Annotated in this window: 99 protein-coding genes, 1 pseudogene and 2 riboswitches (2 of these 102 cut by a window edge); of the genes and pseudogenes, 62 read left to right on the top strand and 38 right to left on the bottom strand. The window is 72.3% G+C overall.

Annotated features, from left to right (window positions below; all coding sequences use genetic code 11):
• A protein-coding gene (locus ACZ42A_RS01340; protein WP_468525053.1) for a class I SAM-dependent methyltransferase crosses the window boundary here: on the top strand, positions 1-326 show its end. Its footprint begins 721 nt before the window's first position; only the last 326 of its 1,047 coding nucleotides appear in the window; the start codon falls outside the window, past its left edge; its stop codon occupies positions 324-326.
• Between the two features lie 83 nt (positions 327-409).
• Here ACZ42A_RS01340 and ACZ42A_RS01335 read toward each other — a convergent pair whose 3' ends face one another.
• A complete protein-coding gene (locus tag ACZ42A_RS01335) occupies positions 410-1,618 on the bottom strand; it encodes a bifunctional adenosylcobinamide kinase/adenosylcobinamide-phosphate guanylyltransferase (protein WP_468525052.1) in 1,209 nt (402 codons plus the stop codon).
• Positions 1,619-1,731: 113 nt separating this feature from the next.
• Between ACZ42A_RS01335 and ACZ42A_RS01330 the strand changes: the two genes are divergently transcribed.
• Positions 1,732-1,950 carry a hypothetical protein gene (locus ACZ42A_RS01330; RefSeq protein ID WP_468525051.1) on the top strand — a complete coding sequence of 73 codons (219 nt, stop codon included), beginning with the start codon at positions 1,732-1,734 and terminating at the stop codon, positions 1,948-1,950.
• 66 nt (positions 1,951-2,016) lie between these two features.
• Here ACZ42A_RS01330 and ACZ42A_RS01325 read toward each other — a convergent pair whose 3' ends face one another.
• Together ACZ42A_RS01325 and ACZ42A_RS01320 are read right to left on the bottom strand one after the other, a co-directional pair.
• Entirely contained in the window at positions 2,017-2,721 is a 705-nt protein-coding gene (locus ACZ42A_RS01325) for a class I SAM-dependent methyltransferase (protein ID WP_468526105.1), read from the bottom strand.
• A gap of 80 nt (positions 2,722-2,801) precedes the next feature.
• Positions 2,802-3,401 carry a DUF3043 domain-containing protein gene (locus ACZ42A_RS01320; RefSeq protein ID WP_468525050.1) on the bottom strand — a complete coding sequence of 200 codons (600 nt, stop codon included), beginning with the start codon at positions 3,399-3,401 and terminating at the stop codon, positions 2,802-2,804.
• A gap of 325 nt (positions 3,402-3,726) precedes the next feature.
• Here ACZ42A_RS01320 and ACZ42A_RS01315 point away from each other — a divergent pair, with 325 nt between their 5' ends.
• The 5 genes from ACZ42A_RS01315 (at position 3,727) to ACZ42A_RS01295 (ending at position 10,150) form a co-directional block, all read left to right on the top strand.
• Positions 3,727-4,497 (top strand): PspA/IM30 family protein, encoded by a 771-nt coding sequence (locus tag ACZ42A_RS01315; RefSeq protein WP_318275384.1) that lies wholly within the window; start codon positions 3,727-3,729, stop codon positions 4,495-4,497.
• A gap of 23 nt (positions 4,498-4,520) precedes the next feature.
• Positions 4,521-4,799 carry a PspA-associated protein PspAA gene (pspAA, locus tag ACZ42A_RS01310; protein ID WP_468525049.1) on the top strand — a complete coding sequence of 93 codons (279 nt, stop codon included), beginning with the start codon at positions 4,521-4,523 and terminating at the stop codon, positions 4,797-4,799.
• Between the two features lie 73 nt (positions 4,800-4,872).
• The gene (locus ACZ42A_RS01305) at positions 4,873-6,090 is read left to right on the top strand and encodes a sensor histidine kinase (protein ID WP_468525048.1); all 1,218 of its coding nucleotides are present in this window, start codon (positions 4,873-4,875) and stop codon (positions 6,088-6,090) included.
• Between the two features lie 104 nt (positions 6,091-6,194).
• Positions 6,195-6,881: a response regulator gene (locus tag ACZ42A_RS01300; protein ID WP_468525047.1), complete on the top strand. Its 687-nt coding sequence runs from the start codon at positions 6,195-6,197 to the stop codon at positions 6,879-6,881.
• A 155-nt stretch (positions 6,882-7,036) separates the two neighbouring features.
• Complete coding sequence (locus tag ACZ42A_RS01295; RefSeq protein WP_468525046.1) at positions 7,037-10,150, top strand: efflux RND transporter permease subunit; 3,114 nt, start codon at positions 7,037-7,039, stop codon at positions 10,148-10,150.
• A 60-nt stretch (positions 10,151-10,210) separates the two neighbouring features.
• On the opposite strand, the gene ACZ42A_RS01290 is transcribed toward ACZ42A_RS01295, so the two are convergent.
• Together ACZ42A_RS01290 and ACZ42A_RS01285 are read right to left on the bottom strand one after the other, a co-directional pair.
• Complete coding sequence (locus ACZ42A_RS01290; protein ID WP_468525045.1) at positions 10,211-15,286, bottom strand: tetratricopeptide repeat protein; 5,076 nt, start codon at positions 15,284-15,286, stop codon at positions 10,211-10,213.
• A 1-nt stretch (position 15,287) separates the two neighbouring features.
• Entirely contained in the window at positions 15,288-16,712 is a 1,425-nt protein-coding gene (locus tag ACZ42A_RS01285; protein WP_468525044.1) for an alpha/beta hydrolase, read from the bottom strand.
• A gap of 119 nt (positions 16,713-16,831) precedes the next feature.
• Between ACZ42A_RS01285 and ACZ42A_RS01280 the strand changes: the two genes are divergently transcribed.
• Positions 16,832-19,072 carry a protein kinase domain-containing protein gene (locus tag ACZ42A_RS01280; RefSeq protein WP_468525043.1) on the top strand — a complete coding sequence of 747 codons (2,241 nt, stop codon included), beginning with the start codon at positions 16,832-16,834 and terminating at the stop codon, positions 19,070-19,072.
• 48 nt (positions 19,073-19,120) lie between these two features.
• Here the strand turns inward: ACZ42A_RS01280 and nadA are convergent, their stop codons facing one another.
• Positions 19,121-20,305 (bottom strand): quinolinate synthase NadA, encoded by a 1,185-nt coding sequence (gene nadA, locus ACZ42A_RS01275; RefSeq protein WP_468525042.1) that lies wholly within the window; start codon positions 20,303-20,305, stop codon positions 19,121-19,123.
• Positions 20,306-20,646: 341 nt separating this feature from the next.
• Between nadA and ACZ42A_RS01270 the strand changes: the two genes are divergently transcribed.
• Positions 20,647-21,003 (top strand): HesB/IscA family protein, encoded by a 357-nt coding sequence (locus ACZ42A_RS01270; protein WP_006135694.1) that lies wholly within the window; start codon positions 20,647-20,649, stop codon positions 21,001-21,003.
• Positions 21,004-21,078: 75 nt separating this feature from the next.
• Here ACZ42A_RS01270 and ACZ42A_RS01265 read toward each other — a convergent pair whose 3' ends face one another.
• Together ACZ42A_RS01265 and ACZ42A_RS01260 are read right to left on the bottom strand one after the other, a co-directional pair.
• Positions 21,079-22,839 (bottom strand): hypothetical protein, encoded by a 1,761-nt coding sequence (locus tag ACZ42A_RS01265; protein ID WP_468525041.1) that lies wholly within the window; start codon positions 22,837-22,839, stop codon positions 21,079-21,081.
• A gap of 101 nt (positions 22,840-22,940) precedes the next feature.
• Positions 22,941-23,150 carry a hypothetical protein gene (locus ACZ42A_RS01260; RefSeq protein WP_468525040.1) on the bottom strand — a complete coding sequence of 70 codons (210 nt, stop codon included), beginning with the start codon at positions 23,148-23,150 and terminating at the stop codon, positions 22,941-22,943.
• Between the two features lie 131 nt (positions 23,151-23,281).
• On the opposite strand from ACZ42A_RS01260, the gene ACZ42A_RS01255 reads away from it, so the two are divergent.
• Complete coding sequence (locus ACZ42A_RS01255) at positions 23,282-24,256, top strand: carbohydrate kinase family protein (RefSeq protein WP_468525039.1); 975 nt, start codon at positions 23,282-23,284, stop codon at positions 24,254-24,256.
• A gap of 85 nt (positions 24,257-24,341) precedes the next feature.
• Here the strand turns inward: ACZ42A_RS01255 and ACZ42A_RS01250 are convergent, their stop codons facing one another.
• Entirely contained in the window at positions 24,342-25,721 is a 1,380-nt protein-coding gene (locus ACZ42A_RS01250) for an aminotransferase class V-fold PLP-dependent enzyme (protein WP_468525038.1), read from the bottom strand.
• Between the two features lie 264 nt (positions 25,722-25,985).
• On the opposite strand from ACZ42A_RS01250, the gene ctaC reads away from it, so the two are divergent.
• The 4 genes from ctaC (at position 25,986) to ACZ42A_RS01230 (ending at position 30,454) form a co-directional block, all read left to right on the top strand.
• Positions 25,986-26,945: an aa3-type cytochrome oxidase subunit II gene (gene ctaC, locus ACZ42A_RS01245; RefSeq protein WP_468525037.1), complete on the top strand. Its 960-nt coding sequence runs from the start codon at positions 25,986-25,988 to the stop codon at positions 26,943-26,945.
• Positions 26,942-28,666 (top strand): aa3-type cytochrome oxidase subunit I, encoded by a 1,725-nt coding sequence (ctaD, locus tag ACZ42A_RS01240; RefSeq protein WP_468525036.1) that lies wholly within the window; start codon positions 26,942-26,944, stop codon positions 28,664-28,666. The genes ctaC and ctaD overlap by 4 nt, the downstream gene beginning before the upstream one ends.
• Positions 28,663-29,061, top strand: a complete 399-nt coding sequence (locus ACZ42A_RS01235) for a cytochrome c oxidase subunit 4 (protein ID WP_468525035.1) — start codon at positions 28,663-28,665, stop codon at positions 29,059-29,061. The genes ctaD and ACZ42A_RS01235 overlap by 4 nt, the downstream gene beginning before the upstream one ends.
• 130 nt (positions 29,062-29,191) lie before the next feature.
• Positions 29,192-30,454, top strand: a complete 1,263-nt coding sequence (locus ACZ42A_RS01230) for a L,D-transpeptidase (protein ID WP_468525034.1) — start codon at positions 29,192-29,194, stop codon at positions 30,452-30,454.
• Positions 30,455-30,508: 54 nt separating this feature from the next.
• Here ACZ42A_RS01230 and ACZ42A_RS01225 read toward each other — a convergent pair whose 3' ends face one another.
• Positions 30,509-30,910: a response regulator gene (locus tag ACZ42A_RS01225; protein WP_468525033.1), complete on the bottom strand. Its 402-nt coding sequence runs from the start codon at positions 30,908-30,910 to the stop codon at positions 30,509-30,511.
• A gap of 146 nt (positions 30,911-31,056) precedes the next feature.
• Here ACZ42A_RS01225 and ctaE point away from each other — a divergent pair, with 146 nt between their 5' ends.
• The 6 genes from ctaE (at position 31,057) to ACZ42A_RS01195 (ending at position 38,149) form a co-directional block, all read left to right on the top strand.
• Positions 31,057-31,677, top strand: coding sequence for an aa3-type cytochrome oxidase subunit III (ctaE, locus tag ACZ42A_RS01220; protein WP_073942916.1), 621 nt, complete (start codon positions 31,057-31,059; stop codon positions 31,675-31,677).
• 82 nt (positions 31,678-31,759) lie between these two features.
• Positions 31,760-32,575, top strand: a complete 816-nt coding sequence (qcrC, locus tag ACZ42A_RS01215; RefSeq protein ID WP_468525032.1) for a cytochrome bc1 complex diheme cytochrome c subunit — start codon at positions 31,760-31,762, stop codon at positions 32,573-32,575.
• Positions 32,572-33,621: a cytochrome bc1 complex Rieske iron-sulfur subunit gene (qcrA, locus tag ACZ42A_RS01210; RefSeq protein WP_468525031.1), complete on the top strand. Its 1,050-nt coding sequence runs from the start codon at positions 32,572-32,574 to the stop codon at positions 33,619-33,621. Before qcrC ends, qcrA begins: the two co-directional genes overlap by 4 nt.
• Positions 33,618-35,255 carry a cytochrome bc1 complex cytochrome b subunit gene (qcrB, locus tag ACZ42A_RS01205; RefSeq protein WP_468525030.1) on the top strand — a complete coding sequence of 546 codons (1,638 nt, stop codon included), beginning with the start codon at positions 33,618-33,620 and terminating at the stop codon, positions 35,253-35,255. The genes qcrA and qcrB overlap by 4 nt, the downstream gene beginning before the upstream one ends.
• Before the next feature lie 138 nt (positions 35,256-35,393).
• The gene (gene trpD / locus ACZ42A_RS01200) at positions 35,394-36,458 is read left to right on the top strand and encodes an anthranilate phosphoribosyltransferase (RefSeq protein WP_468525029.1); all 1,065 of its coding nucleotides are present in this window, start codon (positions 35,394-35,396) and stop codon (positions 36,456-36,458) included.
• A 75-nt stretch (positions 36,459-36,533) separates the two neighbouring features.
• Positions 36,534-36,651, top strand: a riboswitch (SAM riboswitch).
• A 130-nt stretch (positions 36,652-36,781) separates the two neighbouring features.
• Entirely contained in the window at positions 36,782-38,149 is a 1,368-nt protein-coding gene (locus ACZ42A_RS01195) for an aminotransferase class V-fold PLP-dependent enzyme (RefSeq protein ID WP_468525028.1), read from the top strand.
• Here the strand turns inward: ACZ42A_RS01195 and ACZ42A_RS01190 are convergent.
• The 7 genes from ACZ42A_RS01190 to ACZ42A_RS01160 form a co-directional block, all read right to left on the bottom strand.
• Positions 38,104-39,300 carry a glycerate kinase gene (locus ACZ42A_RS01190; protein ID WP_468525027.1) on the bottom strand — a complete coding sequence of 399 codons (1,197 nt, stop codon included), beginning with the start codon at positions 39,298-39,300 and terminating at the stop codon, positions 38,104-38,106. The two genes, ACZ42A_RS01195 and ACZ42A_RS01190, sit on opposite strands and share 46 nt — an antisense overlap.
• 10 nt (positions 39,301-39,310) lie before the next feature.
• Positions 39,311-40,726: an SLC13 family permease gene (locus tag ACZ42A_RS01185; protein WP_468525026.1), complete on the bottom strand. Its 1,416-nt coding sequence runs from the start codon at positions 40,724-40,726 to the stop codon at positions 39,311-39,313.
• Between the two features lie 56 nt (positions 40,727-40,782).
• Positions 40,783-41,448 carry a response regulator transcription factor gene (locus ACZ42A_RS01180; protein ID WP_468525025.1) on the bottom strand — a complete coding sequence of 222 codons (666 nt, stop codon included), beginning with the start codon at positions 41,446-41,448 and terminating at the stop codon, positions 40,783-40,785.
• A gap of 22 nt (positions 41,449-41,470) precedes the next feature.
• Positions 41,471-42,949: a sensor histidine kinase gene (locus ACZ42A_RS01175; protein ID WP_468525024.1), complete on the bottom strand. Its 1,479-nt coding sequence runs from the start codon at positions 42,947-42,949 to the stop codon at positions 41,471-41,473.
• Positions 42,894-43,184, bottom strand: a complete 291-nt coding sequence (locus ACZ42A_RS01170; protein WP_468525023.1) for a small secreted hydrophilic protein — start codon at positions 43,182-43,184, stop codon at positions 42,894-42,896. Before ACZ42A_RS01170 ends, ACZ42A_RS01175 begins: the two co-directional genes overlap by 56 nt.
• Before the next feature lie 106 nt (positions 43,185-43,290).
• Positions 43,291-43,572, bottom strand: coding sequence for an Lrp/AsnC family transcriptional regulator (locus tag ACZ42A_RS01165; protein ID WP_468525022.1), 282 nt, complete (start codon positions 43,570-43,572; stop codon positions 43,291-43,293).
• Positions 43,569-44,303, bottom strand: a complete 735-nt coding sequence (locus ACZ42A_RS01160) for a rhomboid family intramembrane serine protease (RefSeq protein ID WP_468525021.1) — start codon at positions 44,301-44,303, stop codon at positions 43,569-43,571. Before ACZ42A_RS01160 ends, ACZ42A_RS01165 begins: the two co-directional genes overlap by 4 nt.
• A 157-nt stretch (positions 44,304-44,460) precedes the next feature.
• On the opposite strand from ACZ42A_RS01160, the gene ACZ42A_RS01155 reads away from it, so the two are divergent.
• From ACZ42A_RS01155 to ACZ42A_RS01135, 5 genes are all read left to right on the top strand, one after another.
• Positions 44,461-44,700 (top strand): hypothetical protein, encoded by a 240-nt coding sequence (locus ACZ42A_RS01155; protein WP_055541554.1) that lies wholly within the window; start codon positions 44,461-44,463, stop codon positions 44,698-44,700.
• A gap of 66 nt (positions 44,701-44,766) precedes the next feature.
• Complete coding sequence (locus tag ACZ42A_RS01150) at positions 44,767-46,110, top strand: NYN domain-containing protein (protein WP_468525020.1); 1,344 nt, start codon at positions 44,767-44,769, stop codon at positions 46,108-46,110.
• Positions 46,111-46,320: 210 nt separating this feature from the next.
• Positions 46,321-47,358, top strand: coding sequence for a C40 family peptidase (locus ACZ42A_RS01145; protein WP_468526104.1), 1,038 nt, complete (start codon positions 46,321-46,323; stop codon positions 47,356-47,358).
• Positions 47,359-47,599: 241 nt separating this feature from the next.
• On the top strand, positions 47,600-48,616 hold the full coding sequence (locus tag ACZ42A_RS01140; RefSeq protein ID WP_468525019.1) for a C40 family peptidase: 1,017 nt from the start codon (positions 47,600-47,602) through the stop codon (positions 48,614-48,616).
• 30 nt (positions 48,617-48,646) lie between these two features.
• Complete coding sequence (locus ACZ42A_RS01135) at positions 48,647-49,837, top strand: hypothetical protein (RefSeq protein WP_468525018.1); 1,191 nt, start codon at positions 48,647-48,649, stop codon at positions 49,835-49,837.
• A gap of 334 nt (positions 49,838-50,171) precedes the next feature.
• Here ACZ42A_RS01135 and ACZ42A_RS01130 read toward each other — a convergent pair whose 3' ends face one another.
• Entirely contained in the window at positions 50,172-50,705 is a 534-nt protein-coding gene (locus tag ACZ42A_RS01130) for a PadR family transcriptional regulator (RefSeq protein ID WP_468525017.1), read from the bottom strand.
• Positions 50,706-50,800: 95 nt separating this feature from the next.
• On the opposite strand from ACZ42A_RS01130, the gene ACZ42A_RS01125 reads away from it, so the two are divergent.
• Positions 50,801-52,114: an MATE family efflux transporter gene (locus ACZ42A_RS01125; RefSeq protein WP_468525016.1), complete on the top strand. Its 1,314-nt coding sequence runs from the start codon at positions 50,801-50,803 to the stop codon at positions 52,112-52,114.
• Here ACZ42A_RS01125 and ACZ42A_RS01120 read toward each other — a convergent pair.
• The gene (locus ACZ42A_RS01120) at positions 52,075-53,313 is read right to left on the bottom strand and encodes a glycosyltransferase 87 family protein (protein ID WP_468525015.1); all 1,239 of its coding nucleotides are present in this window, start codon (positions 53,311-53,313) and stop codon (positions 52,075-52,077) included. The genes ACZ42A_RS01125 and ACZ42A_RS01120 overlap by 40 nt on opposite strands.
• Positions 53,314-53,445: 132 nt before the next feature.
• Between ACZ42A_RS01120 and ACZ42A_RS01115 the strand changes: the two genes are divergently transcribed.
• Both ACZ42A_RS01115 and ACZ42A_RS01110 read left to right on the top strand, forming a co-directional pair.
• Positions 53,446-54,588, top strand: a complete 1,143-nt coding sequence (locus tag ACZ42A_RS01115; protein WP_468525014.1) for a glycosyltransferase family 4 protein — start codon at positions 53,446-53,448, stop codon at positions 54,586-54,588.
• Positions 54,589-54,731: 143 nt separating this feature from the next.
• Positions 54,732-56,348, top strand: a complete 1,617-nt coding sequence (locus tag ACZ42A_RS01110) for a GMC oxidoreductase (protein WP_468526103.1) — start codon at positions 54,732-54,734, stop codon at positions 56,346-56,348.
• A gap of 15 nt (positions 56,349-56,363) precedes the next feature.
• Here the strand turns inward: ACZ42A_RS01110 and ACZ42A_RS01105 are convergent, their stop codons facing one another.
• Positions 56,364-58,160, bottom strand: a complete 1,797-nt coding sequence (locus tag ACZ42A_RS01105) for an AMP-dependent synthetase/ligase (RefSeq protein WP_468525013.1) — start codon at positions 58,158-58,160, stop codon at positions 56,364-56,366.
• Positions 58,161-58,475: 315 nt separating this feature from the next.
• On the opposite strand from ACZ42A_RS01105, the gene ACZ42A_RS01100 reads away from it, so the two are divergent.
• From ACZ42A_RS01100 to ACZ42A_RS01075, 6 genes are all read left to right on the top strand, one after another.
• Positions 58,476-59,282 (top strand): metallophosphoesterase family protein, encoded by an 807-nt coding sequence (locus tag ACZ42A_RS01100; RefSeq protein ID WP_468525012.1) that lies wholly within the window; start codon positions 58,476-58,478, stop codon positions 59,280-59,282.
• A gap of 156 nt (positions 59,283-59,438) precedes the next feature.
• On the top strand, positions 59,439-59,882 hold the full coding sequence (locus ACZ42A_RS01095) for an SRPBCC family protein (RefSeq protein ID WP_468525011.1): 444 nt from the start codon (positions 59,439-59,441) through the stop codon (positions 59,880-59,882).
• A 163-nt stretch (positions 59,883-60,045) separates the two neighbouring features.
• The gene (locus tag ACZ42A_RS01090) at positions 60,046-61,221 is read left to right on the top strand and encodes an ArsA family ATPase (protein ID WP_468525010.1); all 1,176 of its coding nucleotides are present in this window, start codon (positions 60,046-60,048) and stop codon (positions 61,219-61,221) included.
• A 57-nt stretch (positions 61,222-61,278) separates the two neighbouring features.
• Positions 61,279-61,797 (top strand): DUF5304 domain-containing protein, encoded by a 519-nt coding sequence (locus ACZ42A_RS01085; protein WP_468525009.1) that lies wholly within the window; start codon positions 61,279-61,281, stop codon positions 61,795-61,797.
• Between the two features lie 156 nt (positions 61,798-61,953).
• Entirely contained in the window at positions 61,954-62,907 is a 954-nt protein-coding gene (locus ACZ42A_RS01080; protein WP_468525008.1) for an ROK family glucokinase, read from the top strand.
• A gap of 136 nt (positions 62,908-63,043) precedes the next feature.
• Positions 63,044-63,805 (top strand): endonuclease/exonuclease/phosphatase family protein, encoded by a 762-nt coding sequence (locus ACZ42A_RS01075; protein WP_468525007.1) that lies wholly within the window; start codon positions 63,044-63,046, stop codon positions 63,803-63,805.
• A 25-nt stretch (positions 63,806-63,830) separates the two neighbouring features.
• Here the strand turns inward: ACZ42A_RS01075 and ACZ42A_RS01070 are convergent, their stop codons facing one another.
• Together ACZ42A_RS01070 and ACZ42A_RS01065 are read right to left on the bottom strand one after the other, a co-directional pair.
• Complete coding sequence (locus ACZ42A_RS01070; RefSeq protein WP_468525006.1) at positions 63,831-64,469, bottom strand: hypothetical protein; 639 nt, start codon at positions 64,467-64,469, stop codon at positions 63,831-63,833.
• Entirely contained in the window at positions 64,462-65,244 is a 783-nt protein-coding gene (locus ACZ42A_RS01065; protein WP_468525005.1) for an alpha/beta hydrolase, read from the bottom strand. The genes ACZ42A_RS01070 and ACZ42A_RS01065 overlap by 8 nt, the downstream gene beginning before the upstream one ends.
• 187 nt (positions 65,245-65,431) lie before the next feature.
• Between ACZ42A_RS01065 and ACZ42A_RS01060 the strand changes: the two genes are divergently transcribed.
• From ACZ42A_RS01060 to ACZ42A_RS01025, 8 genes and pseudogenes are all read left to right on the top strand, one after another.
• Positions 65,432-66,223 carry a lysophospholipid acyltransferase family protein gene (locus ACZ42A_RS01060; RefSeq protein WP_468525004.1) on the top strand — a complete coding sequence of 264 codons (792 nt, stop codon included), beginning with the start codon at positions 65,432-65,434 and terminating at the stop codon, positions 66,221-66,223.
• Between the two features lie 79 nt (positions 66,224-66,302).
• Positions 66,303-67,523: pseudogene (gene macS / locus ACZ42A_RS01055) on the top strand (MacS family sensor histidine kinase).
• The gene (locus ACZ42A_RS01050; protein WP_468525003.1) at positions 67,520-68,194 is read left to right on the top strand and encodes a response regulator; all 675 of its coding nucleotides are present in this window, start codon (positions 67,520-67,522) and stop codon (positions 68,192-68,194) included. Before macS ends, ACZ42A_RS01050 begins: the two are co-directional and overlap by 4 nt.
• A 148-nt stretch (positions 68,195-68,342) precedes the next feature.
• Complete coding sequence (locus tag ACZ42A_RS01045; protein ID WP_468525002.1) at positions 68,343-69,371, top strand: 6-phosphofructokinase; 1,029 nt, start codon at positions 68,343-68,345, stop codon at positions 69,369-69,371.
• Between the two features lie 43 nt (positions 69,372-69,414).
• A complete protein-coding gene (locus ACZ42A_RS01040) occupies positions 69,415-73,122 on the top strand; it encodes a CHAT domain-containing protein (RefSeq protein WP_468525001.1) in 3,708 nt (1,235 codons plus the stop codon).
• Positions 73,123-73,151: 29 nt separating this feature from the next.
• Positions 73,152-73,493 (top strand): hypothetical protein, encoded by a 342-nt coding sequence (locus tag ACZ42A_RS01035; RefSeq protein WP_468525000.1) that lies wholly within the window; start codon positions 73,152-73,154, stop codon positions 73,491-73,493.
• Between the two features lie 10 nt (positions 73,494-73,503).
• Complete coding sequence (locus ACZ42A_RS01030; RefSeq protein WP_468524999.1) at positions 73,504-74,361, top strand: hypothetical protein; 858 nt, start codon at positions 73,504-73,506, stop codon at positions 74,359-74,361.
• A 116-nt stretch (positions 74,362-74,477) separates the two neighbouring features.
• Entirely contained in the window at positions 74,478-75,473 is a 996-nt protein-coding gene (locus ACZ42A_RS01025; protein WP_468524998.1) for a 2-hydroxyacid dehydrogenase, read from the top strand.
• Here ACZ42A_RS01025 and ACZ42A_RS01020 read toward each other — a convergent pair.
• Both ACZ42A_RS01020 and ACZ42A_RS01015 read right to left on the bottom strand, forming a co-directional pair.
• Positions 75,425-77,320 (bottom strand): anthranilate synthase family protein, encoded by a 1,896-nt coding sequence (locus ACZ42A_RS01020; protein WP_468524997.1) that lies wholly within the window; start codon positions 77,318-77,320, stop codon positions 75,425-75,427. The genes ACZ42A_RS01025 and ACZ42A_RS01020 overlap by 49 nt on opposite strands.
• Positions 77,321-77,414: 94 nt before the next feature.
• Complete coding sequence (locus ACZ42A_RS01015) at positions 77,415-77,471, bottom strand: trp operon leader peptide (protein ID WP_189697087.1); 57 nt, start codon at positions 77,469-77,471, stop codon at positions 77,415-77,417.
• 97 nt (positions 77,472-77,568) lie between these two features.
• Here ACZ42A_RS01015 and ACZ42A_RS01010 point away from each other — a divergent pair, with 97 nt between their 5' ends.
• Both ACZ42A_RS01010 and ACZ42A_RS01005 read left to right on the top strand, forming a co-directional pair.
• The gene (locus tag ACZ42A_RS01010) at positions 77,569-78,921 is read left to right on the top strand and encodes a class II 3-deoxy-7-phosphoheptulonate synthase (RefSeq protein WP_468524996.1); all 1,353 of its coding nucleotides are present in this window, start codon (positions 77,569-77,571) and stop codon (positions 78,919-78,921) included.
• Positions 78,922-79,080: 159 nt separating this feature from the next.
• Complete coding sequence (locus ACZ42A_RS01005; RefSeq protein WP_468524995.1) at positions 79,081-79,326, top strand: (2Fe-2S)-binding protein; 246 nt, start codon at positions 79,081-79,083, stop codon at positions 79,324-79,326.
• Here the strand turns inward: ACZ42A_RS01005 and bfr are convergent.
• Positions 79,323-79,799, bottom strand: a complete 477-nt coding sequence (bfr, locus tag ACZ42A_RS01000) for a bacterioferritin (RefSeq protein ID WP_468524994.1) — start codon at positions 79,797-79,799, stop codon at positions 79,323-79,325. The genes ACZ42A_RS01005 and bfr overlap by 4 nt on opposite strands.
• Before the next feature lie 175 nt (positions 79,800-79,974).
• Here bfr and ACZ42A_RS00995 point away from each other — a divergent pair, with 175 nt between their 5' ends.
• Positions 79,975-80,607 (top strand): sulfite oxidase-like oxidoreductase, encoded by a 633-nt coding sequence (locus ACZ42A_RS00995; RefSeq protein WP_468524993.1) that lies wholly within the window; start codon positions 79,975-79,977, stop codon positions 80,605-80,607.
• 13 nt (positions 80,608-80,620) lie between these two features.
• Here the strand turns inward: ACZ42A_RS00995 and ACZ42A_RS00990 are convergent, their stop codons facing one another.
• From ACZ42A_RS00990 to thiO, 5 genes are all read right to left on the bottom strand, one after another.
• Positions 80,621-81,499, bottom strand: a complete 879-nt coding sequence (locus ACZ42A_RS00990) for a deoxyribonuclease IV (RefSeq protein WP_468524992.1) — start codon at positions 81,497-81,499, stop codon at positions 80,621-80,623.
• A gap of 83 nt (positions 81,500-81,582) precedes the next feature.
• Positions 81,583-83,508, bottom strand: coding sequence for a Stk1 family PASTA domain-containing Ser/Thr kinase (pknB, locus tag ACZ42A_RS00985; protein ID WP_468524991.1), 1,926 nt, complete (start codon positions 83,506-83,508; stop codon positions 81,583-81,585).
• A 109-nt stretch (positions 83,509-83,617) separates the two neighbouring features.
• A complete protein-coding gene (locus ACZ42A_RS00980; protein WP_468524990.1) occupies positions 83,618-84,412 on the bottom strand; it encodes a thiazole synthase in 795 nt (264 codons plus the stop codon).
• A gap of 3 nt (positions 84,413-84,415) precedes the next feature.
• Positions 84,416-84,616: a sulfur carrier protein ThiS gene (gene thiS / locus ACZ42A_RS00975; protein ID WP_468524989.1), complete on the bottom strand. Its 201-nt coding sequence runs from the start codon at positions 84,614-84,616 to the stop codon at positions 84,416-84,418.
• Positions 84,613-85,836, bottom strand: a complete 1,224-nt coding sequence (thiO, locus tag ACZ42A_RS00970) for a glycine oxidase ThiO (protein ID WP_468524988.1) — start codon at positions 85,834-85,836, stop codon at positions 84,613-84,615. The genes thiS and thiO overlap by 4 nt, the downstream gene beginning before the upstream one ends.
• Positions 85,834-85,945: riboswitch (TPP riboswitch) on the bottom strand. (Overlaps the previous gene by 3 nt.)
• A gap of 52 nt (positions 85,946-85,997) precedes the next feature.
• Here thiO and ACZ42A_RS00965 point away from each other — a divergent pair.
• The 6 genes from ACZ42A_RS00965 to ACZ42A_RS00940 all read left to right on the top strand — a co-directional run bounded on the left by ACZ42A_RS00965 (position 85,998) and on the right by ACZ42A_RS00940 (position 90,941).
• Complete coding sequence (locus ACZ42A_RS00965) at positions 85,998-86,348, top strand: avidin-fold protein (protein WP_468524987.1); 351 nt, start codon at positions 85,998-86,000, stop codon at positions 86,346-86,348.
• A gap of 32 nt (positions 86,349-86,380) precedes the next feature.
• Positions 86,381-87,622: an NAD(P)/FAD-dependent oxidoreductase gene (locus ACZ42A_RS00960; protein WP_468524986.1), complete on the top strand. Its 1,242-nt coding sequence runs from the start codon at positions 86,381-86,383 to the stop codon at positions 87,620-87,622.
• Positions 87,623-87,743: 121 nt separating this feature from the next.
• Positions 87,744-88,109 (top strand): Rv2175c family DNA-binding protein, encoded by a 366-nt coding sequence (locus tag ACZ42A_RS00955; protein ID WP_433039126.1) that lies wholly within the window; start codon positions 87,744-87,746, stop codon positions 88,107-88,109.
• A 138-nt stretch (positions 88,110-88,247) separates the two neighbouring features.
• Positions 88,248-88,904, top strand: a complete 657-nt coding sequence (gene thiE, locus ACZ42A_RS00950) for a thiamine phosphate synthase (RefSeq protein WP_468524985.1) — start codon at positions 88,248-88,250, stop codon at positions 88,902-88,904.
• A gap of 163 nt (positions 88,905-89,067) precedes the next feature.
• The gene (metF, locus tag ACZ42A_RS00945; RefSeq protein WP_468524984.1) at positions 89,068-89,991 is read left to right on the top strand and encodes a methylenetetrahydrofolate reductase [NAD(P)H]; all 924 of its coding nucleotides are present in this window, start codon (positions 89,068-89,070) and stop codon (positions 89,989-89,991) included.
• A gap of 56 nt (positions 89,992-90,047) precedes the next feature.
• Positions 90,048-90,941, top strand: coding sequence for an SCO2102 family sporulation regulator (locus ACZ42A_RS00940; RefSeq protein ID WP_468524983.1), 894 nt, complete (start codon positions 90,048-90,050; stop codon positions 90,939-90,941).
• A 56-nt stretch (positions 90,942-90,997) separates the two neighbouring features.
• Here the strand turns inward: ACZ42A_RS00940 and ACZ42A_RS00935 are convergent, their stop codons facing one another.
• The 4 genes from ACZ42A_RS00935 to ACZ42A_RS00920 all read right to left on the bottom strand — a co-directional run bounded on the left by ACZ42A_RS00935 (position 90,998) and on the right by ACZ42A_RS00920 (position 96,532).
• A complete protein-coding gene (locus tag ACZ42A_RS00935) occupies positions 90,998-92,497 on the bottom strand; it encodes a phytoene desaturase family protein (RefSeq protein ID WP_468524982.1) in 1,500 nt (499 codons plus the stop codon).
• Positions 92,498-92,908: 411 nt separating this feature from the next.
• Entirely contained in the window at positions 92,909-93,538 is a 630-nt protein-coding gene (locus ACZ42A_RS00930) for a TetR/AcrR family transcriptional regulator (RefSeq protein WP_468524981.1), read from the bottom strand.
• A 50-nt stretch (positions 93,539-93,588) separates the two neighbouring features.
• The gene (locus ACZ42A_RS00925) at positions 93,589-95,673 is read right to left on the bottom strand and encodes a YhgE/Pip family protein (protein WP_468524980.1); all 2,085 of its coding nucleotides are present in this window, start codon (positions 95,671-95,673) and stop codon (positions 93,589-93,591) included.
• Positions 95,645-96,532 carry an ATP-binding cassette domain-containing protein gene (locus tag ACZ42A_RS00920; RefSeq protein WP_468524979.1) on the bottom strand — a complete coding sequence of 296 codons (888 nt, stop codon included), beginning with the start codon at positions 96,530-96,532 and terminating at the stop codon, positions 95,645-95,647. The genes ACZ42A_RS00925 and ACZ42A_RS00920 overlap by 29 nt, the downstream gene beginning before the upstream one ends.
• A gap of 180 nt (positions 96,533-96,712) precedes the next feature.
• Between ACZ42A_RS00920 and ACZ42A_RS00915 the strand changes: the two genes are divergently transcribed.
• From ACZ42A_RS00915 to ACZ42A_RS00905, 3 genes are all read left to right on the top strand, one after another.
• On the top strand, positions 96,713-97,270 hold the full coding sequence (locus tag ACZ42A_RS00915; RefSeq protein ID WP_468524978.1) for an SAV_6107 family HEPN domain-containing protein: 558 nt from the start codon (positions 96,713-96,715) through the stop codon (positions 97,268-97,270).
• 186 nt (positions 97,271-97,456) lie between these two features.
• Positions 97,457-98,236, top strand: coding sequence for a methyltransferase (locus ACZ42A_RS00910; protein ID WP_468524977.1), 780 nt, complete (start codon positions 97,457-97,459; stop codon positions 98,234-98,236).
• Positions 98,237-98,513: 277 nt separating this feature from the next.
• The gene (locus ACZ42A_RS00905; RefSeq protein WP_073942861.1) at positions 98,514-98,906 is read left to right on the top strand and encodes a DUF3040 domain-containing protein; all 393 of its coding nucleotides are present in this window, start codon (positions 98,514-98,516) and stop codon (positions 98,904-98,906) included.
• Positions 98,907-99,120: 214 nt separating this feature from the next.
• On the opposite strand, the gene ACZ42A_RS00900 is transcribed toward ACZ42A_RS00905, so the two are convergent.
• The 4 genes from ACZ42A_RS00900 to ACZ42A_RS00885 all read right to left on the bottom strand — a co-directional run bounded on the left by ACZ42A_RS00900 (position 99,121) and on the right by ACZ42A_RS00885 (position 104,991).
• Entirely contained in the window at positions 99,121-101,616 is a 2,496-nt protein-coding gene (locus ACZ42A_RS00900) for a transglutaminase TgpA family protein (protein ID WP_468524976.1), read from the bottom strand.
• Positions 101,616-103,109 carry a DUF58 domain-containing protein gene (locus ACZ42A_RS00895; RefSeq protein ID WP_468524975.1) on the bottom strand — a complete coding sequence of 498 codons (1,494 nt, stop codon included), beginning with the start codon at positions 103,107-103,109 and terminating at the stop codon, positions 101,616-101,618. The genes ACZ42A_RS00900 and ACZ42A_RS00895 overlap by 1 nt, the downstream gene beginning before the upstream one ends.
• Positions 103,109-104,143 carry an AAA family ATPase gene (locus ACZ42A_RS00890; RefSeq protein ID WP_468524974.1) on the bottom strand — a complete coding sequence of 345 codons (1,035 nt, stop codon included), beginning with the start codon at positions 104,141-104,143 and terminating at the stop codon, positions 103,109-103,111. The genes ACZ42A_RS00895 and ACZ42A_RS00890 overlap by 1 nt, the downstream gene beginning before the upstream one ends.
• A 236-nt stretch (positions 104,144-104,379) precedes the next feature.
• Complete coding sequence (locus tag ACZ42A_RS00885; RefSeq protein WP_468524973.1) at positions 104,380-104,991, bottom strand: beta-class carbonic anhydrase; 612 nt, start codon at positions 104,989-104,991, stop codon at positions 104,380-104,382.
• Positions 104,992-105,351: 360 nt separating this feature from the next.
• Here ACZ42A_RS00885 and rsmH point away from each other — a divergent pair, with 360 nt between their 5' ends.
• From rsmH to ftsW, 8 genes are all read left to right on the top strand, one after another.
• Complete coding sequence (gene rsmH, locus ACZ42A_RS00880) at positions 105,352-106,308, top strand: 16S rRNA (cytosine(1402)-N(4))-methyltransferase RsmH (RefSeq protein WP_468524972.1); 957 nt, start codon at positions 105,352-105,354, stop codon at positions 106,306-106,308.
• 82 nt (positions 106,309-106,390) lie between these two features.
• On the top strand, positions 106,391-106,987 hold the full coding sequence (ftsL, locus tag ACZ42A_RS00875) for a cell division protein FtsL (protein WP_468524971.1): 597 nt from the start codon (positions 106,391-106,393) through the stop codon (positions 106,985-106,987).
• A complete protein-coding gene (locus ACZ42A_RS00870) occupies positions 106,971-108,959 on the top strand; it encodes a peptidoglycan D,D-transpeptidase FtsI family protein (RefSeq protein WP_468524970.1) in 1,989 nt (662 codons plus the stop codon). Before ftsL ends, ACZ42A_RS00870 begins: the two co-directional genes overlap by 17 nt.
• A gap of 182 nt (positions 108,960-109,141) precedes the next feature.
• The gene (locus ACZ42A_RS00865; protein ID WP_468524969.1) at positions 109,142-110,662 is read left to right on the top strand and encodes a UDP-N-acetylmuramoyl-L-alanyl-D-glutamate--2,6-diaminopimelate ligase; all 1,521 of its coding nucleotides are present in this window, start codon (positions 109,142-109,144) and stop codon (positions 110,660-110,662) included.
• A 4-nt stretch (positions 110,663-110,666) separates the two neighbouring features.
• Entirely contained in the window at positions 110,667-112,073 is a 1,407-nt protein-coding gene (locus ACZ42A_RS00860; RefSeq protein WP_468524968.1) for a UDP-N-acetylmuramoyl-tripeptide--D-alanyl-D-alanine ligase, read from the top strand.
• Entirely contained in the window at positions 112,073-113,143 is a 1,071-nt protein-coding gene (gene mraY, locus ACZ42A_RS00855; protein ID WP_468526102.1) for a phospho-N-acetylmuramoyl-pentapeptide-transferase, read from the top strand. The genes ACZ42A_RS00860 and mraY overlap by 1 nt, the downstream gene beginning before the upstream one ends.
• Entirely contained in the window at positions 113,125-114,549 is a 1,425-nt protein-coding gene (murD, locus tag ACZ42A_RS00850) for a UDP-N-acetylmuramoyl-L-alanine--D-glutamate ligase (RefSeq protein ID WP_468524967.1), read from the top strand. Before mraY ends, murD begins: the two co-directional genes overlap by 19 nt.
• A 163-nt stretch (positions 114,550-114,712) precedes the next feature.
• Positions 114,713-115,343: the start of a putative lipid II flippase FtsW gene (gene ftsW, locus ACZ42A_RS00845; RefSeq protein WP_468524966.1), read on the top strand. 713 nt of this gene lie beyond the right edge of the window; the window shows 631 of its 1,344 coding nt (coding positions 1-631); its start codon is at positions 114,713-114,715; its stop codon lies off the right edge, out of view.

Here is a 115,343-nt window from a genome sequence, read left to right as displayed (position 1 = left end):
GCCACCTCCACCTCATCCCCCCGGCCAACCTCAAGGCGGAACTGGTGGCCCAGGGCTGCGCGATCCTCCGCACGGACCGCGTCCACGTTCCCTGTGACCTGTCCGTGGCGACGACCCTGCTCCTCACCAACCTGCTGCCCCCCGCCGACGCCCCCTGGCGCCCGATTCCCCCCACCGAGGCCGAACGCGCGCTGCGCGCCCTCCTGGCCGGGGCAACGGCACCCCTGACAGCGGCGGCGACGGCGGCGGACCACGCCCTGGCCCCGGTCATCCGGCACATGGGCTTCTCGAACACGTACAGGGTGATCGCCCGGGCCCCGCACTAGCCGCGGGCGGCACCCCGTCACGCCGGGCCGCGCGACCTCCCGGCCTCAGCCCCCCGCGCCTCAGCCCCCCGCAGGGCCACCCCTCACCCCCGCAACACCACCGCCTGCCCCGCCACAACCAACAGCACCTGCTCACACTCCCCGGCGACCGCCGCGTTCAGCCGCCCCAGCTCATCCCGGTACCGCCGCCCCGACGCCGTCGCCGGCACGATCCCGGACCCCACCTCGTTCGACACGGCGACCACCACCCGCCGCGTCTCCCGCACCGCCCCCGCCAGCTCCCGCACCCGCTCGCGCAGCGCCCGCTCACCCCCATCGGCCCACTCCGCGTCGTCCCACGCCCCGACGGAGTCCATCGCGTCGGTCAGCCACAGCGACAGACAGTCGATCAGCAACGGCGGCCCGTCGTCCTTCAGCAGCGGCACCAGATCACACGTCTCCACCGTCCGCCACGACCCCGGCCGCCGCTCCCGGTGGGCCGCCACCCGCGCCGCCCACTCACCGTCCCCGCCGCGCGTCCCGCCCGTGGCGATGTACACGACATCCGGGAACGCCTCCAGCCGCCGCTCCGCCTCCACCGACTTCCCGGACCGGGCGCCCCCCAGCACCAGCGTCCGCCGCGGCACATCGGGCACGTCCTCGTACGCCCCCACCACCAGCGTCGTCCCGTCCGGCACGGCCCGCGCCCCGGCCGCCGCGAGCCGCCGCCGCAGCTCGGCGCCGGGCGGCACGTCGTGGTCGAGGTGCACGGCGACGACATCCGTCGTCGGCCCGACCGCCCCCACCGCCCGCAGCCGCGCCAGTGCGTCCGGCCGCCCCACCACATCGGCCACCACCATGTCGTACGGCTCCGCGTGTGCGGTGCCCTCCTCCAGCCCGGCCGGCGCACCCCCGGGCGGCAGATACAGCAGCCGCTGCCCGTCCGGCCCGGTCACGGCGTATCCGGTGCCCGGCGCGTCCAGGGCCACCGCCCGCACCCGATGCCCCGTCAGCAGCGCCAACTCCCGCCCGTCCGGCACCCGCCCGGGCTGCGGCAGCCCGGCCGGCACCTCCATGACGGGCCCGCCCTGCGGATGCGACAGCAGCACCTGGCGCACTCCGCCCAGCGACCGCCCCGCCCGCGCCGCCGCGAACGCTGCCCCCGGCGTCAGGTCCAGCAGCAGCGCCCCGTCCACGAGCAACGCGGTGGCCGCCCGCGCGTCCGGCCCGAGCGCGGTCGCACAGGCCGCACAGGGACAGTCGGGGCGGGGCAGTCCCGCGGGGGCACCGGTGCCGAGCAGAGTCAGTTCCACGGAGCCGATTTTCGCGTGTCCCCGCAGCTCTTGCGCGTCCGGCTAGGCTCTGGGCAGGAGCCGGACCAAGATCCGGCCTGTGCTCTGCTGGTGCCGACACCTGGGAGGCCTACATGGCGGCATGGACGTGGCGGTTCGAGAAGACCGACGGGACGGAGGTCCAGCCCGCGGTGCAGCCCGAGGAGTTCACCACGCAGGGGGACGCCGAGTCGTGGATCGGGGAGCACTGGAAGGAGCTGCTCGAAGGGGGCGCCGACCAGGTGCGGCTGTTCGAGGACGGCACGGAGATCTACGGCCCGATGAGCCTGCACGCGGAGGACGCGGCGTCGTAGAGACGACCGTCGTGGGAACGACCAGGGGCGGCCCGCACCGGGCCGCCCCTCACTGATTGCCCGGCGTCAGCCCCGCACCCCGCACAGATGCAGCAGCGCCGCTATCCCCCGGTACGGGTCCGTGCGCCCGGCCCGTTCCTCGACCGACAGCAGCGCCTCCAGATCGGCCGGCACCTCCGCGCCGTCCGCCGCCGTGTCCGTGAAGACCCGCACCCCGTACCAGGCATGCAGCGGCGCCCCGATCCCGGCCAGCGTCGACGTCAGCGCACTCAGCCGGTCGGCGCGGACGTCCAGCCCCAGGCGGTTGCGGTAGGCGGTGGTGTCGAAGGAGGCCAGCGCGCCCTGCCAGTCCCCGGACAGACCCGGCCGCATCGCCAGCGCGTCCCCATTGCGCACCAGCAGCGACAGCAGCCCGCCCGGCGCCAGCACCCGGGCCAGCCCCGCCAGCAGGGGATCGGGCTCCTCGACGTACATCAGCACCCCGTGGCACAGCACCACGTCGAAGCTGCCCGGCAGGAAGTGCACCCCCGTGTCCCGGCCGTCGCCCTCGATGATCCGCATCCGCTCCCGGATGCCCTCGGGCTCACCGGACAGCGCCGCGCGCGCCGCGGCGATCATCGTCGGATCCTGTTCGAGGCCGGTGATCTGATGCCCGGCCCGGGCCAGCCGCAGCGCCTGCGTGCCCTGGCCCATCCCCACGTCGAGCACCCGCAGCCGCTGCCCGACCGGGAAGCGCCCGGCTATCTGCTCCTCGAGCTGCCGGGCGACCAGCTCCTGTCGTACGACATCACGCAGACCGCCCACCTTGCTGAGCCAGGCGTCGGCCGCACCCCCGGTGAACGACGCAGCGCTCAGGGTCGCTCCCCGCGCTTCACCTGCGGCTTCGGCAGCCGGAGCCGGCGCATCTGGAGGGAGCGCATCAGGGCGTAGGCGACGGCGCCGCGCTTGTTGTCGTCGGGGAAGCGCTCGGCGAGCCGCTTCTTCAGACGGAAGCCGGTGACGAACGAGTCCAGCACGATCAGGACGATCACCACGAGCCACAGCAGCAGCGCAATGTTCTGCAGCGCGGCCACCCGCACCATGCTCAGCACGAGGATGACCACGGCCATCGGCAGGAAGAACTCCGCGATGTTGAACCGCGAGTCGATGAAGTCGCGCGCGAAGCGGCGGACCGGGCCCTTGTCGCGGGCCGGGAGATACCGCTCGTCACCGCCGGCCAGCGCCTGGCGCTGCCGCTCCAGGGCGGCACGACGCTCCTCGCGCGCACGCTTGGCGGCGTCCTTGCGCGTCATCGACGTATTGGCCACGCTGCGGCGCTGCGACTGGGCCTCGCTGCGCTTGGGCGTGGGACGGCCCTTGGGGGCCTGCGGGTCACGGGGCTGCTTGGAGATGCTCACCTGCGCCTTGTCGGCGTCGGTGGCCTTCTCTTCCTTGGCACGGCTACGGAACACAAAACCCAAGGGTACGGGGTCCCGGGGTTGGACCCCAGCCCCACGGGGAACGATCCGGCAACACCAGACGTCTGTAAAGGGACAGAGGGGACGATGCGTACGCCCGGTGACCCTGGTGGGCACTCGGGGCGTACCCGGGGATCACCTACTCCTCACGCCGGAGCGGGCCCGTCCTCAGTCGTCCTTGGGGATGAGCGCATCCGTCCCCGAACAGTGCGGTAATGGAAGCAGGGCCCGTACTGTGGGTTCTGTCGCAGAGCTGGAGCTGGAGTCCGTCAGAAGGGGGCGCGCGAAGCCCATGAGCGGTGTCATGAAGCGTATGGGGATGATCTTCCGCGCGAAGGCGAACAAGGCCCTTGACCGGGCCGAGGACCCGCGCGAGACCCTCGATTACTCGTACCAGAAGCAGCTGGAGCTGCTCCAGAAGGTGCGCCGCGGTGTCGCGGACGTCGCCACGTCCCGCAAGCGCTTGGAACTCCAGCTCAACCAGCTGCAGCAGCAGTCCACCAAGCTGGAGGACCAGGGCCGCAAGGCGCTCGCGCTGGGCCGCGAGGACCTGGCCCGCGAGGCGCTCTCCCGCCGCGCCGCGCTCCAGCAGCAGGTCACCGACCTGGAGACCCAGCACGCGACGCTCCAGGGCGAGGAGGAGAAGCTCACCCTGGCGGCCCAGCGGCTCCAGGCCAAGGTCGACGCCTTCCGTACGAAGAAGGAGACGATCAAGGCGACCTACACCGCGGCCCAGGCGCAGACCCGGATCGGCGAGGCGTTCACCGGCATCTCCGAGGAGATGGGCGACGTCGGCCTGGCCATCCAGCGCGCCGAGGACAAGACGGCCCAGCTCCAGGCCCGCGCGGGCGCCATCGACGAACTGCTCGCCTCCGGTGCCCTGGACGACCCCACCGGCATGGCCAAGGACGACATCCAGGCCGAGCTGGACCGGCTCTCCGGTGGTACGGATGTAGAGCTGGAGCTTCAGCGCATGAAGGCGGAGCTGGCCGGCGGCACGTCCGGTGGTCAGCAGGCCATCGAGGGCGGCACCGGGCAGCAGCAGCCCCAGCAGCAGCCGCAGGACACCCCGAGGTTCGACAAGCAGTAGGGGCCCACGCCGAGGAGGGCGACATGATCGTACGGATCATGGGGGAGGGGCAGGTGGAGCTGGCCGACAGCCACCTCGCCGAGCTGAACAAGCTGGACGACGAGCTGCTGGCCGAGATGGAACAGGGCGACGGCCCCGGCTTCCGCCGCACCCTGCAGTCCCTCCTGACCCGGGTCCGGGAACTGGGCACGCCCCTCCCCGACGAGTCCCTCGAACCCTCCCAGCTCATCCTGCCGTCCCCCGACGCGACCCTGGACGAGGTCCGCGAACTCCTCTCCGACGGCGGCCTCATCCCCGACTGACCGCACGCCTCCCCAGGGTCCGGGGCGACCGCCCCGGTCGGGGCACGGTCACGCCGGGCTACCGTGGAGCACCGTGAGCACTCTGGAGCGCGCCCGGCGCCGACTCAAGGCCCATCCCATGGCGCTGGACGCGGCGCTGGCCGCGGGAGTGCTGGTCTGCATGGTGGCCGGATCCTTCGTGGACCCGCACGGCAAGAACGGCGTCACCTGGGGCCTGCGCACCCCCGACGCGCTCAGCCTGCTTCTGATGGCCCTCGGCGCCGCCGCCCTGGTGTTCCGCCGCCGCGCCCCCGGCACGGTCCTCGCCTTCACCGGCGGCCTCTCCCTCGTCGAGTCCGTCACCGGCGACCCCCGCGCCCCCGTCGCGATGTCCGCCGTGATCGCCCTCTACACCGTCGCCTCCACCACCGACCGCCCCACCACCTGGCGCGTCGGCCTGCTCACCATGACCGTGCTGACCGGCGCCGCCATGTTCGCCGGCCCCCTGCCCTGGTACGCCCAGGAGAACCTGGCGATCTTCGCCTGGACCGGCATCGGCGCCACCGCCGGCGACGCCGTGCGCAGCCGCCGCGCCTTCGTGCAGGCCATCCGCGAGCGCGCCGAGCGCGCCGAACGCACCCGCGAGGAGGAGGCCCGCCGCCGGGTCGCCGAGGAACGCCTCCGGATCGCCCGCGATCTGCACGACGTCGTCGCCCACCACATCGCCCTGGTCAACGTGCAGGCCGGCGTCGCGGCCCACGTCATGGACAAGCGCCCCGACCAGGCCAAGGAGGCCCTCGGTCACGTCCGCGAGGCCAGCCGCTCCGCCCTCAACGAGCTGCGCGCCACCGTCGGCCTGCTCCGCCAGTCCGGCGACCCGGAGGCCCCCACCGAGCCCGCCCCCGGCCTGGACCGTCTGGACGAACTCGTCGGCACCTTCCGCAACGCCGGCCTGCGGGTCGAGGTCGCCCGCGCCGACCACGGCATCACCCTGCCCGCCGCCGTCGACCTCGCCGCCTACCGGGTCATCCAGGAAGCCCTCACCAACGTCCAGAAACACGCCGGGACGGAGGCGAAGGCCGAGGTCAGCGTGGTGCGCGTGGGACCGCACATCGAGATCACCGTCCTCGACGACGGCACCGGCGAGCACCCGCCGCCGGAGCGCGGCGGCCACGGCCTGCTCGGCATGCGGGAACGCGTCACCGCGCTGCGCGGCACCCTCACCACCGGTCCCCGCTACGGCGGCGGCTTCCGCGTCCATGCGATCCTGCCGGTCGAGAACCGCACCGGCGCGGAGGGGCAGCCCGGATGACCACCGCCGAGGAAGCCCGGATGACCACCGCCCAAGGGGAGCCGCCCGTATGACCACCGCCCAGGTGGAGCCGCCCGTATGACCACCGCCCAGGGGGAGCCCGTATGACCATCCGTGTCCTGCTCGCCGACGACCAGGCCCTGCTGCGCAGCGCCTTCCGCGTGCTGGTCGACTCCGAGCCCGACATGGAGGTGGTCGGCGAGGCCTCCGACGGCGCGGAGGCGGTGCGGCTGGCGAAGGAACAGCGGCCCGACGTCGTCCTGATGGACATCCGGATGCCCGGCACCGACGGGCTCGCCGCCACCCGCCTGATCACCGCCGACCCGGCGCTCGCGCACGTCCGGATCGTCATCCTGACGACCTTCGAGGTCGACGACTACGTGGTGCAGTCCCTGCGGGCCGGCGCCTCCGGCTTCCTCGGCAAGGGGAGCGAGCCGGAGGAGCTGCTGAACGCCATCCGGGTCGCGGCCGGCGGCGAGGCCCTGCTGTCCCCGGCTGCCACCAAGGGCCTGATCGCCCGCTTCCTCGCCCAGGGCGGCGACGGCGCGGACGGCGACCGGGACCCGGCCCGCTCCGACCGGCTGGACACGCTCACCGTCCGCGAGCGCGAGGTGCTCGTCCAGGTCGCCGGCGGCCACTCCAACGACGAGATCGCCGAACGCCTCCAGGTCAGCCCGCTGACCGTGAAGACCCACGTCAACCGGGCCATGTCCAAGCTGGGCGCCCGCGACCGGGCCCAGCTGGTGGTGATCGCGTACGAGTCCGGGCTGGTACGTCCAAGGGTGGACTGACCGCCGCACGGCGCTACTCCACCCGCAGTATGCGCCGTATAAGGAAATGGACCTGGGGGCGACGGCCGGGCCGTCCGCGATGGACCAGGGTGGTGGGGTGGGCGCTCGCATGCGCCCACTGCTCCGCTCAGGCCACGGAAGAGAGACGCTGACCCATGTCCTGGCTGTCCAGATTCAGCCTCGCGCAACGGGCCCTGATAGGGCTGATGTCGATCATCGCGCTCGCCTTCGGGGCGATCGCGATCCCGCAGCTCAAGCAGCAGCTGCTGCCCACCATCGAACTGCCCATGGTGTCGGTGATCGCGCCGTACCAGGGAGCGTCCCCGGACGTGGTCGAGAAGCAGGTCGTCGAACCGATCGAGAACAACCTGGAGGCGGTCGACGGCATCACCGGCGTCACCTCCACCGCCGGCGAGGGCAACGCCGTGATCATGGCGTCCTTCGACTACGGCAATGACACCGACCAGCTGGTCGCCAACGTCCAGCAGGCCGTCAACCGGGCCCGCGTCCAGCTCCCGGACGACGTCGACCCGCAGGTCGTCGCCGGTTCCACCGACGACATCCCGACCGTCGTGCTCGCGGTCACCTCCGACCGCGACCAGCAGGCCCTCGCCGACCAGCTCGACAAGACGGTCGTCCCGGACCTCAAGGACATCGACGGCGTGGGCCAGGTCACCGTGGACGGCGTACGGGACCTCCAGGTCACCGTCACGCCGGACGACAGGAAGCTGGCCAGGGCGGGCCTGACCACCCAGACCCTCGCCCAGGCGCTCCAGGCGGGCGGCGCGACCGTCCCGGCCGGCTCCTTCGACGAGGACGGCGCCAACCGCACCGTGCAGGTCGGCGGCGGCTTCACGTCCCTGAAGCAGATCGAGGACCTCATGGTCACGGGGGAGGGCGCTTCGGCGAAGAAGCCGGTCCGCCTGGGTGACGTGGCCGAGGTCGCGCAGGAGCCGGCCCGCGCCGACTCCCTCACCCGCACCAACGGCGAGGCCAGCCTCGCCGTGATGGTCACCATGGACCGCGACGGCAGCGCGGTCGCCATCTCCGACGCGGTCCGCGACAAGCTGCCCGAGATGCGCGCCGACCTGGGCTCCGGCGCCACGATCACGGTCGTCAGCGACCAGGGCCCGGCGGTGTCGAAGTCCATCGAGGGCCTGACGACGGAGGGCGCCCTGGGCCTTCTCTTCGCTGTCCTCGTCATCCTCGTCTTCCTGGCGTCGATCCGCTCCACGCTGGTGACGGCGGTCTCGATCCCCCTGTCGGTGGTCCTGGCCCTGATCGTCCTGTGGACCCGCGACCTGTCCCTCAACGTCCTCACACTCGGCGCGCTGACCATCGCCATCGGCCGCGTCGTCGACGACTCGATCGTCGTCCTGGAGAACATCAAGCGGCACCTCGGCTACGGCGAGGAGCGCCAGGAGGCGATCCTCAAGGCGGTCCGCGAGGTGGCCGGCGCGGTGACGTCCTCCACGCTGACCACGGTCGCCGTGTTCCTGCCGATCGGCCTGGTCGGCGGCATGGTGGGCGAGCTGTTCGGCTCGTTCTCGCTGACGGTGACGGCGGCCCTGCTGGCGTCGCTGCTGGTCTCCCTGACGGTCGTCCCGGTCCTGTCGTACTGGTTCCTGCGCCCCCCGAAGGGCACCCCGGACGACGCCGACGAGGCCCGCCGCCTGGCGGAGGAGAAGGAGTCGAGGAGCCGCCTGCAGCGCTTCTACGTCCCGGTCCTGCGCTTCGCCACCCGCCGCCGCCTGACCAGCGTGGCCATCGCGGTCGTCGTGTTGATCGGCACGTTCGGCATGGCCCCGCTCCTGAAGACCAACTTCTTCGACCAGGGCGAGCAGGAGGTCCTCACCGTCAAGCAGGAGCTGAAGCCCGGGACCAGCCTCGCGGCGACCGACGCCCAGGCGAAGAAGATCGAGAAGATGCTCGACGGCGTCGAGGGTGTCAAGGACTACCAGGTCACCGTCGGCTCCTCCGGCTTCATGGCGGCCTTCGGCGGCGGCACCGACAGCAACCAGGCGTCGTACTCGGTGATGCTGGAGGACTCGGCGTCGTACGAGGACGTCGAGCACCGCATCGAGCAGGGCCTGGCGAAGCTGGACGGCATCGGCACGACGACGATCGCCGCCGGTGACGGCTTCGGCAGCCAGGACCTGAGCGTGGTGGTGAAGGCGGCCGACGCGAAGGTGCTGCGCGAGGCCGCGGAGCAGGTCCGCGAGGCGGTGGCCGGTCTGGACGACGTCACCGACGTCACCAGCGACCTCTCCCAGAGCGTCCCGCGGATCTCGGTCAAGGCCAACGAGAAGGCCGCCGCGGCCGGCTTCACCGACCAGACCCTCGGCGCGGCCGTCGCCCAGGCGGTCCGCGGCACCACCGCCGCCCAGGCCACCCTGGACGACACGGAGCGCGACGTCGTCATCCGCTCGGCGCGCCCCGCGGAAACGATGGCGCAGCTGGAGAAGCTCCCCCTGGGGCCGGTGAAGCTCGGCGACATCGCGGACGTGCGGCTGGTCGACGGCCCGGTCTCCATGACCCGCATCGACGGCCAGCGCGCGGCGACGATCACCGCCAAGCCGACGGGTGACAACACCGGCGCCGTGAGCGCCGACCTCCAGTCGAAGATCGACTCCCTGTCCCTCCCGGCGGGCGCCACCGCCGAGATCGGCGGCGTCTCCGAGGACCAGGACGAGGCCTTCGCCAACCTGGGCCTGGCCATGCTGGCGGCCATCGCGATCGTCTTCATGCTGCTGGTCGCCACCTTCCGCTCGCTGGCCCAGCCGCTGATCCTGCTGGTCTCGATCCCGTTCGCGGCCACGGGCGCGATCGGCCTGCTGGTCGCCACCGGCACGCCGATGGGCGTACCCGCGATGATCGGCATGCTGATGCTGATCGGCATCGTGGTCACGAACGCGATCGTGTTGATCGACCTGATCAACCAGTACCGGCGTCAGGGCTACGGCGTCGTGGAGGCGGTCATCGAGGGCGGCCGCCACCGTCTGCGGCCGATCCTGATGACGGCCCTGGCGACCATCTTCGCCCTCCTGCCGATGGCCCTCGGCATCACCGGCGAGGGCGGCTTCATCGCCCAGCCGCTGGCGGTGGTCGTGATCGGCGGCCTGGTCACGTCGACGATGCTGACCCTGCTGCTGGTTCCGACGCTGTACGCGATGCTCGAACTCCGGAAGGAGCGGCGGGCGAAGAAGCGGGCGGCGAAGCGGGGCGTGAAGGCGGAGTCGGGGGAGGTGCGGGAGCCGGCGGGCGTGTGACCCATGAGGCATGAGAAACCGCCGGGTCCCGTGGTGCGGGGCCCGGCCGTTCCTCTATGCCTACGGCGTTTGGTTGAGGGCCTGGACCAGCCGCATCCAGTGCGCCATGTGCTGCCCGCCGTGGTGGCTGCTGAGGGTGGCCAGTTCGGAGGTGAGGCGGCTACGGGTGGCCGGGTCGGCGTCGGCGGCCGCGGTGGCGAGGGCGTCCGGGTCGAGAGCTTCGGTGTCGCCGCTGAGCAGGGCGGCGGCCTGGGCGTGGGCGACGCGGGACGGCTCGTCGTCGAAGACGGCACCCTCGATGGCTGCCGTGTGCCGGAGTGCGTCGGCATCGCCTTCGTGTACGGCCTGGAGGACCAGCTCCCGGAGGGCGTCGAGGTCCAGGACACAGCGGTAGGCGGTGTCGATCTCGTTGTTTCGCGCGATGTACAGGACGGCCGCGTGGACGGCCGTGCGGGGAGAGCGGGGATCGATTCCCAGGAGCATGTCCTCGGCGGACCCGTCGAGGAGGAGTTCCTTGCTCTCCTCCAGGAAACGCTGCGACGCACCCCATGTCTCGCATGCCAGCCAGTCCGCGAGCAGGTCGTGCAAGGCCAGCTCGTGGAAGACGGGGGTGGCTCCCTCGGACAGGATCCGCTGCCGGATGTCCTGGTGCTGCTCGGCGACGGGAGTGACGAACGCGAGTTCCTCCAGCGCGGTCGAGGCCGCTTCCGACGTCAGGACATCGGCGTGGTCCGTCCAGAACGCCCGGCTCTCCTCCCATGTGGGGGTGTCTATCCATGCCACGACCAATGCCTCGGTCTCTTCGGACAAGGAGAGCCACTCCGGGGGAGGTGCGCCGGTCTCCTGGATCCAGATCCGCTCCAGCACGTCCAGGTTCTGCGGGGTCTCGCGCGCGCAGGAGCGCAGGTCTTGACGGGCCCACAAGTTGACCTGATCGAGCCGCTCGGATCCGTGCCGGAGCAGGCGGACCAACCCGCGCAGACCGGCTTCGGAGGTGGGAGCGGGTCGGTTGAGCTGGAAGGCGGCGAGTGTGTACCTGATGGTGCGTGCGGCGGCGGGGTGGTGCTGGGCGAGGCGGGTGGCGGCGTCGGTGTAGGCCTGGGCGGCCGCTGATTCCTGGCCGGCTTCGGCCAGGTGGCCGGCGAGCGTGTCGAGGGAATGCCAGAGGCTGACGAGGTGGGCGTCGGGGTGGGTGTCGACCAGACCGGTGTGGATGCGGACGGCTTCGTGGGCGGCTTCGAGGGCGGCGTGTCGGTCTCCGGTCTCCGCCAGGTGGGTGGCGAGGTTGGTGAGGCTGTCGGCGAGCCGGGGGAGGTGGGTGGCGGGGGCGGCGTCCGCGAGGGTGCGTCGGATGCGCACGGCTTCCTGGCTCGGTTCGAGTGCGGCCTGCGGGTCCCCGGCCTCGGACCGATGCACGGCGAGGTTGTGCAGGGCCCTGGCGAGGCCGGGGAGGTGGGCGTCGGGCTGGGTGTCGACGAGGCCGGTGTAGATGCGGACGGCTTCGCCTGCAGGCTCCAGAGCGGCTTGCCGATCTCCGGTTCCTGCCAGGTGGTTGGCGAGGTTGGTGAGGCTGCCGGCGAGGCGAGGAAGGTGGGCGGCGGGGTTGGCGTCGGCGAGCTCGGTGTGGATGCGGATGGCTTCCTGGGTGAGTTCGAGGGCGGCCTCGGCGTCTCCGGTCTCTGCCAAGCGGGTGGACAAGGTGCTGAGGGCCGTGGCGAGGTCGAGGCGGTGCGCGGCGGGGTGGGCGTCGGCGAGTGTGCGGTGGATGCGAACGGCTTCCTGGGCGGCTTCGAGGGCAGCCTGTCGGTCTCCGGCCTCGGACAGATGGACGGCGAGGTTGTTGAGGGCGCGGGCGAGGGTGGGGAGATGTGCGGTGGGGTGGGCGTTGGCGAGTGTGCGGCGGATGCGGACGGCTTCCTGGGCGGGTTCGAGGGCCGCTTGCCAGGCTCCGGTCTCCGCCAACTGGTTGGCGAGGTTGGTCAGAGCTCCGCCGAGGCCGGGGAGGTAAGCCGCAGGGTGAGCGTCGGCGAGGTTCGTATAGATGCGGACGGCTTCCTGGGCGGGTTCGAGGGCCGCCTGCCGGGCTCCGGTCTCCGCCAACCGGTTGGCGAGGTTGCTGAGTGAGCCGGCGAGGTCGGGGAGGTGAGCGGCCGGATGGGCGTCGGCGAGGCCGGTGAGGATGCGGACGGCTTCTTGGGTGGGTTCGAGGGCCGCCTGTGGGCTTCCGGTCTCCGCCAGGCGGACGGCGAGGTTGTTGAGTGAGCTGGCGAGGTCGGGGAGGTGGGCCGCGGGGCTGGCATCCGCGAGCGCGCGGCGCATAAGGACGGCTGTGCGGGCGGGTTCGAGGGCGGCTTCCGGGGCCCCGGTCTCCGCCAGGCGGCTGGAGAGGGTGTCGAGGGCGTCGGCGAGGTCGGGGAGATGCGTGCCGGGGCTGGTGCCGACGAGGCGCGTATAGATGCGGATGGCTTCGCGGGCGGGTTCGAGGGCGGCCTGTTGCTCCCCGGCCTCGGAGAGGTGAATGGCGAGGTTGTTGAGGGCGCGGGCGAGGCCGGGGAGGTGGGCGGTGGGATCGGCGTCGGCGAGCGCCCGGCGGATGCGGACGGCTGTGCGGGCGGGTTCGAGGGCGGCTTCCTGGTCCCCGGTCTCGGACAGGCGGTTCGCAAGAGTGCTCAGTGCCGTGGCGAGGCTGGGGCGGTAGGCGGTGGGGTCGGTCTCGACGAGGCCGGTGTAGATGCGGACGGCCTCCTGGGCGGGTTCGAGGGCGGCCTGTCGGTCCCCTGCCTTCGCCAGATGGTTGGCCACGTCGTTGAGAGCTCTGGCCAAGTCGGGGAGGTAGGTGGAAGGAGCGCCCTCCGCGAGCCCTGAGTAGATCTCGGCGCCCTCACGCGAGAACTCCAGCGCCACGTCACGCCTGCCGCTCCGCGACAGGTCGAACGCACAGTTCAGAAGCGTGTTCGCGAGATGAGGCAGCGTGGTCTCCCGATCCCACGCGACCAGTTCACGCAGGACGTCGATGCCCGGCCCAGGCCCCCCGGCCCACCCCGCATGGGTGGCCAGCCACTTTCGCACGTAAGGATCGACCGCCCCCCAGTCCCCCACGGTCGCCTGCTGCCTGAGAAGCCGAACGATCGCCCGCAGCACCACCTCCCCGGCGGCGGCCCCTTCACGCCTTCGCAGATGGGTGACGAACTCCCGGTGATACAGCCGGTACACGGCCTGGGAGCCCTCGCTGTCCTCGACGATGTACCGGCCGTACGTGGCCAGCACCCAGTCCACGTCACCCTCGTCGTAACCGACGCCGGCGGGGCGGCCCCCGAGGGCCGAGGCGACCGTCTCCCACACCCCGCCGGCCGGCATGCCGCGCCCCGCCGCCCACGCCAGAGCGGTCAGCAGGTCGCGGGCCGCCGAGGCGAGGACGGTGCCGTCCCCGCGTACCCGGGTCGGCCCGGACCGCAGGTCCTCCTCGAAGGCGGCCTCCACGGAGTCCGGCAGCCGGGCCACCAGCTCACCGCTGTCGATGCTCTCCTCGTCACCCCGGCTCCGGATCTCCGAGATGAGGAAGCCGGTCACCAGCCGGGCGAAGAGGAACCCCCCGTTCTGCTCCGTGGCCCGGCTCGCCAGGGCCCAGGCGACCTCGTCCCCGTCGACGCCGGCCGCCTCGCACCGCCTGCGCACATACCCCGCGATGTCCTGCCGGGTGTCCGGCTCGTCCTCCAGATCCACCGTGACGACGCTCGCCCCGACATGCCGCACCAGGGCGTCCGGCAGGGACTCGCCCTCCTCCAGCTTGCTGCGGAAGGGCCGCTTCCTGGAGCCGACCAGGACCGGTGTCATCCGGCTCAGCGGAAAGACGAGCTGCTCGATGACGGCCTGCGTGTGCTCCGCCGGCACCTCGTCGAGACCGTCGAGCACGATCACCGGCAGCTCGTGCAGCTCGTGCAGCTCGGCCCGGAAGTCGTCGACGTTCCTCGGTTCGCGAAGCCCCAGCCGCCCCGCCAGCTCGCCCGCCGCCTGGAGCGCGTCGAGCCCTCGTAGATGGACCGCCGCGAAGGACTGACGGTCCCGCACGCCCGGATCAGGGTCTCCCTCCCGCAGCGAGCCCTGATGCTCCGCCTCCTCCCGCTGTTCGGGATCCGCGAGCGTCGCGATACGCCCCAGTACCGCCGACTTGCCGCTCCCGGCGGGCCCCGTCACGAGGAACAACCCGGGCCTGCCCTCGTCCATCCACCCGATGATCTGCCCGAGCACCCGTCGCCGCCCCGTGAAGAACCAGCCCTCCTCCCGGTGCCCGACCCCACGTGCCGCGAGGACCAGGTGCTCGACGAGGGCGGGCGGGGCGCCGGGCTTGGCGAGCGGGTTGGGGAAGGCGCGGCCCTCGTCGCCCACCGCCGCGCGGACCGGTCGCTGGCCGTCCTCGTCCCATCGGGTGGGCAGGGCGGCCAGCAGATCGGCGCCGGTGACGAGTTCGTTGTGCGCGCTCCACGCGGACAGGTACTCGTCGGTCTTCGGGCCCTCCCGGAGCACCCGCGCCAGCGCCCGGAAGAGCGGACCCTCGGCCGCCGACGTCTCGTTGCGCTGACAACTCGCCATGAACCCCAGCCACTTCGTACGGCCGGGCGGCAGGCTCACCTCCGACCAGTGGGTGAGCGCGGTCTGAACGCTCTGGGCGGCCCCGTCGCCCGAGTAACAGGCGTCGACGAGCACAAGGATCTGATCCGCCTCCGAGGACACCGCGTAGTCGACCAGTTCCTCGACGGAGACACCCTGCCTCCGTATCCGTGCCGTCCGCGTACCGGGATGATCCCCCGGCACCAGATCACTGAGAGCGAGCCGCAGCTCCTGCTCCACCAGCACCCCGTGCCCGGACCACAGCACCAGCGCCGGTCTCCGCCCGCCCTCCCGCCGCCACCCCTCGCTCCACTCCTCGACCGCCTGGTCGAACTGCTCCCGTCCCGGATCCCCGCCGCCCACCACCCGGACCTCGAACCCCAGCTCCTCCAGGCGCCCGGCGATCTCCTCCATCTGCGCACGCGCCCCCACCAGCCGGGCAAACGTGCCCTCGTCGGCGTACGACTCGCAGACCACGCACAACGCCGTCGCCCTGGGCCCGGGCCGATCGGGAGTCTCCGTCGTCACGTCAGGACTCCCCTCCACGCGCCACGACCAGCACCAACGCCGTCACCACCGACTCAGGCGCGTGCCTCGCCCACACCCGCACCCGATGCGCCCCGGCGGGCAGCCCCCTCAGCACGGTCACGTACCGCCCGCCGCCCAGGTTCCGCAGGGTCCGTCCCGGCCCGCCGTCCCCCACCGCCACCGCGACGGCCAGCTCCTCGTGCCCCTGCGACGAGACGGAGACCTCGCAGGCCTCGCCTTCGGCCAGCACCTCCGGCACGCTCACCCCCAAGGCCGCCGCACCGATCTCCTGCGGAGCCCGATGGAACGGCGGCTCCCCCGCCAGCCAGCCCCACAACGCCCACCGCACCGCCGGATTGTTCTGCAGCGAGCCATGCTGCTCCCACGGCGTGTACGCGGGCCGCCCCCACCCCACGTGCGCGCTGGACAGCCGGGGGACCCGCCCGTCGCCGCCCTCGTCCACGCCCTCGATGGTGAGCAACTCCGCCAGCCTCCGGCCCGCACCGTCCACCACCGCCGTGGTCGGCGTCGGCTGCAGAACGCCGCTCACCGCTACGTACTCCACCCCGTACGCCGCCCCCGTACGGGACTCCCGCAGCACCTCGTGGAACCGCCCCGCGTCCGCCAGCAGCTCCTCGTCCACCCCCGGCAGCCCGGTCACCTCACGCGCGTATCGCAAACCGGTCTGCCCGGGCACGCCCTCCAGGCACGCGTAGTCCGGCGTCAGCTGGTGCAGCGACGGCAGGCTGCGCGCGAAACCGGACAGGTCCAGCCGGATCAGCCGCCCGGCCCCGCGCCGCAGCTCGTTCAGCCGTAACCCGTTGACCAGGTACAGCAGCGCGTCAAGGGACCCCCGGTAGGGCGTCCCCAGGGTGATGACCCGGCGGGTGATCTCCGCTCCGCCGCCCTGCTCGACGTACTGCCGGGCCACCAGGCCGCCCATCGAGTGGCAGATGAAGACGACCTTGGCCTCCGGGTGCCCCGCCGCCCGCCACCGGTCCAGCTCCTCCGCCACCCGCTCGCCGAGCCGCGCGGCGTTGTGGCGGCAGGACAGCCGCCAGTCGTAGGGGAAGGGGACGAGGTTCGCCGGAGCGTCGTCGCCGGGGGTGCGGCGCCGCAGGGTGAAGTGCCCCTCCAGCCACTCCAGCAGGTCCGTGTAGCCCTCGACGAGCGGTGCGAGCCCCGGCAGGCCGTGGACATCGCGCATCACGCCCACCGGCCGTACGCCGTCCCCCGGATGACCGTCCAGCACCCCGCGCGGGAGAGCGAGCCCCTTCAGGGAGCCGCCGAAGGTCCTGATGCCTTGTAACAGCGCCTCGCCCGACGGCCCCCACACCTCCCTGCCGTCCGCGTCCGCCAGCCGGCTGCCCATGATTCCCGGGACCACGACCACGAGATCGTCGACCTGATTGCGCCGCGTCGCCATCGCGCCCCCGTGCATACCGTGCGGTGAGGAGACAAGGGTAGTGACAGGCGCCGGGAGGCGACCCGCGGTTACGTATCCTGTGGCCGCGAACTGCGCAACGGGGGAAGGGGAATCGGGCGGTGCCACTGCACAAGGACGATCCGCGGTCGCTCGGCGGCTACAAGCTGGTCGACCGGCTCGGGGCCGGGGGCATGGGGGTCGTCTACCGGGGCAGAGCGCGGTCCGGGCGTGAGGTCGCCGTCAAGGTGGTGCACGCGCAGTACGCGCAGGATCCCGTCTTCCGTACCCGGTTCCGGCAGGAGATCGAGGCCGTCCGCAAGGTCAGCGGTGCGTTCACCGCGCCGGTCGTGGACGCCGATCCGGAGGCCGCGCGGCCGTGGATGGCCACGCAGTACGTGCCCGGCCGGTCGCTCGCCGAGCGGATACGCTCCCACGGTCCGCTGCGCGACGCCGAGTTGCGGCGGCTGGCGCTGGGGCTGGTGGAGGCGCTGCGGGACATCCACCGGGCCGGGGTGGTGCACCGGGATCTCAAGCCGGCCAATGTGCTGATGGCCGAGGACGGGCCCCGCGTCATCGACTTCGGCATCTCCCGCGCCACCGAGAACCTCACCCTGACGGAGACCGGGCAGATGATCGGCACCCCGCCGTTCATGTCCCCGGAGCAGTTCACCGATGCCCGCTCGGTGGGGCCGGCCTCCGATGTCTTCTCTCTCGGTGCGCTGCTGGCGTACGCCACGACGGGGCGCGGCCCGTTCGACGCCGAGAGCCCCTATCTGACGGCCTACCGGGTCATCAACGACGCCCCGGTGCTGGACGGTGTGCCGCAGCAGCTGCGCGGCATCCTGGAGCGCTGTCTGACCAAGGAACGCGAGGACCGGCCCGGACTCGACGAGCTGGCCCGGGAGTTCGCCGCCGCGCTGCCCGAACCGGACCCCGGCGACCCGCCCACCGTCACCCTGCGCCTCGGCAAGCCGGATCTGGTGGCGACCCATCCCGGCACGGTCGCCGATCCGGGGACCACCACCCATCCCGGACGCCGTGGCCGGGTCCGTCCCCTGCTGGCCGTGACCGGCACCGTCGGCGCGCTCGCGCTCGGTCTCACGGCGTATCTGCTGGGGCCCGGCATGGACGACGCCGGGGTGACGCCCGGACCGTCGGCCGACCCCAAGGTGAGCGCGCCCTCCCGGTGGGGGAGTCTGCCGAAGGGCTGGCAGCCGTGGCAGACGACGGTGTTCGCGCCCGCCGCGCGCGGTGCGAAGCCGGTGGGCCAGGGCGGCATGGCGAGCGGTCCGGAGTGCCTGCTGCACGAGAGCGCCGTGTACTGCGGGGGCGACGGCATGCTGCCGGTGCGCGTGGACGCCCTGACCGGGAAGACCGTGTGGCGGGCCGACCTGCTCCCGGACGGGGTGGTCGCCGACCGGCTCTCCTCGGCGGGCGTCCTCGGGGTGGCGGACGGCACGGTGGTCGTACGCCTGATCGTCTCCGACGAGAACCAGGAGAACGACGAGGTCGACATCGTCGCCCTCGACGCCGGGACCGGCGGACGGCTGTGGAACCGTTCCGTGGGCGAGGACTTCGCCGACAGTTCCTTCGCCGAAGGTGTGGTGGTGACGCCGGACGAGAGCGGGCGCTCAGTCGTCGCCCGCTCGCCCCGCACCGGCGAGCAGCGCTGGACGAGACCGTTGCCCGTGGGCTACTACTGCGACTTCCTGGACACGGTCCCCGGCCTGTACATGGAGTGCACCACCGACGCCGGAGACAAATCGCTCATCCTGGAGTTCGACCCGGCCGACGGATCGACCCGCCGGGTGACCCTGCCGTCGGTCGAGCAGACGCTCTACGGCACCTTCGACGGCCGGCTGGCCTTCCTGCAGTGGGCCGACGACGCGTGGCTGGGCACCACCGACGAGGCGTTCAAGGCGGTCGTGCTGGTGGACCCCGAGACCGGGGACCGCGAGCGGGTCAGGCTGGCGGAGGTGTTCCCCGGTCGCGCCGGCCTGGCGGGCGGCAGGTTCTGGTTCGCCGTGTCCAACGGGGTCGTACGGGCCGTCTCACCGGCCACGGGCAAGGAGCTGTGGCGTACCGAGACGACCCTCGAACAACCGGGCGCCGTCGTGCTCGACCAGCGGGGCCGCACCGTGTTCCTGGCGAGCCTCAGTGGCCGGGTGGCGGCCCTGGACGCCCGGAAAGGCACGCTGCTGTGGGAGACCCGCCCGCGCTCCGAGCGGGTCTCGGACAACGGCTGGGCCGGGCCCGAGGTGCTCGTGCACGAGGGCGGCCTGATCGTTGTCACGCCGGACGGCACCCTCTTCACCGTCGACCCCGGCCACCCCGACAGGAAGCCCACGTCGTCGGGGTGACCGGGGTCGGTCACGGTTTTTCGGCTGCGGCTGCGGCTGCGGCTGCGGCTACGGCAGCGCCAGCATCCGCTCCAGCGCCAGCTTCGCGAACGCCTCGGTCTCCTTGTCGACCTCGATGCGGTTGACCAGCTTGCCGTCGGCCAGGGACTCCAGGGCCCAGACCAGGTGCGGGAGGTCGATGCGGTTCATCGTGGAGCAGAAGCAGACCGTCTTGTCGAGGAACACGATCTCCTTGCCCTCGGGAGCGAAACGGTTCGCCAGGCGGCGGACCAGGTTCAGCTCGGTGCCGATGGCCCACTTGGAGCCGGCCGGGGCGGCCTCGAGGGTCTTGATGATGTACTCGGTCGAGCCGACGTAGTCCGCCGCGGCGACGACCTCGTGCTTGCACTCGGGGTGGACGAGGACGTTCACGCCGGGGATGCGCTCGCGCACGTCGTTCACCGAGTCGAGGTTGAAGCGGCCGTGCACCGAGCAGTGGCCGCGCCACAGGATCATCTTCGCGGCGCGCAGCTCGTCGGCGGTCAGGCCGCCGTTCGGCTTGTGCGGGTTGTAGACCACGCAGTCGTCCAGGGACATGCCCATGTCGCGGACGGCGGTGTTGCGGCCCAGGTGCTGGTCCGGCAGGAAGAGCACCTTCTCGCCCTGCTCGAAGGCCCAGTCCAGGGCGCGCTTGGCGTTGGAGGAGGTGCAGATCGTGCCGCCGTGCTTGCCCGTGAACGCCTTGATGTCCGCGGAGGAGTTCATGTACGAGACGGGCACGACCTGCTCGGCGATGCCGGCCTCGGTCAGCACGTCCCAGCACTCGGCGACCTGCTCGGCCGTCGCCATGTCGGCCATCGAGCAGCCGGCGGCGAGGTCGGGCAGGACGACCTTCTGGTCGTCGGAGGTCAGGATGTCAGCGGACTCCGCCATGAAGTGGACGCCGCAGAAGACGATGTACTCGGCCTCGGGGCGGGCGGCCGCGTCGCGGGCCAGCTTGAAGGAGTCGCCCGTGACGTCGGCGAACTGAATCACCTCGTCGCGCTGGTAGTGGTGGCCCAGCACGAAGACCTTGTCGCCCAGCTTCTCCTTGGCCGCGCGGGCGCGCTCGACCAGGTCCGGGTCGGACGGCGAGGGCAGGTCGCCGGGGCACTCCACGCCGCGCTCGCTCCTCGGGTCGGCCTCACGGCCGAGGAGCAGCAGGGCGAGGGGCGTCGGCTGTACGTCGAGCTCCTGGGTCTGGGCGGTGGTCACGACACGCACCCTTTCTTTTCTGCGGCTCGCCGACCCGGGGGACCGGGTCGGCGGGATAGCGGGACAGCTATTCGACCTTTTCGTCGAAATGACGCTATCTATCATAACCGCTTCACGTCACTTTGACGATGGCCATTGCGTCGATGTGACATGAATCCCGATGTCCGGAACGTCGCCTTGTCGAGTGGCGGACACCGGGGCGCTGTGCGCCCGCCCGCGCGTGTGCGAGCATGAAAAACGAGCCAAGGAGAAAAGAGTCGGGCGCGTCCCGGAATGAATCCGTGGCCCCGCCGGTTGCAACCGTCGGCAAGCAGTCTCCGTACAACCCGGGAGAGATGTAGATGTCCGTATCGGACGAGACCACCACCGTCACCGACGGCATCATCCTGACCGACGCCGCCGCGTCCAAGGTCAAGGCGCTGCTCGACCAGGAAGGCCGCGACGACCTGGCGCTGCGCGTCGCCGTCCAGCCCGGCGGCTGCTCCGGCCTGCGCTACCAGCTGTTCTTCGACGAGCGTTCCCTCGACGGTGACGTGGAGAAGGACTTCGGCGGGGTCAAGGTCGTCACCGACCGCATGAGCGCCCCGTACCTGGGCGGCGCCACCATCGACTTCGTGGACACGATCGAGAAGCAGGGCTTCACGATCGACAACCCGAACGCGACGGGTTCGTGCGCCTGCGGCGACTCCTTCAGCTGAGCCGCGTGACGTGAAAGGCGGCGGCCCCTCCTGACGAGGGCCGCCGCCTTTCGCATGGGACGCGTAGGTACTGCGTTACTGCGCCGGCAGCCGAGCCCCCGGCTTCTCCAGCGGGATCGCCTCGCCGTCCGAGCCGACGACCTTCCGGTCGCCGAGCGGTTCGTCCAGCTCCACCGTGCGGTGATGGACCTTGGCGATCATGATGCAGACCTTGTCCGGCCACGGCGTCTCGGTCACCGTGACCGTCACCTCGTCCGCGCTCTCCGTCGCCGTCGCCTCGTAGTCCGCGCAGACCCCGCCGGTGAAGGCGACGGTCAGCTCCCTGCCCTCGGCGGTGTACCCCTCCACCTTCACGTTCCGGGTCTCGGCGGGCGAGTCCGGCCCCGTCGGCCGCGGACTGGGGTTGCCGCTCGGCTCCCCGGGAGGTGCGGGCGAGGTCAGATACCTCGGATCGACGGCCGGATACGTCACCGTGAAGCCGTCCGCCGCGCCCGGCGCCCGCACCTCGAACAGCCAGGACGGCACCAGCGTCGGCCGCGCGTCCACGAAGTGCGAGGCCAGCCCGAAGACCGCGTCCTCCACGACGATCGCCTCGCGTGGGGCGGGCGTCGCCGGGACCGAGGTCTCGCAGGGTGCCTGCGCACGCTCCTCCTCCAGCGGTACGGGAGTGGCGCAGCCGCCGATGCCGACACGATGCCCGGGCTCCTGCGCCGCGTTCAGCCGCTCCAGCGTCCCGGCCGCGTCCAGCACGGGATACGTCGCCCCCTTCACCGGCGCCTTCAGCTGACCGCTGCCCGTGACCACCTCGCCCTGGGCGCTGACCGTCAGCCCGGTCGGCCAGCCGTACGTCGGCAGCCCGCCGACCACCGGCTCGGCGTTCACCACCCGCTGCGCGCCCGTCACCTGGGAGGCGTCCACCCGCGCGGAGTCCTGCCCGAGCGCCTTCAGCACCGGCGCCGCCGCCTTGCGCGCCGCCGCCTCGCTCACCGGGTCGGTGGCCGGGGAGGCGGGAGGTTTGGAGCAGACGGTCATGCTCTCGCAGTCGTCGGTGCCGGGGGCGTACCGGTGGAACGTCCAGGTGCCGGGCGCCTGCCGGTTCACCTGGAGGCTGGGCCCCTGGCCGTCCTTGCCAGACCCGACCTTCCAGGCCTGTCCCTCGGCCACCGGCGCCCCGTCCACGCCGAGCGCCGCGGCCAGCCGCGCGACCTCCGCTTGGGTGACCTCGCCCTTCGCCCAGTAGACGGGCGCCGAGCCGGGGCCCTCCGGGAGCTCGCCCGACGCCTTGTAGGTGACGCCGTTGGGGTCCGGCTCCCCGGGCGCGATGCCGTTCCCGGCACCCTCCGCGTAGCCGTCGAGGGCGAGCGGCGGCGGAGTGCCGCCCCCGCCGGGCGCGCCGGATCCCGACCCCCCGCCCGCTCCGCCCCCCGCCGAGCCGGCGAGATACGCCCCACCGCCCCCGGCGAGCAGCACGGCAGCGGCGACGGCGGCGATGACGGCGGGGGAGCGACGCCGGGAAGGGCCCTCCGGGCTCGGCGTGATGTCCGGCTCGGGCGTGGCTTCGGGCTCGTGCGCGGTCTTTGGCTCGCGCGTCGCCTCGGGGGCGTGGGTGGCCGCGGGGTCGTGGGTGGCCGCGGCCTCGTGCGTGGCCTCGGGCTCGGGCGTCGCCTCGGGCTCGGGGGTCGCCTCCGGTCCGGGCGTGGCCACGGGTTCCGGCGCGGCGTCCGATTCCGGCGCGGCGTCGGGTGCCCGCGTGGCCTCCGCGCCCTCTGTCTCACGCTCGGCGGCGCCGGACGCGCCCACGACCTCGTCGTCGTTGTCGGGTCGCTCGCTGTTCACCGCATCGCTCCTTCGGCCGCACAGCTGTTACGGGGGACAGCGATGGGACGCGGAGAAGGAGCGCACGGTTCCCCTGGGGCGGTCCCGGGGAGGGGGTTCGCTCAGTCGCCGTAGTCGGACATCGCGTCCAGGAGCCGCGCGGAGGCCGCCGGCACGGTCACGCCATGGATCAGGGACGGGGAGACGGGCAGCGCCGTGTCCCGGTCCGGGGCCGTCCAGTGCGGAGCCATCCGGGCGCAGTCGCCGCGCAGCGACGCCAGGTCGCCTTCCAGGTCGGCGGGGGCGGGGGCAGGGGCGTAGAGGTTCGTCATGGCGGCACCGTAGGCACGGGTCGGCTCACGAAGAAAGATCTACTATCGGGTAGTTTTGCCAGCTTCAGGCGCGGCCCTCACACCGGGTAGCGTGGAATGTCATTACCCCTCCACCCAGGAGCGTCCACGCCGTGCGCATCGCAGTCACCGGCTCCATCGCCACCGACCACCTCATGACCTTCCCCGGCCGCTTCGCCGACCAGCTCGTCGCGGACCAGCTGCACACGGTCTCGCTCTCCTTCCTGGTCGACAACCTCGACGTCCGCCGGGGCGGCGTCGCCGCGAACATCGCCTTCGGCATGGGCCAACTGGGTACGAAGCCGATCCTGGTCGGCGCGGCCGGCTTCGACTTCCACGAGTACCGCGCCTGGCTGGACCGGCACGGCGTCGACACCGGCTCGGTCCGGATCTCCGAGACCCTGCACACCGCCCGGTTCGTCTGCACCACCGACGCCGACCACAACCAGATCGGCTCCTTCTACACCGGCGCGATGAGCGAGGCCCGGCTGATCGAGCTGAAGACCGTCGCGGACCGCGTCGGCGGCCTCGACCTGGTGGTGATCGGCGCCGACGACCCCGAGGCGATGCTCCGCCACACCGAGGAGTGCCGCTCCCGGTCCATCCCGTTCGCCGCGGACTTCTCCCAGCAGATCGCCCGGATGGACGGCGAGGAGATCCGCATCCTGATGGACGGGGCGACGTACCTCTTCTCCAACGAGTACGAGAAGGGCCTCATCGAGTCCAAGACCGGCTGGACCGACGAGGAGATCCTGGCCAAGGTCGGCCACCGCGTCACCACCCTCGGCTCGCGCGGCGTGCGGATCGAGCGGGTCGGCGAGGACCCGATCGAGGTCGGCTGCCCGGAGGAGGAGCGCAAGGCCGACCCCACGGGTGTCGGCGACGCGTTCCGGGCCGGGTTCCTCTCGGGTCTTGCCTGGGGCGTCTCGCTGGAGCGCGCCGCCCAGGTCGGGTGCATGCTGGCGACGCTGGTCATCGAGACGGTGGGGACGCAGGAGTACCAGCTGCGCCGGGCGCACTTCATGGACCGGTTCACCAAGGCGTACGGGCACGACGCTGCCGCTGAGGTTCAGCAGCACCTGGGCTGATTTTCGTCTGCGGGTGCGTGGGGGCTGGTCGCGCCCACGCGGCGGTAGCCGCATATCGACACAGCCCCGCGCCCCTTTTGGTAGGTCACGTCGTCCGGCGGACCACGTATGCCGTTCCTTTCTCCGCCGCCTCCTCGCCCACGTACTCCTGCCCCCGCATCTCGCACCACGCCGGGATGTCCTGGCGGGCCGCCGCGTCGTCGGCGAGGACGCGGACGGTGCCGCCCACCGGCACCTGGCCGATGACCTTCGCCAGCTCGATCACCGGCAGCGGGCACAGCTTGCCGAGGGCGTCCACGACAAGGGTGTCCTCCTGTCGTACGACCGTGGCGGTGGCCGGCGCGCCGAGCTTCTCGCGCACCCCGGCCACCGCCTCCGGCAGCACCTCCAGGAACCGGTCGACGTCCTGAGCCGGTGCGCCGGCGGGCAGCGAGACGCGGACGTTGCCCTCGCTCAGCACCCCCATCGCCTTCAGCACATGGCTGGGCGTCAGCGTGCTGCTCGTGCAGGACGATCCGGAGGAAACCGAGAAACCCTCCCGGTCCAGCTCGTGCAGCAGCGTCTCCCCGTCGACATAGAGACAGGAGAAGGTGACGATCCCCGGCAGCCGCCGCTCCGGCTCGCCCACCACCTCCACGTCCGGCACCAGCTCCGGCACCCGGGCCCGGATCCGCTCCGTCAGCTCCCGCAGCCGTACCGCCTCGGCGTCCGCCTCCGCCCGCACCGCCCGCAGCGAGGCCGCCGCGGCGACGATCGCCGGGAGGTTCTCGAACCCGGCGGACCGGCCCGACTCCCGCTCGTCCACCGGCCCTTGCGGCGCGAACCGCACCCCCTTGCGGACGACGAGCAGCCCCACTCCCGACGGCCCGCCCCACTTGTGGGCGCTCGCGGTCAGCAGCGACCAGTCGCCCGCGACCGGACCCCAGCCCAGCGACTGCGCCGCGTCCACCAGCAGCGGCACCCCGGCCGCCCGGCAGGCCTCGGCCACCTCGGCCACCGGCTGCACGGTCCCCACCTCGTGGTTGGCGGACTGCAGACACGCCAGCGCGGTGTCCGGCCGAAGCGCGCCGGCGTACTCCTCGACCGCCACCTCACCCGTACGCCGCACCCCCACCCGGGTGACCGTGCCGCCGTCCGCCTCGTGCGTCTCGGCGGCGTGGAGCACAGAGGAGTGTTCGACCGCTGACACGATCAGGTGGCGTCCGACCCGCCGCCGGCCCGCCAGCACACCCGCGATCCCGGAGTGCACCGCACGCGTCCCGGAGGACGTGAACACCAGCTCGTCCGGCCGACATCCGACGGCCTCGGCAGCGGCCTCGCGGGCCGCGTCCAGCAACATCCGAGCCCGACGCCCCTCCCGGTACAACCGCGCAGGATCAGCCCACCCCTCATCCAAAGAGGCCAACAACGCCTGACGGGCGACGGGATGGAGCGGAGCAGCGGAAGCGGCATCGAAGTAGGCCATACGGCAACGGTAAAACTCCAGCGGGGCAGCTGACCTCAAGGGGCGCGGGGAACTGCGCGACCAGCCACAAACCACCCGCAGCCGCCAAACCAGCGAACCACCCCACCGAGTAGGTACCCCTCCCCGCGAACCCTCGGAGAGGGTGGGCTAGGGTTTGGTCCGCATAAACATCCAAACCCCTGCCCGACGCAGGGCGGCGACCGACCAGCGAGAAGGCCAGGCCGCAGCCGATCCGCGCGGGCGAGACTCTCGGGAAGGCGCTACGTGAGTCCCAACGGCTCCGACCGCTCGCCGCGGCGCCCGATGCGGCGGAAGCTGCTGCAGGCACTGACCGCGGGCCTGGTCCTGGCGACCGCCACCGGTTGCACATGGGAGGACTTCCCCCGCCTTGGCATGCCCACCCCCACCACGGAAGAGGCGCCGATCGTCCTCTCCCTGTGGCAGGGCTCCTGGGCTGCCGCGCTCGCCGTCGGCGTGCTGGTGTGGGGCTTGATCCTCTGGAGTGCCATCTTCCACCGGCGCAGCCGCACCAAGGTGGAGATCCCTCCGCAGACCCGGTACAACGTGCCCATCGAGGCGCTGTACACGGTCGTACCGATCATCATCGTCTCGGTCCTCTTCTACTTCACGGCCCGCGACGAGTCGAAGCTTCTCAGCATGGACAAGAAGCCGGACGTCACGGTCAACGTGGTCGGCTTCCAGTGGAGCTGGTGCTTCAACTACATCGAGAACGTCGAGGGTTCCACCGGCGACGCCAAGACCGCCAAGGAACTGGAAGCGGTCCCGGACCGCTACAAGAAGGACTTCCCGGACAACGCGGGCGGTGTCTACACCTGCGGTACGCCGGGTGAGCGCAACCCGCAGACGGGCAACCCCGGTCCGACGCTGTGGCTGCCGGAGGGCAAGACGGTCCGCTTCGTCCTGACCTCGCGGGACGTCATCCACTCCTTCTGGGTGGTGCCGTTCCTGATGAAGCAGGACGTCATCCCGGGCCACACCAACGCCTTCCAGGTGACCCCCAACCACGAGGGCACCTTCCTGGGCAAGTGCGCCGAGCTGTGCGGCGTCGACCACTCCCGGATGCTGTTCAACGTGAAGGTCGTCTCCCCTGAGCGCTACGAGCAGCACCTCAAGGACCTCGCCAAGAAGGGGCAGACCGGTTACGTTCCCGCCGGCATCGCGCAGACGAGCCACGAGAAGAACCGGGAGACGAACAACCTGTGAGCATCGTCAACGAACCTCAAGGTGCCCCCGAGGCCGGCACCTACGAGAATGAGCTTCCGGTCCGGCGCAAGCAGCCCGGCAACGTCGTGGTGAAGTGGCTGACGACCACCGACCACAAGACGATCGGCACCCTGTATCTGGTCACGTCGTTCGCCTTCTTCTGCATCGGCGGCGTCATGGCGCTCTTCATGCGCGCCGAGCTGGCCCGTCCGGGCCTGCAGATGATGTCGAACGAGCAGTTCAACCAGGCGTTCACGATGCACGGCACGATCATGCTGCTGATGTTCGCGACGCCGCTGTTCGCCGGTTTCGCGAACTGGATCATGCCGCTCCAGATCGGTGCCCCCGACGTCGCCTTCCCGCGGCTGAACATGTTCGCCTACTGGCTCTACCTGTTCGGCTCGCTGATCGCGGTGGGCGGCTTCCTCACCCCGCAGGGTGCGGCCGACTTCGGCTGGTTCGCCTACACCCCGCTGTCGGACGCGATCCGCTCGCCGGGCGCCGGCGCCGACATGTGGATCATGGGTCTGGCCTTCTCCGGCTTCGGCACCATCCTCGGCTCGGTCAACTTCATCACCACGATCATCTGCATGCGCGCGCCGGGCATGACCATGTTCCGCATGCCGATCTTCACCTGGAACGTCCTGCTGACCGGTGTCCTGGTCCTGCTGGCCTTCCCGGTCCTGGCGGCCGCGCTGTTCGCCCTGGAGGCGGACCGCAAGTTCGGATCGCACATCTTCGACCCGGCCAACGGCGGTTCACTGCTGTGGCAGCACCTCTTCTGGTTCTTCGGACACCCAGAGGTGTACATCATCGCCCTGCCGTTCTTCGGCATCATCAGTGAGGTCATCCCGGTCTTCTCCCGCAAGCCGATGTTCGGCTACTGGGGTCTGGTCGCGGCGACCATCGCCATCGCCGGTCTGTCCGTGACCGTGTGGGCGCACCACATGTACGTCACCGGCGGTGTGCTGCTGCCGTTCTTCTCCTTCATGACGTTCCTCATCGCCGTCCCGACCGGTGTGAAGTTCTTCAACTGGATCGGCACGATGTGGAAGGGCTCGCTGTCCTTCGAGACGCCGATGCTCTGGGCGACCGGCTTCCTGATCACCTTCACCTTCGGTGGTCTGACCGGTGTCATCCTGGCCTCGCCGCCCATGGACTTCCACATCTCCGACTCGTACTTCGTGGTGGCCCACTTCCACTACGTGGTCTTCGGCACGGTCGTCTTCGCGATGTTCTCCGGCTTCCACTTCTGGTGGCCGAAGTTCACCGGCAAGATGCTCGACGAGCGGCTCGGCAAGATCACCTTCTGGACGCTGTTCGTCGGCTTCCACGGCACCTTCCTGGTCCAGCACTGGCTGGGCGCCGAGGGCATGCCGCGCCGTTACGCCGACTACCTGGCGGCCGACGGGTTCACCGCCCTGAACACGATCTCCACGATCAGCTCGTTCGTCCTCGGCGCGTCGATCCTGCCGTTCTTCTACAACGTCTGGAAGACGGCCAAGTACGGCAAGCCGGTCGGCGTCGACGACCCGTGGGGCTACGGCCGCTCCCTCGAGTGGGCGACCTCCTGCCCGCCGCCGCGGCACAACTTCCTCACCCTGCCGCGGATCCGCAGCGAATCCCCGGCGTTCGACCTGCACCACCCCGACATCGCCGCACTGGAGCAGCTGGGTCACGGCCAGAGCGCGCTCGCTGGTAGCAAGGAGGCCGGCAAGTGAAGATCCAGGGCAAGATGTTCATGTGGCTGAGCGTCTTCATCCTCGCCATGGCGATCGTCTATGGCGTGTGGTCGAAGGAGCCGGCCGGCACGACCGCCCTCTTCCTGGCCTTCGGCCTGGCCATCATGATCGGCTTCTACCTGGGCTTCACCGCCCGGCGGGTCGACGTCGGTGCCCAGGACGACCTGGACGCCGATGTCGCGGACGACGCGGGCGAGCTGGGCTTCTTCAGCCCGCACAGCTGGCAGCCGCTGTCCCTGGCCATCGGTGGCGCGCTCGCCTTCCTGAGCATCGCCATCGGCTGGTGGCTGATGTACTTCTCGGCCCCGCTGATCCTGATCGGCGTCTGGGGCTGGGTCTTCGAGTACTACCGCGGTGAGAACCGCACCCAGTAGCACACGTCGAGCGCCATGGAACCCGGACACTCCGTCAGGAGGGTCCGGGTTCACGCTTTCGCAGCAATTGCCGTCCCCCGGCCGGGTTTCCCCGCGCGCAGTGGTTGACGAATCTCCCTAGCGTGAATTCATGAGCCACACACCGCGTACTCGTACCGTCATCGCCTGCGCCCTGCTCGTGATGGCCCTCGGCCCGGTCGTCACCTCCTGCGGCGGCGACGGAAACCCGCTGTCGGCCGCGCCGTACGACGCGACGGACCAGATCTCCTTCAACAGCCCCACCGGCGGCGGGAAGAAGGCCGACCCGGACAAGCCCCTGGAGGTCACCGCCGAGGTCTCCGACGGGCGCATCACGGACGTCACGGCCGTGGACGCGGCCGGCCGCCATCTGGCGGGCGAACTCTCCGCCGACGGCGGCCGCTGGCACTCCACCTCCCCGCTGGCCGCAGGCGCCCGCTACACGGTCCGGGTGAGCACGGAGGACGAGGACGGCAGGCCCGGCCGCCGGGTCCTGGTCCTCGACACCGGCAAGCCCGTCACCAAGAAGCGGCTGGACGTCACCTTCGGCCCCAAGGCGGGCACGTACGGCGTCGGCCAGCCCATCACCGCGAACCTCAGCGGCGCGGTCAAGGACAGGGCACAGCGCGCGATCGTCGAGCGCGCACTCAAGGTGCAGTCCACGCCCGCCACGGACGGCGCCTGGCACTGGGTGAACGACAAGGAACTCCACTACCGTCCCAAGGACTACTGGCCCACCCACGCCACCATCCAGGTCCACAGCAACCTGGAGGGCATCAAGATCAGCGACCGGCTGTGGGGCGGCACGGCCAAGCCCCTGAGGATCACCACCGGCGACGCCGTCCTCGCCGTCACGGACGCCTCGTCCCACCGGATGACCATCTACAAGAACGGCAAGGAGATCAAGTCCATCCCGGTCACCACCGGCAAGCCCGGCTTCGAGACCCGCAACGGGGTCAAGGTGGTGCTCGCCAAGGAGTACTTCGTACGCATGCGCGGCACCACCGTCGGCATCGCCGAGGGCACCGACGAGTCGTACGACCTGCCCGTCTACTACGCCACCCGCGTCACCTGGAGCGGCGAGTACGTCCACGCCGCCCCCTGGTCCGTCGGCGACCAGGGCTACGCCAACGTCAGCCACGGCTGCACCGGCATGAACACCACCAACGCCGCCTGGTTCTTCGAGAACGTCCGCGAAGGCGACCTCGTCCAGGTCGTCAACTCCTACGGCAACACGATGGAACCCTTCGGCAACGGCTTCGGCGACTGGAACCTCACCTGGAAGAAGTGGCGAGAGGGCAGCGCCCTGACAGCCGGCAAGCCGGAGACGCCGAAACCGGAAGAAACGGCAAGGCTCCGACCGACGGCGGTGTGATGGCTTCAGGGGCGCGGGGCCGTATCGATATGCGACCCCGCCCCTCCCGAGCTGCTAGGCGCTCAGAAGCTTCTTCTGGCGCAACAGAGACGCCAACGCCGAAGCGAACTCCACCGGATCCACCGGCAACGTCACCGCCGCCTCAGCCCGGCTCCACGTAGCCAGCCACGCGTCCTGCGGCCGCCCCATCAGCAACAACACCGGCGGACACGCGAACACCTCGTCCTTGATCTGCCGGCACAGCCCCATACCCCCCATCGGCACGGCCTCCCCGTCCAGCACGCAGACGTCGATCCCGCCCTTGTCCAGCTCCCTCAGCACAGCCCCCGGAGTCGCACACTCCACGAACTCCACCACGGGAACATCGGGAGCCGGCCGGCGCCCGCAGGCGAGCCGTACCTGCTCGCGGGTGTTGGAGTCGTCGCTGTAGACCAGCACCGTGGCGGTCGGCTGCATAGCTTCCTCCGTGACTTCGGCGTCGTACGGAAAGGCCCGTAGGCCCGGATGCTACTCCCATGAACACCACGTCAACACCGGTATGGCCCAGGGCAACACTCCGAACGGCACCCCCCGGAGTGAGGGCGGGATAAGCGACCGACATAATGTCGGTCGTGGCGACAGCAACGACAGTAGATACCGGGCACGCGCACCCGTCGGTCAACCGGCCGAACCTCGTCAGCGTCGGAACGATCATCTGGCTGAGTTCCGAGCTGATGTTCTTCGCGGCCCTCTTCGCGATGTACTTCACCCTGCGATCGGTGACAGGACCCGAGTTCTGGAGTGAGAAGGCGGACGCCTTGAACTTCCCGTTCTCGGCGACGAACACCACGATCCTGGTGCTCTCCTCCCTCACCTGCCAGCTCGGCGTGTTCGCCGCCGAGCGCGGTGACGTGAAGAAGCTCCGGGGCTGGTTCATCGTCACCTTCATCATGGGTGCGATCTTCATCGGCGGCCAGGTGTACGAGTACACCGAGCTGGTCAAGCACGAGGGCCTCTCGCTCTCCTCCGACCCCTACGGCTCGGTCTTCTACCTGACCACCGGCTTCCACGGCCTGCACGTGACGGGCGGTCTCATCGCCTTCCTGCTGGTCCTGGGCCGTACCTACGCGGCCCGGAGGTTCACCCACGAGCAGGCGACCGCCGCCATCGTCGTGTCCTACTACTGGCACTTCGTCGATGTCGTCTGGATCGGCCTCTTCGCCACGATCTACATGATCAAGTAGCCGGACCCGATCCCTCGCGCGTTCCGAAGAAACGCACATCCCAGAAGCATCGACGCAGAAGATCCTGACACCGGGGTAATCCGTGAAAAAGCTCTCCGCACGACGACGCCATCCGCTGGCGGCGGTCGTCGTCCTACTCCTCGCGCTGGCGGCTACCGGGGGGCTGTACGCCGCGTTCGCACCCGCGGGCAAGGCGCAGGCCGATGAAACCACCGCCCAGTCCCTCGCCATCGACGAGGGCAAGAAGCTCTACGCCGTCGGCTGCGCCAGCTGCCACGGCACCGGCGGTCAGGGCACCTCCGACGGTCCGAGCCTGGTCGGCGTGGGCGCGGCGGCCGTCGACTTCCAGGTCGGCACCGGCCGTATGCCGGCCGCGACCTCCCAGGGCGCCCAGGTCCCGCGGAAGAAGAACATCTACACCCAGGCCGAGATCGACCAGCTCGCGGCGTACATCTCCTCGCTGGGTGCCGGTCCGTCCGTGCCGACCGAGGAGCAGTACGGCCCGGAGGGCGCGGACATCGCCAAGGGTGGCGAGCTGTTCCGCACCAACTGCGCGCAGTGCCACAACTTCACCGGCAAGGGCGGTGCGCTCACCAAGGGCAAGTACGCGCCGACCCTCGAGGGCGTGGACCCCAAGCACATCTACGAGGCCATGCAGACCGGCCCGCAGAACATGCCCTCCTTCCCCGACACGACGCTGTCCGAGCAGAACAAGAAGGACATCATCGCGTACCTGGAGGCGGTCAACAGCGACGAGACCGAGAACCCGGGCGGCATGGAGCTGGGCGGCCTCGGGCCGGTCAGTGAGGGCCTGTTCTCGTGGGTCTTCGGTCTGGGCTCGCTGATCGCGGTCGCCGTCTGGGTCGCCGCTCGGACCGCAAAGGCCAAGAAGTCATGAGTAGCCAAGACATTCCAGAAGAGAACCTGCCCGCAGAGCAGGACCGCGCCGTAGCGGTCGCGGACGAGAAGGACCCGTTCGCCGATCCCGGCCTGCCGCCCCACGAGCACCGGATCCAGGACATCGACGAGCGGGCCGCCAAGCGGTCCGAGCGCGCGGTCGCCCTGCTGTTCACGGTGTCGATGCTGGCCACCATCGGCTTCATCGTCTCGTACGTGACCATCCCGATCGACAAGTCGATCTTCGTCTTCCCGATCGGTCACCTCAGCGCCCTGAACTTCGCCCTCGGTCTGACCCTGGGTATCGCGCTGTTCTGCATCGGCGCGGGCGCGGTCCACTGGGGCCGCACCCTGATGTCCGACGAGGAGCTGGTCCAGGAGCGGCACCCGATCGAGGCCCCCGCCGACGTCCGTGCCCAGGTGCACGCCGACTTCAAGCAGGGCGCCAAGGAGTCGCAGCTCGGCCGCCGCAAGCTGATCCGCAACACGATGTTCGGTGCGGTGGCGCTGGTGCCGCTGTCCGGTGTCGTCCTGCTGCGCGACCTCGGCCCGCTCCCCGAGACCAAGCTCCGCCACACGCTGTGGTCCAAGGGCAAGCTGCTGGTCAACATGAACACGCACGAGCCGCTGCGTCCGTCGGACGTCGCCGTCGGTTCGCTCACCTTCGCCATGCCCGAGGGCCTGGAGGAGCACGACCACGACTTCCAGAACGAGATCGCCAAGGCGGCCCTGATGATCGTCCGGCTCCAGCCGGAGGACATCAAGGACAAGCGCGAGCTCGAGTGGTCGCACGAGGGCATCGTGGCGTACTCGAAGATCTGCACCCACGTCGGTTGCCCGATCTCCCTGTACGAGCAGCAGACGCACCACGTGCTCTGCCCCTGCCACCAGTCCACCTTCGACCTGTCCGACGGTGCCCGAGTGATCTTCGGCCCGGCCGGCCACGCCCTTCCGCAGCTGCGCATCGGCGTGAACGACGAGGGCTACCTTCAGGCGCTTGGCGACTTCGAAGAGCCCGTCGGTCCTGCTTTCTGGGAGCGCGGATGAGCACTACAGAAACCCCCGAGTCCCGCTCTCGCGGGAAGGCACCGGCCGGCGAGCGCGTCGCCGACTGGGCCGACGGCCGGCTGGGGATCTACTCCCTGGCCAAGGCCAACATGCGCAAGATCTTCCCCGACCACTGGTCGTTCATGCTGGGTGAGGTCGCGCTCTACAGCTTCCTGATCATCATCCTCACGGGTGTGTATCTGACGCTGTTCTTCCACCCGTCGATGAACGAGGTGGAGTACCACGGCTCGTACGTGCCGCTGCAGGGCCAGCTCATGTCGGAGGCGTTCGCCTCGACGCTGGACATCAGCTTCGACGTCCGCGGCGGTCTGCTGATCCGGCAGATCCACCACTGGGCGGCGCTGATCTTCCTCGCCGCGATGTTCGTGCACATGATGCGCGTGTTCTTCACCGGCGCGTTCCGCAAGCCGCGTGAGATCAACTGGCTGTTCGGCTTCCTGCTGTTCGTCCTGGGCATGTTCACCGGTTTCACCGGCTACTCGCTCCCGGACGACCTGCTCTCCGGCACCGGTGTCCGCTTCACGCAGGGCGCGATCCTGTCGACGCCGATCATCGGCACGTACCTGTCGATGTTCCTGTTCGGCGGGGAGTTCCCGGGCACCGACTTCGTGGCCCGCTTCTACTCGATCCACATCCTGCTGCTGCCGGGCATCATGCTCGGCCTCGTGGTGGCCCACCTGATCCTGGTCTTCTACCACAAGCACACGCAGTTCGCGGGCCCCGGAAAGACCAACAAGAACGTCGTCGGCATGCCGCTGCTGCCGGTCTACATGGCCAAGGCCGGAGGCTTCTTCTTCCTGGTCTTCGGTGTCATCGCGGCCATCGCGGCGATCGCGCAGATCAACCCGATCTGGGCGATGGGCCCCTACCGGCCGGACCAGGTGTCCACCGGCGCCCAGCCCGACTGGTACATGGGCTTCGCCGAGGGTCTGATCCGTTACTTCCCGGGCTGGGAGGTCAACATCTGGGGTCACACGCTCGTCCTGGGCGTGTTCATCCCGCTGGTCCTCTTCGGTCTGGTCCTGGTGGCGCTCGCGGTCTACCCGTTCATCGAGTCCTGGGTCACCGGCGACAAGCGCGAGCACCACATCCTGGACCGCCCGCGCAACGCCCCGACGCGTACCGCGTTCGGCGTCGCCTGGATCACGATGTACATGATCACGCTGGTCGGTGGTGGCAACGACCTGATCGCCACCCACTTCCACCTGTCGATCAACGCCGTGACCTGGTTCGTCCGGATCGGCTTCTTCGCCGGCCCGATCATCGCCTTTATCGTCACCAAGCGGATCTGCCTCGGCCTGCAGCGCCGGGACAAGGACAAGGTGCTGCACGGTCGTGAGACCGGCACCATCAAGCGCCTGCCGCACGGTGAGTTCATCGAGGTGCACGAGCCGCTCAGCCAGGAGGCCCTCTACACCCTCACGGCGCACGAGCAGTACGAGCCGGCCCAGATCGGCCCGACGGTCGACGAGAACGGTGTCGAGCGCAAGGTGAAGGGCTCCGAGAAGCTGCGCGCCAAGCTGAGCCAGGCGTACTTCGGCGAGGACTCCCAGATCCCCAAGCCGACTGTCGAGGAGTACAAGGAGATCACGAGCGGCCACGGCCACCACTGATCGCTGCGTTCGCCACGCCACGGTCGAAGGGCCCCCGTCCGGTGTTCGGACGGGGGCCCTTCGCCGTGCCCGGGGCTGGATAGGCTGGAATCACACCGAGTGGTGTTCCGTGTGTTCTACGACGATCAGGAGCGGCTGATGAGCGCTGTGACCCCCGCTGGAGGCGACACCGCGGCGGGCCGTTCCTGGCCCGTGGTGCTGAACGGTCTGCTGGAGGGCCGGGACCAGAGCGCCGAGGACACCGCCTGGGCGATGGACCGCATCATGCGCGGTGAGGCGACCGACGCGCAGATCGCCGGGTTCGCGGTGGCGCTGCGGGCCAAGGGCGAGACGGTCGAGGAGATCGCCGGGCTCGTCCGGGCGATGTACGCGCACGCCAATGTGATCGAGGTGCCCGGCGAGACCGTCGACATCGTCGGCACCGGCGGCGACGGCGCCAGGACGGTGAACATCTCCACGATGTCCTCCATCGTCGTGGCCGGCACCGGCGCCAAGGTGGTCAAGCACGGCAACCGGGCCGCGTCCTCGGCGTCCGGCGCCTCCGACGTGCTGGAGAAGCTGGGCGTCAATCTGCAGCTGACGCCGCGGCGGGTGGCCGAGGTCGCCGAGGAGGCGGGCATCACCTTCTGCTTCGCGGTGAAGTTCCACCCGGCGCTGCGTCATGTGGCGGCGGCCCGCGGCCAGCTGGGCATCCGCACGACCTTCAACTTCCTCGGCCCGCTGACCAACCCGGCCCGGGTGAAGGCCCAGGCGGTGGGTGTCGCGGATCTGCGGATGGCGCCGATCGTCGCGGGCGTCTTCGCCGAGCGCGGCAACTCCTCGCTGGTCTTCCGCGGTGACGACGGCCTCGACGAGCTGACCACCACCTCCACCTCCCGGGTGTGGATCGTCCGCGACGGCAAGGTCGCCGAGGAGACCTTCGACCCGCGGGACGTCGGCATCGAGCTGGTCCCGGTCGAGGCGCTGCGCGGCGCGGACGCCTCCTACAACGCCGAGGTCGCCCGCCGTCTGCTGGACGGTGAGACCGGCCCGGTCCGGGACGCGGTGCTGCTGAACTCGGCGGCCGCGCTGGTGGCCCTGCACCCCACTGACGCCCCGTTGGCGGAGCAGATCCGCGCCGGGATGGACAGGGCGGCCGAGTCCATCGACTCGGGCGCGGCACGGCGGACGCTGGACCGCTGGGTGGCGGCGAGCAACGCGTAACGCTCCACGACGGTCGTCCCGTAATCCGGACACGGGTTGCGGGACGACGATCATTTCGTCTACGTTCCTGTACCAGGTCATGAGTGACAGTCATGAGGCCCCGGCCGACTGTCCGGCAACCCTCCGTCCGTGGCGGGGTGCCCCGGGTGAAGACCAGGCCGTACGGCAGCAAGGCCTACGGCAAGCGCGGACCCCTCGCAAACCAGGGGTCCTGGTCGTTCGAGGGAGCCTTCCGTGAGCAAGCGAATGCGATAGGGCCGCCGAGCCCCGCCTCCGCACACCCCTTTTCTTTCCTTTCCTCCTCTGTCTCACGGGAGTTCCCCATGTCTGTCTCCACCGCTGCCGCCGACCAGTCCGTTTGTGCCCCTCTGCCCGTTCTGGGCCGGGATGTCACCGTCCCGCTCGTCACCGGTGGCGAGGTCACCTACGCCGCGCTCGACTACGCCGCCAGCGCGCCGGCGCTTCAGCGGGTCTGGGACGACGTCGCCGCGTACGCGCCCTACTACGGCAGCGTGCACCGCGGGGCCGGCTACCTCTCCCAGCTGTCCACAGACCTCTTCGAGAACGCCCGGAAGACCGTCGCCGACTTCCTCGACTGCCGCGACGGCGACCAGGTCGTCTTCACCCGGTCCACCACCGACTCGCTCAACCTGCTCGCCGCCGCGCTGCCCGCCGACTGCCGGGTCTTCGTCTTCGAGACCGAGCACCACGCCTCCCTGCTGCCCTGGAAGAACGCCCAGGTCACCTACCTGGACGCGCCGCGCACCCCGGCCGAGGCGGTGGCGACCCTGGAGCGCGCCCTCGCCGACCGCGACCCCTACGGCCCGGCGCTGGTCTGCGTCACCGGCGCCTCCAACGTCACCGGCGAGCTGTGGCCCGTACGGGAGCTGGCCGCGGCGGCGCACGCGCACGGCGCCCGGATCGTGCTGGACGCCGCGCAGCTGGCGCCGCACCACCCGGTGAGCGTCCGTGACCTGGACGTCGACTGGGTCGCCTTCTCCGGGCACAAGCTGTACGCCCCGTTCGGCTCCGGTGTGCTCGCGGGCCGCGCCGACTGGCTGCGCGAGGCCGAGCCGTACCTCGCGGGCGGCGGCGCCAGCCGCAGGGTGACCCGGCGCGAGGACGGCGGCGTGGACGTGGAGTGGCACGAGACGGCCGCCCGGCACGAGGCGGGCTCCCCGAACGTGATCGGCGCCTACGCCATCGCCTCCGCCTGCAAGGCCCTCACCGAGGCCGGGTTCGACAGCCTGGTCGCCCGTGAGCGGTACCTGATCGAGAAGGTGCGCAGCGGGCTCGCCGAGGTGCCCGAGGTGCGCGTCCTCTCCCTCTTCGGCGACGACGCCCCGCGCGTCGGCGTCATCTCCTTCGTCGTCGACGGCTGGAACAGCTCCCACTTCGCCGCCGCGCTCTCCGCCGAGTACGGCATCGGCGTCCGCGACGGCCTGTTCTGCGCCCACCCCCTCGTGCGCACCCTCCTCGGCAGCGACCCGCAGACGCAGGGCGAGTGCGGCGCCCCCGAGGCCGCGCCCGGCGAGAAGTCCCTCAACGCCATCCGCGTCAGCTTCGGCGCGGGCACGCCGGACGAGCACGTGGAGCGGTTCGTGACCGCGGTGACGGAGCTGGTCCGGGACGGCGCGAAGTGGAACTACCGTACGGAGGACGGGCGTTGCGTGCCGGACACCTCCGCGTGAGCCGGTAGCCGGGCGCCCAGCAGGATCATCCGCAGGGCGCGTTCGGTGGCGTCGGTGAGCAGTTCGCCGGCCCGGACGAGTGCCTCCGCCAGGGCCATCGGCGCGGGCAGGATCCCGCTGAACGCGTCCACGCCCGGCACCTCGTGCGCCCCCTCGCCGAGCGTGCCGGCCAGGGCGAGGACGGGACGGCCGTGGAGCTTCGCCCGGCGGGCCACCTCCGCCGGTACCTTGCCGCGCGGGGTCTGGTGGTCGAGGGCACCCTCGGCGGTGACGACCAGGTCGGCGCGGGCCAGCCGGGCGTCCAGGTCGAGGTGGCCGAGGAGGACGTCGAAGCGGGGCAGCAGCCGGGCGCCGAGCGCGGCGAGGCCCGCGCCGAGGCCGCCGGAGGCGCCGGTGCCGGGGCCGGTGCGCAGGTCGGTGTGCGTGACCCCGAGGTCGCGGGTGAGGACGTAGGCCCAGTTCTCCAGACCGGCCGACAGGTGCTCGACCTGCGCGGGCGTCGCCCCCTTCTGCGGTCCGAAGACCCGGGCCACGCCGCGCTCGCCGCACAGGACGTTGTACGGGTTGCAGGCGACCAGGAGTTCCGTCTCGCGCAGGCGGGGGTCGAGGCCTGACGGGTCGATACGGTGCAGCCGGAGCAACTCCCGGCCGCCCGGCGGTAGTTCGAAGCCGTCCGCGTCGAGGAGGCGGGCGCCGAGTGCCTGGAGCGCGCCCGCGCCGCCGTCGGAGGTGCCGGAGTCGCCGCAGCCGACGAGGATCCGCCGTACGCCGGTGTCGAGCGCGGCGCGGATCAGCTCGCCGACGCCGTAGGTGGTGGTGGCGCCCGGGTCGCGCAGGGAGTGCGGGACGAGGGAGAGCCCGGCGACCGCCGCCATCTCCACGAGTGCGGTGTCCCCGGCGCCGCCGAGCAGCGCGAAGTGGGTGCCGAGCCGGTCGCCGACCGGGCCGGTGGCGGGCAGCGCGACCAGCCGCCCGCCGGTGGCCGCGGCCAGCGCGACGGCCGTGCCCTCACCGCCGTCCACCAGCGGCACCAGATCGATCTCGGCGCCCGGCAGCACCCGGCGGACCCCGTCCGCGATGGCGTCGGCGGCGGCCTGGGCGGACAGCGACTCCTTGAAGCCGCTGGGGGCTACGACGACTCGGGTCAGCATGGCAGGTCTCCTAGGGGGTCACGGGTACGCCGAGCCATGGCCACACCGCCACGGCGAAGAGCAGGACGAGGCCGGCGGTCAGCGGGGCCAGTACGGCGGACAGGCGCAGCAGGTCGCGCGGCGTGTAGGTGGGGATGCCGGGGATCTCCGCGAAGAGCGTCACCGGCTTGGCGGAGGCGGGGAGGGTGTGGCAGAACCCCGCTGCGGCGGTGGAGGCGAGGGCGGCGGCGACCGGGTTGACCCCGGCGCCCACGGCGGCGGCCACCACCAGCGGGACCAGGACGGAGGAGCGGGCGGAACGGGACTGGAGCACCAGGTGGGCCGCCGTACTGACCGCGATCACGATCGTCAGGAAGAGCAGCGGCCCCACCGCCGACGGCAGCCCGGAGACCAGCCACTTCGCCGCGCCCGAGTCGGCGAGCGCGACGCCCATCGCCATCGTCGCGGCCATGAAGAGCAGCAGCGACCACGGGACCGTCTTCAGCGCGTCCTTCAGCCGTACGGTGCCCAGGGCGGGGGAGGCGGCGACGACCGCGCCGATCAGCGCGACGACGGCGGGCGGCACCCGGTGGAGCGGCTCGCTGCACCACAGCAGCACGACCGTGGCCAGCAGCGCGGCGCAGCGGGTCTCGGCCTGCGTCCAGGGGCCGGTGACCGGGGTGTCGCTGTGCCGCTGGATCTGCTCGGGGGTGATGCGGACCGGGCCCTCGCGGTCGGCGCGCCGGGTGGTCGTCAACAGGACGGTCTCCGCGGCCAGGTGGGAGGACGCCACCGCCAGCGGCAGGCCCAGCAGCAGCCACTCCACGAACCCGATGCGCTGCCCGGTGGCCTCCCACAGCACCGACACGGTGATCAGATGCGCTCCCGCACCGATCAGGGTCGCCACCGCCGACAGAAGGATCACGGTCGGGAAGAGCAGCGCCAGCATCACGACCAGTCGTTTCCGGTCGGCGAGGGCCTTGGCGAGCGCCAGGAACACCGGCAGCGCGAGCGCGGCCCGGCCGGAGGTGGCCGGTACCGCGAACGCCGTGACGACCAGCGCGGCCGTGGTCAGGTGCACCAGCTGCCGTACGGTCCGCGCGCCGCCGACCAGGAAGGCCGCCGCCCGGCCCGCGAGCCCGGTCCGCGTCACCGCCGCCGCCAGGACGAAGGCGCAGATCAGCAGCCAGACGGTGGAGTCGCCGAGGGTGCCGAAGAGGGTGTCGCTGCTGATCACCCCGGTCGCCGTCAGCGCGAGTCCGGCGCCCAGCGCGATGTACGTGTCGTCGATCGGTGTGCCGATCCAGGCGCAGGTCGCCAGCGCGAACACGGCGAGGGTGAGGCGCGCGTCCCCGCTCAGGCCGGGGAAGGTGACGGGCACCGCGAGCAGCGCGCACAGGGAGAGCGCCGCACACAGGGCCACGGTGAGACGGGGAGTCAGGGTCACATCACGAGCGTCCCGGCGGGCGGTGAGCCATCGATGAGCCGCACATGAGGGAAACTTCACCCGGCGGGCAGCCGGTACCCCATCCCGCGGACCGTCTCCACCCGCTCCGCGCCGAGCTTCTTGCGCAGCGCCCGGACGTACACGTCCACGATGTTGGAGCCGGGGTCGAAGTCGTAGCCCCAGACGTGGGAGAGGATCTGCTCGCGGGACAGTACCTGCCCGGGATGGCGCAGGAACAGCTCCAGCAGCACGAATTCACGGGCCGTCAGATCGACCGTGCGGTCCCCGGAGCGGGCCCGGCGGGTGCGCAGGTCCAGGCTGAGCGACCCCGACCGCAGCACCGTCACCTCCGGCGCCCTGGCCGCCGTACGCAGCCGGAGGCGGACGCGGGCGAGCAGCTCCTCGAAGCGGAACGGCTTGGTCATCCAGTCGTCGGCTCCGCCCTCCAGGCCGGCCACCGTGTCCCGGACCGAGTCCCGCGCGGTCAGCACGATCACCGGGACCGTCACCCGCGCCTCGCGCAGTTCGCGCAGCACCGTGAAGCCGTCCCGGCCCGGCAGGCCGATGTCCAGCACCACCAGGTCGAAGCCGCCGGTGAGGGCGTAGTCGTAGGCGGCGTCGCCGTCGCCGACGACGGTGGTGGTGAAGCCGTTGGCGCGCAGGCCCTTCTCGACGAAGGAGGCGATGCGCTCCTCGTCCTCGACGATGAGGATGCGGTTCATGGGCGTGCCTTTTCCAGCGGGTTCATGGGCGTGGCTCTTCCAGGGTGAGTACGAAGGTGGCGCCGCCGCCCTCGGTGGGGTGCAGCCGGACCCGGCCGCCGTGGCCCTCCGCGATCGCCTTCACGATCGACAGGCCGAGACCGGCGCCGGAGCCGCGCGCCCCGCGCCGGGCGGTGCCGCGCCGGAACCGTTCGAAGATCAGCTCGGCGTCCTGCGGCCGCACGCCCGGCCCGGAGTCGGCGACGTACAGCTCGATCCGCTCGCCGTCGGCGCGGGAGCCGATGCGGATGGTCTGGCCGGGCGCGGTGTGCTGCACGGCGTTCTGCGCGAGCTGCACCATCGCCTGCGTGATCCGCTGCGGGTCCAACTCCGCCTCCCGGTCGGCGACTTCGGCGAGCTGCCAGTCGCGGTCGCCCAGGGTGCGGGCCTTGACGTAGACGTCGGCGGTGAGTTCGGCGAGCTGGACCGGCTCGGGGCTGACGAAGTCGGGGCGTTCGGCCTTGGCGAGCAGCAGCAGGTCCTCGACGATCCGGCTCATCCGGTCCAGCTCGTCGGTGACCAGCCGGACCGTCTCCTCGCGCTCCGCCGGGTCGTCGCCCATCAGCTCCAGATGGCCGCGCACGATGGTGATCGGGGTGCGCAGCTCGTGGCCCGCGTCGTCGACGAACTGCCGCTGGACGGCGAAGGCCCGCTCCAGCCGGTCCAGCATCGCGTTGAACGTCTCCGCGAGCGCGGCCACGTCGTCCCGGCCGGCCACCGGGATACGGCGGGTCAGGTCCTGCTCGGTGAGCTGCGCGGCGGCGGTGCGCACCAGCCGGACCGGCTTCAGGATCCGCCCGGCGACCACCCAGGCGATACCGATCGTCATCAGCAGGGCGACCCCGGAGATGGCGAGCAGCACCCGGAACACCTCGTCCGCGCGGTCGTGCTCGCGGCCCGGGTGGAAGGCGACCACGAACGCGGCCTCCGGCTCCCCGCCGGGCCGGGCCACCGTCACCTTGGCCCAGCGGATCTCGCCGGACGGCCGGTCCAGGGTGCCGCTGGAGTCGGGGGAGGCGAAGATCCGGCGGCGGGCGTCCTCGTCCCGGTGCAGGGGGAGGGCCACGGGGATCTCCCGCTGCTGGATGATCTGCGCCGGGGTGCCGCCCGGGTGCCCCACCAGGCCGATCAGCTCCTCGTCCAGGTCGGCGTACTGCCGCTCCAGGAAGACCCGCAGCAGCCGGGCCGGGTCGGTGAACGGGCGGCCGGTCTCCGGATCGACGCCCGCCTCCTCGAAGTGGGCGAACTCGCCGGCCTCCTGCGCGAGCAGGTTGTCGATCCGCTGGTCGGTGTCGCGCAGCAGGATCGAGCGGGTGGTGGTGGCCACCGAGGCGAGCGCGACCGCCATCACCAGCAGCAGCCAGAGCAGGATGCGGACGCGGGCGGAGATCCGCCGGCGCGGCCGGTCAGCCGTCGTCGCCGGGGCCGTCGTCGTCGGCGCCGGTGCCGCGGTCGTCGTCATCGTCCTCACTCGCGGGGTCGTCGGTCACCGGAGGCCGGGAGACGACCTCGTCACTGGGGGTCGGCGTCGGCTGCGGGCGGGTCGGCGTCGGCGTGGGGGAGCCGCTGTCCAGCTCCACCTTCGCCGGGACCTTCGGCGACTCGGGACTGTCGGTGAGGGCGAAACTGGTCGCGGCGATCCCCAGGGGGATCACCACGACGGCGGCGAGGGCCGCGATCCGGCGGGTGAAGACCATGACTGCGATCCTGCCCCCGGCCCGGTGCGGTGCGGATGAGCGCCGGATGAAGAAGCCTTCATGTACGAGACGTACGGGACCTGCCGGATCCGTACGAGTACGAGACCTAGTTGTCCAGGCCGATCGAGAACGCCGCCTCGAGGTCGTGCTGGGAGTACGTGCGGAACGCCACGTGGGTGTCCGTGGCCTCCACGCCGGGGATCTTGCTGATGCGGCCGGGGATGACCTCCGCGAGGTCCTCGTGCTCCTTCACCCGCACCATGGCGATCAGGTCGTAGGTGCCGGTCACGGAGAACACCTCGCTGACGTTGTCCAGCGCGGCGATCGACTCCGCGATCTCGGGGATCCGGTCCACGCTGGTCTTGATCAGGACGATCGCGGTGATCACGGCTGGTTCTCTCCCTCGGGTGCCGGAGCTGGGGCGGCCTTCACTCTAGTCGCAGGCCCGAACCGGGCCCACGCGAAGAGCAGGCCCAGCGCGAAGCCCACCAGGTGGGCCAGATAGGCCACCCCCGGCCCCTGCGAGGCCCGCCCCGCAGCCATCCACTGGAGCGCCGCCCAGAAGGGCAGCACGAGCCAGGCGGGGAAGCGCAGCGGCAGGAAGAACAGGAAGGGGAGAAGGCTGGTCACCCGCGCCCGCGGGAACAGGAACAGAAACGCGCCGAGGACCGCCGAGATCGCCCCCGACGCCCCGACCAGTGACTGCGCGGAGTCGGAGTTGGCGCACGCGTAGCCGAGCAGGGCGAGATAGCCGCAGCCGAGGTAGAAGAGGGTGAACTGCACCCGGCCCATGCGCTCCTCGGTCATGATCCCGAAGACGTAGAGGAAGAGCATGTTGCCGAGCAGATGGACCCAGCTGCCGTGGACGAACAAGGCCGTGGCGGGGGTCAGGGCCGCCCGGGGCGACCCCTCGAACAGTTCTTCGGGGACCACGCCCCACTGCCGGAAATAGGCCCGCTGCGCGGCGAGCAGCTCGTCGCCGGAGCCGTACACCGGACTGAGCCCCGAGGCGGGGCCGACCAGGAAGATCAGGCAGCACAGGGTCATCAGTGCGTACGTCACCGGCGCCGTCGGCCGGCGGATGGTCCGCCAGTCCGGCACCCTCCAGTTGCTGATCACGAACACAGAGCATGACGTAACCGGACGCAACCGCACAGACCGCCTCGCCGCCGTGGACAGGCGGGCGCCCGGCGCCCGGCAGGCCGTAGGGTTACGAGCCACACGCCGCGGGAAGACCGGCGTGTCACGGACACTAGAAGGAAAGCGAACAGTCACGATGACGGTTCCCCTGCCGACCGCCACGACGCGGTGGCGCTGCACCCTCTGCGGCAACCTCACCCGCTTCGACGTGACGCGCTCGTCGAAGGTCGTCGAGTACGTCCACCTGGATCTGGCCGGAGAGCCGAAGGTCGAGGAGCGCGAGGTGGTCAGTGAGACCATCGAGTCGGTGCGCTGCCGCTGGTGCAACGCCGTGGACCAGGTCGAACTCGTGGACAGGCCGGGCGCCGGCTCCTGACGGGAGCCCGGCCCCGCGGACGCGGTCCCCTGCCGGGGATCCCGTAGAGGCATTGGGGTGTGACGGATGGTGGAGACACAAGGCGGGGGGCCGGGCGACGGCGCCGCTGAGGTGCTCGACCGTCCGCTGCCCGAGGGAGTGCGCCGCCGGGTCGTGCAGATCGTCGCGGACGGCTTCGGCGGGCTGACCGTGGCGGAACTGCCCGCACAGCTGCGGCAGTACGCCCGGTTCGCCCCGAACCGCCGGGCCAAGTTCGCCGGCAACGCGATGGCCGCGGCACTGGAGACCGATCCGCTGTTCCGCCAGCGCATCGGCGAGAAGTTCCGAGAGGCCCAGCCGGAACTCGCCGGCGCCCTCGACGCGGGCTCGCCGCCGCCCGCCGCGGACCCGCTCGACGTGGCGGCCGCGGCCTACGTCCTGCGCCCCACCGGCTGGGTGAAGCTGGTGACCGCCGCCGGCGAGGAGGCCCAGCGCGCCGACGCCGAACGCGCCGACGAGGAGAACCGGGCCGAACTGGAGCGGCTGCGCGCCGAACTCGCCGCCGCCCGGGAGCACACCCGGGCCGAGACCGAGCGGCTGCGCGCCGAACTGGACGGCGCCCGCAAGGAAGCGGAATCGCTTCACCGCAAACTGCGGGCCGCGCTCAGCGACGTCAAGCGCGGCGAGGCGGCACTGCGCAAGGTGCACGGCGAGATGGAGGCCGTACGCGCCGAGGGGCACGCCCAGGTGTCCGCCGCCGAGAGCGAGGTACGGCGGCTCAAGGCACGGCTGGGCGAGGCCGAGGCCGCCCTGGAGGCCACCCGCCGGGCCGCCCGCGAGGGGCGCAGCGTCGAGGATATGCGGGTCCGGCTGCTGCTCGACACGCTGCTCGACGCCGCCCAGGGGCTGCGCCGCGAACTCGCGCTGCCGCCGGTGTCCGTGCGGCCGGCCGAGACCGTGGACGCGGTCGAACCGGGACGTATGACCCCGAAGGACATCGCCGCGCGGGCGTTGTCCGAGAACGACCCGGCGATCCTCGACCAGTTGCTGGCGCTGCCCCAGGCGCACCTGGTCGTCGACGGCTACAACGTCACCAAGACCGGCTATCCCCAGATGCCCCTGGAGAAGCAGCGCCTGAGGCTGCTCGGCCAGCTCTCCCAGCTCGCCGCGCAGACCGGCGCCGAGGTCACCTGCGTCTTCGACGGGGCCGAGCTGGCCGCGCCGGTGCTGCTCGCGCCGCCGCGCGGGGTGCGGGTGCTGTTCTCCAAGCCCGGCGTCACCGCCGACGAGCTGATCCGCCAGCTGGTGCGTGCCGAACCGCCCGGCCGTCCGGTCATCGTCGCCTCCACCGACCGTGAGGTCGCCGACGGGGTGGCCCGGGCCGGTGCCCGACCCGTGGCATCCGCGGTACTTCTCAAGCGACTGTCCTGAAGGTCCAACGGACGGGCTGTATGCCCGAATTGACGGACCCGTCACGCAACGTAGCGTCAACCGCCATGAACGCGCTGTGAGTTGTGAGCAAAGAATGCCCTGTGTGACGAGAATTTTCTTGTGAGGATTTGAACTGATCACAAGAACATCACTAGGGTCTGGGCTCGTACCTCCGAGCGGGTGATCACTCAGAAGAAGGAGTTCACCTCCGTGGCGTCCCACCGTCGACCCAAGCAGCCCAGTCGCGCCCGTGTGACCGTGCTGACCACCGCAGCCGCCGCTGCCGTCGCCCTCGGCTCCCAGGCCGCCAACGCGGCACCCAGCGAGAAGCCGAGCAAGGACGAGGTCAAGGCCAAGGTCGACAAGCTCTACGAGCAGGCCGAGCAGGCCACCGAGAAGTACAACGGCGCCAAGGAGAAGCAGGAGAAGCTCCAGAAGGAGATCTCCACCATCCAGGACAACGTCGCCCGTGGCCAGGAAGAGGTCAACGAGCTGCGTGACGGCCTGGGTTCGATGGCCAGCGCCCAGTACCGCTCCGGCGGCATCGATCCCTCGCTGCAGCTCTTCCTCTCCGCCGACCCGGACGACTACCTCGACAAGGCCTCCACGCTCGACCAGTTGAGCGGCCAGCAGGTCGAGGCGCTGAAGAAGATCCAGGAGAAGCAGCGCGAACTCGCCCAGCAGCGCGCCGAGGCCTCCGAGAAGCTGAAGGACCTCTCCTCCACCCGCACCGAACTGGGCAAGAAGAAGCAGGAAGTCCAGGCCAAGCTGGCCGAGGCGCAGAAGCTTCTCAACACCCTCACCGCGCAGGAGAAGGCGGCCCTCGCCGCCGAGGAGGAGCGCGCCAGCCGCGACAGCGGCCGCCAGGCCCTCACCCCCGCCGCCTCGGCCTCGGGGCGGGCCGGTGCGGCCTTCTCCGCCGCCCAGAGCAAGATCGGCTCGCCGTACGTCTACGGCGCCACCGGCCCGTCGTCCTTCGACTGCTCGGGCCTGACCTCCTGGGCCTACGCCCAGGCCGGCGTCTCCATCCCGCGCACCTCCGAGGCCCAGTCCGGGATAGGCACGCGGATCAACTCGGTCAGCGAGCTCCAGGTCGGCGACCTGGTCTTCTTCTTCAACGACCTGCACCACGTCGGCCTCTACGCGGGCAACGGCCAGGTCCTGCACGCCCCGCGCACCGGCACGGTGGTCCGCTACGAGTCGATGGACACCATCGGCGGTCCGTTCATGTGGGGCGTCCGGGTCTGAGCCCGGAACCGTCCCATGATCGGGACGCCATGCCCCCCGAACGGGCGAATCCCCACGACGGACTCTGACCGCGCGCCCCGCCGATGACCTGCGTCGGAGGCCGGGCATCACCGTGCGTGCTCGCGGCGGTCTTTGGCCGGCGCCTCCCGACGAAGCTACTGTCTGCCGCGTTTCCCTCACGCCGGGTGCTCACCCGGCGGGGGGCTTTCCCTGTCCGCCAGTGGAAGGAGCGCGGCTTCTCGTGGGGTCCCATCGCCGCCAGGCACCGTCGTCCGGTCTCGACCGCGGCGCTACCGTCGCGGTCTCTCTTCTGTCGGCCGCGGCCGCCGCACTCGGCGCCGTCCCGGCCACGGCCGCGCCGCACGACGACACCCGCGCCGAGGTCGACCGTCTCTACGCGGAGGCCGAGAAGGCCACCGAGGCCTACAACAAGGCCGACGAGCGCGCCGACGCGCTGCGCGGCGAGGTGAGCCGCGCCCAGGACCGGATCGCCCGGCAGCAGGAGCGCGTCAACACCATGCGGGACGCGCTGGGTTCGCTGGCCGGCGCCCAGTACCGCTCCGGCGGCGTCGACCCGTCGCTGGCCCTGCTGTTCTCCGAGGACCCGGACGACTATCTCGACAAGGCCGCCGTCCTGGACCGGATCAGCGTCCACCAGGCCGGCCGGCTCAAGGACCTCCAGACCGCCCTGCGCGACCTCGCTCAGGAACGGTCGGAGGCCACCGAGAAGCTCGCCGCGCTGGAGAAGAGCCGCAAGGCCGTCGCCTCCCACAAGCGGGCCGTGGAGCGCAAGCTCGCCAAGGCCCGGGAGCTGCTGAACTCGCTACCCGACGAGGAACGCGCCGCCTTCGACCGCGCTTCTCGCTCCGGCCGCGACGAGATGCCCGACCTCGCCGGCGCCGTCCCCGTCTCGGGCCGGGCCGCCGCCGCGGTCGCCGCCGCCCGCTCCGCGCTCGGCAAGCCGTACGTGTGGGGCGCCTCCGGGCCCAGCGGCTTCGACTGCTCCGGCCTGATGCAGTGGTCGTACGCGCAGGCCGGGGTCTCGCTGCCGCGCACCTCGCAGGCCCAGCGGGCGGCCGGCCGGCAGATCCCGCTCTCCCAGGCGCAGCCCGGCGACCTGGTCACCTACCGCTCCGACGCCAGCCATGTCGGCATGTACGTGGGCAACGGCCAGGTCATCCACGCGCCCTATCCGGGTGCGCCGGTGCGCTACGACCCGGTCGGGATGATGCCGATCTCGGGGGTCACCCGGGTCTGAACCGGCCGGAGCCCCCGTACCCTCGGAAAGGTGGCTGGTCGAAGGCGGGCGTCAGGGCCCTGGGTGGTGACGCTGTGTCTGCTGCTCGTCGCCCTGGTGGGGTGCGGAGGACGGCCCGCGACGGACAGCGCGCGGGCCGAGGTGCAGCAGCTGCTCGACCGGCGCGCGGCCGCCGTCCTCGACCACGACGCGACGGCCTACGGCACGACCGGCACGACCGCGGGTTTCGACCGGCTGCGCGCGGTGCCGCTCGCGGCCTGGTCGTACCGGCTGAACTCCCTGGACCGCACCGGCGACCGGGCCACCGCCGACGTCGACCTGCGCTACCGGGTCGCCGGACACGACGCCGCCCCCGTCACCGCCGGGCGTACCCTCGCCCTGGCCCGGGACTCCGGCGGGCGGTGGACGGTCGTCTCCGACCGGCCCGCGGCCGAGTCCGCCGAACAGCTGTGGGACCAGGGCACGGTGACCGCCGTGCGCGGCGAGGACAGCCTGGTGCTCGGCGTCGGGCAGTCCCGGGAGGAGCTGCGGGCCTTCGCCGGGCTCGCGGACCGCGCGGTGCCCGCCGTCTCCGAGGCGTGGGGCACGGACTGGAGCGGACGGATCGTGGTGCTCGTCCCGAAGTCGCTGGAGGGCATGGCCGCGCTGCTCGGCTCGCCCGCCTCCTCCTACCGGGGCATCGCCGCGGTCACCACCGGCGAGACCGGGGCGGGCCGGGCGCCCGCCGACCGGATCATCGTCAACCCGGACGCGTACGGCGTCCTCGGCCCCGTCGGCCGGCAGGTCGTGCTCACCCACGAGACCACCCATGTCGCCACCCGCGCCCACACCAACGCGGCCACCCCGCTGTGGCTGTCCGAGGGCTACGCCGACTGGGTCGGCTACCGCGGCACCGGACGCCTCCCGGTGCAGGCCGCGCCGGAGCTGGCGCGCGCGGTGACCGAGGGGCGGCTGCCGGCGGAGCTGCCTGCCGACCGGGACTTCGGCTTCTCCGGGGACGCGACGGCGCTGGCGCAGGCGTACGAGGGCGGCTGGATGGCCTGCCGGCTGATCGCGGACCGCTGGGGCGAGGTGCGGCTCGGCGAGTTCTACCGGGCCGTCGGCGCGCACGGGAAGCGGGAGGGCGCGGTCGAGCGGGCGATGACCGAGGTACTGGGGACCACGCCGGAGGAGTTCACCGGGCTGTGGCGGGAGTATCTGCGGGACCAGTTCGGCGGCTGAGGCGGGCGTCCTCCGGGGCGGCTTTCCCTCCGGGACGGGCTCTCTCCCTCCGGGACGGCGGCGGCCTCCGGGACGGGCTCTCCCTCCGGGAGGGCGGCGTCCTTCGGGGCGGGCTTGTCCTCCAGGACTGCGGCGGCCTCCGGGGCGGGCTTTCCCTCCGGGGCGCGGGGACGGCCTCCGGGAGGGGCTCTCCCTGCGGGGCGGGGACGGCCTACGGGGCGGGGACGGCCTTCGGGGCGGGCTTGTTCTCCGGGACGGGGACGGCCTACGGGGCGGGCTTGTCCTCCGGGACGGCCACGGCCTCCGGGACGGGCTCTCCCTCCGGGGTGGCGGCCTACGGCGCGGGCTCCTCCAGTACGGCGATCGCCTCCCTGAGCCAGGTCCGTTCCGCCTCTCCGGTCGCCCGGGCCACCCGCAGCATGCCCTGCCGGAACAGGTCGCCCGCCTCCTCGGCCTTCACCGGTTCGCCCTCGCGGTAGAAGAAGCTCGCCGGGGTCTCCAGGAAATCCAGCCGTCGGCGCAGCACCGCCGCCTGCTCGGCCGGGTCCGGCAGATGCCGCAGGAACGCCAGCAGGGTGTTGAAGCGGACCTGGTCGGTGATCTCCGTCTGCTTGGGGTGGCGCAGCCGTTCGTGCAGGTCGGCGCGGCCCTGCTCGGTGAGGGAGAGGACGCGGCGCGGGGCGGCGCTCGCGCCGGGCTCGGTGTGCTGGTCGAGCTTGCCGGCGGTGACGAGGCGGGTGATCGCCGGGTACAGGGCCCCGTCGCTGACCGGGCGGACGTGGCCGCTGAGGGCCTTGATGCGTTCCTTCAGCTCATAGCCGTGCAGGGGCTCTTCGGCGAGGAAGCCGAGGATCGACAGCTCCAGCATGGTCCTCCTTGCGGGTGATCTCTCGCCATGCTACCTCTTGCCGAGCTACCTCGAATCGAGGTGGCTCGGATCGGGGTAGCTCAGAGGGGGAGCCCGTGAACGCCACCCGCAAGCAGTTGATCTCGCTCGCCGGACCCGTCTATGTGCAGTTCCTGACCTTCGTCGCCGCGGGGATCGTCAACACCGTCTGGGTCGCCCGGCTCGGCGGACCCGCCGTGGCCGCCGTGGCGATGGCGACCACGGCCGAGAACGTGCTGCTCGGCGTCGCGATGGTCTTCGGCTCGGGCACGACCGTGCTGGTGGCGCACGCGCGGGGAGCGCGGGACCCGGCCGCGGTGCGCGCGGCCGTCCGGGGCGGCTGGGCGGTGTGGGCACTGATCACGCCGCTGGTCGCGGGCGGCGGCTTCCTGCTGCGCGAGCCACTGGCGAGAGCGGTGCTCGGCGGCGAGAGCGGCGCGCTCGAACCGGCCGTCGCCTACTTCGCGATCTCCCTGCCCGGCATGGCCGTCTTCTTCGCGCAGCAGCTCGTGGACGGGCTCCTGAAGGGCGCGGGGGACACCAGGACACCGATGCGGCTCGCGCTGCTCGCCAACGGGCTGATCCTCGTCTGCGATCCCTGGCTGATCGACCGCTACGGCGTCCGGGGCGCCGCGGCCTCCACCGTGCTGTGCCGCTGCCTGGCCCTCGCGGTGGGGCTGGTCGCCGTGCGGCGGAACGCGCTGCTGCGGGCGGACGTGCCGCCCGCCGAGCCGGTCGCCGCGGCGGTGCGCCGCACCCTGCGCACCGGGCTGCCGATGTCCGCCGACTTCACCGTGCGGCAGGCGGGCGCGCTGGCGCTGGTCGCGATCGTGGCGCGGCTCGGCGTGACGGCGGTGGCGGCGTACTCCATCGCGTTCAAGGTCATGTTCGTCGCGACGATGGCCTTCTACGCGGTGCGCCAGGCGGCGTCCATCCACACCGCGCACACCCGCGGCGAGGGCAGGGACGAGCGGCGCGCGATCGGGCGGGAGGCGGTGCTGATCTCCGGGACCGTGGGGCTCGGCGCCGCGGGACTTCTGGCGGCCGCCGCCCCGTGGATCATGGCCGGCTTCGGCACCGGAGGCGCGGTGGCCGCCGCCGGGGTGCTGTTCCTGCGCTGTGTCGGCCCGTATCTGCTGCTCATGGCCTGCTTCATCGCGCTCGGCGGGGTCTTCGAGGGCAGCGGGGGAGCGCCGCTGCTGCTGCGCGTGACGGTGCTCGGCACGGCGGTGCAGCTGCCGCTGGCGTACGGCCTGTCCGGGCTCGGCCTGCCCGGGGTGGCGCTGGCGCTGGCGCTCGCGATGGCGGTGCAGTGCGCGGCGATGGCGGTGCTGCCGCGCCGGGGCCGGCGTCAGGAGGAGACCGTGGGCTCCTTGGCGCGGGCGGCCTGAGCGGGCAGCGGCGGCTGCTCGGCCGTGCGGGACGCCGTCGCCCGCCACAGCTCGCGGGCGGCGGTGACGGTCGCGGCGATCAGCAGGCCGTTGCGGACGGCGAGCAGGGTGATGCCGAGGCCGTCGCTCGCCACCACGTGGGAGAACCAGACCGGGAACTCCAGCACCGTCGCCAGGCACGCCGCGAGGACCAGCCCCACCGGCAGCCGCATCCGGCTCGCCCGGAAGCCCAGGCAGACCGCCGCCAGCCCGACCAGCCACACCAGGTACTGCGGGCTGATCACCCGACTGGTGGTGGTGAACAGCAGCACCGCCACTAACGCCGCGTCCGCGAGTGTGTGCGGCTCGAACCGCACCGCCAGCAGCCGCCACAGCAGCAGCCAGCCGAACGCCGCGCCGGTCAGCGCGAGGGCGGCCGTGCTCACCACCTCGACGTACGGGCCGAGGAACTCCACCGAGCCGTAGTTCAGCAGCACCTGCCCGTCCCAGCCGAAGTGCCGGGCCACGTGGAAGACCAGCGCGCCCAGCGACTCCACCTCGGTGCCCCGGTCCCGCTGGAAGGTCAGGAAGGCGAAGGCGCCGGGCATGGCGAGCGCGAACAGCGCCGTGACGGCGCCGGCCGTGACCGCCGCCGAGACCCAGGCGGCCCGCCTGCGGGCGGCGACCAGCAGCAGGACCGGCCACACCTTCAGCAGCGCCCCGAACGCGGCCAGCGCGCCCATCAGCCGCGGATGCCGGGCGCCCGCGAGCAGCGCGGCCACCGCGACGGCGGTGACCATCACGTCGTAGCGCGCGTAGACGGTCGGCCCGAGCAGCGGCACCCCGGCGACCCACACCCAGGCCCCGCGCAGGGTCCGGTGCGGGCGTCCGCCGGCGTACCGCAGCAGGGCGAGCGTGACCAGGTCGGCGACGAAGGCCAGGACGAAGAAGGCGTGCGCGTAGTCGAGGAAGGGCAGCAGCGCGGGGGAGAGCACCGCGAGCGCGGCGGCGGGCGGGTACTGCCAGGTGACGTCGTCCAGAGGGAACGTTCCGGTACGCAGCACCTCGTACCAGCCCTGGTAGATCACCGAGATGTCGCTGGTGACGTCCGGGCCGGGGAACACGTACACCTTGAACACGAAGAGCAGCAGGAGCAGACGCGTCAGGACCCAGGTCCCCAGCAGCCCCGCCAGGTGCCGCCGGCCGTCCGTCCTGTCCACCCTCAAGCCCCTGCTTCCGTCCGCCGCCCGTTCCGGGTCCTGTCGGGGCCATGATGTCCCGGCCGCCTGTGCACATGCCAAGACGCGTGGCCGTGCCGGCCTGTGAGTCTACGTTGGGTAGGGTCGGCGACGATGCGCAAGACCCTCATCGTGACGAACGACTTCCCGCCCCGCCCGGGCGGCATCCAGGCGTTCCTGCACAACATGGCCCTCCGCCTCGACCCCGGCCGGCTGGTCGTCTACGCCTCCACCTGGAAGCGCGGCCGCGAGGGCAGGGAGGCGACGGCAGCGTTCGACGCGGAGCAGCCGTTCACCGTCGTCCGGGACAGCACGACCATGCTGCTGCCGACCCCCGCCGCCACCCGGCGGGCCGTCGAGCTGCTGCGGGAGCACGGCTGTACGTCGGTGTGGTTCGGGGCCGCCGCGCCGCTCGGGCTGATGGCGCCCGCGCTGCGCCGGGCCGGTGCCGAACGCCTGGTGGCCACCACCCACGGGCACGAGGCCGGCTGGGCCCAGCTGCCCGCCGCCCGGCAGCTGCTGCGCCGGATCGGCGACGGCACGGACACCCTGACGTACCTGGGCGAATACACCCGCTCGCGGATAGCCTCGGCGCTCACCCCGGACGCGGCCTCGCGCATGGTGCGGCTGCCGCCCGGCGTCGACGAGAAGACCTTCCATCCGGAGTCGGGCGGCGCCGAGGTGCGGGCCCGCCTCGGGCTCACCGACCGGCCGGTCGTGGTCTGCGTCTCGCGGCTGGTGCGGCGCAAGGGCCAGGACACCCTCATCCAGGCCATGCCGCGCATCCTCGCCAAGGAGCCGGACGCGGTGCTGCTGATCGTCGGCGGCGGGCCCTACGAGAAGGACCTGCGCCGGCTCGCCCACGAGACCGGGGTCGCCGCGTCCGTGCGCTTCACCGGCGCCGTGCCCTGGGCCGAGCTGCCCGCGCACTACGGAGCCGGGGACGTCTTCGCCATGCCCTGCCGCACCCGGCGCGGCGGGCTCGACGTCGAGGGCCTGGGCATCGTCTACCTGGAGGCCTCCGCGACCGGCCTGCCCGTCGTCGCCGGCGACTCCGGCGGCGCGCCCGACGCGGTGCTCGACGGCGAGACCGGCTGGGTGGTCCGCGGCGGCGACCCCGCCGAGGCCGCCGACCGCATCGTCACCCTCCTCGGCGACGCGGAACTGCGCCGCCGGATGGGGGAGCGGGGGCGGCAGTGGGTCGAGGAGAAGTGGCGGTGGGATCTCTTGGCGGAGAACCTGAAAACTCTGCTGTAGGTGACTCCCCAAGGGGCGCGGGGAACTGCGCGACCGGCCACGACGCTCCTGCGGCCGCCCACGACGAAAACGAGGCACATCGGACGGCGTTCGGTCCCTAGGCGGAACCCGAAACTCGACGCATGCTGCGCAGCATGAACCTGATGCAGCGTCAGCTGACGAGACGTCATATCCTGGGCATGATCGCCCTCCAGACGGCCGCCGCCGGCGGCTTCACCCGCATCGGCCTCCCATCGGCCCGCGCCGCCGAGCCCGACGCAGTCGAATCCGCCCCGGCGATCGTCGTCGGTTCGGGCTACGGCGGCGCCGTCGCCGCCCTCCGGCTCGGCCAGGCCGGCATCCGCACCCTGGTCCTCGAGATGGGCCGGCTGTGGAGCGCCCCGGGCCCCGACGGCAAGGTCTTCTGCTCCACCACCGCGCCCGACCGGCGGTCCATGTGGTTCCGCACCCGCACCGAGGCGCCGCTGGCCACTTTCCTCTGGCTGGACGTCGTCAACAAGGACATCAGCCCCTACCCCGGCGTCCTCGACCGCGTCCGCTTCGACCGCATGTCGGTGTACGTCGGCCGGGGCGTCGGCGGCGGCTCCCTGGTCAACGGCGGCATGGCGGTCACCCCGCCCCGGTCGTACTTCGCCGAGCAGTTCCCCACCGTCGACGCCGACGAGATGTACGGCACCTGGTTCCCGCGCGCCCGCTCCCAGCTGGGTGTGGGCACCGTCGACCCCGCCTGGTTCGAGGCGACAGAGTGGTACCGGTTCAGCCGGATCTCCCGCAAGCACGCCGCCAACGCCGGCCTGCGCACCACCTTCGTGCCCAGCGTCTACGACTTCGGGTACATGGAGCGCGAGGCGGCCGGCACGGCACCGAAGTCCGCGCTCGCCGGGGAGGTCATCTACGGCAACAACCACGGCAAACGCAGCCTCGACAAGACCTACCTGGCCGCCGCCCTCGGCACCGGGAACGTCACCGTGCACACCCTGGAGAAGGTCACCGGCGTGACGCGGGCGCCCGACGGGACGTACGTCCTGACCGCCGACCGCGTCGACGACACCGGGCGGGTCGTCGAGACCAAGGAGTACGGCTGCACGTACCTGTTCCTCGGCGGCGGCAGCCTCGGCACCACCGAACTGCTGCTGCGCGCCCGGGAGACCGGCACCCTGCCCGACCTCGACGCGAGCGTCGGCACGGGCTGGGGCCCCAACGGCAATGTGATGCTAGGGCGCGCCAACCACCTGTGGGACACGGTCGGGGAGCGCCAGTCGACCATGCCGGTCCTGGGCATCGACGACTGGGCGAACGCCGCCAACCGCGTCTTCGCCGAGATCGCCCCGCTGCCCACGGGCCTGGAGCACTGGGTCAGCCTCTATCTGGCGATCACCGGGAACCCGGAGCGGGCGTCCTTCTCGTACACGAACGGGACGCTACGGCTGGGCTGGAGCGCGGCGCAGAGCGCGGTGTCGGCGGGGATGGCCAAGAGGCTGTTCGACCGGATCAACGCGGCGAACGCGACGATCTACCGGTACGACCTGTTCGGCGCGGCGGACAAGGTGTTCGCCGACGACTTCACGTACCACCCGCTGGGCGGCTGTGTGCTCGGCCGGGCGACGGACGACCACGGCCGGGTGAAGGGCTACCGGCGGCTCTACGTCACCGACGGCTCGCTCGTGCCCGGTTCGATCGGGGTGAACCCGTTCGTCACCATCACCGCGCTCGCCGAACGCACGATGGCGCGGGTCCTCGCCGAGGACACCGCGCCATAGAGCCGTACCGCGTGACTACTTCGCGTAGATCGCCTCGATCTCGTCCGCGAAGTCCTTCGCCACCACGTTCCGCTTCAGCTTCAGCGACGGCGTCAGGTGGCCCGAGTCCTCGGTGAACTGGGAGGGCAGAATGCGGAACTTCCGCACCGATTCCGCCTTCGACACCGCGGCGTTGCCGTCGTCGACAGCGGCCTGGATCGCGGCCAGCAGGTCCGCGTCCTCGCGCAGCGACGCCGCGGTGGAGCCGGCCGGCTTGCCGTGCTCGGTCGCCCAACGGCCCAGGAACTCCTCGTCGATGGTGACGAGCGCGCCCACGAACGGCCGCCCGTCGCCCACCACCATGCACTCCGCGACCAGCGCGTGCGCCCGGATCCGGTCCTCGATCACGGCCGGGGCGACGTTCTTGCCGCCCGCGGTGACGATGATCTCCTTCTTCCGGCCGGTGATCCGCAGATAGCCGTCCTCGTCGAGGGTGCCGAGGTCGCCGGTGTGGAACCAGCCGTCCTCCAGCGCCTCCTCGGTGGCGCCCGGGTTGTTCCAGTACTCCTTGAACAGGTGCTCGCCGTGCAGCAGCACCTCGCCGTCGTCCGCGATCCGCACCACGGAGCCCGGCAGCGGCTGGCCGACCGTGCCGATCTTCTGCCGGTCCCACGGATTGAAGGCGGTGGCGGCACAGGACTCGGTCAGACCGTAGCCCTCGAGGACCGTGAAGCCGATCCCGCGGAAGAAGTGGCCGAGGCGCTCGCCCAGCGGCGCGCCGCCGGAGATTGCGTACTCGCCGCGCCCGCCGAGCACCGCGCGCAGCTTGCTGTAGACCAGCTTGTCGAAGACCTTGTGCTTGATCTTCAGGCCGAGGGACGGGCCGGACGGGGTGTCCAGGGCCTTGCTGTAGGCGATGGCCGTGTCGGCCGCCTTGTCGAAGATCTTCCCCTTGCCGTCGGCCTGCGCCTTGGCGCGCGCCGAGTTGTAGACCTTCTCGAAGACCCGCGGCACGCCCAGGATCAGGGTCGGGCGGAACGCGGCCAGTTCGTCGGTGAGGTTCTTGATGTCCGGGACGTTGCCCAGCTTGATCGGCGCCATCATGGGCGCGACCTGCACGAGGCGGCCGAAGACGTGCGCGAGCGGCAGGAAGAGCAGGACCGAGCACTCGCCGGTGCGGAACAGCGGCCGCAGGCGCTCGACGACGTTGCCGCACTCGGCGAAGAAGCTGCGGTGGGTGAGCACACAGCCCTTGGGGCGGCCGGTGGTGCCGGAGGTGTAGACGATGGTCGCCGGGTCGTCGGCCTTGGCGAGCTCGCTGCGCTCCTCGACCGTCTCGTCGCTGATGCCCTGCCCGAGCCGCCCCAGCTCCTCCACGCCGCCGGCCTCGATCTGCCAGACGTGCTTGAGGGCGGGCAGCGACGCGCGCACCGACTCCACGGCGGCGGCGTGGTTGTCCAGCTCGACGACGCAGGCGGTGGCGCCCGAGTCGCTGAGGATCCACGCGACCTGCTCCGGCGAGCTGGTCTCGTACACCGGCACGGTGACGGCGCCCGCGCTCCAGATCGCGAAGTCGAGCAGCGTCCACTCGTAGCGGGTGCGGGACATCAGGCCCACCCGGTCGCCGGGCTGCACACCCGCGGCGATGAGGCCCTTGGCGGCGGCGTGGACCTCGGCGAGGAAGGCCGTCGCGGTGACGTCCTGCCAGGCACCGTCCACCTTGCGGGCGATGACGGCGACCTCGGGGTGCTGCGCGGCGTTTCTGCGGACGATGTCGGTCAGATTGCCGTCCGAGGGGACCTCGTACAAAGCCGGAAGGCTGAACTCGCGCAAGACTGCTGCTCCTCATAGGGCGCCGGCGCCACGACGTTGTGTGATGCGACGGTGCGGTCCAAGGCTCGGGCAGGTGCTCAGGGGTCCAGGGGAAGCCGGGCGGCCGACTTGTTGAAATCCTGAGCACGACTGGACTGCCCGGACGTTACCCGCCGGTATGGCTTCTACGACAGGGGGTCCCGGCGAGATGTTCGCTGCGTCACACGGATTGCTGCTACTTCGCGCACAGTAGTCCACGCCCCTCCCGACTGGCGAGTAATCGCAGGTCCGGCCGCTACTGTTCACGTTTGCCGCACACGCCTACGCTTGATCACCATGTCACCCACACCGGTCGGAAACCGCGGGACCCGCACCCACCGCGTGCACGTCGTCAGCGACGTGCACGGCAACGCGACGGACCTGGCCCGGGCCGGCGAGGGCGCCGACGCGCTGATCTGCCTCGGCGATCTGATCCTCTTCCTCGACTACGCCGACCACGCGCGCGGCATCTTCCCCGACCTCTTCGGCGCCGAGAACGCCCGCCGGCTGATCGACCTGCGCACCGCCCGCCGCTTCGACGAGGCCCGCGAGCTGGGTGCCCGGCTGTGGTCGGGGATCGACGGAGACCGGGCCGAGGTGATCGAGCGGGCCGTGCGGGCGCAGTACGCCGAGCTGTTCGCCGCCTTCCCGACACCGACGTACGCCACGTACGGCAATGTCGACATGCCGCGCCTGTGGAAGGAGTACGCCGGACCCGGCACCACCGTCCTGGACGGCGAGCGCGTCGAGATCGGCGGCCGGGTCTTCGGTTTCGTCGGCGGCGGCCTGCGCACCGCGATGCGGACCCCGTTCGAGATCAGCGACGAGGAGTACGCGGCGAAGATCGAGGCGGTCGGCGAGGTCGACGTGCTGTGCACCCACATACCGCCGGAGGTCCCGGAGCTGGTGTACGACACAGTCGCGCGCCGCTTCGAGCGCGGAAGCAAGGCGCTGCTGGAGGCGATCCGGCGCACCCGACCGCGCTACGCCCTCTTCGGCCACGTCCACCAGCCGCTGGTCCGGCGGATGCGGATCGGGGCGACCGAGTGCGTGAACGTGGGGCACTTCGCGGGCACGGGGCGGCCCTGGGTCCTGGAGTGGTGAGGGGCGGGCCGGTTCCCCGCAGGTGAGGCGGACACGGGAGCCGATACGGCGGCGGGTACGGGTGACGTCGGCACGGTCACCGCGCGGTAGCCTTCACGCGGCACACACGTGCGCACATTTCCTCACTACCGGCCCGCATCTGGAGGAGCCACGGCGATGGCGGAACACACCAGCTCGAGCACCACGATCGAGGCGGCACCGGCCGACGTCATGGCGGTCATCGCCGACTTCGCCCGCTACCCGGACTGGACCGGTGAGGTGAAGGAGGCGGAGGTCCTCAAGACCGACGAGCAGGGCCGTGCCGAGCAGGTCCGGCTGGTCATGGACGCGGGTGCGATCAAGGACGACCAGACGCTCGCCTACACCTGGACCGGCGACCACGAGGTCTCCTGGACCCTGGTCAAGTCCCAGATGCTGCGCTCCCTCGACGGCTCCTACCTGCTGAAGCCGGCGGGCGACGGCACGACGACCGAGGTGACGTACCAGCTCACCGTCGACGTCAAGATCCCCATGCTCGGCATGATCAAGCGCAAGGCGGAGAAGGTCATCATCGACCGGGCGCTGGCGGGGCTGAAGAAGCGGGTGGAGTCGGGGCTGTAGCGGCTACCGGGTGGGGTTGTGCGGCGATCTGCCGTCTGCGGGTGGTGTGTGGCTGGTCGCGCAGTTCCCCGCGCCCGTTGGATGGGTACAGTCGCCCGCGTCGCCGCAAGCCGCGGGCATGCGTGCCGCCTGGCCGACGTCGGCTTCTGTACCGTTCACCCCCATGCGCACCCTCCTGATCACCGGCCAGTCCGGCACCGGCCGCACCACCCTCGCCGCCGCCACCGCGCTTGCCGCCGCCCGTGAGGGCACCCGCACCCTCCTCCTCGGCACCGACCGCACCGACACCCTCGGGGCGGTCCTCGGCACCTCCACGGGCCCCTCCCCGGTGCGCATCACCCCCGCCCTCACCGCCTGGCGCCCCGACGCGACCGCCGCCTTCCGGGACGACCTCGCCGCCTTCCAGGACCGCGCCTCCGCCGCCTTCGACCTCCTCGGCGCCGCCCGCCTGGACCCCGAGGAGGTCACCCCGCTGCCCGGCGCCGAGGAACTCGCCGTCCTGCGCGCCCTGCGCGACGCCACCCTCTCCGAGGCCCACGACCTGGTCGTCGTCGATCTGCCGCCCGCCCCGCGGGCCCTCGCCCTCCTCTCCCTCCCCGAGGAACTCCGCCGCTACCTGCGCCGCCTGCTCCCGCCCGAACGCCAGGCGGCCCGCGCCCTGCGCCCCGTCCTCGGCCGGCTGGCCGGCGTCCCCATGCCGGCGGAGTGGCTGTACGACACGGCGGCCCGCTGGGACGTCGAACTCGCCGCCGTGGCGGCCGTCCTCGCCGACCGCACCACCCATGTCCGCCTGGTCGCCGAACCCACCCCGGCCGGCGCCGACGCCGTCCACCTCGCCACCCTCGGCCTGGCCCTCCGCGGCCACCGCCCGGACGCGCTGCTCGCGAACCGGGTCCTCCCGGAGCCGCGCGGCGAGGCCGACGGCTGGCTGGCCGGCCCGCTCGCCCAGCAGCGCAAGGTCATCGCGGAGTGGCAGCAGTCGTACGCCGTCCATGCCGTCCCGCACCTCGGCCACGACCCGCGCGGCACCGACGACCTGGCCGCGCTCACCGTGCCCGGCCCCGGTGCCGGGCCTGCCACGGTGGCGTGGCCCGTCACCGACCGCCTGTCCGAGGACGGCGTCCTCGTCTGGCACATCCCGCTCCCCGGCGCGGTCCGTGACGACCTCGACCTCATCCGGCGCGGCGACGAACTCGTCATCACCGTCGGGCCGTTCCGCCGAATCGTTCCGCTGCCGTCCGCGCTGCGCCGCTGCACCGTCGACGGGGCGGGCCTGGTCGACGGCGAGCTGCGCGTGCGGTTCGCCCCGGACCCGGGGCTGTGGCCGACGAGCCGGTGAAGCCGTTGCGCCCGTTCGGGTAACGTCGTAGGGACGAAACGTAGTCAGGAGTCCGCCATGAGCGAAGAGCGCCCCCACCACGACGCGGCTCAGGAGCAGGCGGCCGACGATCTCCGCCCGCCGGGTGACCCGGACGCCTGGGCGACCGCCTGCGCCGAGGACCTGGAGGCGGAGAAGGCCCGCCGCCGGGTCCGGCAGGGACCGCCGCCCGGCTCCGCCGCCGAGGAGCTGCGCAAGTTCGTCGACACCGCCCTGGACAAGCTGGCCGGGCTCCAGTCACCGCTCTTCGGGGCGGTCGCCGGGCCGGCCGCCCAGCAGGTGGTGCAGCAGGTCGTCGAGCAGGCCAAGGCGGCCGTCGAACCGGTCATCGAACGCAACCCGGACGTCTTCGACCACCTGGCCGCGGCCGGCCAGGAACTCCTGGCCGCCTACCGCTCCGCCGTGCAGAACCAGGAACACCGCTGGACCAGCGGGACGACAGGGACGGCGGGGACAGAGGAGCTGGACGAGCCGTCCGACCCCCGCCGGGACCCGGGTGAGGGCACCGGCCCAGGCCAACGCATCGACCTCGACTGAGCCGGCCCCGACTCCCTCAGGCTCTCGGCTGCGCTCGCGCGGGAGGGACCCCCATCGCCGCCGCCGGGCCCGCCCTCCGGGCGGACGACGGGACCCTGACCGCAGGGCCTCGGGTACGGTTGGCCGTAGCGGGGCTCGACCGAAACTGAGGGATTCATGGGACTCACCATCGGCGTCGACATCGGCGGCACGAAGATCGCGGCCGGCGTGGTCGACGAGGAAGGCAACATCCTCTCGACCCACAAGGTGCCGACCCCGGGCACGCCCGAGGGCATCGTGGACGCCATCGCTTCGGCGGTGGAGGGCGCGCGCGCCGGTCACGACATCGTCGGCGTGGGCATCGGCGCCGCCGGCTACGTCAACCGTCAGCGCTCGACGGTCTACTTCGCGCCGAACATCGACTGGCGCAACGAGCCGCTGAAGGAGAAGGTCGAGGCCCGCGTGGGCCTCCCGGTCGTCGTGGAGAACGACGCCAACGCGGCCGCCTGGGGCGAGTACAAGTTCGGCGCCGGCAAGGGCCACCGCAACGTCATCTGCATCACGCTCGGCACCGGCCTCGGCGGCGGCATCATCATCGGCAACAAGCTGCGCCGCGGCCACTTCGGCGTGGCCGCCGAGTTCGGCCACATCCGGATGGTGCCGGACGGCCTGCTGTGCGGCTGCGGCTCGCAGGGCTGCTGGGAGCAGTACGCCTCCGGCCGCGCCCTGGTCCGCTACGCCAAGCAGCGCGCCAACGCCACCCCCGAGCGCGCGGAGCTGCTGCTCTCGCTCGGCGACGGCACTCCCGACGGCATCGAGGGCAAGCACATCTCCATGGCCGCCCGGCAGGGCGACCCGGTCGCCGTCGACTCCTACCGCGAGCTGGCCCGCTGGGCCGGCGCCGGCCTCGCCGACCTCGCGTCGCTGTTCGACCCGTCCGCGTTCATCGTCGGCGGCGGTCTGTCGGACGAGGGCGAGCTGGTGCTCGACCCGATCCGCAAGTCGTACAAGCGGTGGCTGGTGGGCGGCAACTGGCGGCCGGTGGCCGAGGTGATCGCTGCGCAGCTGGGGAACAAGGCGGGGCTGGTCGGGGCGGCCGACCTGGCTCGGGAGCCTGACCCGGTCATGTGAGTGCGGGTTCGCCGCGGGGGTTCTGCGCGATTCGGGCTGCGGGTGAATCGTGGCTTGTCGCGCCCCCGCGGCGGAGCCGCATGTCGGATACAGCCCCGCGCCCCTGAGGGAGTCCCCCGGGCGTAACTTCGGCAGCATGGCCAATTCGACCTCGCCGCTGCCCAACTCCCGCACCGAAGCCGACGGTTCCGCCGTCATCCGTGTCCTCAGCTACAACATCCGGTCGATGCGGGACGACACCGACGCCCTCGCCCGTGTGATCTCCGCCTGTGCCCCGGATCTGGTGCTGGTGCAGGAGGCGCCCCGGTTCTTCCGCTGGCGCAAGAAGCTGGCCCGGCTGGCCCGCGCCGCCGATCTGGTGATCCTCTCCGGGGGCGGTACGGCCGCCGGGCCCGCCCTGCTCTGCTCGCTGCGGGCCACCGTCGAGCGCACCGAGGACGTACTGCTGCCGCTCACCCCCGGTCTGCACCGGCGCGGCCTCGCGACCGCCGTCGTACGGTTCGGGGGCGCCCGGCTGGGGGTGGTGAGCTGCCATCTCAGCCTGCAGAAGGACGAGCGCTACGAGCAGGGCGGCATGGTGCTCGACCGGCTCGCGGCGATGGGGATGGAACACGCGGTCGTGGGCGGCGATCTCAACGAGCGGCCCGGCGGGCGGACCTTCCGGCGGCTCGCCGCCGAGCTGCGGGACTGCTGGGCCACCACTCCCTGGGGCGGCGAGTTCACCTCCACCCCCGCCGATCCCCATCAGCGCATCGACGCGATCTTCGTGACGAAGGGCGTCGAGGTGCTGGGGTGCGGGGTGCCCCTCGGTCATCCGGGGGTCTCGGAGAACGACCTGAGGGCGGCCACGGACCACCTCCCGGTCCTTGCCGCCCTCAGAATCCCGGCGAGCCGGTGATCAGCCCGGCCGGACAGGTCACCGGTCAGACGACCGCCCCGCGGCCCGGATCGTCGTCGTCCTCCTCGTCCGTGCGCATCCGCGTCACCAGCGTGGCGAAGCCGCCGAGGAAGCCGCCGATGCCGAGGGTGGCCAGCCACCAGGTCATGTCCCAGCCGAGCAGGACCGCCAGCAGGAGCAGCACCGGGCCGCCGATCACCGCCAGCCAGGCGAACTTGGCGGTCGCGTCGGCGGCGGGCAGCGGGGGCGGCTCCGGCGGGACGAAGTGGCCCTCGTCGTCCTCGTCGAAGTCCTCCTCGGCCGGCTCCGGCACCGCGTAGTCGCGGGGGCCGCCGCCGATGCCGGGGGCGAAGGAGACGGAGCTGCCCAGCGGCTTCGGTGCCTCCTCCTCCTTCTTCCTCGGCGCCTCGCCCTCGCTGTCGTTCGTCTCGGACTCCAGCAGGGCCAGGTCCTCCACCGACTTGAACGGCTTGGCGCCCGGCGGATCCGGCGGCTCCTCGCCGTACCCCGCGACGATCGCGGCCCAGGCGGCGTCCTCGTCGAACGGCACCGACTGCTCCTCGGGCTCGCCGCCCGGGCGGCCCGCGCCGCTCTCTCCCGCCGCCGAGCGCTCCCGGTCCTCCCGGCGCTCGCGGTCCTCGCGCTCCGAGTCGTGCTCAGCCACCTGCGGCCGTCCCTTCCTTGCCGGCGACACTGGGTGCGAGCCGGCCGATGAACGCCAGGCTTTCCTCGAAGATCCGGTCCGCGTCGTGGTCCAACGTCGCGACGTGGTAGCTCTGTTCCAGCAGCAGCTCGGTCACGTCCGTGGACGAGACCCGGCTGAGGATGCGGGCCGAGTCGGCGGGCGGCACCACATGGTCCTGCGGGCTGTGCAGCAGCAGGAGCGGCTGGGTGACCTGGGGCAGCTCGCCGTCGACGACCCGGAAGAAGTTCCGCAGGGAGTGCGCCGCGTGCAGCGGCACCCGGTCGTAGCCGATCTCCACGCTGCCCGGCTTGGCGATGTCGCTGGCGATGCCCCGGGTGGTGCGGACCAGGTGGCGGGCGACCGGCAGGGCGTACGCCGACAGCCCGTGCACCTTGTTCGCCGGGTTGACGACCACCACGCCGCTGATCGCGTCGCCGTGCCGGGCCGCGAGCCGGAGCGCGAGGGCGCCGCCCATCGACAGCCCGGCCACGAAGACCCGGGCGCAGCGCTCGCGCAGCGCGCGCAGTTCGCGGTCCACCTCGGCATACCAGTCCTGCCAGCCGGTGAGCTGCATGTCCTCCCAGCGGGTGCCGTGCCCGGGGAGCAGCGGCAGGGCGACGGTCAGGCCGCGCTCGGCGAGATACTCCGCCCAGGGGCGCAGCGACTGCGGGGAACCGGTGAAGCCGTGGCAGAGCAGGACGCCGACCTCTCCGCCCTCGTGGCGGTACGGCTCGGCTCCAGGAAGGACCGGCACCTTCGGTCTCCTGTTCATCTCAGGTTTTCGTCGGAACGGGCGTGAAACGTGTCCAGGTGTTGCTTCACCGTACGCGACGGCACTGACACCGACCAGGGTCGCCGGGCCCTGAGGGCGTACCCGGACCGGCCTCCGGGTTAAGGTCTGATCGACAGACACAGGAGGCACTCGGTTGTTGTACGGCGCGATGAAGGTCACCATCGGGGGTTCGCTGAAGCTCGTCTTCAGGCCCTGGGTGGAGGGCCTGGAGAACGTTCCCGCCGAGGGCCCCGCGATCCTCGCGAGCAATCACCTGTCCTTCTCGGACTCCTTCTTCCTGCCCGCGGTGCTCGACCGCAAGGTCACCTTCATCGCGAAGGCGGAGTACTTCACCACCCCGGGCATCAAGGGCCGGCTCACCGCCGCGTTCTTCAAGGGCGTCGGCCAGCTCCCCGTGGACCGCTCCGGCGCGCGCGGCGCGGGCGAGGCGGCCATCAAGAGCGGCATCGAGGTGATCGAGCGCGGCGAGCTGTTCGGGATCTACCCGGAGGGCACCCGCTCGCCCGACGGCCGGCTCTACCGGGGCAAGCCCGGCGGCCTCGCGCGCGTGGCGCTCGCCACCGGCGCGCCCGTCATTCCGGTCGCCATGATCGACACGGAGAAGATCCAGCCGCCTGGCAAGGTCGTCCCCAAGGTGATGCGTCCCGGGATCCGCATCGGCAAGCCGCTGGACTTCAGCCGCTACCAGGGCATGGAGCACGACCGGTTCGTGCTCCGCGCGGTGACCGACGAGGTCATGTACGAGATCATGAAGCTCTCCGGCCAGGAGTACGTCGACATGTACGCGACCGCCGCCAAGCGGCAGATCGCGGAGGCGGCCAAGGCCGAGAAGGAGGCGGCGAAGGCGGCGAAGGCCGCGCTCGCGCAGGCCGAGAAGGACCAGGCCGACAAGGAGAAGGCGCACCGGGAGCGGACGGACGAGGAACGGCCCGGCTCCTAGGAAGCGTCGATCCTGGGAGGCGTCGGTCGGAGGCGGCGTCGGTCCGAGGCGGGGGCGGGGACACAGGCGGGGTGGGGGCATGGCCAAGCGCGAGAGAGTCATGAGGATGTCGGTCGAGCAGCCGCTGTGGCGTGCGCTCATGGGGTACCGGACCCTCACCCTGCTGTACGCGATCGGGCTGTTCGTCAGCGCCTACGACGAGTTCGCCCGCCCCTGGGTCGCCATCGCCTACTTCGCCGCACTGACGGTGTGAACCTTCGCGACCCTGCCCAAGGTCGCGAACGCCGCCGCCTGCACCAAGCGCTTCCTCACCGCCGACCTCGCCATCGCCCTCGTCGGCATCCTGCTCACCCGGTTCGCCGACTCGTCCGCGCACATCGAGTCGGGCAGTCCGACGCTGCCGTCGATATGGACGGCCGGTTCCGTGCTGGCGTTCGCCATCAAGGGCGGGTGGCGCTGGGCGGCCTTCGCCTCCACGCTGGTCGCCGTCGCCAACCTGGTGCACCGTGGCTCCCCGACCCGCGACACCGTCCACGCGGTGATCCTCGTCTGGGTCGCCTCCATCGCCATCGGCTACGTCGTCGAGGTCGCCCGCGCCTCCGAGCGCACCCTCGCCCGCGCCCTGGAGATCGAGGCCGCGACCCGGGAGCGGGAGCGGCTCGCCCGGGACATCCACGACAGCGTGCTCCAGGTGCTGGCGATGGTGAAGCGCCGTGGCGCCGCCCTCGGCGGCGAGGCGGCCGAGCTGGGCCGGCTGGCCGGCGAGCAGGAGGTGGCCCTGCGCACCCTGGTCTCCGGCGGCCTGGTGCCGGTCTCCCGGGTCTCGGAGGACGCCGCCCAGGGCGCGGTCGTACGGGCCGTGGAGGAGCCGGACGAGAGCGACGACGGGCCCGTCGATCTGCGGGCGCTGCTGATGCCGTACGCCGGTGCCCGGGTCAGCGTCGCCGAGCCCGGCGCCCCGGTCGCCCTGCCGGCGGACGCCGCCCGGGAGCTGGCCGCGGCCGTCGGCGCCGCCCTGGACAACGTCGAGCGGCACGCCGGGGAGCACGCGCGCGCGTGGATCCTCATCGAGGACGAACCCGACGAGGTGATCGTGACCGTGCGGGACGACGGCCCCGGCATCCCCGAGGGGCGCCTGGCCCAGGCCGAGGGCGAGGGGCGGATGGGTGTGGCCCTGTCCATCCGGGGACGGCTGCGCGACCTGGGCGGCCGCGCCGAGCTGATCTCCACGCCCGGGCAGGGCACCGAGGTGGAACTGAAGGTCCCGAAGAGCGAATCGACGGCACGGGGGAAGCGATGAGCGAGCAGAACGCGATCAAGGTCATGGTGGTCGACGACCACCCCATGTGGCGCGACGCCGTCGCCCGCGATCTGACCGAGAACGGCTTCGAGGTGGTCGCCACCGCGGGCGACGGCGACCAGGCCGTGCGCCGCGCCAGGGCCGCCGCCCCCGACGTGCTGGTCCTCGACCTGAACCTGCCCGCCAAGCCCGGCGTCCAGGTCTGCAAGGAGGTCGTCGCCGCCAACCCCGCGCTGCGCGTCCTGGTGCTGTCCGCGAGCGGGGAGCACGCCGACGTCCTGGAGGCGGTGAAGTCCGGCGCGACGGGCTATCTGCTGAAGTCGGCGTCCACCGAGGAACTGCTGGACGCGGTGCGCCGTACGGCCGTCGGCGACCCGGTGTTCACCCCGGGCCTCGCGGGCCTGGTCCTCGGCGAGTACCGGCGGCTCGCCTCCGAGCCCGCGCCCGCCCCCGACGCCGACCAGCCGGGCGCGCCCCGGCTGACCGAGCGGGAGACCGAGGTGCTGCGCCTGGTCGCCAAGGGCCTGAGCTACAAGCAGATCGCCGAACGCCTGGTCATCTCGCACCGCACGGTGCAGAACCACGTCCAGAACACCCTCGGCAAACTCCAGCTGCACAACCGCGTGGAGCTGGTGCGGTACGCGATAGAGCGCGGCCTCGACGAGGAGTAGGGCGCGCGGCCGGCCCTTCGGCCGACCGGCTGACACCGCACCGGAACCGCCCTCCCGGACCCTGCCGAAGTGACCTGGGTCACCCCTAGCCTGCTCGTACGGAACACCGCACGGCATGGCTTACGGCAACCCGGCGAAGGGACTTTCCATGCGGGTCGGAGTACTGACCGGAGGCGGCGACTGCCCCGGGCTCAACGCCGTCATCCGGGGCATCGTCCGCAAGGGCGTGCAGGAGTACGGCTACGACTTCACCGGCTACCGGGACGGCTGGCGCGGCCCCCTGGAGGGCGACGTCACGCGCCTGGACATCCCCGCCGTACGCGGCATCCTCCCGCGCGGCGGCACCATCCTCGGCTCCTCGCGCACCAACCCCCTCAAGGACGACACCGGCATCCGCCGGATCAAGGAGAACCTGGCCAAACAGGAGGTCGACGCGCTCATCGTGATCGGCGGCGAGGACACCCTCGGGGTCGCCGCCCGGCTCTCCGGCGACCACGGCATCCCCTGCGTCGGAGTCCCGAAGACGATAGACAACGACCTGTCGGCCACCGACTACACCTTCGGCTTCGACACCGCCGTCGGCATCGCCACCGAGGCCATCGACCGGCTGCACACCACCGCCGAGTCCCATATGCGCGTCCTAGTCGTCGAGGTGATGGGCCGGCACACCGGCTGGATCGCCCTGCACTCCGGCCTCGCCGGCGGCGCCAACGTCATCCTCATCCCCGAGCAGCGCTTCGACGTCGACCAGGTGTGCGCCTGGGTGACCTCCCGGTTCCGGGCGTCGTACGCCCCGATCGTGGTCGTTGCCGAAGGGGCCATGCCGAAGGACGGCGACATGGTCCTCAAGGACCAGTCGCTGGACTCCTTCGGGCACGTCCGCCTGTCCGGCATCGGGGAGTGGCTGGCCAAGGAGATCGAGAAGCGCACCGGCAAGGAGGCCCGGACGACCGTCCTCGGGCATGTCCAGCGCGGCGGCACCCCCAGCGCCTTCGACCGCTGGCTGGCCACCCGCTTCGGCCTGCACGCCATCGACTGCGTCCGCGACGGCGACTTCGGCACCATGGTCGCCCTGCGCGGCACGGACATCGTCCGCGTGCCGATCGCCGAGGCGACCGCGCAACTCAAAAGGGTGAACCCGGAACTCTACGAGGAGGTCGGGGTGTTCTTCGGTTGACGGGGCGTCACGGGCGCTGAGCGGACCGAGGGGCGGGGGAGCCATGGCGGGATGGTGGAGGTCGCTGGGACTGCGGGCCCTGCTGGAGGCGCACCGCGACGCGCTCCGCGCCGTCTGGCCCGCGTTACGCGACGACAAGCCGCTGCCGCCCCCACCGCCCGTCGAAGCCCGCGCGCTCGCCACCCTGCTCGCCTCGGCGGCGAAGGCGACCGACACGGAGGAGGACGCCCCGGAACTCGCGGTCGTCCTCCTCACCACCGCCGTCCTGCACCGCTTCCAGCCCGCCGCCGCACCCCCGCCCCTGCGCACCCTCGTCGACCCGGCGGCGGAGGTCGACGCCGCTGCCGCCCTCGCCGCCGGAGGCCTCGCCACCGGACTCGCGGTCCGGGCCCGCGCCGAGGCCACCCCGGACTGGCTGCGCCCCTGGTGCCTGGACGCCGCCCTGGTCTGCGGCACCCGCGCCCTGAGCGGCCCGCCCCCGCAGCCCTCGGCCCACGGCATCCTGCACGACTTCCTCTCCCACCTCGCGCAGCAGCGCTTCGCCCGGGACGCCGACCCGGCCGACGAGGACGCCGCGATCCGCCACGCCCGCGCCGCCCACCACGCCGCCGACCCGGACACCGCGCCCGAACGCGCCGCCCGCCTCGCCACGCTCCTGGCCGACCGCGCCGGCCGGCTGCGGGACTCCTCCCTCGTCGAGGACGCCCCCGAACTGGCCCGCTCCGCGCTCGCCGCCCTGGACCCGACGAGCAGGGAATGGCTCGCCCAGGCCGCGGCCACGACGGGCATCCTCCTCCTGGCCACCGCCCGGGAACGCAAGGACGTCACCCTGCTCGACGAGGCCCTGGAACTCCGCGGCAGGATGCGCGCCAACCCCCACTACCACCTCGTCCGCGACCACGACCGGCGCAGCTACCCCGGTCTGCTCACCCAGCGCTTCGCCCGGCGCCGCGACCCGGAGATCCTGGACCAGGCCGTCGAGGCCTACGCGGCGCTGTACGAGGAGGAACCCGCCCGGTACGCCGCCGACCTCGGCCGCCACCTGCAGTACCGCTACCAGCTGCGCGGCGACCCCGCCGACCGCCGCCGCGCCCTGGAGCTGATGGCCGAGGGCCTGAGCGGGGACCACCCGCACCGCGAGGCGGTGACGTCGTACGCCGCGGCGTCGCTGCACGAGTACCGCGAGTCCGGCGACCCGGCGGTCGTCGCGCGGGCCCTCGCCACGGTGACCCGGCTGACCGCGCCGGGCGCCGCCTTCGCCGACGACGGCCCGGCCCACGGCACCCTCACCGACCTGCTGCTGGCCCGCGGGGACGGATCCCGGCCGCGGGACCTCGGACCCGCCGAGGCCGCCGCCCGCCGCTCCCTGGAGCTGGCCGGCACCCCCGCGGAGCGGGCCGGTGCCCTCGCCCGGCTGGCGGAGGTCCTGGTGAACCGGTACCGGCTCACCCTCGACCTCTCCCTGCTCGACGACGCGGTCGCCCACTGCCGCGAGGGCTTCGCCCTGCTGCCGCCGGACGCCGACGTGCCCGCCCAGCTGCCCGCCGGCCTCGTCATGGCCCTGACCGAGCGGTACACCCGCGTCCGGCACCTCGCCTCCCTCCGCGAGGCCGCCGCCACGGCCGAGCGACTCGCCGAGTCCACCCCCGAGTTCGGCGCGGAGTACCCCCTGCTCCTCGGCACCCTGGTCACCCTGATCGTCGAACACGCCCGCGAGACCGGCGACCTCCCCGAACTCGACCGCGCCCAGGACCTGGTGGAACGCGCCCTGGCCGGCACCACACCCGGCCACCGGTGGCGCGCCCACCTCCTGAACGCCCTCGGCACCGTCCACCTCGCCCGCGCCCGGCAGCCCGACGCCGCGCCCGAGGCCGCCGACACCGCCGTACGCCACTTCGAGGCGGCGCTGCGCGAGGACCTGCGCGACGATCCGCAGCACAGCGCCGCCGCCCTGCACGCCGGCCACGCCCACGCCCTGTGGGAACGGCACCGGCTGCGCGGCGAGCGGGCCGACCTGGACCGGGCCGTGCGGTCCGCCCGAACCGCCGTGCGCGGGCTGCCGCGCGGGGCGCCGTGGCGGGCCAGCGCCCTGGCCGCGCTGTCCCGGGCGCTCAGCGAGATCGCCCGCGTCGACGGCAGCCACGACGCCGTGCGCGACGAGGAACTGGCCGTGAACGCGGAACTCGCCGACGATCCGGCCCAGTCCGCTCTGGTGCGCGCCTCGGCCGCGCTGGAACTGGCCACCGTGGCACGGGAGTCCGGGGACACCGAACGGTCACTGGCCGCGGCCCGCGGCGCCATCGAGATGCTGCCGCTGCTCGCCTGGCGCGGCGTCGACCGGGCCGACCAGGAGGAGATGCTCGCCCGCGTGGCGCGGGCCGGGTCGTTCGCCGGGCTGATCGCCCTGGCCGCCGGACGGCCCGCCGAGGCGCTCGAGCTGCTGGAGGCGGGCCGCGGGGTGCTCGCCGCCCAGGCGCTGGAACTGCGCACCGAGACGGACGAGCTGGCCGCCGCCGAGCCGGAGCTGGCGGCCCGGCTGGCGGCACTGCGGCAGGCCCTGGACCAGGTCGCCGGGGACGGCATGTCCGGCGAGCAGGCCGACCGCCGCCACCGGCTGGCCCGCGAGTGGCAGGAGACCCTGGACACCATCCGCGCCCGCGACGGCTTCCGCGACTTCCTGCGCCCGCCCCGCGCCGAGCGGCTGCTCGCCGCGGGCGCGCACGGACCGGTCGTCGTGATCACCGGCGGCCCCACCCCCGGCGGCCACGCCCTGCTGCTCGACGGCACCGACCCGGCCGGCCTGAAGGTCTGCCCGCTGCCCGAGTACTCCGACACCGAGGCCCGGAAGCGCGCCGAGACACTGCTCGCGGCCGCCGCCGCTGCGGCCCGCTCGGGTCTCGCCCGCGCCTTCGCCGAGCGGGCCGTCGGCGACGTGCTCGACTGGCTGTGGCGTACGGTCGCCGCACCCGTCCTCGACGCCCTCGGCATCACCGGGCCCCCGCCGCCCGGCGAGCCGCCGCCCCGCCTGTGGTGGTGCCCCGCCGGTGCGCTGTCCTTCCTGCCGCTGCACGCCGCCGGGGAGGTGCCGGACCGCGTGGTGTCCTCGTACACCCCCAGCGTCTCCGCCCTGCTGCGCGCCCGCACCCGCCGCACCCCCGCCACCGGCCCCCGCCCGCTGATCGTCGCCGTTCCCGAACTCGACGGCCTCGCCCCGCTCCCCGGCGCCCTGCGCGAGGCGGACGTCGCCCACGCCGCCGTCGGCGGCACCCTGCTCAGCGGGGAGGCCGCCCGGGCCGACGCGATACGCACCGCGCTCACCGCCCACTCCTGGGCCCACTTCGCCTGCCACGGCGTCCAGGACCCCGAACGCCCCTCCGAGGGACGGCTGTTGCTGCCCGGCGGCGCGCTGTCGGTTCAGGACGTCTCCCGACTCGACCTCCCCGGCGCCGAGTTCGCCTACCTCTCGGCCTGCGAGACCGCCGTCGGCGGCGCCCGCCTCCCCGACGAGGCCCTCCACCTGGCCGGCTCCCTCCAACTCGCCGGCTTCTCCCAGGTGATCGGCACCCTGTGGCGCGTGGACGACGACGCGTCGGCCGAGATCGCGCACGGCGTGTACGGCGCGGTGGCCGACGCCGGTCCCGGCACCCCGCCCGCCGCCGCCCTGGCCCTGCACCACGCGGTGCGGCGGCTGCGTGAACGCCACCCGGACCGGCCGCTCAGCTGGGCCGCGCATGTGCATTCCGGGGCATGAGCGGGATGGACCGCCCTACGATCGATCCCGTGGAACCAGCCGACGACGACCTGCACGCCGAATTCTGCCGGGAGTTGGCCACCCTGCGACTGCTCAGCGGCCCCCGCCGGGCCGCCCTGGAGCAGGCGGTGCGGCGGCTGCGCGAGGGCGCCGACTTCGACGAGGTGCTGCGCTCCCTCGACGTCACCGTCACCGGACCGCTGCTCGCCCGCCACGCCCCCACGCCGGTCGGCGCCCCCGGCCCGCCCGTGGAGGGCGTGTACATCTGCCCGGCCGGCCGCTGCGGCCGCGTCGAACAGCGCCGGGCCGGGCAGGGGCCGCCGGAGTGCCTGGTGCACGAGCGGGTGCTCAGCTTCGTCGCGGACGCCTGAGGGCCGCCGGGTGACGGGCTTCCTCGCCGAGCTGGGCCGCAGGCTGGCCGAGCGCTGGTTCGCGCTGCTGGTGCTGCCCGGCCTCGGCTATCTGCTGGTCGCCGCGGCGGCCGTCGAGCTGGGACACGCCGGCTGGTCCGACTGGCGCGCCCTGCGGGACGCCTTCACCGCGCTCACCGAGGGCGAGCCGGACCGGCAGAACGTCCTCGCGGTCCGCGCCGTCCTGCTGATCCTGGCCGCCGTCCCGCTCTCCGCCGGCCTCGGCCTGCTCGCCCAGGCCCTCGCCGGGCCCGTCGAACGCGCCCTCACCGGCGCCTGGCCGCGCCCCCTCACCGCCCTCGCCGCCCGCCGCACCGCCCGCCGGTCCGCCGCCTGGCAGGCCGCCGACGCCGCCTACCGCGCCGACGGCCGCGCCACGGACGCCGCCCGCCGCAACGCCCTCGCGCTGATCCCCCCGCAGCACCCCACCTGGCTCGGCGACCGGCTGCACGCCCCCGCCGTACGGCTCCGCCAGGAGTACGGCATCGACCTCGCCACCGTCTGGCCCCGCCTGTGGCTGCTGCTGCCCACCACCACCCGCGACACCCTCACCGAGACCCGCGCCCGCCTGGACACCGCGTTCACGCTCGGCGGCTGGGCGGCGCTGTACCTGCCGCTGGCCGCCCTGTGGTGGCCGGCCGCGCTGATCGCCCTGACCGCGGCGGTCATCGCCCACCACCGGGCCCGCCTCGCCGCGGAGGTCTACTCGGAGCTCGTCGAGTCCGCGGTGGACCTCCACCTGGACCGCCTACTGACCCGCCTGGCGGAACCCCGCCCGTCTCCCCAACAGGGCCGAGCCCTGACAGAACGCCTGCGCAGAGGCACCTGAGGGGCGCGAGGCGTTATCACCATGCGCCTCCGCCGCGTGGGCGCGACCAGCCACAGACGACACGACTATATTCACCGGAACCACCCCAAAAGCGGCCAAACCCCCGGAGGGACCCCGTGGAGATCCTGGCGTTCGGTGTGCAGGCCGACGAGAAGCCCCTGATCGAGCAAGCGTTCAAAAGCCACCACGAGGCCCGCTGCCTGGACGTCTTCCTCAACGAGGACACCGCCCCCATCGCGACCGGCTACGAGATCGTCTCCACCAGCGTCAACGCCGACCTCGGCGGCCGCGTCCTGGAGATCCTGGCGGCCGGCGGCACCCGGATGATCGCCCAGCGCTCCACCGGCTTCAACAACATCGACCTCCAGGCCGCCGAACGCCTCGGCATCACCGTGGCCCGGGTCTCGTACTACTCGCCGTACTCGGTCGCCGAGTTCGCCTGGGCCCTCGCCATGGCGGTCAACCGCCGTATCGTCCGCGCCTCCACCCGCACCCGCGACTTCGACTTCCGCCTCGACGGGCTGATGGGCCGCGACATGCACGGCCGCACCGCCGGCGTGCTCGGCACCGGCAAGATCGGCGAGGCCTTCGCCCGGATCGCGCACGGCTTCGGCATGCGGCTGCTCGGCTGGGACATCGCCGAGAACCCCGCCTGTATGCAGCTCGGCATGACGTACGTCGCCAAGGAGCAGCTGCTCGCCGAGTCCGACCTGGTCACCCTGCACGTCCCGCTGATGCCGGAGACCCGGCACCTGATCGACGCCGACGCGCTGAAGGTGATGAAGGACGACGCGATCCTGGTCAACTCCAGCCGCGGCGGCCTGATCGACACGGCGGCCCTCGTCGCCGAACTGCGCGAGGGCCGCTTCGCCGGCGTCGGCCTCGACGTCTACGAGGCGGAGGCCGGGGTGTTCTTCCTCGACCGGTCCCTGGAGGCCGTCGAGGACGACACCCTGGCCCGCCTCGTCACCTTCCCGAACGTCCTGGTCACCTCCCACCAGGCGTACTACACCAGGGAGGCCGTCGCCCAGATCGTCGAGACGACGCTCAAGAACGTCCTGGACTACCGGGCGGGCCGCCGCACGGAGAACGTGCTGGTACCCCGCAGCTGACCCACCAGCTCCCGGACCACGGCCGCGCCGTTCAGCGTCAGCACCGACTCCGGATGGAACTGGACACCGGCGAATCCCGGCCCGCGCAGCGCGTGCACCTCCCCGTTCGCGGCCCGGCTCACCTCCACGCCGTGCGCTGCCAGCTCCGCCGCCGCCTCGTCGTCGCAGCGCGCCACGAAGCTGTTGTAGAAGCCGACGGTCTCCGGCCGCCCGAACAGATCGATCTCCGTCTGCGCGCCCTGGTACGGCACGTCCTTCCGCACGATCTCCAGCCCCAGCTCGGCCGCGATCAGCTCGTGCCCGAGGCAGACGCCGAGCACTCCGTGCCGGTGCCCCCGGACCACCTCGGCGGTCAGCCCCCGCAGGAACCGCATCTTCGGGTCCTCGACGTCACCCGGATCCCCCGGTCCGGGCCCCAGCACCAGCGGACCCTCGTGCGCGAGCACCGCCTCCCGAAGCCCCGGCTCGTCGTACCGCCGCACGGTCACCTCCAGACCGCTCGACCGCAGCACATGCGCGAGCATCGCCGTGAAGGTGTCTTCCCCGTCGACGACCAGAGCGTGCCCGTCCAGCTCCGCCGACCGCTCCTGCATCCGCAGCCAGAACGGCGCCAGCGAGGCCCGGCGCCCGTCCAGCGCGGCCCGCACTCGCGGATCGTCGGCCAGCCGCGGCCGTACGGCCTCCGCGCGCGGCCGGCCCGGACGCACACCGAGCGCGGCCAGCACCCCCGCCGCCTTCGCGTGCGTCTCCGCGACCTCGCTCACCGGGTCCGAGCCGCGCACCAGCGTCGCGCCGACCGGCACCCGCAGCCGCCCGGCCGCGTCGATGTCCGCCGTACGGATCAGGATGGGGGAGTCCAGGGTCTGCGCCCCGCCGGAGTCCCGGCCGAGCAGCGCCAGCGCACCCGCGTAGTAGCCGCGCCCGACACCATCCCGCCCGAGGGGCTCGTACCGCTCGATGACCCGGCAGGCGTTCTGCACCGGCGAGCCCGTGACGGTCGCCGCGAACATGGTCTCCTTCAGGACCTCCCGCACATCCAGCGAGGACCGCCCGCGCAGCTCGTACTCCGTGTGGGCGAGGTGCGCCATCTCCTTCAGCCGCGGCCCGACGACCACCCCGCCCATGTCGCCGACGGTGCACATCATCTTCAGCTCCTCGTCGACGACCATCGACAGCTCCTCGATCTCCTTGCCGTCGGCGAGGAAGTCGAGCAGATGCTCGGGCGTCGGCCCCTCGGCGGGGTAGCGGTACGTCCCGCTGATCGGGTTCATCACGACCGTGCCGCCGGACATCCGCACATGCACCTCGGGGCTGGCCCCGACCAGCGTCCGGTCCCCGGTGTGCACCACGAACGTCCAGTACGCGCCCCGTTCGCCCGCCAGCAGCCGCCGGAACAGCGCCAGCGCGTCGGCGCGGCCGAACCCCGGGATCTCCCCCTCGTACGTCCGCCGGATCACGAAGTTCGCGCCCTCGCCGCGCCCGATCTCCTCGCGCAGCACCCGCCCGACGATCTCGGCGTACTCCTCGTCGTCCACGTCGAAGCCCCCGCCCCGCACCCGGACCTCGTGCGCGGGCAGCTGGGCGAGGGCCTCGTCCAGCGTCAGGGTGTACGACTCGGTGGGTGTCAGCACCGTCAGGGGGGTGCCGTCGTCGCGGACGTCGAAGCCGCGCTCGCGGATCTGGCGGAAGGGGACGAGCGCGAGCCCCTCGTCGGGCAGGTCGGCGAGACGGTCACAGTCGCTGACCGGCCCGAGGAACACCTCCACGGTGTTCTCGTCGTGGCCCGGGGTGCGGCGGCGCAGCAGGGCGAACGGGCGGGGATCGTCCAGCAAGCCGAGCAGGTTCATGGTCCGTGCTCCTTCTCAGGTGGAGAGGAACGGACCTCGGAAACACCGAAGGCCGCCCCTCGGGCGGCCTTCGCGAAGTCTTGGATACGCGCAGTCAGCGGGCCGCCGGAGAAGCGGTCCACCACCAGTTCTGGATCGAATGCGCGAACATACGGCGCACCCTACCCCATGTCCGTCACGCGTCGCCTGCGTCTCACTTGCTGGGCGTGGTCCGGAACCACAGGACATCACCCCGTAATGTTGAGGTCGTGACCGTGAACGCTAAGACCAGCGCAAGCGCTGGCAACACCTGGCGAAACCTGCCCGCGGCGCAGCAGCCCGAGTACCCCGACCCCGAGGCTCTGCGCAAGGTGATCGCGGACCTCGAGTCGTATCCGCCGCTCGTCTTCGCCGGCGAGTGCGACCAGCTGCGCGCCCGGATGGCGGCCGTCGCCAAGGGAGAGGCGTTCCTCCTCCAGGGCGGCGACTGTGCCGAGGCGTTCGACGCGGTGTCCGCCGATCACATCCGTAACAAGCTCAAGACCCTGCTCCAGATGGGCGCCGTGCTGACGTACGCCGCCTCCGTGCCCGTGGTGAAGGTCGGCCGCATCGCCGGCCAGTACTCCAAGCCGCGCTCCAAGCCGACCGAGACCCGCGACGGCGTGACGCTCCCGACCTACCGGGGCGACTCCGTCAACGGCTTCGACTTCACCGAGGAGGCCCGCGTCCCGGACCCCGAGCGCCTGAAGCGGATGTACAACGCGTCCGCCTCGACGCTCAACCTGGTGCGCGCCTTCACCACCGGCGGCTACGCCGACCTGCGCCAGGTGCACGCCTGGAACCAGGACTTCGTGAAGTCGTCCCCGTCCGGCCAGCGCTACGAGCAGCTGGCGCGCGAGATCGACAACGCGCTGAACTTCATGCACGCCTGCGGGGCCGATCCGGAGGAGTTCAAGACCGTCGAGTTCTACGCCTCGCACGAGGCGCTGCTGCTCGACTACGAGTCGGCGCTCACGCGGGTCGACTCGCGGACCGGGCAGCTGTACGACGTCTCCGCGCACATGGTGTGGATCGGCGAGCGCACCCGGCAGCTGGACCACGCGCACATCGAGTTCGCGTCGAGGATCCGCAACCCGATCGGCATCAAGCTCGGCCCGACGACGACGGCCGAGGAGGCGCTGCAGTACATCGAGCGCCTGGACCCGGAGCGCGAGCCGGGCCGGCTGACCTTCATCGTCCGGATGGGCGCGGACAAGATCCGCGACAAGCTCCCCGAGCTGGTCGAGAAGGTCACCGCCTCCGGCGCCACGGTGGCCTGGGTGACCGACCCGATGCACGGCAACACCTTCGAGGCGGCCTCCGGCCACAAGACCCGCCGCTTCGACGACGTGCTCGACGAGGTCAAGGGCTTCTTCGAGGTCCACAAGGCCCTCGGCACCCACCCGGGCGGCATCCACGTGGAGCTGACCGGCGACGACGTCACCGAGTGCGTGGGCGGCGGCGACGAGATCTTCGTCGACGACCTGCACCAGCGCTACGAGACGGCCTGCGACCCGCGGCTCAACCGCAGCCAGTCGCTGGACCTGGCGTTCCTCGTCGCGGAGATGTACAGGGACCAGTGACGGGAGCGCCTGTTACAGGCGATTTTCGGCCATGAAGTGGGGCGCGGATCACATACGATCCGCGCCCCCTCCCACTTTTGGGGCCTGCGTGTGACGGGTAAGGTTAGGTTAGCCTCACCGATCAACGGGGACGGCACCATCAATCGATCCCGGCGGGAGGTGAACCGCGTGTACGTCTGCTCTTGCTTCGGCGTCACCGAGCAGCAGGTGAAGCAGCACGCGGAGAACGGCGCCTGTACGCCCCGCCAGATAGCCTCCGCCTGCAAGGCGGGCACCGACTGCGGATCGTGTGTACGCCGTATTCAGGCGCTCCTGGGCAGGGGCGCGTGCCCCCGCCGTGAGCTGGCCGACCAGGGCAAGCCGGTGCTTGCCGGCCTGGACGAAGAGCTCCAGGAAGCGGCCTAGCTCGGCTGCTCGATCTGCTGGGCGATGTAGAGCGCCTCACCGAGCTTGTCGATCAGCTCCAGCTGTGTGTCCAGGTAGTCGATGTGGTGCTCCTCGTCCTCGAGGATCGACTCGAAGAGGTTCGCGGACGTGATGTCGCCCTTGGTGCGCATCACCTCGATCCCCCGCTTGAGGCGGTCGATCGCCTCGACCTCGATCTGCCGGTCGGCCTGGAACATCTCGGTGACCGTCTGGCCGACCCGCACATGGAACAAGCGCTGATAGTTGGGCAGGCCGTCCAGCATCAGGATGCGCTCGGTGATCTTGTCCGCGTGCTTCATCTCGTCGATGGACTCTTCACGCGTGTACTTGGCGAGCTTGGTCCAGCCCTTGTTGTCCTGGATCCGGTAGTGCAGCCAGTACTGGTTGATCGCCGTCAGCTCGCCGGTCAACTGCTCGTTGAGGAATTCGAGGACCTCGGGGTCGCCCTGCATCGCAGAGGCTCCTTCCGCGCGGGGGAACTGGCAGGTTGCGCCGCATGATTGCACCGGCCGTCGAAGATCGTCCAGTAAGTGCGTACTTAGTAAGTAAGTGCATGCTTAGTGGTAGTTGCCCGTTTCCGGACCTGCCTGGTCATGTGCACCGGTCGGGGTCTGTCAGGATGGAGACATGGGTCATCCGGTGGAGCACGAATCAGGAGAAGCAGCACGGTCCGAGCTTCCGCCGGGGCAGCGAGTGCAGCGCGGCTGGCCGGTCACGCACTACGGCCCGGTGCCCAAGTTCCGGCCCGAACGCTGGGAGTTCAGGGTCTTCGGGGCCACCGCCGACGGCGAGAAGCACTGCTGGACCCACGAGGAGTTCACGGCCATGCCGTACACCACCGTGGTGGCCGATCTGCACTGCGTGACGAAGTTCAGCATGCTGGGCGCGGAGTGGGGCGGAATCCCCGCGCGGACCATCCTGGAGATCGCTCCGCCCGCCGAGAATGTCACCCATGTGATGGTGTGGGCGGAGTACGGCTTCAGCTCGAATCTGCGGCTGTCCGACTTCGCCGCCGAGGGCACGATCTTCGCCACCCACAAGGACGGCGAACTGCTCACCGCCGAGCACGGCTTCCCGCTCCGCCTGGTGGTGCCGCATCTGTACGCCTGGAAGGGCCCCAAGTGGGTCCGCGGCGTCGAGTACATGACCGCCGATCGCCGCGGCTTCTGGGAGGAGCGCGGCTACCACAACATCGGCGACCCCTGGAAGGAGCAGCGCTACTCCTACCAGGAGGAGCCCGGGGACGGCCCCGAGCTCTGACCGGCGCTTCTCCTCAGATCTCCCGGAGCTTCTTCAGCCGCTCCACGTCCGCCGCGTGCCCCTCCTTGCCGCCGGGCGTCTCGATGATCAGCGGGACTCCCTCGGTGGCCGGGTGCGTCATGAGCGCCCGGAACGGGTCCTCGCCGATGTGACCGGCGCCGATGTTCGCGTGCCGGTCCTTGTGCGCGCCGACCACGTCCTTGGAGTCATTGGCGTGGATCAGCTTCAGCCGGCCCTCGCCGACCGTCTCCACCAGCAGATCGAGGGTCTGGTGCATCCCGCTCGGGCCGGTCAGATCGTGCCCGGCGGCGAAGATGTGGCAGGTGTCCAGACAGACGCCGAGCTTCGGGTGCGCGTCCAGGGCCTCGAAGTACGGCCCGAAGTCCCACGTCCGCGAGCACAGCGAGGCGCCCTGGCCGGCCGTCGACTCCAGCAGCAGGAAGGGGTCGTCGTCATGGGTCAGCTCGTCCAGCAGCGGCAGCATGTGCTCCCGCACCTGCTTCAGCGCCACCGACCGGTCCCGGCCGCCGGTCGCGCTGCCCGTGTGCACCACCACGCCGAGGGCGCCGATCTCCCGCCCGCGCCGCAGCGAGTGCCGCAGCGACTCCACCGACCGCTCCACCGTCGCCTCGGTGTGCGAGCCGAAGTTGATCAGATACGGGGCGTGCACGTACGCCGGGATCGACTCGGCCGCGCACGCCGCCCGGAACTCCTCGTCCTGCCGCGGATTGCCGGCGGGCGTCGCCCAGCCACGCGGGTTGGCGACGAAGACCTGCACGGTCTCGGCCTGGAGATCACGGGCGTACGACAGGCCTACGGAGCTGAGGCCGCCGGCCACGGGGACGTGACCGCCGACGGGGTTGCGGAGGGGGCCGGGAAGTTCACTCTTCACCCGTTCAGGGTGTCATGGACCTTCCCGTGCTCCCGTCGGCGGAGGGTGTGCGGTGGCTCTCAGGGGTGGCTCTCAGGGGTGGCTCAGCGGATGGTGATCGTGATCGTGGAGCCCTCGGGAGCCGTCTCGCCGCCCGCCACCGACTGCTCCTTGACCGTGTCGCCGAACAGGCCCAGCAGACCGCGGTCCTCCTCGACCTGGAAACCGGCGGCCTCCAGCTTCTCCTTCGCCTCGTCGACGCTGTCACCGACCACGTCCGGGACCTCGACCATGACCGGGCCCTTGGAGACCGTGAGGGTCACCGTGTCGCCCTCGGCGGCCCGGGTTCCGGCGTCCGGGGTCTGCCGGGCGACCTGGCCCGCCTCGTACTCCGAGTGCACCTGCCGCTGGGCGACCCGCACCTTCAGACCGGCCTCCTGGAGCCGCTCCCGGGCGCCGGCGATGTCCTGGCCGAGGACGTCCGGGACGTTGATCGGGCTGCCCTTGCTCACGGTGAGGGCGATCGCGGAGCCCGCCTTGCGCTCGGTGCCCGCGACCGGCTCGGTGCCGATCACGAAGCCCGGCTCCACGTCGTCGCTGAACACCCGGGTGACCATGCCCGGCTCCAGGCCCTCGTCCTTGAGCACGTCTCGCGCCTTGTCCAGGCGGTAGCCCGCCAGATTCGGCACCTTCACCGTCTGCGGGCCGTCGGAGACGGTCAGCGTCACCGAGTCGTTCTGCCGGATCCGGCTGCCCGGCGCGGGGTCGGTGCTGATGATCGTGCCGCGCTTCACGGTGTCGCTGTAGGCGTGCTTGACGTCGCCGACCTCCAGGCCGGCGTCCTCGAGCCGCCGCTCGGCCTGCTCCTGGGTCTTCGCCAGCAGCGGCGGGACCTTGGTGAACTGGCCGGAGTTGATGTACCAGACACCCGCGCCGACCCCGAGTATCAGCAGGACGGCGGCGACGATCGTGACCACCGTGCGTGGCGGCCGACGGCGCCCGGGGGCCGGGGCCAGGGGCTCCAGCCGGCTGGTCCGGTCGACCGACGGCGCGGCGTCCTCGTCGTCTCCGTCAACCGGCAGCGGGCGCGGCACCGTAAGCGCGCGCGGGATCACGCTCGTGCGGTCCTCCGCGTTGTCGTGCTCCGCCGCCAGCGCCTGCGGCGGGACCGCGTCGAGCTGGTCCGCGCTCAGCGCGGCCCGCGCCTCGCGGACCTGGCCGAGCAGCGCCACGGCGTTGTGCGGACGCACCTCCGGGGTGCGCGCGGTGGCCGAGGCGACCAGCTCGTCCAGCTCGTACGCCAGACCCGGCACGGCCGCCGACGGCGGCGGGACGTCCTCGTGGAGGTGCTGGTACAGCACCTGGGCCGGGGTGCCGCCGGAGTGCGGCTTGCCGCCCGTCAGCATCTCGTACAGCACCACGCCGCAGGCGTAGACGTCCACGCGCGGGTCGGCGGTGCCCTGTTCGATCTGCTCGGGGGCCAGATAGGAGACGGTGCCGAGGACGGCGCCGGTGGTGCTGGTGACCGTGTCGACGGAGCGCACCAGCCCGAAGTCGGCGACCTTCACCCGGCCGTCGTCCCCTATGAGGACGTTCTCCGGCTTCATGTCCCGGTGCACGAACCCCGCGCGGTGCGCGGCGCCGAGCGCGGCGAGCACCGGCTCCAGGATGTCCAGCGCGGCCCTGGGCTGGAGCGCCCCGCGCTCGCGCAGGACGTCGCGCAGGGTGCACCCGGCGACGTACTCCATGGCCAGATAGACGTACGACCCGTCGGTGCCCTGGTCGAAGACCTGCACCACATTGGGGTGGGCCAGCCGGGCGACCGACTTCGCCTCCCGGATGAACCGCTCCACGAACGACGCGTCGGCCGCCAGCGTGGGATGCATCACCTTCAGCGCGAGTACGCGGTCGAGGCGGGTGTCCACGGCCCGGTAGACCGTGGCCATCCCGCCGACCGCGATCCGCGCGTCGACGCGATAACGGCCGTCGAGCAGCTGCCCGACCAGAGGGTCTTGAAGGGTCGTGTCCACGCAGGTGAGTGTACGAGCAGCCACGGACACGACCCGTCGCTTCCCGGGACCCGGGAAGCGACTGAAGCAGACCTGTGACCGTCAGAACGCCGGAGCTGACCTGCGACCGTCAGAACGCCGGACGTTCCGGGTCCAGACGGGCCCGGCCCTCCGTCGGGGAGGACGCCTCGGCGAAGTGGCGGCGCGGGATGCGGCCCGCGCGGTGGGCCAGCCGGCCCGCTTCGACCGCGTGCCGCATGGCCTCCGCCATCAGCACCGGCTGCTGCGCCCGGGTGACGGCCGAGGCGAGCATCACACCCGCGCAGCCCAGCTCCATGGCGAACGCCGCGTCGGACGCCGTGCCGGCGCCCGCGTCCAGGATCACCGGCACGCGCGCGTGCTCCACGATCAGCTGGAAGTTGTGCGGGTTGCGGATGCCGAGCCCGGAGCCGATGGGGGAGCCGAGCGGCATGATCGCGGCACACCCCACGTCTTCCAGCTTCCGCGCCAGCACCGGGTCGTCGTTGGTGTACGGCAGCACCGTGAACCCGTCGTCGACCAGCGTCTCGGCGGCCTCCAGCAGCTCGATCGGGTCCGGCAGCAGGGTGCGCTCGTCGGCGATGACCTCCAGCTTGACCAGGTCCGTGCCCAGCGCCTCGCGGGCCAGCCGCGCGGTGAGCACCGCCTCACCGGCGGTGAAGCAGCCCGCCGTGTTCGGCAGCACCCGGATGCCCAGCCTGTCCAGCACGGACAGCACCGAGCCGTGCACGTCCGGGTTCACCCGGCGCATGGCGACCGTCGTCAGCTCGGTCCCGGACGCCACCAGGGCGCGCTCCAGGACCTCCAGGCTGGGCGCGCCGCCGGTGCCCATGATCAGCCGGGATGTGAAGGTCGTACCACCGAGGACGAAGGGGTCGTCGGCCATGGGTCAGCCTCCTTGGACGGCGGTGAGGACTTCGACGCGGTCTCCGTCGGAGAGCGCGGTCGTCGCCCACTGTCCGCGCGGGACGACGGTTTCGTTGAGGGCGGCGGCCACGCCGGAGGGCGCCGCGGTGAGGGTGCGGACGACGGCCTCGAGTGCCGTGCCGGGCGCGACCTCGCGGGCCTCGCCGTTGACCGAGATCTTCATGCGGGCTGCTCCGTGCGTGCGGGCTGCGTGGGGGCGGGCTGCGTGGAGGCGGGCTCCGTGGGTGCGGCGGCGGTGAAACGCTTCGGTGTGAACGGGCGGGCCTCCTCCGGCAGGTCGCCGGTGGCCAGGGCGTGTGCCATCACGTCACCCGTCACCGGGGTCAGCAGCACCCCGTTGCGGTAGTGGCCGGTGGCCAGCAGCAGCCCGTCGAGGTCGGTCGGGCCGAGCAGCGGCGCGTTGTCGGGGGAGCCGGGGCGCAGCCCCGCGCGGGTCTCCGTCAGCGGCAGCTCGGTGATGCCCGGCACCAGCTCATGGGCGTCGCGCAGCAGCTCGTACACGCCACCCGCGGTCACCGTCGTGTCCCAGCCCAGCTCCTCGCTGGTCGCGCCGACCACCAGCTCGCCGTTCTCGCGCGGCACCAGGTAGACATGGCTGCCGCGCACCACGGCCCGCACGGTCCGGCTCAGGAACGGGGCGTACCGCTCCGGCACGGTCAGCCGCAGCACCTGCCCCTTCACCGGCCGCACCGGCGGCAGGACGGCGTCCGGGACGCCCGCGAGGCACCCGCTGAGGCTGCCGGCGGCGAGCACCACCTGCCCGGCGCCCAGCGCGGTGCCGTCGGCCGTCACGACCCCCGTGGCGCGGTCCCGTACGACGGTGAGCCGCTCCGCGCGGACGCGGTGGAACACCACCCCCGCCCGCTCGCACGCCACCACCAGGGCGGCCGCCAGCCGCCGCGGGTCGATCTGGTGGTCGCCGTCGACCCGCAGGCCCCCGCGCACGCCGGGCGCGAGCATCGGCTCCAGGCGCCGGCACTCGCGCCCCGACAGCCACTCCGAGTCGAGCCCCGACTCCCGTTGCAGGGCGTGCAGTTCGCGCAGATGGGCGCGGTCGTCGGCGTCCAGCGCGACGGCGAGCGTGCCGCACTGGCGGTAGCCGAGGTCGTGCCCCGTGAGGTCGGTCAGCTCGGCCGCGAACTCCGGGTAGCGGCGGGCCGAGGCCAGGTTCAGGCCGAGCAGGGTCTGCTCGCCGTAGTGCAGTTCGGTGACGGCGGCGAGCATCCCGGCCGCCACCTGGGCGGCCCCGCCGCCCGGTTCGGGGTCCAGCACCGCCGTGGCGAACCCGCGCTGCGCGGCCCGCCAGGCCGTGACCAGACCGATGATCCCGCCCCCGATGACCAGGACGTCGGATGTGTCGGATGTGTCGGACGTACGCGACATGGGCGTCCAGCCCCTCCCTTCGCCGGCATGACCCGGATCAGGTTCGTACGGTCGGAGGCCGCCAGCCTCCCTCTCAGCCCGGTGCGTCCGGGCTCCCGCGAGTGCTTTACGTTGGCCACCCTAGCCCGACGCCGCACGACTCTGTAAGGGAGCCTCCGCCCGTGGCCCGCAGCCTCGACGGTCTCGTCCTCGCCCCCGTCGCCGACCAGGCGCCCGGCCAGGTGGGCACCCGCACCCGGTTCCGCTACCACGAGAAGGACGGCGAGATCTGGGCCGAGTACGCGGGCGGCGACGTCGTCCGCGGGCACCTCGTGGGTACCCGGGAGGGCGACCGGCTGGACTTCCGGTACGTCCAGCTCAAGCAGGACGGGACGACGTCCTCCGGGCACTGCGTGTCGCGGGTGGTGGAGCTGCCCGACGGGCGGGTGCGGCTGGAGGAAACCTGGGAGTGGGAGTCCCAGGAGGGCTCCGGAACCAGCGTTGTGGAGCAGGTCACGGCGCAGGAGCGCTGACTGACGAAATGTCAGTTGTCTATGGTGATCAGGTGAGCGAGCAGACGCAGGAACGGGGATCGTCCGCGGCGCGGCGGGTGGTCGTGGCGGGCGCCGGCATGGCCGGGGTGCAGACCGCGGTCGCCCTGCGGGAGCAGGGCTTCACCGGCACGGTGACGCTGATCGGCGCGGAACCCCACCAGCCGTACGACCGGCCGCCCCTGTCCAAGGCCGTCCTGCTCGGCACCGCCGAGGGCTCCGCCTTCGACGTCGACTTCGAGGCGCTCGGCATCGAACTCCACCTCGGGCGCGAGGTGACGGGGGTGCGCCCCGCCGACCACGAGCTGGACACCGAGGCCGGGCCGGTGCCGTACGACGTCCTGGTCGTCGCCACCGGCGCCGAACCGATCCGGCTGCCGGGCGCCGAGGGCGTGCCGGGAGTGCATCTGCTGCGCACCCTGGACGACGCCGAGCGGCTGCGGCCGGTGCTCGCCCGGCAGCACGACATCGTGGTCGTCGGCGCGGGCTGGATCGGCGCGGAGTTCGCCACCGCCGCGCGTGAGGCGGGCTGCGCGGTGACCGTCGTGGAGGCCGCCGACCGGCCGCTCGCCGGGGCGCTGCCCGCCGAGGTGGCCGCGCCGATGACCGGCTGGTACGCCGACGCCGGTGCCGAGCTGCGGACCCACGCGCGCGTGGAGCGCGTCGAGCCCGGCACGGTGGTCCTCGACGACGGGACGCGGCTGCCCGCCGGGGCCGTGGTCGTCGGCATCGGCGCCCGCCCCGCCACGGCCTGGCTGGCGGGCTCCGGCATCGAGCTGGGGAAGCACGGCGAGGTCGTGGCCGACGACCGTCTGCGCACCTCCGCGCCGGACGTGTACGCGGTCGGCGACTGCGCGTCCTTCCCGTCCGCGCGGTACGGCGAGCGGCTGCTGGTGCACCACTGGGACAACGCCCTCCAGGGCCCCCGTACGGTCGCCGCGAACATCATCGGCGCGGCCACGGGGGAGACCCCGGCGGCCTACGACCCGGTCCCGTACTTCTGGTCCGAGCAGTTCGGCCGCTTCGTGCAGTACGCCGGGCACCACGCTTCCGCCGACACCCTGCTGTGGCGCGGCGACCCCTCCGGGCCCGCCTGGACGGTCTGCTGGCTGCGTGAGGGGCGCCTGGTCGCGCTGCTGGCGGTGGGCCGCCCGCGAGACCTGGCCCAGGGCCGCCGCCTGATCGAGTCGGGCACGCCGATGGACCCGGAGCTGCTCACGGACCCGGGCCGGCCGCTGAAGTCGGCCACGGCGTAGCCGGGCGCGGGGGCGGGAGGGCGTCGCCGGGGGGCGCGGGCGGCCTCGTCGCCCACTCCGTCGGCCCTGCCGCGCCCGCCCTGGCTACCGACTGTCAGTCCGGGATGGCAGGCTTGGTGACGTGACCGAGATTGACGCAAAGATCGATGCTCTCGTCCCCGCCTGGCTCACCCTCCCCGACATCGCCGAAAAGCTCGGCGTCGAGGTGACGCGTGTGCGGCAGCTGGTCAAGGAGGGCCAGCTCATCGCCGTACGCCGTGGTGAGAACCGCGCGCTGCACGTTCCCGCCGCCTTCATCGACGGGGACAAGGTGGTCAAGGGCCTGTCCGGGACCCTGACGCTCCTGCGGGACGACGGCTTCACGGACGAAGAGATGCTGGAGTGGCTCTTCACCCCTGACGAGAGCCTGCCCGGCACCCCCGCGCAGGCCCTCAGCGAGAATCGCGGCACGGAGGTGAAGCGCCGGGCCCAGGCGCTCGCCGTGTGATCTGAGCACACCGACCGAACAACTCTGAACAACCGTCCGGAGTACGGGCCGCGGCGCGCACCGGGCCACGGCCGTGGTTCACTGCGGCCGCGGCAGGCCGCCCGCGGCCCGTACGCCATCGACAACGGGGGGACACCCATGCCCGACACCGCCACCACCGCCCGCGCCCGCCTGGCCGACGCCCGGCTCTACCTGTGCACGGACGCCCGCACGCGCCAGGGCGACCTGCCCGAGTTCCTGGACGCGGTGCTGGCCGGCGGCGTCGACATCGTGCAGCTGCGCGACAAGGGCATGGAGGCGGCCGAGGAGCTGGCGCACCTGGAGGTCTTCGCCGACGCCTGCGCCCGGCACGGCAAGCTGCTCGCCGTCAACGACCGCGCGGACGTCGCCCACGCCGCCCGTGCGGACGTCCTCCACCTCGGGCAGGGCGACCTCCCGGTCCCCGCGGCCCGGGCGATCCTCGGTGAGGACGTCCTCATAGGCCGCTCCACCCACGCCGAGGCCGAGGCCGCCGCGGCCGCCGTCCAGGAGGGCGTGGACTACTTCTGCACGGGCCCGTGCTGGCCCACCCCCACCAAGCCGGGCCGCCACGCCCCCGGCCTCGACCTGGTGCGGTACACGGCCGCCCTGGGCACCGACCGCCCCTGGTTCGCCATCGGCGGCATCGACCTGAGCAACCTCGACGAGGTGCTGGAGGCGGGCGCCCGCCGGGTCGTCGTGGTCCGCGCGATCACCGAGGCGGACGACCCCGGCGCCGCGGCGGCGGAGCTGGCCAAGCGGCTGCGGGAGGCGTAGGTCCTGTCACGGGGGCATTAAAGGTCCTGTCGCGGGAGGCGCGGGGCCGGTTTTCCGCCCCGGTGTCCGCCGATTTGTCCAAGGGGTGGACAACAAAGCGACAATTCGGGCAAATCTCCTGGCTCCGGTTGGGTGACCCCCGCCCCCTGGCTAACCTGCCCGTATGGCCCTCGGCACCGCATCCACCAGGTCGGACCACGCCCCGACCGTGCGCGACATGCTCGCGACCGGCAAGACGACGTACTCGTTCGAGTTCTACGCCCCGAAGACCCCGAAGGGCGAGCGGATGCTGTGGAACGCGCTGCGCCGGGTCGAGGCCGTGGCTCCCGACTTCGTCTCCGTGACCTACGGCGCCGGCGGCTCCACCCGCGCCGGCACCGTCAAGGCGACGGAGGCGATCGCCTCGGACACCACCCTCACCCCGATCGCCCACCTCACCGCGGTCGACCACTCGGTGGCCGACCTGCGCAACATCATCGGCCAGTACGCCGACGCCGGGATCCGCAACATGCTCGCGCTGCGCGGCGACCCGCCCGGCGACCCCATGGGCGAGTGGGTGCCGCACCCCCAGGGCCTGACCTACGCCGCCGAACTGGTCGAACTGATCAAGAACTCCGGCGACTTCTGCGTGGGCGTCGCGGCCTTCCCCGCGATGCACCCGCGCTCCCTGGACTGGGACACCGACGTCCGGCACTTCGTCGACAAGTGCCGCGCGGGCGCGGACTACGCGATCACCCAGATGTTCTTCCACCCGGAGGACTATCTGCGGCTGCGCGACCGCGTCGCGGCGGCCGGCTGCGACACCCCGATCATCCCCGAGGTCATGCCCATCGCCAGCGTGAAGACGCTGGAGCGGGTACCGTCGCTCACCAACGCCGCCTTCCCGGACGCCCTGAAAGAGCGGATCCTCACAGCACAAGACAATCCCGCCGCTGTACGCTCCATTGGCATCGAGTTCGCCACGGAGTTCTGCGCGCGGCTGCTGGCCGAGGGAGTGCCCGGACTGCACTTCATCACGCTCAACAACTCCACGGCGACGCTGGAAATCTACGAGAATCTGGGCCTGCACCACCCACCGCAGGCCTAGACCGGTCGCACGGTCATACGACACACTGCGTAGCGGCCACTGGGAGAGGGGCGTACATGGGCTGGACGGTCCTCTACATCGCGTTCGGCATCGTCGCGCTGTGGCTGCTCGGCGAGGTCCTGCTGCAGTACAAGGCACGACTGCGCTGGCGGCTGCTGGCGTTCGTGGGCTTTCTGGGTGTCGTCGTCGGTGTACTGATCCCGTCCGTCGTCGTGATCGGACTGGGTGCCGCCGCGTTCGCGGTCGGGCAGACCTACGTCACGCTGTCGTTCCGCCGTGGCTTCGCGGCCGGCTGGGCGGTCACCGCCCGCCCGGTGCTCGGCGGCGGCAAGCGCGACCGCCGGGACCGCCAGGACCCGACCCTGGAGGTGTCCGACCTCCAGGCGGCCGACTATCCCGACGCCACGCAGCGTGACGACAGCGGCTCCTACGGCGACGACCACGACCGCGACGATGTCTTCACCCCGGCCCGTCCCGCCGCCGCCCCCACGGCCGCCGAGGCCACTGCCGTCTACGAGCCGCAGCCGATGCCCGACGAGACCGGCTCCTACGGCGTGTACTCCCCGGACCAGTACGCGGCCGCCGCGCAGACCGCCGACCAGGGCTACGGCTACGACGGCTACGGCGCCTACCAGCAGCAGTACGGCTACGACACCACCGGCCAGCAGCAGTACGCCGCCTACTCGGACCCGTACATCGGCACCCAGACCTACAGCGGCGCCGCCTACGACCCGGCCTACGACACGCAGTACGGCCAGCAGGCCTACGCCCAGGACCAGTACGCCGCCGGGGGCTACGGCGGCGAGACCCCGCCCGGCGGGGTGTGGGTCCCGCAGCAGCGCACCACCGACGACGCGTACGGCGGTGACCTCCCGCCGGAGCAGCCGTACGGCTACCAGGGCGACGGCCAGGGACAGGGCCAGGGCTACGACGAGCGCTACCGCTTCTGAACCCTGCGCGGCTGGCCCCCCTTGGGCTCACCGGGAGCCCCGGGCGTCCTGCGGGCTCACTGGGAGCCGCGGAACTCCGGCCCCTCCACGATCAGTCCGGCGACCAGCGCGCCCGACATCCCGGCGTGCGGCAGCCCGCCGCCCGGGTGGGACCAGCCGCCGACGGTGAACAGGCCCTCCACTCCCGTGGAGTTCGCCGGGTGCAGCAGCCGTCCCTCGCCCGCCGCCAGCGCCGGAGCCGGGACCGACCCGCCCGCCACCCCGGTCGTCTCCGCGATGTCGGACGGGGTGCACAGCTCGTGCCACAGCAGCCGCTCGCGCAGGTCCGCCATGGCCCGCTCGGCGACGGCGATCATGCGGTCCGCGTGGGCCCGAAGCTCGTCATCCGCGGCCCCGGCCGGGACGGTGGCCGTCAGCACGACCGCCTCGTGGCCCGCGTCCGGGACCAGGCCGGGGTCGTCGGGCCGCAGCACGGTGACCGTCGGGTGCGCCGCCGCGCCGGACCCCCCGTCGAACACATATGCCAACTCGGCGTCCCGCTCCCGCGGATGGACGACCGTCCGGTGCGGCGTGCCCTCCGGCCGGCCGCCGCGCAGCGCCAGCAGCACCGTCAGCCGGCTCGGCAGCCCCTGCCGGGTCGGGACCTCTCCCGCACCCCGGACCGGCAGACCCTCGGTGACCCGGCCCAGCGTGCCGGGATCGACACCGGCGACCACGAAGTCCGCCTCGGCCACGGCTCCGTCGGACAGCTCCACACCGGCCACCCGGCCGTCCTTCTCGAGCACGCGCGCGACCTCGGCACCGAAGTGGAACTCGACCCGGCGGGCCCGGCAGCGGTCGTACACCGCGCGGGCCAGCTCGCGCAGGCCGCCGCGGACGTACCAGGTGCCGAAGGCGTGCTCCATGTACGGCAGGACGGCCGCGCTCGCCGGGGTCGCGCGCGGGTCGAGACCGTGCCCGAGGGCGTGGCTCTCCAGCAGGGCGGCCAGCCGGGGGTCACGCAGCTCCCAGGCGCCGATCTCGGCGAGAGTACCCGCGCGGCGGGTGCGCAGCAGCTTCTTGTGGGGGACCGCCGGATAGGGCTCCTTCTCGGCCAGCACCTGCCAGTTCGGCCACAGGGGCTCCTCCAGCAGCGGCCGCCGGGTCCGGTCCCAGGCCTCGCGGGCCCGCACCAGGAAGTCACCCCAGCGGTCGCCCGCGCCCGCCCCCAGGGCCTCGTCCAGCGCGGCGACCACGCCCGCGCGGGAGGCGTTCGGGAGCGAGACCGCCGTGCCGTCCGCGAAGACGTGCCGCGCCGACGGGTCGACCTGGACCAGCTCGACGCAGGCCTCCAGCGGCTCCTTGCCGGTCTTGACGAACAGGTCGCGATAGACCGCGGGCAGGGGCAGCAGCCCCGGCCCGGTGTCGAAGACGAAGCCGTCCCGCTCCCGTCGGCGCACCGCGCCGCCGTACGTCTCCGTCCGTTCGTACACCGCCACCCGGTGGCCCGCGACGGCCAGCCGGGCGGCGGCCGCCATCGCGCCCATCCCGGCGCCGATCACCGCAATCCGTGCCATGCCTGCGACTTTATCGGCCGCCACTGACAGTCACTGCGGCCGTACCCCGGTGACCGTCTGGGGATGAGCGCGCAGGACTGAGTATCCGTACCTAGGTGCCGAGATGAGTACGGGGGCGGATGGGGACCGACCCGCCCGGACGAGAGAGTGGAGGCACGGAGGAAGGGCACGGCTCCGGCACCGGCGACACGGGGCGCCGGAACGGAGCGGCCCTCGATCCGCTCCTTCCGCCGGCCCAGGTCGGCGGATGCGAGGCACGGGGGAACCCGGGGGACGACCGAGAACGGGGGTTCCGACGGGGGAACGTACGGGGGACACGGGGGAGTACGGGGGAACGGCAGGCGCCGGTCCGAGCAGTGGCCCGCGGGGGACGCGGCCACGTCGGACCGGCGCTTTCGCCGTTCCCGGGGGTCAGCGGCGGCCGCTCACCCGTCCCTGGAGCAGCCGGGACAGCGCCGCGTGGACGTCGTCGAGGGTGCGCTCGGGCTGGAAGGACTGCCAGTCCAGGGCGGCCACCAGGACCATGCCGACCAGCGCCGCCGCGGTGAGCTGGATGTCGATCTCCTCGGCGAACTCGCCGTTCTCCACACCCGCGCGGAGCACGTCCTCCACGACCGCCACCACCTGCCGGCGCACCACCATGAGGGTGGACTGCCAGGCCCGGTTGGTGCGCCACAGCTCGGCCACGTAGAGCTGGGTGAAGGCCGGGTAGCGGGCGATGAAACCGAGCCCCGCGCGGATCATCGCGTCCAACGCGTCGACCCTGGTGCCGCCCTCCCGCTCGGTCTGCTCCGCCGCCTCCTTCAGCGAGGCGGTGAGCAGGCCCACGCCGTGCCGCAGCAGCTCCTCGAAGAGGACCGACTTGCTGGCGAAGTTGTAGTACACCGTGCCCTTGGCGACCCCGGCCCGCTCGGCGATCTCGTCCACGGTGGTGGCCGAGAAGCCCTGCTCGGCGATGAGCGTGACGGCCGCCTCGTAGAGCTTCTGCCGGGTGGCCTCGCGGCGGGTGCTGCCGCCCGACGTGGCGCTGCTGCTTTCCATGGCCCCGATTGTCACAGGAACCGCCTCGTCGGACGGCACGGGAGGCGAGGTCACAGGCTCAGCTCCGGGTGCAGCTTGTCCAGCGTCCACACCTGGCGGCGGCGGGCCGACAGGGCGGTCAGCGCGAGCGCGCCCGCGGTGAAGGCCGCCAGCACGGCGCAGGCCTGCCAGACCGGTCCCAGGCCGCCGCCCGTGATGAGCCTCCGCAGGGCCTCCACGACGTAGCTCATCGGCAGGTACGGGTGGATCGCGTTGAAGAAGCCAGGACTGGTCTGCACCGGGTAGGTGCCGCCCGCCGAGGTCAGCTGGAGCATCAGCAGGGCGAGCACCAGGATCCGGCCGGCCGCCCCGAAGCGGGCGTTGAGCAGCTGCACGATCGCCGCGAAGCACCCCGTCACCAGGAACAGGAAGCCCACCGTCCCGGCCGCGCGGGCCATCTCCAGGCCGACCGCCCAGTGCAGCACCGCCATCAGCGCCGCGGTCTGCGCGATGCCGATCGCCAGCACCGGCAGCCAGCCCGCCAGGGCGATCCGCCAGGCGGCGGCACCCGCGGCCAGCGCCCGCCGGTTCAGCGGCGGGATCAGCATGTACGCCACCATCGCGCCCACCCACAGGGACAGCGGGATGAAGTACGGGGCGAAACCGGTGCCGTAGTTGGGTGCCCGGTGCAGGGACTGGGAGGCGAGCTGCACGGGGTCCGCCATGACCTCGGTGCGCTGGTCGCGCTCCCGCTCGTCGTAGTCGGGGATCTTCTCCGCGCCGTCGTGCAGCCCGTCCGCGAGCTTGCCCGAGCCGTCGACCAGCTTGTACATGCCGCCGCTGAGGTCGTCCGCGCCCGTCTTCAGCTCGCCGACGCCCTTGTCCAGGTCCACGGCGCCGGTCTTCGCGGTGCCGAGCCCCGTGTGCAGCTTCGCGGCGCCCGCGGCGACCTTCCCGGCGCCCTCGTTCAGCCGGTTGATCCGCCGGACGGCGTCGTCCAGGTCCTCGGAGAGGTGCGGCGCGCGGTCGGCCAGCGCCTGGGCCTGCTTCTGGAGGGTGGCCAGGTGCTTGTCGAGCTTCTTCAGGTCGCTGTCGTGCTCGGTGACGAGCGTGTCGAGGTCACCGGCGACCGCCGCCACGTCGGCCGCCGCACCCTTGGCCGTCTTCAGGTCGGGGCAGGCGGCGTCGGGCAGCACGGCGTCCTCGCAGCGGGTCTTGTAGACGCCGTCGAGGGTCTGGGAGGCCTCACGCGCGCGCGTGGCCGCCGCCGGGGCGGTCTTCGTGAGGCTGCCGAGGTTGTCGCGGACCGCGCCGGCCGAGTCGGCGACGAACTGGGCCGTGTCCCCGATGAACTCCTCGTTGTCCTTCAGGAACGGCCCCACCTTGCCGGAGATCCCGTTGACCTTGTCGGCGAGGGCCTGGGTGCCCTCGGCGACCTTCTTGGAGCCGTCCTCCAGGTCGCCCGCGCCCGTGTGCAGCTTCTTCAGCCCCTTGGCCAGGTCGCCGCTGCCGTCCTTGGCGTCCCTCAGGCCGTCGGCGAGGTCCTTGGAGCCCTTCTCCGCCTTGCCGATGCCGCCCTTGAGCTTGTCGGCGCCGCTCGCGGCCTTCACGGTCTCGCCGTGGATGTCGGAGAACGAGATGAAGATCTTGTCCAGGAACGACCGCGACGCCTTGGTGGACGCCGCCGTGCGCACCTCGCTGAACACGGTCCGCGAGATCTGCCCGACGATGTAGTTGTTGGCGTCGTTCGTGCGCACCTGGAGCGCGCCTGTCTCGGGGGAGTCGCCGGAGCTGGAGGCGATCCGCGCGCTGAAGTCCTCGGGCATGGTCAGCGACAGGTAGTACCGGCCGTCCTCCACGCCCGCGCGTGCCTCGGCGGCGCTCACCTCATGCCAGTCGAAGACCTCGCTGTCGCGCAGCCCCTCGACGATGTCGTCGCCCGCGTTCAGCTTCTTCCCGCCGGCCGTGGCGCCCTTGTCGTCGTTCACCAGCGCCACGGGGATCCGGTCGAGACGGCCGTACGGGTCCCAGAAGGACCACAGGTACAGCGCCCCGTACAGCAGCGGCAGCAGCAACAACGCCACCAGAGCCGCGCGCGGCAGCTTGCCCCGCGCGAAGCGCCGCAGCTCAAGCGCGGCCAGTTTCGGCGACCGCATCGGCCGTCTCCTTCACTTCGTCGTCGTCGGCCTCGTGCGCTTCGCCGTCGTCGGGCTCGCCGACGCCGGGTTCGCTGTCGTCGGTCTCGTCGGCGGGCTGCGGCGGTACGGCGCCGTCGGGCTCCGGCGGTACGTCGCCGTCCTCGGCGCTTTCCTCCGCCGCCCGCGTGGACACGACCACCGCGCCCTCGGGAGCCTCACTGCACACCGCGAGTACGGTCGTCCCGGCATCGGCGAGGGACCGCAGCAGCGCCCACACCTCGGCCCGCTCGGCGTCCGACAGCTTCAGGTCGGTGTCGTCGACGGCGAGCAGCCGCGGACGGCCGATCAGCGCCAGGGCGACGGACAGCCGCAGCGCCTCCAGCCGCTCCAGATCCCGTACGGCCGTCCGGGAGCCCTTGGGCAGGGCGGCCCGGTCGAGGCCGGCGGCCTCCAGGGCGGCGTCGATGCGCAGCGCGGCTTTGTCGCGGCGCTCCCTGCGCGGCCTGAGCAGCCCGCGCAGGGAGTCGCCGAACCGGCGCTGGAGCAGCACCCGCTCACGCAGGTGCTCGCCGACGGTGAGGGACGGCTCGAGGTCGGTCACGCCCGGCACATGGGCGAGCGCGCTGGCCCGGCGCAGTGCCGCCATCTGCTTCGGCAGCCGGGCGTCGCCGACCACCGCCGTCCCCTCGGTGGCCTTCATCCGCCCGGTCAACGCGAGCAGCAGACTCGTACGGCCCGAGCCGGACGGCCCCTCGATCGCGATCAGCGAGCCGGGCGCCGCCTCGACGCGGACGCCGCGGAACGCCCAGCCCCGCGGCCCCTTGACTCCGAAGTCCCGGGCGCTGACGGCGAGTCCTCCCGCCGCACGCTCTCCCACAGCAGGTCCCCCCACAGGTGCGCAGAATTTGAACTGACTGGTCAGTGCAAAAACTAACCCGAACCTTCGATCGAGGCAAAAGCGCAGGTCAGATCGGATTGTCAGTGCCATACCTCACGATGGGCACATACGGCACCCCGTGTGAGGGCGTGCCGTCACCCAGACGACAGGAGGTTCGTCATGGCCAACTCGTCCGCCGCCGCGCACCGGCGCCGCGCCACCGGCCCTGCCCCCTCACTGACCGGCCCCGCGAGCGATGTGCACCCCGTCCTCCGCCGGGCCGCGGCCCCGCCCGCCGCACTCGACCTGCTCGCCCAGGCCCGCGCCGGACTCGACGAGGCCGCCGTCCTGGAAACACCGAACGAGCGCTATGCGACGGCCCACCTCGCCGCCCTGCGCACCGCCGCCGCCGTGCTGGCCGCGCGCGGCCGGCCCGAGCCCAATCCGCGCCGCCGGGCCCGCATCCGGAGCGCCTGGGAAGTGCTCCCGGAGATCGCGCCCGAGCTGACCGAGTGGAGCGCCCTGTTCGCCTCCGGCGCCCGGCGCCGCGCCCGCGCCGAGGCGGGCATCCAGGGCGCGGCCAGCCGCCGGGACGCCGACGATCTGATACGGGACGTGGCGATGTTCCTGCGCATCGTCGAGCGGATGCTGGTGCTCCAGCCGGTGCTCCCGCAGCCGCGCCAGGACCGGGAGGAGGACGCCCCGGGCACCGGGCGCGAGATGCCGGACGCGGGCTGACCGCCACCGCGGGCACGGGCGGCGACCGCGCAGGACGCCGAGGCAATATCGGTGACCAGGCAGGGCGCCGTAGGCAATAGGGTGGAGAGCGCCTGAAGCCTTCCTCCCTCCGGCACCCCGGAGCCGGAAGGCACCCCGTTCGCTCCGCCCTGCGACAGGCGGTGCCGTGCCGAGGAGACAACTATCGTGTCGGACCCGATGCGACCCCGCGCTTCCCTCCGTACCGCCGTGGTCTGGGAGGTCCTCCAGGACGCCCTGGACCGCCGGGTCAAGGCCACGGGCCGGGAGTCGCTGGACGTCCTCGACACCGGAGGCGGCAGCGGCAACTTCGCGGTGCCCGTCGCCCGCCTCGGCCACCGGGTCACCGTCGTCGACCCCAGCCCCAACGCGCTCTTCGCGCTGGAGCGCCGCGCCGCCGAGGCCGGCGTCGCCGACCGGGTGCGCGGTGTGCAGGGCGACGCCCACGGCCTGTTCGACGTGGTCGAGCGCGGCGGCTACGACGTGGTGCTCTGCCACGGCGTCCTGGAGTACGTCGACGACCCGGCCGAGGGCATCCGCAACGCCGTCGCCGCCCTGCGCTCCGAGGGCGTCCTCAGCCTGCTCGCCGCCGGTCTCGGCGGCGCCGTGCTCGCCCGGGCCCTCGCCGGCCACTTCACCGAGGCCAGGCAGGCCCTCGACGACCCGGACGGCCGCTGGGGCGCGGGTGATCCCATGCCCCGCCGCTTCACCGCCGACCAGCTCACCGGGCTGGTCGAGGGCGCGGGCCTGCGGGTGGGCGCGGTGCACGGCGTCCGGGTCTTCGCCGACCTGGTGCCCGGCGTCCTGGTGGACACCGAGCCCGGCGCCATGGACGCGCTGCTCAAGCTGGAGGCTGCGGCGGCCGAACTGCCGGCCTTCCACGCCGTGGCCACACAGCTTCATGTGCTCGGTGAGACGCAGGGGACCGAAGAGGCCAACGAGGCTTGATCCGCCTCATGTGACGCGTCGCTGATCAGGGCATTGGTTGCGGATGGAGTACGCCACAGGCCCTCCGATCGGGCGGTTCCCGCCGTATGATCGAGGGAGACCGCCCGGCATGACGGGTCGGCGACTGGGGAATGCAAGCCTCAGCGAGCCGGGCCGACCATGACGGAATCCGGTTGGCCAATTGGCGTAGAGGGGCGGGTTTCACGGGGGCGATTCCCTGCCTATCCTGAAGGGACCCCCCGAGTCGCCCCGGCGACTGCACGATGAGGAGGACTCCGTGCCGCTCTCAGAGCACGAGCAGCGCATGCTCGAGCAGATGGAGCGAGCGCTGTACGCCGAAGATCCCAAGTTCGCGACAGCGCTTGAGGGAAGCGGGCTGCGTACGTACACCCGGCGACGGGTCTACCAGGCGGTCGCGGGCTTCCTCGTAGGTATCGCGCTCCTCATGGCCGGAATGGTCGCCAAGCAGGTCTGGCTCAGTGTGGTGGGCTTCCTCGTCATGCTGGGCTGCGCGGTGCTCGCCGTGACCGGCTGGCGCAAGGCGCCTCGTCCGGGCGAGCAGCCCGGCGGCGGTCCGCACGCCCGCCATCAGGGACGCCAGCGGCGCTCGATGATGGATCGCATCGAACAGCGCTGGCAGCGACGCCGCGACGAGCAGCAGGGCCACTGAGCCGCACCCTCGCTCCGCTCCTTGGACACAGACATACGTGAGGGGGCTGCCACCCCGGTGGGTGGCAGCCCCCTCACGCGTATGCCCGGGCCGGCGCCTCGGCCCGGAGACAGGCCGACCCCGGCAACAGGCCGACCCCGGTAACAGGCCGGCCCCGGCACCCTGGAGGTGACCCTCCGGAGCCGGGGCCGCGACGCCCGCGATCGCCGAGCCGTCAGCCGCTCTGCTGACTGGATGGCCGGCGCAGCAGTGACGCCCAGCGGTCCGACCAGCGGGCCCTGAGCGCCGCCCAGCGGTCGGCCGCGTCCCAGAGCGCGCGCCGGGCCGACCGCGGCGCGAGCACCGCCCGCACCCGGGTGCGCCAGCCGACCCGGGAGCGCAGCGCCGCCCGCACCTGCCGCACCTCGGCGGCCAGCCCGGTCGCCGCCTGCGGCCGCGGCGCGAACAGCACCTGCTCGACCGCCCCGGCGACCCGGTGCACCGCCGCGGCCGGGACCTCCTCCAGCTGCCCGAGCCGGACGATGCGCGCGGCGGCCTTGCGCGGGGTGAGCGCGTCGTCCGGCACGATGCCGTAGTCCCAGGCGGTGTCCGTCAGCTCCCGCCAGATGGCGAGCACATGGCCGGCGGCCACCTCGGCCGCCCGCCGCTCCGCCTCACCGGGCAGGGCCTCCACCTCGATGCCGTCCGCACGGCCCTCGGCGCCCCGGTCCCGGCCTCTGCCGAGCACACCCGCCGCGCCCGACGGGGCATGCAGGGTCGACGCCAGCCGCACCGACCGCCGCCTGAGCCGCCACAGCATGGGCAGCAGCGGCAGCACGACCAGCACGACCCCGAGCGCCACCCAGGCAGCCGTCCGGTACCAGGGCGGGCCCTCGTCGTCCGTGCCGCCCAGGTCGAGCGGCAGCGCGGCGCCGCACTCCTGGAGCCGCTTCTGCTCCACCGAGCAGCTGGTGCTCGCCGACGGCTGGGCCGACGGCGCCTCGGCGGTCGGCCGGGACTGCTCCGGCAGCTCCGGAAGGCTGCTGCCCGGGATCTCCGGCACGGTGTACGAGGGAGTGGTGCCGCGGTTGGGGGTCGGCTCGAAGCGGGTCCAGCCCACGCCCTCGAAGTACAGCTCCGGCCAGGCGTGCGCGTCCCGCAGCCCCACCGACACCGAGCCGTCCGACTGCGGGGTGCCGGGCGCGAAGCCCACCGCGACCCGGGCCGGGATGCCGAGGGTGCGCGCCATCGACGCCATCGCGAACGAGAAGTGCACGCAGAAGCCCTGCTTGTCCCGCAAGAACCGGGCGATCGCCTGCGAGCCGCTGCCGACGTCGACCTCGGTGTCGTACTCGAAGCCGCCGTTCAGCGCGAAGTACTCCTGGAGCTTCACCGCCTGCTCGTAGGGGTTCGCCGCGCCCTGGGTGACCTCCCGGGCGGTCCGGGACACCACGGCAGGCAGCGAGTCCGGCACCTTGGTGAACTCGCGTTCGAGGGAGGGCGGCGGCGCCGGAGCCTCGGCGAGCTGCCGCGCGGTCGGCTGCACGTCCAGGCTGGTCACCGTGTACTGCGCGCCGCGCGTGTTCTGGCCGTGGTCGCCGACCAGGGTCATGCCGACCGGCTCGTAGCGCCAGTTGCCGTCGATGTCCACGCCGCTCGGCGGGTACGGCATCGGCAGCCAGTCCTGCGCGTACCAGTCCGCCGCCGCGATCCGGGTGCGCACCTCCGTGCGCCGGACGTCCGGGCCGAGGCCCTGCGGGGTGGGGAACTCGTCCGGGACGGAGACGATGTCGCGCCGGGACGGCTTCCAGGTGGTGCCGTCGAAGTCGTCCAGGGAGACGATCCGCAGATACAGGTTGGACAGGTTGCTCGTCTCGGTGCGCAGGGACAGGACCTGGCGGTCCTCGTCCACGTTCAGGCTGTCGCGCAGGGACACCAGCGGGTTCACCGCGGAGATCGTGCCGCCGCCCCCGGTGCCGGTGCCGACCCCGGTCCCGGCGCCGTCCAGCAGTCCGCCGTTCATCGCGGGCAGGGCGAGCGGCACCACCAGGGCGACGCCGAGCGCCACCGCGCCGATCCGCCGCCCGGTGCGCACCGGGGCCACCGCCCCGGGCTCCCCGCCCGGCGTGCGCGGCGCCCCGCCGAAGACCCGGCCCCACTGCGACAGCCGTTCCCGCCCCTCGGCGAGCAGCATCATCAGATAGCCGACCGCGGCGATCAGGAACCACAGCCAGTCGGCGGCGCCGTCCGACAGCCCCGCCGCGACCGAGTACAGCGCGAGCAGCGGCAGCCCGGCCGGGGCGGCGCTGCGGAACGTCACCGCGAGGGTGTCCACGGCCAGCCCGATCAGCAGCACACCGCCGATCAGCAGCAGCCGGATGCCGTCGGACAGCGGCGCCGGGATCGCGTACCGCGACACGTCGTCCGTGCCCTGCTGGAGCAGGTCGGCGAACCGGCCGACCGCCTCCGGGCCCGGTATCAGCCCGAACAGCGCCTGTTCCCGGGCGAAGACCAGGGTGAGCAGCAGCACCGTCACCACGAGCTGCGCGCCCACGGTCAGCGGCCGGGCCAGCGGCACCCTGCGGGTGGCCGCGCCCACGGCCGTCTGGATCACCAGCAGGATGGCCGCCTGGAGGAACCAGGTGGCCGGGTCGACCAGCGGCAGCAGGGCGCACGCGGCCATCAGCGTGGCCGCCGCCGCGCAGACCGCCATCCGGGCCCGCCCGCTCATCACCGCGCCTCCCCGCCACTCGCACCGCGCAAGCCGCTCAAGCCGTTCGCGCCGCTCAGGCCGTTCGCACCGTTTGCACCGCTCAAGCCGTTCGCATCGCTCAAGCCGTTCGCGCCGCTCAGGTCGCTCGGGCCGCTCAGGCCGCCGGCCGTGACCACGCCGCCCCGCTCCCGGTCCGCCTGCCGCCACATGTCGTTCAGCGTCGCCCCGCGCGGGACGTGCACGGCGGTCCAGCCGGCCTCGCGCAGCATCCGCAGCCGCTCCTCACTCCGGGTCACCGGTCCGGGCGCCTCGTGCGGTTCGCGCACCCAGGTCTCGCTGTCCAGCAGGAACGCGACGGCGGCCCCGCTGCGCTGGCGCATCCGGGCGGCCACCGCGGCCTGCTCCTGGTCGAGGTCGCCGAAGAAGGCGACCAGCAGTCCCTCGTTGCCGCCGCGCAGCACGTCGTACGCCCGGGAGAGCCCGGAGCCGTCGGAGTGGTCGATCACCGCGAGGGTGTCCATCATCAGCCCGGCCGCGTCCGCCGACTCCTGGCTGGCGCCCGCGAACCCGTCGGCGCCCTCGCCGGGCACCGAGCTGCCGGTGTCCGTCAGCAGCCGTACCGAGAAGCCCCGTTCCAGCATGTGCACCAGGACCGAAGCGGCGCCCGCCACGGCCCACTCGAAGGCCGAGTCCGGGCCCGCGCCCCGGAAGGCGCCGCCGCGCGTGTCCAGCAGCACCGTGCAGCGGGAGCGCTGCGGCTGCTCCTCGCGGCGCACCATCAGCTCGCCGTACCGCGCGGTGGAGCGCCAGTGCACGCGGCGCAGGTCGTCGCCGTAGCGGTACCCGCGCGGGATCACGTCGTCCTCGCCGGCCAGCGCCAGCGAGCGCTGCCGTCCGTCGCCGTACCCCTTGGCCTCGCCGGTCAGCCGCACCGGCGGCAGCGCCTCCACGCGCGGGATCACGGTCAGGGTGTCGTACGCCGAGAAGGACCGGGTCAGCTCGCACATCCCGAACGGGTCGGTCAGGCGCAGCTGGAGGGGGCCCAGCGGATAGCGGCCGCGCAGGTCGGAGCGAACCCGGTAGGACACCTCGCGGCGCCCGCCCGCCTCCACCCGGTCCAGCACGAACCGGGGCCGCGGGCCGAGCACGTAGGGCACCCGGTCCTGGAGCATCAGCAGGCCGGTGGGCAGCCGGGAGACGTTGTCGACGCGCAGATGGACCCGGGCCTCGCTGCCGGCGGGCACGCGCGCGGGCGAGAGGCGGCGGCTGCCCGCGACCCGGTAGCGGGTGCGGTACAGCACGGTCGCGCAGACCAGCGGCAGCACCGCGAGCAGCAGCCCGACGCGCAGCAGATCGCTCTGCCCGAGGACGTACGCGCAGATCGCCGCCGCCACTCCGGCGGCCAGGAAGGAGCGCCCCCGGGTGGTCAGACCGGCGAGGGCGGTGCGCAGCCCGCCCCGCTCGCCCTCCGGCTGCCCGGGCCCGGCCTGGGGCACCGCCCCCGTGCTCATCAGAGCCTCCGGGGCGGCTGCTGGCCGTACGCCGGCGCGCCGTGGCCCAGGCCGAATCCGTTCTGCTGGGGCGCGGCGGGCACCGGGGTGCGCTGCAGGATCTCCTGCACGACCTGCTCGGACGTCCGCCGGTTCAGCTGGGCCTGGGCGGTCGGCAGCAGCCGGTGGGCGAGCACGGCCACGGCGAGGGCCTGCACGTCGTCCGGCAGCGCGTACTCCCGGCCGCTGAGGGCGGCGGACGCCTTGGCGGCGCGCAGCAGGTGCAGCGTGGCGCGCGGGGAGGCGCCCAGTCTGAGGTCGGGGTGGACGCGGGTGGCGGCGACCAGGTCCACCGCGTACCGCCGCACGGTGTCGGCGACGTGGACGCCGCGCACGGCCTCGATCAGCTTCACGATCTCGTGCGCGTGGGCCACCGGCTGGAGGTCGTCCAGCGGGTTGACCCCGCCGTGCACGTCCAGCATCTGCAGCTCGGCCTCCGGGCTCGGATAGCCGATGGAGACCCGCGCCATGAAACGGTCGCGCTGGGCCTCCGGCAGCGGATAGGTGCCCTCCATCTCGACCGGGTTCTGGGTGGCCACCACCATGAACGGGCTGGGCAGCTCGTAGCTCTGCCCGTCGATGGTGACCTGGCGCTCCTCCATCGACTCCAGGAGCGCCGACTGGGTCTTCGGCGAGGCGCGGTTGATCTCGTCGCCGATCACGATCTGCGCGAAGATCGCGCCCGGCTTGAACTCGAAGTCCCGGCGCTGCTGGTCCCAGATGGACACACCGGTGATGTCCGACGGCAGCAGGTCCGGCGTGAACTGGATACGCCGCACCGAGCAGTCGATGGACCGCGCGAGCGTCTTCGCGAGCATGGTCTTGCCGACGCCGGGGACGTCCTCGATGAGCAGATGGCCCTCGGCGAGCAGCACGGTCAGCGAGAGCCGTACGACCTCGGGCTTGCCCTCGATCACGCCCTCCACCGACCCCCGCACGCGCTCGACCACGGCGGTCAGATCGGTGAGGTTCGCTCGATCGTCATAGGTCGTCACCCGGCCCTCCTCGGCCCCGTTCTCCCGGGCCGACGCACTGGATTGCGTAACCGGCCCACCCCGAAACACGGACGCCCCGCGTGAAAAGTTCCGCGCGACGCCACCACCGCATTCTTGTTGCCGTTACCGGTTCGTGTCACTCGCCTGTGGACAACTGCCCGTGATATGTCGGCTTTCACGTCTTTTGCGGTGCGGCGCGCGCGAATTGATAGCGAAACGACAGCTTCGCCGCGGGGTTACGCCGGGTCGATCTCGCGCAGCAGACCGGTCTTCACGTCGAAGACGAAGCCGCGCACATCGTCGGTGTGCTGCAGGAAGGGCGAGGTCCGCACCCGCTGCATCGACTGCCGCACGTCCTGGTCGACGTCCCGGAAGGACTCCACCGCCCAGGCGGGGCGCTGGCCGACCTCCTGCTCCAGCTCGGTGCGGAAGTCCTCGGTCAGGGTCTCCAGACCGCAGCCGGTGTGGTGGATGAGCACGACGCTGCGGGTGCCCAGCTTGCGCTGGCTGATGGTCAGGGAGCGGATCACGTCGTCGGTGACGACACCGCCCGCGTTGCGGATGGTGTGGCAGTCGCCGAGCTGGAGGCCGAGCGCCGCGTGCAGGTCGAGACGGGCGTCCATGCAGGCCACCACGGCGACCCGGAGCACCGGACGGGCGTCCATGCCGGGGTCGGTGAAGGCGGCGGCGTAGTGCTCGTTGGCCTCGACGAGCCGGTCCGTGACGGTGCCGACGCGCGAGGGAGCGTCCTGGGAGCCGGTGGGAACCGATGCAGAAGTCGTCATGCATATGACGTTACTGGTCACGTCCGATCCGGTCCTGCTGTGAGACGGGGCAAAGAACGCCATCGGGCCGTTCTGTGAGGTAACCCACAAGCGTGGCGCGGCTACGTCCGTACGAGTGGTCCGCCGGCTCGAACGCTGTCGCACGCGCCGCCCGTCGCGACGCGCAGGCCGGTTGATTGACCGGGAGACAGGGTGGACTAAAGTGACGCGAAGCGGGAGGCGAGACGCGCTCTCCCTGCTGGACCGCATTCCCCCGGAGTCCCCGGCGACGTACCGGAGATCCCCCCACGTGCGCGGCGCGTACGTACGGCTCGGCCTCCACCCGCTCCGGCCGGCCGACGCCTCCGGCGCCGGCAGGCCTCCCCTTCACGAGCGGGCGGGGACCCGGCGGTGCGTACCGCCCGCCGGACCTGAGAGGGCCCCTTGAGCCAGAGTCGACACGTCCCGGTGATGCTCCAGCGGTGCCTGGACCTGTTGGCCCCCGCCCTCCAGGTCCCCGGAGCGGTGGTCGTCGACTGCACCCTCGGCCTCGGCGGCCACAGCGAGGCCCTGCTCGCCCGCTTCCCCGAGGCGCGGCTCGTCGCCCTCGACCGCGACAAGGAGGCGCTGCGCCTGTCCGGCGAGCGGCTCGCCCCCTACGGCGAGCGCGCCACCCTCGTGCACGCCGTCTACGACGACCTTCCCGAGGTGCTGGACCGGCTCGGCATCGCGCGCGTGCAGGGCGTCCTGTTCGACCTGGGCGTCTCCTCCATGCAGCTCGACGAGGCCGACCGCGGCTTCGCCTACGCCCAGGACGCCCCGCTCGACATGCGGATGGACCAGACGACCGGCATCAGCGCCGCCGAGGTCCTCAACACCTACCCGGCCGGCGAACTGGTGCGGATCCTGCGCGCGTACGGCGAGGAGAAGCAGGCCAAGCGGATCGTCGCCGCGATCGTGCGCGAGCGCGAGAAGGAGCCGTTCGCGAACAGCGCCCGCCTGGTCGAGCTGATTCGGGACGCGCTGCCGCAGGCCGCCAAGCGCACCGGCGGCAACCCGGCCAAGCGCACCTTCCAGGCGCTGCGGATCGAGGTCAACGGCGAACTCGCGGTCCTGGAGCGGGCGATCCCGGCGGCCGTGAAGGCGCTCGCCGTGGGCGGGCGGATCGCCGTGCTGTCGTACCACTCCCTGGAGGACCGGCTGGTCAAGCAGGTGTTCGCGGCCGGTGCCGCGTCCACCGCGCCCCCCGGTCTGCCCGTCGTCCCCGAGCGCTACCAGCCCCGGCTCAAGCTGCTCACGCGCGGTGCCGAACTTCCCACCGAGGAAGAGATCGCCGAGAACCGCCGGGCCGCCCCGGCCCGGCTGCGCGGCGCCGAGCGCATCAGGGAGGACGTCGAGTGAGCCAGGCGGAGGGGCGGGCCCGCGACGGCGCGGGTTGGAAAACCGGACCCGCCGGGAGGGCGAGAGCCCGCCGGGAGGGCGAGTGAGTAGGAAACCCGAACTGAGGGGCAGGGCGGCGCGGCTCGCGCGGCTCCTCCCCACCGCCTCGGGCCAGGCGGCCCGCACCCCCTTCGTCCTCCTCGTCGTCCTCCTCCTCGGCGGCGGCCTCATCTGCCTGCTGGTGCTGAACTCCGCGCTGAGCGAGGGCTCCTTCCGGCTGGACGACCTCCAGCGGGAGACCAAGAACCTCACCGACGAGGAACAGGCCCTCCAGCGCGACATCGACGCCTACTCCGCGCCCGACGCCCTCCAGCGCCGCGCCCGCGAGCTGGGCATGGTCCCCGGCGGCGACCCGGCCTTCCTGAACCCCGACGGCACGGTCAAGGGCGTCCCCTCACCGGCCCCGGCCGCCGCCCCGCAGAACGCTGCGCGCAGCCCCCTCGTCCTCGCCCCCGAGGCGATGAGCGACCCCGCCCCACCGCCCGCGGAGCCCGCCGCACCCACGGCCGACCCGGCCGTACCCCCGGCCGGCGCCTCCGCGTCCGCCCCCTCCGCCGCCCCGGCGGCCCCCCGGTCCGCTCCGCCCGTTCCCACCACTCCGCCCACTCCCACGACCCCGGCAGGTGACGGAAGTGGCTGACAACTCCCACAGGCAACCGCCGCGCCGCCGTGTGCCCGGACCCGCGCGGCCCGCCCGCTCCGGCGCGCAGCGGCAGCCCGGCCCCGGCGCCCGCCCGGCCCGCCGCCCCGCGCGCCCGGCCCCGCCGCCCCGTGCCGCCGCCCCGCGCGCCCTCCGGCTGGGCAGCCCCCGCCCCCGGCTGCGCCTGGTCGGTGTCGCGTTCACCCTCGTCCTGCTCGTCTTCGTCGTCCGCCTGCTCCAGGTGCAGGCCGTCGACGCGAGCGCGTACGCGGCCAAGGCGGAGCAGAACCGGTACGTCGGCCAGGTGCTGGCCGCCGAGCGCGGCGAGATCACCGACCGCGCCGGCGTGGCCCTCGCCACCAGCGTGGACGCGTACGACATCACCGCCGACCCCACGCTGTTCACCCGCGAGCAGCTGAAGATCGACGACGGCCCCGAACAGGCCGCTGCCCTCCTCGCGCCGATCCTCGGCCAGGACCAGGAGGACATCGTCGGGAAGCTGCGGCCGAAGGACGAGAACCTCCGCTACGTCAAGCTCGCCGACCGGCAGACACCGCAGGTCTGGAAGCAGATCAAGGACCTGAAGTCCGCGCTCGCCAAGAAGCAGCAGACGGACGAGTCCACGGTGAACGTCCTCGCGGGAGTCCTGGCCACCCCCAGCAGCAAGCGGGTGTACCCGAACGGCGAGCTGGCCGCCGGGATACTGGGCTGGGTAGACGCCGAGGGCAAGGGCGGCGGCGGTATCGAACAGCAGCTGAACAAGCAGCTGGCCGGCAAGGACGGCGAGATCCGCTACGCCCAGTCCGGCGGCCGCCAGGTGCCCACCGTGGGCGCCGAGGAGAAGCCCGCCGTGCCGGGCTCGGACATCGAGCTCACCATCGACCGCGACATCCAGTGGGCCGCGCAGAACGCCATCTCCGAGCAGGTGGAGAAGTCGAAGGCGGACCGCGGCTATGTGATCGTGCAGGACACCCGGACCGGCGAGATCCTGGCCATGGCCAACTCGCCCGGCTTCGACCCCAACGACCTCTCCCGCGCCACCTCGGCGCACATGGGCAACGCGGCCCTCCAGGACGCCTACGAGCCCGGCTCCACCGCCAAGGTCATGTCGATGGCCGCCGTCCTGGAGGAGAAGGTCGCCACCCCCGCGACCCGGGTCGTGGTGCCGAACCGGCTGCACCGCGGCGACCGGCTGTTCCAGGACGACATCGACCACCCGACCTGGTACCTGACGCTGAACGGCGTGCTCGCCAAGTCCAGCAACATCGGCACCATCCTCGCCACCGGCCAGCTCGGCAAGACCCAGGCGCAGGCCAACAAGGTCCTCTACTCGTACCTGCGCAAGTTCGGCATCGGCGAGCACACCGGGCTCGGCTTCCCCGGCGAGACCCCGGGCATCCTCGCCCCGCCGGGCGAGTGGTCGACCTCGCAGCAGTACACGATTCCTTTCGGCCAGGGCGTGTCCATCAACGCGATGCAGGCGGCGTCCGTCTACTCGACGATCGCCAACGGCGGCGTCCGTGTCGAGCCCACCCTGATCCGCGGCACGAAGGGGCCCGACGGACGCTTCACCCCGGCCCCGAAGCCCGAGAAGACCCGGGTGGTCAGCGCGAAGACCGCGAAGACACTGGCCCGGATGCTGGAGTCGGTGGTCGACGACGAGGAGGGCACCGGCACCAAGGCCCGCATCCCGGGCTACCGGGTCGCAGGCAAGACGGGCACCGCCAACCGCGTGGATCCGGCCACCGGCAAGTACCACGGCTACACGTCGTCGTTCGCCGGTTTCGCCCCCGCGGACCAGCCCCGGGTCACCGTCTACTGCGCCATCCAGAACGCCACCCAGGGCAGCTACTTCGGCGGCCAGATCTGCGGGCCGGTCTACAAGCAGGTGATGGAGTTCGCGCTGAAGACGCTCCAGATCCCGCCCACCGGCGCCCCGCCCGCGAATCTGCCGGTGACGTACAAGCCCTGATCAGTCCTGACCAGCACCGAGCAACACCGAACAACCAGGAACCACCCGTGACAACGATCACCCCGGATTCCGGGAACCAAGGCGCCCCCCGCCCCTCACTTCGCTCCGGAGCGGGTGCGCCCGGTACGCTCACCGCCGTGCCACACGCTGATCAGTCCCAAACCACCCAGAAGGGCCATCCCGTGACATATCCGGGACCGCCCCGGCCGGCGCAGGTCTCCGCCACACCCCTCGCGGACCTCGCCGGACAGCTGGGTGTCGCAGTGCCGGAGAGCGCGGCCGGGGTCACGGGCATCACCCATGACTCGCGCGCCGTCCGCCCCGGCGACCTGTACGCCGCCCTGCCCGGCGCCCGGGCGCACGGCGCCGACTTCGTCACCCAGGCCGCCGGCCTCGGCGCGGCGGCGGTGCTGACCGACCCGGCCGGCGCCGAGCGCGCCGCCGCCACCGGTCTGCCCGTGCTCGTCGTCGACGACCCGCGCGCGCGGATGGGCGAACTGGCCGCCACGATCTACGGCCGGCCCGGACGGGACCTGCTCCAGATCGGCATCACCGGCACCTCCGGCAAGACCACCACGGCCTATCTCGTCGAGGGCGGCCTGAGGACGGTGAAGTCCACCGGCCTGGTCGGCACGGTCGAGATGCGCATCGGCGACGAGCGCATCAAGTCCGAGCGCACCACCCCCGAAGCCACCGACCTCCAGGCCCTGTTCGCGGTGATGCGCGAGCGCGGTGTCGAGGCGGTCGCCATGGAGGTCTCCAGCCACGCCCTGGTCCTCGGCCGGGTCGACGGCTGCGTCTTCGACGTCGCCGTCTTCACCAACCTCAGCCCGGAACACATGGAGTTCCACTCCGACATGGAGGACTACTTCCGGGCCAAAGCACAGCTGTTCACGCCGAAACGCAGCAAACTCGGCGTGGTCAACATCGACGACGAGTACGGCCGCAGGCTCGCCCGCGAGGCCGGCGTCCCGGTCGTCACCTACTCCGCCGAGGGCCACCCCGACGCCGACTGGCGCGCCGAGGACGTGGCGATCGGCCAGCTCGACTCGACGTTCACCGTGCTCGGCCCGAACGGCGAGCGGATCGCCGCCAAGTCGCCGCTGCCGGGCCCCTTCAACGTGGCGAACACCCTCGCCGCGCTGGTCGCCCTCGCCGCCGCCGGCCTCGACCCGCAGACCGCCGCCGACGGCATCGCGGCCGTGCCGGGCGTCCCGGGCCGCCTCGAGCGGGTGGACGCCGGACAGCCGTATCTCGCGGTCGTCGACTACGCCCACAAGACCGACGCCGTCGAGTCGGTGCTGAAGGCGCTGCGCAAGGTCACCAAGGGCCGGCTGCACGTCGTGCTCGGCTGCGGCGGCGACCGGGACACCACCAAGCGGGCCCCGATGGGCGCCGCCGTGGCGCGGCTCGCCGACACCGCCGTACTGACCTCCGACAACCCCCGCTCCGAGGACCCCCTCGCGATCCTCGCCACCATGCTCCAGGGCGCGGCGTCCGTGCCGGTGCACGAGCGCGGCGAGGTCGTGCTCTTCGAGGACCGGGCCGCCGCGATCGCCGCGGCCGTCGAGCGGGCCCGGCCCGGCGACACCGTGCTGGTCGCGGGCAAGGGCCACGAGCAGGGCCAGGACATCGCCGGTGTGGTCCGTCCCTTCGACGACCGCCAGGTGCTTCGCGAAGCTATCCAGAAGACCCAGGGATGAACTTGTGATCGCCCTCTCTCTCGCCGAGATCGCAGAAGTCGTCGGCGGGCAGACGTACGACATACCGGATCCGTCGGTCCTGGTGACCGGGCCGGTCGTCCGGGACTCCCGTGAGGTGGAGCCCGGCAGCCTCTTCGTCGCCTTCGTCGGCGAAAAGGCGGACGGCCACGACTTCGCACCACAGGTCGTGGCGGCGGGCGCGGCCGCCGTACTGGGCTCGCGCCCCGTCGGCGTGCCCGCGATCGTCGTGGACGACGTCCAGGCGGCGCTCGGCGCCCTCGCCCGCCATGTCGTGGCGAAGCTCGGCACGACCCTCGTCGCGCTCACCGGCTCGGCCGGCAAGACCAGCACCAAGGACCTCATCGCACAGGTGCTGCGGCGCAAGGCGCCGACGGTGTTCACGCCCGGCTCGCTCAACAACGAGATCGGGCTGCCGCTGACCGCGCTCAGCGCCACCGAGGAGACCCGGTTCCTGGTCCTGGAGATGGGCGCCCGCGGCATCGGCCACATCCGGTACCTGGCCGAGCTGACGCCCCCGAAGATCGGCCTGGTGCTCAACGTCGGCACCGCCCACATCGGCGAGTTCGGCGGCCGCGAGCAGATCGCCCAGGCCAAGGGCGAGTTGGTGGAGGCCCTCCCGGAGGACGGCACCGCGGTCCTCAACGCCGACGATCCGTACGTACGGGCCATGGCGTCCCGTACGAAGGCGAAGGTGCTCCTCTTCGGCGAGGCCGACGAAGCGGACGTACGCGCCGAGAACGTGCGGTTGACGGACACCGGGCAGCCCTCCTTCACCCTTCACACACCCTCCGGGTGCAGCGATGTGACCATGCGCCTGTACGGTGAGCACCACGTGTCGAACGCGCTCGCCGCGGCCGCCGTCGCCCATGAGCTGGGCATGTCCGCGGAAGAGATCGCCACCGCGCTCTCCGAGGCGGGCTCCCTCTCCCGCTGGCGGATGGAGGTCACCGAGCGCCCGGACGGCGTGACGGTCGTCAACGACGCCTACAACGCGAACCCCGAGTCCATGCGGGCGGCCCTGCGCGCGCTGGCCGCCATGGGCAAGGGGCGCCGAACGTGGGCGGTGCTCGGCAAGATGGCCGAGCTCGGGGACGAATCGCTCGCCGAGCACGACGCGGTCGGACGGCTCGCCGTCCGGCTCAACGTCAGCAAGCTCGTCGCGGTCGGTGGCAGGGAAGCCGCCTGGCTGCAACTGGGCGCATATAACGAGGGTTCGTGGGGTGAGGAGTCGGTGCACGTGTCCGACGCACAGGCGGCGGTCGACCTGTTGCGCAGCGAGTTGCGCCCGGGGGACGTCGTGCTCGTGAAGGCGTCCCGGTCGGTCGGCCTCGAAGGCGTTGCCCAGGCGCTGCTCGAGTCCGGTGCCGAGGGTGAGGTTGCCGCCCGATGATGAAGCAGATCCTGTTCGCGGGAGTCATTGGCCTCTTCCTGACGCTGGTCGGCACCCCGCTGCTGATCAAGCTCCTCGCGCGCAAGGGCTACGGCCAGTACATCCGTGACGACGGCCCGCGCGAGCACGCCAGCAAGCGCGGTACGCCGACCATGGGCGGTATCGCCTTCATACTGGCGACGATCGCCGCGTACTTCCTGTCCAAGGTCATCACCGGTTACCCGCCCACCTATTCGGGCCTGCTGGTGCTCGGTCTGATGTTCGGCATGGGCCTGGTCGGCTTCCTCGACGACTACATCAAGATCGTCAAGCGGCGTTCGCTGGGTCTGCGGGCCAAGGCGAAGATGGCCGGCCAGCTGATCGTCGGTATCGCCTTCGCGGTGCTCTCCCTGCAGTTCGCGGACAACCGCGGCAACACCCCGGCCTCCACCAAGCTGTCGTTCATCACCGACTTCGGCTGGACGATCGGCCCGGTGCTGTTCGTGGTCTGGGCGCTGTTCATGATCCTCGCCATGTCGAACGGCGTGAACCTGACCGACGGTCTGGACGGTCTGGCCACCGGCGCCTCGGTCCTCGTCTTCGGCGCCTACACCTTCATCGGCGTCTGGCAGTTCCAGGAGTCCTGCGCCAACGCGCAGACCCTCACCAACCCGAACGCCTGTTATGAGGTGCGCGACCCGCTCGACCTCGCGGTGGTCGCCTCCGCGCTGATGGGCGCCTGCCTCGGCTTCCTGTGGTGGAACACCTCGCCGGCCAAGATCTTCATGGGCGACACCGGTTCGCTCGCGCTCGGCGGTGTGCTCGCGGGTCTCGCGATCTGCTCCCGCACCGAGCTGCTGCTGGCCATCCTCGGCGGCCTGTTCGTCCTCATCACCATGTCGGTGGTGATCCAGGTCGGCTCCTTCCGGATGACCGGGAAGCGCGTCTTCCGGATGGCGCCACTTCAGCACCACTTCGAACTCAAGGGCTGGTCCGAAGTGCTCGTGGTGGTCCGTTTCTGGATCATCCAGGGCATCTGTGTGATCGTCGGACTGGGCCTCTTCTACGCGGGATGGGCAGCGGACAAGTGACCAACTGGCAGGGGAAGCGCGTCACCGTCGCCGGACTCGGCGTCTCGGGCGTCCCGGCGGCCAAGGTGCTGCACGGGCTCGGCGCGATCGTCACGGTCGTCAACGACGGCGACGACGAGCGCGCCCGGGCGCAGGCGGCCGAGCTGGAGGCGCTGGGCGTCACCGTCCGCCTCGGCGACGGCGCGACCCTGCCCGAGGGCACCGAGCTGATCGTCACCGCGCCCGGCTGGAAGCCGGACAAGCCGCTGTTCACGGCGGCCCGCGAGGCCGGTCTGGAGATCTGGGGCGACGTCGAGCTGGCCTGGCGGCTGCGCGGCCCGGACGCGGCGCCCTGGCTGTGTGTGACCGGCACCAACGGCAAGACCACCACCGTGCAGATGCTGGCGTCCATCCTGAAGGCCGCCGGCCTGCGCACCGCCGCCGTCGGCAACATCGGCGTCTCGCTGCTGGACGCGGTCCTCGGGGACGAGGAGTACGACGTCCTGGCCGTCGAGCTGTCCAGCTACCAGCTGCACTGGGCGCCCTCCCTGCGCGCCCACTCCGCCGCCGTCCTCAACCTGGCCCCGGACCACCTCGACTGGCACGGCTCCATGGAGGCGTACGCGCGCGACAAGGGCCGTATCTACGAGGGCAATCGCGTCGCCTGCGTCTACAACGTGGCCGACAAGGCCACCGAGGACCTGGTGCGCGAGGCCGATGTCGAGGAGGGCTGCCGGGCCATCGGCTTCACCCTCGGCACCCCGGCGCCGTCCCAACTCGGCGTCGTCGAGGGCATCCTGGTCGACCGCGCCTTCGTCGAGAACCGGCAGAAGAACGCCCAGGAGCTCGCCGAGGTCTCCGACGTCAACCCGCCGGCCCCGCACAACATCGCCAACGCCCTTGCCGCGGCGGCCCTCGCCCGCGCCTTCGGGGTGCCCCCGCAGGCCGTACGGGACGGTCTGCGGGCCTTCCGGCCGGACGCCCACCGCATCGCCCACGTCGCCGACGTGGACGGCGTCGCGTACGTCGACGACTCCAAGGCGACCAACACGCACGCCGCGGAAGCCTCTTTGGCCGCGTACGAGTCGATCGTGTGGATCGCGGGCGGACTCGCCAAGGGCGCCACCTTCGACGAGCTGGTGGCCAGGTCGGCGAAGCGGCTGCGCGGGGTCGTGCTGATCGGCGCCGACCGCGCCCTGATCCGCGAAGCGCTCGCGCGACACGCCCCGGAAGTACCGGTCGTCGACCTCGACCGGACCGACACTGGGGCGATGCTCGCGGCTGTCCAGGAGGCCCAGCGCCTCGCCGAGCCCGGCGACACGGTGCTGCTGGCCCCGGCCTGCGCCTCCATGGACATGTTCGCCAACTACAACCAGCGCGGTGACGCGTTCGCGGCGGCGGTCCGCGAACTCGGAGCGGGCGCCTGACGGCGGGTCTCGACCACGGCGGGTGCTTCGGGACCCTTGGAGGGACGAGTGACTCGGATGTGGCTCGGGGTCGGTCGGCGGATGTCCGCCGACGGCAGGGCGCGACGCCGCCCCGGCGGGACCGGCGCCGGCGCGTGCCGCGGCGGCCGTGCGGGAGCCGGTCATGCCCGGTAGCCGTACGGGCCGTCCTCCGGTGCAGCGGGTGGTGCGGCCCCTCGCCGCCCCCCGCGAGAACCCGGTCCAACGGCTCTACACGCGGGCGCGCCGGGCCTGGGACCGGCCGCTGACCGCCTACTACCTGATCCTCGGCGGCAGCCTGCTGATCACCGTGCTCGGCCTGGTGATGGTCTACTCGGCCTCCCAGATCACCGCGCTGCAGATGTCGCTGCCCGGGTCGTACTTCTTCCGCAAGCAGCTGCTGGCCGCCGTGATCGGCGCCGGGCTGCTGTACGCGGCCTCGCGGATGCCCGTGAAGCTGCACCGGGCGCTGGCTTACCCGATCATCGCGGGCGCCGTCTTCCTGATGGCCCTGGTGCAGGTCCCCGGGATAGGGGTGGCGGTCAACGGCAACCAGAACTGGATCTCGCTGGGCGGCTCCTTCCAGGTCCAGCCCAGTGAGTTCGGCAAGCTGGCCCTGGTCCTGTGGGGCGCCGACCTGCTCGCCCGCAAGCAGGACAAGAAGCTGCTGGTCCAGTGGAAGCACATGCTGGTGCCGCTCGTTCCGGTGGCGTTCCTGCTGCTCGGGTTGATCATGCTCGGCGGCGACATGGGCACCGCGATCATCGTGACCGCGA

The organism is Streptomyces sp. NPDC030838, from assembly GCF_055572035.1.
Note: the sequence above shows the minus strand (reverse complement) of the source record. Positions and strands in the feature narration are given on the sequence as shown.

Bases quoted from the DNA above. Each gene is read 5' to 3' on its own strand.
- ACZ42A_RS01330 (WP_468525051.1), top strand. From the start codon at position 1,732: ATGGCGGCATGGACGTGGCGGTTCGAGAAGACCGACGGGACGGAGGTC.
- ACZ42A_RS01315 (WP_318275384.1), top strand. From the start codon at position 3,727: ATGATCTTCCGCGCGAAGGCGAACAAGGCCCTTGACCGGGCCGAGGAC.
- pspAA (WP_468525049.1), top strand. From the start codon at position 4,521: ATGATCGTACGGATCATGGGGGAGGGGCAGGTGGAGCTGGCCGACAGC.
- ACZ42A_RS01300 (WP_468525047.1), top strand. From the start codon at position 6,195: ATGACCATCCGTGTCCTGCTCGCCGACGACCAGGCCCTGCTGCGCAGC.
- ACZ42A_RS01295 (WP_468525046.1), top strand. From the start codon at position 7,037: ATGTCCTGGCTGTCCAGATTCAGCCTCGCGCAACGGGCCCTGATAGGG.
- ACZ42A_RS01285 (WP_468525044.1), bottom strand. From the start codon at position 16,712: ATGGCGACGCGGCGCAATCAGGTCGACGATCTCGTGGTCGTGGTCCCG.
- ACZ42A_RS01270 (WP_006135694.1), top strand. From the start codon at position 20,647: ATGTCCGTATCGGACGAGACCACCACCGTCACCGACGGCATCATCCTG.
- ACZ42A_RS01260 (WP_468525040.1), bottom strand. From the start codon at position 23,150: ATGACGAACCTCTACGCCCCTGCCCCCGCCCCCGCCGACCTGGAAGGC.
- ACZ42A_RS01250 (WP_468525038.1), bottom strand. From the start codon at position 25,721: ATGGCCTACTTCGATGCCGCTTCCGCTGCTCCGCTCCATCCCGTCGCC.
- ACZ42A_RS01230 (WP_468525034.1), top strand. From the start codon at position 29,192: ATGAGCCACACACCGCGTACTCGTACCGTCATCGCCTGCGCCCTGCTC.
- ACZ42A_RS01225 (WP_468525033.1), bottom strand. From the start codon at position 30,910: ATGCAGCCGACCGCCACGGTGCTGGTCTACAGCGACGACTCCAACACC.
- ctaE (WP_073942916.1), top strand. From the start codon at position 31,057: ATGTCGGTCGTGGCGACAGCAACGACAGTAGATACCGGGCACGCGCAC.
- qcrA (WP_468525031.1), top strand. From the start codon at position 32,572: ATGAGTAGCCAAGACATTCCAGAAGAGAACCTGCCCGCAGAGCAGGAC.
- qcrB (WP_468525030.1), top strand. From the start codon at position 33,618: ATGAGCACTACAGAAACCCCCGAGTCCCGCTCTCGCGGGAAGGCACCG.
- trpD (WP_468525029.1), top strand. From the start codon at position 35,394: ATGAGCGCTGTGACCCCCGCTGGAGGCGACACCGCGGCGGGCCGTTCC.
- ACZ42A_RS01195 (WP_468525028.1), top strand. From the start codon at position 36,782: ATGTCTGTCTCCACCGCTGCCGCCGACCAGTCCGTTTGTGCCCCTCTG.
- ACZ42A_RS01190 (WP_468525027.1), bottom strand. From the start codon at position 39,300: ATGCTGACCCGAGTCGTCGTAGCCCCCAGCGGCTTCAAGGAGTCGCTG.
- ACZ42A_RS01180 (WP_468525025.1), bottom strand. From the start codon at position 41,448: ATGAACCGCATCCTCATCGTCGAGGACGAGGAGCGCATCGCCTCCTTC.
- ACZ42A_RS01175 (WP_468525024.1), bottom strand. From the start codon at position 42,949: ATGACGACGACCGCGGCACCGGCGCCGACGACGACGGCCCCGGCGACG.
- ACZ42A_RS01170 (WP_468525023.1), bottom strand. From the start codon at position 43,184: ATGGTCTTCACCCGCCGGATCGCGGCCCTCGCCGCCGTCGTGGTGATC.
- ACZ42A_RS01155 (WP_055541554.1), top strand. From the start codon at position 44,461: ATGACGGTTCCCCTGCCGACCGCCACGACGCGGTGGCGCTGCACCCTC.
- ACZ42A_RS01150 (WP_468525020.1), top strand. From the start codon at position 44,767: ATGGTGGAGACACAAGGCGGGGGGCCGGGCGACGGCGCCGCTGAGGTG.
- ACZ42A_RS01130 (WP_468525017.1), bottom strand. From the start codon at position 50,705: ATGCTGGAGCTGTCGATCCTCGGCTTCCTCGCCGAAGAGCCCCTGCAC.
- ACZ42A_RS01115 (WP_468525014.1), top strand. From the start codon at position 53,446: ATGCGCAAGACCCTCATCGTGACGAACGACTTCCCGCCCCGCCCGGGC.
- ACZ42A_RS01110 (WP_468526103.1), top strand. From the start codon at position 54,732: ATGCAGCGTCAGCTGACGAGACGTCATATCCTGGGCATGATCGCCCTC.
- ACZ42A_RS01100 (WP_468525012.1), top strand. From the start codon at position 58,476: ATGTCACCCACACCGGTCGGAAACCGCGGGACCCGCACCCACCGCGTG.
- ACZ42A_RS01095 (WP_468525011.1), top strand. From the start codon at position 59,439: ATGGCGGAACACACCAGCTCGAGCACCACGATCGAGGCGGCACCGGCC.
- ACZ42A_RS01090 (WP_468525010.1), top strand. From the start codon at position 60,046: ATGCGCACCCTCCTGATCACCGGCCAGTCCGGCACCGGCCGCACCACC.
- ACZ42A_RS01085 (WP_468525009.1), top strand. From the start codon at position 61,279: ATGAGCGAAGAGCGCCCCCACCACGACGCGGCTCAGGAGCAGGCGGCC.
- ACZ42A_RS01080 (WP_468525008.1), top strand. From the start codon at position 61,954: ATGGGACTCACCATCGGCGTCGACATCGGCGGCACGAAGATCGCGGCC.
- ACZ42A_RS01075 (WP_468525007.1), top strand. From the start codon at position 63,044: ATGGCCAATTCGACCTCGCCGCTGCCCAACTCCCGCACCGAAGCCGAC.
- ACZ42A_RS01060 (WP_468525004.1), top strand. From the start codon at position 65,432: ATGAAGGTCACCATCGGGGGTTCGCTGAAGCTCGTCTTCAGGCCCTGG.
- ACZ42A_RS01050 (WP_468525003.1), top strand. From the start codon at position 67,520: ATGAGCGAGCAGAACGCGATCAAGGTCATGGTGGTCGACGACCACCCC.
- ACZ42A_RS01045 (WP_468525002.1), top strand. From the start codon at position 68,343: ATGCGGGTCGGAGTACTGACCGGAGGCGGCGACTGCCCCGGGCTCAAC.
- ACZ42A_RS01040 (WP_468525001.1), top strand. From the start codon at position 69,415: ATGGCGGGATGGTGGAGGTCGCTGGGACTGCGGGCCCTGCTGGAGGCG.
- ACZ42A_RS01020 (WP_468524997.1), bottom strand. From the start codon at position 77,320: ATGAACCTGCTCGGCTTGCTGGACGATCCCCGCCCGTTCGCCCTGCTG.
- bfr (WP_468524994.1), bottom strand. From the start codon at position 79,799: ATGCAGGGCGACCCCGAGGTCCTCGAATTCCTCAACGAGCAGTTGACC.
- ACZ42A_RS00995 (WP_468524993.1), top strand. From the start codon at position 79,975: ATGGGTCATCCGGTGGAGCACGAATCAGGAGAAGCAGCACGGTCCGAG.
- ACZ42A_RS00980 (WP_468524990.1), bottom strand. From the start codon at position 84,412: ATGGCCGACGACCCCTTCGTCCTCGGTGGTACGACCTTCACATCCCGG.
- thiS (WP_468524989.1), bottom strand. From the start codon at position 84,616: ATGAAGATCTCGGTCAACGGCGAGGCCCGCGAGGTCGCGCCCGGCACG.
- thiO (WP_468524988.1), bottom strand. From the start codon at position 85,836: ATGTCGCGTACGTCCGACACATCCGACACATCCGACGTCCTGGTCATC.
- thiE (WP_468524985.1), top strand. From the start codon at position 88,248: ATGCCCGACACCGCCACCACCGCCCGCGCCCGCCTGGCCGACGCCCGG.
- metF (WP_468524984.1), top strand. From the start codon at position 89,068: ATGGCCCTCGGCACCGCATCCACCAGGTCGGACCACGCCCCGACCGTG.
- ACZ42A_RS00940 (WP_468524983.1), top strand. From the start codon at position 90,048: ATGGGCTGGACGGTCCTCTACATCGCGTTCGGCATCGTCGCGCTGTGG.
- ACZ42A_RS00935 (WP_468524982.1), bottom strand. From the start codon at position 92,497: ATGGCACGGATTGCGGTGATCGGCGCCGGGATGGGCGCGATGGCGGCC.
- ACZ42A_RS00930 (WP_468524981.1), bottom strand. From the start codon at position 93,538: ATGGAAAGCAGCAGCGCCACGTCGGGCGGCAGCACCCGCCGCGAGGCC.
- ACZ42A_RS00925 (WP_468524980.1), bottom strand. From the start codon at position 95,673: ATGCGGTCGCCGAAACTGGCCGCGCTTGAGCTGCGGCGCTTCGCGCGG.
- ACZ42A_RS00915 (WP_468524978.1), top strand. From the start codon at position 96,713: ATGGCCAACTCGTCCGCCGCCGCGCACCGGCGCCGCGCCACCGGCCCT.
- ACZ42A_RS00900 (WP_468524976.1), bottom strand. From the start codon at position 101,616: ATGAGCGGGCGGGCCCGGATGGCGGTCTGCGCGGCGGCGGCCACGCTG.
- ACZ42A_RS00895 (WP_468524975.1), bottom strand. From the start codon at position 103,109: ATGAGCACGGGGGCGGTGCCCCAGGCCGGGCCCGGGCAGCCGGAGGGC.
- ACZ42A_RS00885 (WP_468524973.1), bottom strand. From the start codon at position 104,991: ATGGCGTTCTTTGCCCCGTCTCACAGCAGGACCGGATCGGACGTGACC.
- mraY (WP_468526102.1), top strand. From the start codon at position 112,073: ATGAAGCAGATCCTGTTCGCGGGAGTCATTGGCCTCTTCCTGACGCTG.
- murD (WP_468524967.1), top strand. From the start codon at position 113,125: ATGGGCAGCGGACAAGTGACCAACTGGCAGGGGAAGCGCGTCACCGTC.